The 108,651-nt window shown below is 67.4% G+C and carries 119 protein-coding genes, 1 tRNA gene and 4 pseudogenes (1 of these 124 only partly in view); 74 read left to right on the top strand and 50 right to left on the bottom strand.

From position 1 onward, the window contains the following. The 3 genes from KUG41_RS12500 to KUG41_RS16175 form a co-directional block, all read right to left on the bottom strand. Nucleotides 1-873 carry the 5' portion of a ferredoxin:protochlorophyllide reductase (ATP-dependent) subunit B gene (locus KUG41_RS12500; protein WP_216904521.1) on the bottom strand. The gene continues 804 nt to the left of window position 1, outside the view, so the window shows 873 of its 1,677 coding nt (coding positions 1-873); it begins with the start codon at nt 871-873; its stop codon lies off the left edge, out of view. A gap of 7 nt (nt 874-880) precedes the next feature. After that, nucleotides 881-2,173 carry a ferredoxin:protochlorophyllide reductase (ATP-dependent) subunit N gene (locus tag KUG41_RS12495; RefSeq protein WP_254217233.1) on the bottom strand — a complete coding sequence of 431 codons (1,293 nt, stop codon included), beginning with the start codon at nt 2,171-2,173 and terminating at the stop codon, nt 881-883. A gap of 100 nt (nt 2,174-2,273) precedes the next feature. Beyond that, the gene (locus tag KUG41_RS16175) at nt 2,274-2,819 is read right to left on the bottom strand and encodes a hypothetical protein (protein ID WP_371734136.1); all 546 of its coding nucleotides are present in this window, start codon (nt 2,817-2,819) and stop codon (nt 2,274-2,276) included. A 208-nt stretch (nt 2,820-3,027) separates the two neighbouring features. On the opposite strand from KUG41_RS16175, the gene KUG41_RS12485 reads away from it, so the two are divergent. After that, nucleotides 3,028-3,828, top strand: a complete 801-nt coding sequence (locus KUG41_RS12485; RefSeq protein ID WP_254217232.1) for a BMC domain-containing protein — start codon at nt 3,028-3,030, stop codon at nt 3,826-3,828. A 30-nt stretch (nt 3,829-3,858) separates the two neighbouring features. Here the strand turns inward: KUG41_RS12485 and KUG41_RS12480 are convergent, their stop codons facing one another. After that, a complete protein-coding gene (locus tag KUG41_RS12480) occupies nt 3,859-4,464 on the bottom strand; it encodes a non-canonical purine NTP pyrophosphatase (RefSeq protein ID WP_256438947.1) in 606 nt (201 codons plus the stop codon). A gap of 239 nt (nt 4,465-4,703) precedes the next feature. On the opposite strand from KUG41_RS12480, the gene KUG41_RS12475 reads away from it, so the two are divergent. From KUG41_RS12475 to cbbX, 16 genes are all read left to right on the top strand, one after another. Then, entirely contained in the window at nt 4,704-5,720 is a 1,017-nt protein-coding gene (locus KUG41_RS12475; RefSeq protein WP_216904519.1) for a sodium-dependent bicarbonate transport family permease, read from the top strand. A 37-nt stretch (nt 5,721-5,757) separates the two neighbouring features. Next, the gene (locus KUG41_RS12470) at nt 5,758-6,039 is read left to right on the top strand and encodes a P-II family nitrogen regulator (protein ID WP_216904518.1); all 282 of its coding nucleotides are present in this window, start codon (nt 5,758-5,760) and stop codon (nt 6,037-6,039) included. 211 nt (nt 6,040-6,250) lie between these two features. Continuing rightward, on the top strand, nt 6,251-6,562 hold the full coding sequence (locus KUG41_RS12465) for a BMC domain-containing protein (RefSeq protein WP_015107695.1): 312 nt from the start codon (nt 6,251-6,253) through the stop codon (nt 6,560-6,562). Between the two features lie 51 nt (nt 6,563-6,613). Beyond that, on the top strand, nt 6,614-8,029 hold the full coding sequence (locus KUG41_RS12460; RefSeq protein WP_216904517.1) for a form I ribulose bisphosphate carboxylase large subunit: 1,416 nt from the start codon (nt 6,614-6,616) through the stop codon (nt 8,027-8,029). Between the two features lie 100 nt (nt 8,030-8,129). Next, nucleotides 8,130-8,471 (top strand): ribulose bisphosphate carboxylase small subunit, encoded by a 342-nt coding sequence (locus KUG41_RS12455; RefSeq protein WP_015107693.1) that lies wholly within the window; start codon nt 8,130-8,132, stop codon nt 8,469-8,471. Between the two features lie 70 nt (nt 8,472-8,541). Beyond that, complete coding sequence (locus tag KUG41_RS12450) at nt 8,542-10,971, top strand: CsoS2 family carboxysome shell protein (RefSeq protein ID WP_216904516.1); 2,430 nt, start codon at nt 8,542-8,544, stop codon at nt 10,969-10,971. 8 nt (nt 10,972-10,979) lie between these two features. Beyond that, nucleotides 10,980-12,515 carry a carboxysome shell carbonic anhydrase gene (locus KUG41_RS12445; protein WP_216904515.1) on the top strand — a complete coding sequence of 512 codons (1,536 nt, stop codon included), beginning with the start codon at nt 10,980-10,982 and terminating at the stop codon, nt 12,513-12,515. Between the two features lie 2 nt (nt 12,516-12,517). After that, a complete protein-coding gene (locus KUG41_RS12440) occupies nt 12,518-12,799 on the top strand; it encodes a carboxysome peptide A (protein WP_216904513.1) in 282 nt (93 codons plus the stop codon). After that, entirely contained in the window at nt 12,799-13,050 is a 252-nt protein-coding gene (locus tag KUG41_RS12435; RefSeq protein ID WP_216904512.1) for a carboxysome peptide B, read from the top strand. The genes KUG41_RS12440 and KUG41_RS12435 overlap by 1 nt, the downstream gene beginning before the upstream one ends. 79 nt (nt 13,051-13,129) lie before the next feature. Then, a complete protein-coding gene (locus tag KUG41_RS15950) occupies nt 13,130-13,738 on the top strand; it encodes a BMC domain-containing protein (RefSeq protein ID WP_305798578.1) in 609 nt (202 codons plus the stop codon). 5 nt (nt 13,739-13,743) lie between these two features. Continuing rightward, nucleotides 13,744-14,211: a ferritin-like domain-containing protein gene (locus KUG41_RS12425; protein WP_216904510.1), complete on the top strand. Its 468-nt coding sequence runs from the start codon at nt 13,744-13,746 to the stop codon at nt 14,209-14,211. A 13-nt stretch (nt 14,212-14,224) separates the two neighbouring features. After that, nucleotides 14,225-16,069 (top strand): NAD(P)H-quinone oxidoreductase subunit F, encoded by a 1,845-nt coding sequence (locus tag KUG41_RS12420; RefSeq protein ID WP_216904508.1) that lies wholly within the window; start codon nt 14,225-14,227, stop codon nt 16,067-16,069. Between the two features lie 7 nt (nt 16,070-16,076). Next, complete coding sequence (locus tag KUG41_RS12415) at nt 16,077-17,606, top strand: NADH-quinone oxidoreductase subunit M (RefSeq protein WP_216904507.1); 1,530 nt, start codon at nt 16,077-16,079, stop codon at nt 17,604-17,606. Then, nucleotides 17,603-18,763, top strand: coding sequence for a CO2 hydration protein (locus KUG41_RS12410; RefSeq protein WP_216904506.1), 1,161 nt, complete (start codon nt 17,603-17,605; stop codon nt 18,761-18,763). Before KUG41_RS12415 ends, KUG41_RS12410 begins: the two co-directional genes overlap by 4 nt. A 15-nt stretch (nt 18,764-18,778) precedes the next feature. Beyond that, nucleotides 18,779-19,024 (top strand): 4a-hydroxytetrahydrobiopterin dehydratase, encoded by a 246-nt coding sequence (locus KUG41_RS12405; RefSeq protein ID WP_216904504.1) that lies wholly within the window; start codon nt 18,779-18,781, stop codon nt 19,022-19,024. Then, on the top strand, nt 19,011-19,979 hold the full coding sequence (gene cbbX / locus KUG41_RS12400; RefSeq protein ID WP_254217231.1) for a CbbX protein: 969 nt from the start codon (nt 19,011-19,013) through the stop codon (nt 19,977-19,979). Before KUG41_RS12405 ends, cbbX begins: the two co-directional genes overlap by 14 nt. Before the next feature lie 3 nt (nt 19,980-19,982). On the opposite strand, the gene dnaA is transcribed toward cbbX, so the two are convergent. Next, the gene (gene dnaA, locus KUG41_RS12395) at nt 19,983-21,437 is read right to left on the bottom strand and encodes a chromosomal replication initiator protein DnaA (RefSeq protein WP_216904502.1); all 1,455 of its coding nucleotides are present in this window, start codon (nt 21,435-21,437) and stop codon (nt 19,983-19,985) included. Between the two features lie 91 nt (nt 21,438-21,528). Here dnaA and KUG41_RS12390 point away from each other — a divergent pair, with 91 nt between their 5' ends. The 3 genes from KUG41_RS12390 to KUG41_RS12380 are packed head-to-tail and all read left to right on the top strand — an operon-like array spanning nt 21,529 to nt 24,055. Further along, nucleotides 21,529-22,656 (top strand): trypsin-like peptidase domain-containing protein, encoded by a 1,128-nt coding sequence (locus tag KUG41_RS12390; protein WP_216904500.1) that lies wholly within the window; start codon nt 21,529-21,531, stop codon nt 22,654-22,656. A gap of 20 nt (nt 22,657-22,676) precedes the next feature. Beyond that, a complete protein-coding gene (locus KUG41_RS12385) occupies nt 22,677-23,312 on the top strand; it encodes a TIGR04282 family arsenosugar biosynthesis glycosyltransferase (protein ID WP_254217230.1) in 636 nt (211 codons plus the stop codon). Next, nucleotides 23,309-24,055, top strand: a complete 747-nt coding sequence (locus tag KUG41_RS12380; protein ID WP_216904498.1) for a TIGR04283 family arsenosugar biosynthesis glycosyltransferase — start codon at nt 23,309-23,311, stop codon at nt 24,053-24,055. The genes KUG41_RS12385 and KUG41_RS12380 overlap by 4 nt, the downstream gene beginning before the upstream one ends. On the opposite strand, the gene KUG41_RS12375 is transcribed toward KUG41_RS12380, so the two are convergent. Next, nucleotides 23,998-24,468, bottom strand: coding sequence for a GNAT family N-acetyltransferase (locus KUG41_RS12375; RefSeq protein WP_216904632.1), 471 nt, complete (start codon nt 24,466-24,468; stop codon nt 23,998-24,000). The genes KUG41_RS12380 and KUG41_RS12375 overlap by 58 nt on opposite strands. Nucleotides 24,469-24,628: 160 nt before the next feature. Here KUG41_RS12375 and KUG41_RS12370 point away from each other — a divergent pair, with 160 nt between their 5' ends. Then, entirely contained in the window at nt 24,629-25,414 is a 786-nt protein-coding gene (locus tag KUG41_RS12370) for an alpha/beta fold hydrolase (RefSeq protein WP_216904497.1), read from the top strand. Here the strand turns inward: KUG41_RS12370 and KUG41_RS12365 are convergent. Together KUG41_RS12365 and hisG are read right to left on the bottom strand one after the other, a co-directional pair. Beyond that, nucleotides 25,366-27,168, bottom strand: a complete 1,803-nt coding sequence (locus KUG41_RS12365) for an ABC transporter ATP-binding protein (protein ID WP_216904496.1) — start codon at nt 27,166-27,168, stop codon at nt 25,366-25,368. The genes KUG41_RS12370 and KUG41_RS12365 overlap by 49 nt on opposite strands. Continuing rightward, nucleotides 27,165-27,833: an ATP phosphoribosyltransferase gene (gene hisG, locus KUG41_RS12360; RefSeq protein WP_216904494.1), complete on the bottom strand. Its 669-nt coding sequence runs from the start codon at nt 27,831-27,833 to the stop codon at nt 27,165-27,167. The genes KUG41_RS12365 and hisG overlap by 4 nt, the downstream gene beginning before the upstream one ends. 29 nt (nt 27,834-27,862) lie before the next feature. On the opposite strand from hisG, the gene gloB reads away from it, so the two are divergent. Next, nucleotides 27,863-28,621: a hydroxyacylglutathione hydrolase gene (gene gloB / locus KUG41_RS12355; protein ID WP_216904493.1), complete on the top strand. Its 759-nt coding sequence runs from the start codon at nt 27,863-27,865 to the stop codon at nt 28,619-28,621. A 4-nt stretch (nt 28,622-28,625) separates the two neighbouring features. Here the strand turns inward: gloB and KUG41_RS12350 are convergent, their stop codons facing one another. After that, nucleotides 28,626-29,831, bottom strand: coding sequence for an ABC transporter ATP-binding protein (locus tag KUG41_RS12350; protein ID WP_254217229.1), 1,206 nt, complete (start codon nt 29,829-29,831; stop codon nt 28,626-28,628). Nucleotides 29,832-29,860: 29 nt separating this feature from the next. On the opposite strand from KUG41_RS12350, the gene KUG41_RS12345 reads away from it, so the two are divergent. The 3 genes from KUG41_RS12345 to KUG41_RS12335 are packed head-to-tail and all read left to right on the top strand — an operon-like array spanning nt 29,861 to nt 31,250. Next, nucleotides 29,861-30,289 (top strand): Rid family detoxifying hydrolase, encoded by a 429-nt coding sequence (locus KUG41_RS12345; RefSeq protein ID WP_216904489.1) that lies wholly within the window; start codon nt 29,861-29,863, stop codon nt 30,287-30,289. A 60-nt stretch (nt 30,290-30,349) separates the two neighbouring features. After that, complete coding sequence (locus tag KUG41_RS12340) at nt 30,350-30,625, top strand: cell division protein SepF (protein ID WP_216904487.1); 276 nt, start codon at nt 30,350-30,352, stop codon at nt 30,623-30,625. Between the two features lie 58 nt (nt 30,626-30,683). Further along, the gene (locus KUG41_RS12335; RefSeq protein ID WP_254217228.1) at nt 30,684-31,250 is read left to right on the top strand and encodes a L,D-transpeptidase; all 567 of its coding nucleotides are present in this window, start codon (nt 30,684-30,686) and stop codon (nt 31,248-31,250) included. 23 nt (nt 31,251-31,273) lie between these two features. Here KUG41_RS12335 and KUG41_RS12330 read toward each other — a convergent pair whose 3' ends face one another. Beyond that, the gene (locus KUG41_RS12330; RefSeq protein ID WP_216904486.1) at nt 31,274-31,504 is read right to left on the bottom strand and encodes a hypothetical protein; all 231 of its coding nucleotides are present in this window, start codon (nt 31,502-31,504) and stop codon (nt 31,274-31,276) included. Between the two features lie 107 nt (nt 31,505-31,611). On the opposite strand from KUG41_RS12330, the gene KUG41_RS12325 reads away from it, so the two are divergent. From KUG41_RS12325 to KUG41_RS12315, 3 genes and pseudogenes are all read left to right on the top strand, one after another. Continuing rightward, nucleotides 31,612-32,838, top strand: coding sequence for an MFS transporter (locus KUG41_RS12325; protein ID WP_371734135.1), 1,227 nt, complete (start codon nt 31,612-31,614; stop codon nt 32,836-32,838). Between the two features lie 172 nt (nt 32,839-33,010). Continuing rightward, a pseudogene (locus KUG41_RS16170) lies at nt 33,011-33,142 on the top strand (peptidoglycan-binding protein); the annotation flags it as partial. A gap of 64 nt (nt 33,143-33,206) precedes the next feature. Then, the gene (locus KUG41_RS12315; protein ID WP_371734134.1) at nt 33,207-33,494 is read left to right on the top strand and encodes a peptidoglycan-binding protein; all 288 of its coding nucleotides are present in this window, start codon (nt 33,207-33,209) and stop codon (nt 33,492-33,494) included. A 48-nt stretch (nt 33,495-33,542) separates the two neighbouring features. Here KUG41_RS12315 and KUG41_RS12310 read toward each other — a convergent pair whose 3' ends face one another. Continuing rightward, nucleotides 33,543-34,505 carry a CHAD domain-containing protein gene (locus tag KUG41_RS12310; protein WP_216904481.1) on the bottom strand — a complete coding sequence of 321 codons (963 nt, stop codon included), beginning with the start codon at nt 34,503-34,505 and terminating at the stop codon, nt 33,543-33,545. 93 nt (nt 34,506-34,598) lie between these two features. On the opposite strand from KUG41_RS12310, the gene kaiC reads away from it, so the two are divergent. Next, the gene (kaiC, locus tag KUG41_RS12305; protein ID WP_216904480.1) at nt 34,599-36,311 is read left to right on the top strand and encodes a circadian clock protein KaiC; all 1,713 of its coding nucleotides are present in this window, start codon (nt 34,599-34,601) and stop codon (nt 36,309-36,311) included. A 6-nt stretch (nt 36,312-36,317) separates the two neighbouring features. Here kaiC and KUG41_RS12300 read toward each other — a convergent pair whose 3' ends face one another. The 3 genes from KUG41_RS12300 to KUG41_RS12290 all read right to left on the bottom strand — a co-directional run bounded on the left by KUG41_RS12300 (nt 36,318) and on the right by KUG41_RS12290 (nt 38,281). Then, on the bottom strand, nt 36,318-36,560 hold the full coding sequence (locus KUG41_RS12300; protein ID WP_216904479.1) for a TIGR02450 family Trp-rich protein: 243 nt from the start codon (nt 36,558-36,560) through the stop codon (nt 36,318-36,320). A gap of 21 nt (nt 36,561-36,581) precedes the next feature. Next, nucleotides 36,582-37,406, bottom strand: a complete 825-nt coding sequence (locus KUG41_RS12295; RefSeq protein ID WP_216904477.1) for a fumarylacetoacetate hydrolase family protein — start codon at nt 37,404-37,406, stop codon at nt 36,582-36,584. A 629-nt stretch (nt 37,407-38,035) separates the two neighbouring features. Then, on the bottom strand, nt 38,036-38,281 hold the full coding sequence (locus tag KUG41_RS12290) for a hypothetical protein (RefSeq protein ID WP_216904475.1): 246 nt from the start codon (nt 38,279-38,281) through the stop codon (nt 38,036-38,038). A 500-nt stretch (nt 38,282-38,781) separates the two neighbouring features. Between KUG41_RS12290 and KUG41_RS12285 the strand changes: the two genes are divergently transcribed. From KUG41_RS12285 to KUG41_RS12255, 7 genes are all read left to right on the top strand, one after another. Next, nucleotides 38,782-39,810 carry a tetratricopeptide repeat protein gene (locus KUG41_RS12285; RefSeq protein ID WP_216904473.1) on the top strand — a complete coding sequence of 343 codons (1,029 nt, stop codon included), beginning with the start codon at nt 38,782-38,784 and terminating at the stop codon, nt 39,808-39,810. 791 nt (nt 39,811-40,601) lie between these two features. After that, nucleotides 40,602-40,675: transfer RNA gene (locus KUG41_RS12280), tRNA-Pro, on the top strand. 108 nt (nt 40,676-40,783) lie between these two features. Then, on the top strand, nt 40,784-40,864 hold the full coding sequence (locus tag KUG41_RS16165; RefSeq protein WP_216904629.1) for a DUF1651 domain-containing protein: 81 nt from the start codon (nt 40,784-40,786) through the stop codon (nt 40,862-40,864). 236 nt (nt 40,865-41,100) lie between these two features. Next, nucleotides 41,101-41,493: a hypothetical protein gene (locus KUG41_RS12270; RefSeq protein ID WP_216904471.1), complete on the top strand. Its 393-nt coding sequence runs from the start codon at nt 41,101-41,103 to the stop codon at nt 41,491-41,493. Between the two features lie 91 nt (nt 41,494-41,584). Further along, nucleotides 41,585-42,412, top strand: a complete 828-nt coding sequence (locus KUG41_RS12265; RefSeq protein ID WP_216904469.1) for a class I SAM-dependent methyltransferase — start codon at nt 41,585-41,587, stop codon at nt 42,410-42,412. A 210-nt stretch (nt 42,413-42,622) separates the two neighbouring features. Beyond that, the gene (locus KUG41_RS12260) at nt 42,623-42,802 is read left to right on the top strand and encodes a thermonuclease family protein (RefSeq protein WP_216904468.1); all 180 of its coding nucleotides are present in this window, start codon (nt 42,623-42,625) and stop codon (nt 42,800-42,802) included. A gap of 25 nt (nt 42,803-42,827) precedes the next feature. Beyond that, nucleotides 42,828-43,004 (top strand): hypothetical protein, encoded by a 177-nt coding sequence (locus KUG41_RS12255; protein ID WP_216904466.1) that lies wholly within the window; start codon nt 42,828-42,830, stop codon nt 43,002-43,004. 944 nt (nt 43,005-43,948) lie between these two features. On the opposite strand, the pseudogene KUG41_RS12250 reads toward KUG41_RS12255, so the two are convergent. After that, nucleotides 43,949-45,561 (bottom strand): annotated as a pseudogene (locus KUG41_RS12250) (IS3 family transposase). 469 nt (nt 45,562-46,030) lie between these two features. Between KUG41_RS12250 and KUG41_RS12245 the strand changes: the two are divergent. Beyond that, nucleotides 46,031-46,213, top strand: a complete 183-nt coding sequence (locus KUG41_RS12245) for a metallothionein (RefSeq protein ID WP_197170396.1) — start codon at nt 46,031-46,033, stop codon at nt 46,211-46,213. 44 nt (nt 46,214-46,257) lie between these two features. On the opposite strand, the gene KUG41_RS12240 is transcribed toward KUG41_RS12245, so the two are convergent. Continuing rightward, on the bottom strand, nt 46,258-48,684 hold the full coding sequence (locus KUG41_RS12240) for an ATP-dependent RecD-like DNA helicase (protein ID WP_254217219.1): 2,427 nt from the start codon (nt 48,682-48,684) through the stop codon (nt 46,258-46,260). A gap of 317 nt (nt 48,685-49,001) precedes the next feature. Between KUG41_RS12240 and KUG41_RS12235 the strand changes: the two genes are divergently transcribed. Further along, nucleotides 49,002-49,223: a DUF1651 domain-containing protein gene (locus KUG41_RS12235; RefSeq protein WP_216904465.1), complete on the top strand. Its 222-nt coding sequence runs from the start codon at nt 49,002-49,004 to the stop codon at nt 49,221-49,223. 1 nt (nt 49,224) lies between these two features. Here the strand turns inward: KUG41_RS12235 and KUG41_RS12230 are convergent, their stop codons facing one another. Beyond that, nucleotides 49,225-49,419: a hypothetical protein gene (locus tag KUG41_RS12230; protein ID WP_216904463.1), complete on the bottom strand. Its 195-nt coding sequence runs from the start codon at nt 49,417-49,419 to the stop codon at nt 49,225-49,227. Between the two features lie 173 nt (nt 49,420-49,592). Here KUG41_RS12230 and KUG41_RS12225 point away from each other — a divergent pair, with 173 nt between their 5' ends. Further along, nucleotides 49,593-49,991, top strand: a complete 399-nt coding sequence (locus KUG41_RS12225) for a hypothetical protein (protein WP_216904461.1) — start codon at nt 49,593-49,595, stop codon at nt 49,989-49,991. 487 nt (nt 49,992-50,478) lie between these two features. Here KUG41_RS12225 and KUG41_RS12220 read toward each other — a convergent pair whose 3' ends face one another. The 4 genes from KUG41_RS12220 to KUG41_RS12205 all read right to left on the bottom strand — a co-directional run bounded on the left by KUG41_RS12220 (nt 50,479) and on the right by KUG41_RS12205 (nt 53,119). Beyond that, on the bottom strand, nt 50,479-51,288 hold the full coding sequence (locus KUG41_RS12220; protein WP_216904459.1) for a YcgJ family protein: 810 nt from the start codon (nt 51,286-51,288) through the stop codon (nt 50,479-50,481). A 364-nt stretch (nt 51,289-51,652) separates the two neighbouring features. Beyond that, nucleotides 51,653-51,808 carry a hypothetical protein gene (locus tag KUG41_RS12215; RefSeq protein ID WP_254217218.1) on the bottom strand — a complete coding sequence of 52 codons (156 nt, stop codon included), beginning with the start codon at nt 51,806-51,808 and terminating at the stop codon, nt 51,653-51,655. Nucleotides 51,809-51,947: 139 nt separating this feature from the next. After that, complete coding sequence (locus tag KUG41_RS12210) at nt 51,948-52,142, bottom strand: hypothetical protein (RefSeq protein ID WP_216904457.1); 195 nt, start codon at nt 52,140-52,142, stop codon at nt 51,948-51,950. 335 nt (nt 52,143-52,477) lie between these two features. After that, complete coding sequence (locus KUG41_RS12205) at nt 52,478-53,119, bottom strand: fructokinase (RefSeq protein WP_216904456.1); 642 nt, start codon at nt 53,117-53,119, stop codon at nt 52,478-52,480. 96 nt (nt 53,120-53,215) lie between these two features. Between KUG41_RS12205 and KUG41_RS12200 the strand changes: the two genes are divergently transcribed. Next, the gene (locus KUG41_RS12200) at nt 53,216-53,473 is read left to right on the top strand and encodes a hypothetical protein (RefSeq protein WP_216904455.1); all 258 of its coding nucleotides are present in this window, start codon (nt 53,216-53,218) and stop codon (nt 53,471-53,473) included. Between the two features lie 147 nt (nt 53,474-53,620). Here KUG41_RS12200 and KUG41_RS12195 read toward each other — a convergent pair whose 3' ends face one another. Continuing rightward, nucleotides 53,621-53,803, bottom strand: a complete 183-nt coding sequence (locus KUG41_RS12195; RefSeq protein ID WP_216904454.1) for a CsbD family protein — start codon at nt 53,801-53,803, stop codon at nt 53,621-53,623. A gap of 521 nt (nt 53,804-54,324) precedes the next feature. Between KUG41_RS12195 and msrA the strand changes: the two genes are divergently transcribed. After that, the gene (msrA, locus tag KUG41_RS12190; protein ID WP_254217216.1) at nt 54,325-55,032 is read left to right on the top strand and encodes a peptide-methionine (S)-S-oxide reductase MsrA; all 708 of its coding nucleotides are present in this window, start codon (nt 54,325-54,327) and stop codon (nt 55,030-55,032) included. Nucleotides 55,033-55,044: 12 nt separating this feature from the next. Here msrA and KUG41_RS15845 read toward each other — a convergent pair whose 3' ends face one another. After that, complete coding sequence (locus KUG41_RS15845) at nt 55,045-55,167, bottom strand: hypothetical protein (RefSeq protein ID WP_256438945.1); 123 nt, start codon at nt 55,165-55,167, stop codon at nt 55,045-55,047. A gap of 311 nt (nt 55,168-55,478) precedes the next feature. Next, entirely contained in the window at nt 55,479-55,868 is a 390-nt protein-coding gene (locus tag KUG41_RS12185; protein WP_216904451.1) for a hypothetical protein, read from the bottom strand. A 610-nt stretch (nt 55,869-56,478) separates the two neighbouring features. Here KUG41_RS12185 and KUG41_RS12180 point away from each other — a divergent pair. From KUG41_RS12180 to KUG41_RS12170, 3 genes are all read left to right on the top strand, one after another. Further along, nucleotides 56,479-57,378 carry a metal ABC transporter solute-binding protein, Zn/Mn family gene (locus KUG41_RS12180; protein ID WP_254217215.1) on the top strand — a complete coding sequence of 300 codons (900 nt, stop codon included), beginning with the start codon at nt 56,479-56,481 and terminating at the stop codon, nt 57,376-57,378. A gap of 289 nt (nt 57,379-57,667) precedes the next feature. Beyond that, nucleotides 57,668-57,889, top strand: a complete 222-nt coding sequence (locus KUG41_RS12175) for a hypothetical protein (RefSeq protein ID WP_216904447.1) — start codon at nt 57,668-57,670, stop codon at nt 57,887-57,889. A gap of 75 nt (nt 57,890-57,964) precedes the next feature. Then, nucleotides 57,965-58,570, top strand: a complete 606-nt coding sequence (locus KUG41_RS12170) for a flavin reductase family protein (protein ID WP_216904445.1) — start codon at nt 57,965-57,967, stop codon at nt 58,568-58,570. Nucleotides 58,571-58,659: 89 nt separating this feature from the next. Here the strand turns inward: KUG41_RS12170 and KUG41_RS12165 are convergent, their stop codons facing one another. From KUG41_RS12165 to KUG41_RS12150, 4 genes are all read right to left on the bottom strand, one after another. Further along, nucleotides 58,660-59,475, bottom strand: a complete 816-nt coding sequence (locus tag KUG41_RS12165; protein ID WP_216904443.1) for a hypothetical protein — start codon at nt 59,473-59,475, stop codon at nt 58,660-58,662. A gap of 383 nt (nt 59,476-59,858) precedes the next feature. Further along, the gene (locus KUG41_RS12160) at nt 59,859-60,023 is read right to left on the bottom strand and encodes a hypothetical protein (RefSeq protein ID WP_216904441.1); all 165 of its coding nucleotides are present in this window, start codon (nt 60,021-60,023) and stop codon (nt 59,859-59,861) included. A gap of 302 nt (nt 60,024-60,325) precedes the next feature. Next, the gene (locus KUG41_RS12155) at nt 60,326-61,495 is read right to left on the bottom strand and encodes an SHOCT domain-containing protein (protein WP_216904440.1); all 1,170 of its coding nucleotides are present in this window, start codon (nt 61,493-61,495) and stop codon (nt 60,326-60,328) included. A 305-nt stretch (nt 61,496-61,800) separates the two neighbouring features. Continuing rightward, nucleotides 61,801-61,956: a DUF2256 domain-containing protein gene (locus tag KUG41_RS12150; RefSeq protein WP_216904438.1), complete on the bottom strand. Its 156-nt coding sequence runs from the start codon at nt 61,954-61,956 to the stop codon at nt 61,801-61,803. Nucleotides 61,957-62,227: 271 nt separating this feature from the next. Here KUG41_RS12150 and KUG41_RS12145 point away from each other — a divergent pair, with 271 nt between their 5' ends. The 4 genes and pseudogenes from KUG41_RS12145 to KUG41_RS16160 form a co-directional block, all read left to right on the top strand. Next, nucleotides 62,228-64,474 carry a glycosyltransferase gene (locus KUG41_RS12145; RefSeq protein ID WP_216904436.1) on the top strand — a complete coding sequence of 749 codons (2,247 nt, stop codon included), beginning with the start codon at nt 62,228-62,230 and terminating at the stop codon, nt 64,472-64,474. Between the two features lie 141 nt (nt 64,475-64,615). Further along, a complete protein-coding gene (locus KUG41_RS15660; RefSeq protein WP_254217213.1) occupies nt 64,616-64,774 on the top strand; it encodes a hypothetical protein in 159 nt (52 codons plus the stop codon). 9 nt (nt 64,775-64,783) lie between these two features. After that, the gene (locus KUG41_RS15655; protein ID WP_254217212.1) at nt 64,784-64,999 is read left to right on the top strand and encodes a hypothetical protein; all 216 of its coding nucleotides are present in this window, start codon (nt 64,784-64,786) and stop codon (nt 64,997-64,999) included. Beyond that, nucleotides 64,966-65,130 (top strand): annotated as a pseudogene (locus tag KUG41_RS16160) (NUDIX domain-containing protein); the annotation flags it as partial. The gene KUG41_RS15655 and the pseudogene KUG41_RS16160, both read left to right, overlap by 34 nt. Here the strand turns inward: KUG41_RS16160 and KUG41_RS15840 are convergent. Continuing rightward, nucleotides 65,110-65,241 carry a hypothetical protein gene (locus KUG41_RS15840; RefSeq protein ID WP_256438951.1) on the bottom strand — a complete coding sequence of 44 codons (132 nt, stop codon included), beginning with the start codon at nt 65,239-65,241 and terminating at the stop codon, nt 65,110-65,112. The pseudogene KUG41_RS16160 and the gene KUG41_RS15840 overlap by 21 nt on opposite strands. Continuing rightward, the gene (locus tag KUG41_RS12135; protein ID WP_216904435.1) at nt 65,238-65,675 is read right to left on the bottom strand and encodes an arsenate reductase ArsC; all 438 of its coding nucleotides are present in this window, start codon (nt 65,673-65,675) and stop codon (nt 65,238-65,240) included. Before KUG41_RS12135 ends, KUG41_RS15840 begins: the two co-directional genes overlap by 4 nt. Nucleotides 65,676-65,892: 217 nt before the next feature. Here KUG41_RS12135 and KUG41_RS12130 point away from each other — a divergent pair, with 217 nt between their 5' ends. The 3 genes from KUG41_RS12130 to KUG41_RS12120 are packed head-to-tail and all read left to right on the top strand — an operon-like array spanning nt 65,893 to nt 68,841. Further along, nucleotides 65,893-66,639 (top strand): glycosyltransferase family 2 protein, encoded by a 747-nt coding sequence (locus KUG41_RS12130; protein ID WP_216904433.1) that lies wholly within the window; start codon nt 65,893-65,895, stop codon nt 66,637-66,639. Then, nucleotides 66,636-67,961 carry a hypothetical protein gene (locus KUG41_RS12125; protein ID WP_216904432.1) on the top strand — a complete coding sequence of 442 codons (1,326 nt, stop codon included), beginning with the start codon at nt 66,636-66,638 and terminating at the stop codon, nt 67,959-67,961. Before KUG41_RS12130 ends, KUG41_RS12125 begins: the two co-directional genes overlap by 4 nt. 37 nt (nt 67,962-67,998) lie before the next feature. Then, nucleotides 67,999-68,841, top strand: a complete 843-nt coding sequence (locus KUG41_RS12120) for a DUF547 domain-containing protein (RefSeq protein WP_216904431.1) — start codon at nt 67,999-68,001, stop codon at nt 68,839-68,841. Nucleotides 68,842-68,844: 3 nt separating this feature from the next. On the opposite strand, the gene arsS is transcribed toward KUG41_RS12120, so the two are convergent. Then, nucleotides 68,845-69,747 carry an arsenosugar biosynthesis radical SAM (seleno)protein ArsS gene (arsS, locus tag KUG41_RS12115; protein ID WP_254217249.1) on the bottom strand — a complete coding sequence of 301 codons (903 nt, stop codon included), beginning with the start codon at nt 69,745-69,747 and terminating at the stop codon, nt 68,845-68,847. 261 nt (nt 69,748-70,008) lie between these two features. On the opposite strand from arsS, the gene KUG41_RS12110 reads away from it, so the two are divergent. The 3 genes from KUG41_RS12110 (at nt 70,009) to KUG41_RS12100 (ending at nt 71,379) form a co-directional block, all read left to right on the top strand. Continuing rightward, a complete protein-coding gene (locus tag KUG41_RS12110; RefSeq protein ID WP_254217210.1) occupies nt 70,009-70,527 on the top strand; it encodes a thermonuclease family protein in 519 nt (172 codons plus the stop codon). A gap of 81 nt (nt 70,528-70,608) precedes the next feature. Further along, a complete protein-coding gene (locus KUG41_RS12105; RefSeq protein WP_216904427.1) occupies nt 70,609-71,136 on the top strand; it encodes a hypothetical protein in 528 nt (175 codons plus the stop codon). A gap of 36 nt (nt 71,137-71,172) precedes the next feature. After that, on the top strand, nt 71,173-71,379 hold the full coding sequence (locus KUG41_RS12100; RefSeq protein WP_216904425.1) for a Nif11-like leader peptide family natural product precursor: 207 nt from the start codon (nt 71,173-71,175) through the stop codon (nt 71,377-71,379). Nucleotides 71,380-71,401: 22 nt separating this feature from the next. Here KUG41_RS12100 and KUG41_RS12095 read toward each other — a convergent pair whose 3' ends face one another. The 4 genes from KUG41_RS12095 to KUG41_RS12080 form a co-directional block, all read right to left on the bottom strand. Further along, nucleotides 71,402-71,839: a PIN domain-containing protein gene (locus KUG41_RS12095; protein ID WP_216904423.1), complete on the bottom strand. Its 438-nt coding sequence runs from the start codon at nt 71,837-71,839 to the stop codon at nt 71,402-71,404. Further along, nucleotides 71,830-72,081 carry a DNA-binding protein gene (locus KUG41_RS12090; RefSeq protein WP_216904421.1) on the bottom strand — a complete coding sequence of 84 codons (252 nt, stop codon included), beginning with the start codon at nt 72,079-72,081 and terminating at the stop codon, nt 71,830-71,832. The genes KUG41_RS12095 and KUG41_RS12090 overlap by 10 nt, the downstream gene beginning before the upstream one ends. A gap of 119 nt (nt 72,082-72,200) precedes the next feature. Further along, entirely contained in the window at nt 72,201-72,908 is a 708-nt protein-coding gene (locus KUG41_RS12085) for a VWA domain-containing protein (protein ID WP_216904419.1), read from the bottom strand. Nucleotides 72,909-72,968: 60 nt separating this feature from the next. Then, the gene (locus KUG41_RS12080; protein ID WP_216904417.1) at nt 72,969-73,328 is read right to left on the bottom strand and encodes a 4a-hydroxytetrahydrobiopterin dehydratase; all 360 of its coding nucleotides are present in this window, start codon (nt 73,326-73,328) and stop codon (nt 72,969-72,971) included. A gap of 367 nt (nt 73,329-73,695) precedes the next feature. Here KUG41_RS12080 and KUG41_RS12075 point away from each other — a divergent pair, with 367 nt between their 5' ends. Beyond that, nucleotides 73,696-73,911 (top strand): Nif11-like leader peptide family natural product precursor, encoded by a 216-nt coding sequence (locus KUG41_RS12075; protein WP_216904415.1) that lies wholly within the window; start codon nt 73,696-73,698, stop codon nt 73,909-73,911. Between the two features lie 95 nt (nt 73,912-74,006). Here the strand turns inward: KUG41_RS12075 and KUG41_RS12070 are convergent, their stop codons facing one another. The 6 genes from KUG41_RS12070 to KUG41_RS12045 all read right to left on the bottom strand — a co-directional run bounded on the left by KUG41_RS12070 (nt 74,007) and on the right by KUG41_RS12045 (nt 78,134). After that, entirely contained in the window at nt 74,007-74,807 is an 801-nt protein-coding gene (locus KUG41_RS12070) for a hypothetical protein (RefSeq protein ID WP_216904414.1), read from the bottom strand. A 75-nt stretch (nt 74,808-74,882) separates the two neighbouring features. Then, entirely contained in the window at nt 74,883-75,593 is a 711-nt protein-coding gene (locus tag KUG41_RS12065; protein WP_216904412.1) for a hypothetical protein, read from the bottom strand. A 78-nt stretch (nt 75,594-75,671) separates the two neighbouring features. Then, nucleotides 75,672-76,088, bottom strand: coding sequence for a cupin domain-containing protein (locus KUG41_RS12060; RefSeq protein ID WP_216904410.1), 417 nt, complete (start codon nt 76,086-76,088; stop codon nt 75,672-75,674). 79 nt (nt 76,089-76,167) lie between these two features. After that, nucleotides 76,168-76,890, bottom strand: a complete 723-nt coding sequence (locus KUG41_RS12055) for a superoxide dismutase (protein ID WP_371734133.1) — start codon at nt 76,888-76,890, stop codon at nt 76,168-76,170. A gap of 63 nt (nt 76,891-76,953) precedes the next feature. Then, the gene (locus KUG41_RS12050) at nt 76,954-77,466 is read right to left on the bottom strand and encodes a BCAM0308 family protein (RefSeq protein ID WP_216904408.1); all 513 of its coding nucleotides are present in this window, start codon (nt 77,464-77,466) and stop codon (nt 76,954-76,956) included. Nucleotides 77,467-77,591: 125 nt separating this feature from the next. Next, nucleotides 77,592-78,134, bottom strand: a complete 543-nt coding sequence (locus tag KUG41_RS12045; protein WP_254217208.1) for an isoprenylcysteine carboxylmethyltransferase family protein — start codon at nt 78,132-78,134, stop codon at nt 77,592-77,594. A gap of 29 nt (nt 78,135-78,163) precedes the next feature. On the opposite strand from KUG41_RS12045, the gene KUG41_RS12040 reads away from it, so the two are divergent. After that, the gene (locus tag KUG41_RS12040) at nt 78,164-78,568 is read left to right on the top strand and encodes a hypothetical protein (protein ID WP_216904404.1); all 405 of its coding nucleotides are present in this window, start codon (nt 78,164-78,166) and stop codon (nt 78,566-78,568) included. Between the two features lie 168 nt (nt 78,569-78,736). Further along, the gene (locus tag KUG41_RS12035) at nt 78,737-79,267 is read left to right on the top strand and encodes a hypothetical protein (protein ID WP_216904403.1); all 531 of its coding nucleotides are present in this window, start codon (nt 78,737-78,739) and stop codon (nt 79,265-79,267) included. 24 nt (nt 79,268-79,291) lie between these two features. On the opposite strand, the gene KUG41_RS12030 is transcribed toward KUG41_RS12035, so the two are convergent. After that, nucleotides 79,292-79,885 (bottom strand): MarC family protein, encoded by a 594-nt coding sequence (locus tag KUG41_RS12030; RefSeq protein WP_216904401.1) that lies wholly within the window; start codon nt 79,883-79,885, stop codon nt 79,292-79,294. A 199-nt stretch (nt 79,886-80,084) separates the two neighbouring features. Here KUG41_RS12030 and KUG41_RS12025 point away from each other — a divergent pair, with 199 nt between their 5' ends. The 5 genes from KUG41_RS12025 to KUG41_RS12005 all read left to right on the top strand — a co-directional run bounded on the left by KUG41_RS12025 (nt 80,085) and on the right by KUG41_RS12005 (nt 86,116). Then, on the top strand, nt 80,085-81,185 hold the full coding sequence (locus KUG41_RS12025; RefSeq protein ID WP_216904400.1) for an HlyD family secretion protein: 1,101 nt from the start codon (nt 80,085-80,087) through the stop codon (nt 81,183-81,185). After that, nucleotides 81,163-83,139, top strand: coding sequence for an ATP-binding cassette domain-containing protein (locus KUG41_RS12020; RefSeq protein WP_216904399.1), 1,977 nt, complete (start codon nt 81,163-81,165; stop codon nt 83,137-83,139). The genes KUG41_RS12025 and KUG41_RS12020 overlap by 23 nt, the downstream gene beginning before the upstream one ends. Continuing rightward, nucleotides 83,136-84,254 (top strand): ABC transporter permease, encoded by a 1,119-nt coding sequence (locus KUG41_RS12015; protein WP_216904398.1) that lies wholly within the window; start codon nt 83,136-83,138, stop codon nt 84,252-84,254. The genes KUG41_RS12020 and KUG41_RS12015 overlap by 4 nt, the downstream gene beginning before the upstream one ends. Continuing rightward, entirely contained in the window at nt 84,251-85,399 is a 1,149-nt protein-coding gene (locus KUG41_RS12010; RefSeq protein WP_216904397.1) for an ABC transporter permease, read from the top strand. The genes KUG41_RS12015 and KUG41_RS12010 overlap by 4 nt, the downstream gene beginning before the upstream one ends. A gap of 99 nt (nt 85,400-85,498) precedes the next feature. Then, nucleotides 85,499-86,116: a hypothetical protein gene (locus tag KUG41_RS12005; protein WP_216904395.1), complete on the top strand. Its 618-nt coding sequence runs from the start codon at nt 85,499-85,501 to the stop codon at nt 86,114-86,116. Here the strand turns inward: KUG41_RS12005 and KUG41_RS12000 are convergent. Further along, complete coding sequence (locus tag KUG41_RS12000; RefSeq protein WP_216904394.1) at nt 86,107-86,940, bottom strand: lysophospholipid acyltransferase family protein; 834 nt, start codon at nt 86,938-86,940, stop codon at nt 86,107-86,109. The genes KUG41_RS12005 and KUG41_RS12000 overlap by 10 nt on opposite strands. Before the next feature lie 151 nt (nt 86,941-87,091). Here KUG41_RS12000 and KUG41_RS11995 point away from each other — a divergent pair, with 151 nt between their 5' ends. Beyond that, nucleotides 87,092-87,517, top strand: coding sequence for a thiol-disulfide oxidoreductase DCC family protein (locus tag KUG41_RS11995; protein WP_216904392.1), 426 nt, complete (start codon nt 87,092-87,094; stop codon nt 87,515-87,517). Nucleotides 87,518-87,522: 5 nt separating this feature from the next. On the opposite strand, the gene KUG41_RS11990 is transcribed toward KUG41_RS11995, so the two are convergent. Both KUG41_RS11990 and KUG41_RS11985 read right to left on the bottom strand, forming a co-directional pair. Beyond that, complete coding sequence (locus KUG41_RS11990; RefSeq protein WP_216904391.1) at nt 87,523-87,954, bottom strand: hypothetical protein; 432 nt, start codon at nt 87,952-87,954, stop codon at nt 87,523-87,525. After that, nucleotides 87,951-89,147 carry a M23 family metallopeptidase gene (locus KUG41_RS11985; protein ID WP_216904389.1) on the bottom strand — a complete coding sequence of 399 codons (1,197 nt, stop codon included), beginning with the start codon at nt 89,145-89,147 and terminating at the stop codon, nt 87,951-87,953. The genes KUG41_RS11990 and KUG41_RS11985 overlap by 4 nt, the downstream gene beginning before the upstream one ends. A gap of 2,338 nt (nt 89,148-91,485) precedes the next feature. On the opposite strand from KUG41_RS11985, the gene KUG41_RS16155 reads away from it, so the two are divergent. Next, on the top strand, nt 91,486-91,794 hold the full coding sequence (locus KUG41_RS16155) for a DUF4114 domain-containing protein (protein ID WP_371734132.1): 309 nt from the start codon (nt 91,486-91,488) through the stop codon (nt 91,792-91,794). 155 nt (nt 91,795-91,949) lie between these two features. Here the strand turns inward: KUG41_RS16155 and KUG41_RS11975 are convergent. From KUG41_RS11975 to KUG41_RS11965, 3 genes and pseudogenes are all read right to left on the bottom strand, one after another. Continuing rightward, nucleotides 91,950-93,799: pseudogene (locus KUG41_RS11975) on the bottom strand (diflavin flavoprotein). Between the two features lie 13 nt (nt 93,800-93,812). After that, entirely contained in the window at nt 93,813-95,483 is a 1,671-nt protein-coding gene (locus KUG41_RS11970) for a diflavin flavoprotein (RefSeq protein WP_371734131.1), read from the bottom strand. A gap of 308 nt (nt 95,484-95,791) precedes the next feature. Then, complete coding sequence (locus KUG41_RS11965; RefSeq protein ID WP_216904383.1) at nt 95,792-96,709, bottom strand: DUF6671 family protein; 918 nt, start codon at nt 96,707-96,709, stop codon at nt 95,792-95,794. Nucleotides 96,710-97,063: 354 nt separating this feature from the next. Between KUG41_RS11965 and KUG41_RS11960 the strand changes: the two genes are divergently transcribed. From KUG41_RS11960 to KUG41_RS11915, 10 genes are all read left to right on the top strand, one after another. Next, nucleotides 97,064-97,720 (top strand): Crp/Fnr family transcriptional regulator, encoded by a 657-nt coding sequence (locus KUG41_RS11960; protein ID WP_216904381.1) that lies wholly within the window; start codon nt 97,064-97,066, stop codon nt 97,718-97,720. Then, nucleotides 97,677-98,294: a phosphate-starvation-inducible PsiE family protein gene (locus KUG41_RS11955; RefSeq protein ID WP_216904379.1), complete on the top strand. Its 618-nt coding sequence runs from the start codon at nt 97,677-97,679 to the stop codon at nt 98,292-98,294. The genes KUG41_RS11960 and KUG41_RS11955 overlap by 44 nt, the downstream gene beginning before the upstream one ends. A 361-nt stretch (nt 98,295-98,655) precedes the next feature. Continuing rightward, entirely contained in the window at nt 98,656-99,987 is a 1,332-nt protein-coding gene (locus KUG41_RS11950; protein WP_216904377.1) for a CmpA/NrtA family ABC transporter substrate-binding protein, read from the top strand. A gap of 118 nt (nt 99,988-100,105) precedes the next feature. Continuing rightward, nucleotides 100,106-100,933: a nitrate ABC transporter permease gene (gene ntrB, locus KUG41_RS11945; RefSeq protein WP_216904375.1), complete on the top strand. Its 828-nt coding sequence runs from the start codon at nt 100,106-100,108 to the stop codon at nt 100,931-100,933. A gap of 14 nt (nt 100,934-100,947) precedes the next feature. Further along, nucleotides 100,948-101,106 (top strand): hypothetical protein, encoded by a 159-nt coding sequence (locus tag KUG41_RS11940; RefSeq protein ID WP_216904373.1) that lies wholly within the window; start codon nt 100,948-100,950, stop codon nt 101,104-101,106. A 27-nt stretch (nt 101,107-101,133) separates the two neighbouring features. Further along, complete coding sequence (locus KUG41_RS11935; RefSeq protein ID WP_216904371.1) at nt 101,134-103,131, top strand: nitrate ABC transporter ATP-binding protein; 1,998 nt, start codon at nt 101,134-101,136, stop codon at nt 103,129-103,131. 85 nt (nt 103,132-103,216) lie between these two features. Further along, the gene (locus KUG41_RS11930; protein ID WP_216904369.1) at nt 103,217-104,062 is read left to right on the top strand and encodes an ABC transporter ATP-binding protein; all 846 of its coding nucleotides are present in this window, start codon (nt 103,217-103,219) and stop codon (nt 104,060-104,062) included. 56 nt (nt 104,063-104,118) lie between these two features. Beyond that, a complete protein-coding gene (locus KUG41_RS11925) occupies nt 104,119-105,663 on the top strand; it encodes a dienelactone hydrolase (protein ID WP_216904368.1) in 1,545 nt (514 codons plus the stop codon). Nucleotides 105,664-105,683: 20 nt separating this feature from the next. Further along, the gene (locus KUG41_RS11920; protein WP_216904367.1) at nt 105,684-106,289 is read left to right on the top strand and encodes an alpha/beta hydrolase; all 606 of its coding nucleotides are present in this window, start codon (nt 105,684-105,686) and stop codon (nt 106,287-106,289) included. A gap of 67 nt (nt 106,290-106,356) precedes the next feature. Then, nucleotides 106,357-107,217 (top strand): dienelactone hydrolase family protein, encoded by an 861-nt coding sequence (locus KUG41_RS11915; protein ID WP_216904366.1) that lies wholly within the window; start codon nt 106,357-106,359, stop codon nt 107,215-107,217. Nucleotides 107,218-107,229: 12 nt separating this feature from the next. On the opposite strand, the gene KUG41_RS11910 is transcribed toward KUG41_RS11915, so the two are convergent. After that, nucleotides 107,230-107,922, bottom strand: a complete 693-nt coding sequence (locus tag KUG41_RS11910) for a hypothetical protein (protein ID WP_216904365.1) — start codon at nt 107,920-107,922, stop codon at nt 107,230-107,232. A gap of 58 nt (nt 107,923-107,980) precedes the next feature. After that, on the bottom strand, nt 107,981-108,520 hold the full coding sequence (locus tag KUG41_RS11905) for a hypothetical protein (protein WP_216904364.1): 540 nt from the start codon (nt 108,518-108,520) through the stop codon (nt 107,981-107,983). Nucleotides 108,521-108,651 lie beyond the last annotated feature (131 nt).

The following is a 108,651-nucleotide window of genomic DNA, read 5'->3' as shown; positions in this document are numbered from 1 at the left end:
CCGGGAACGGCGCTCGGCCTCGCTCGGTTGCCCCTCGACCGTCTCCAGATCGGCCGGGAGCGCGAGATCGAGCACGGCGTGCAGCTCCCGCAGGAAGTCGGCGGTGGCGCCGATGCCGATCGGCACGGAGCGCACCACCGGGGTGCCGAAGCTGCGCTCCAGCCAGCTGCACACCGGACCGGCCACCTCCGGATAGAGGCAGACGTTGGCATCGGCCGTGGGAATGCGCAGCAGGTCGGCGGGCCGGGCCCCCAGGGGTGCCACCACCGCCACGTCGATGCCGTGCTCCCCCAGCAGGCGGGTGATCTCCAGCACGTCGTCGCGGCAGCGGAAGCCCAGCAGGCTGGGGCCCAGCAGGTTGACCCGGGGCCGGCGGCCCTCCTCGCGCCAGCGGCTGGGGGAGGGCTTCGGTGTGCCCGGGGCCGGCAGCTGGGCCTTGAGCAGAGTGCGGACCAGCTGGTAAAAGGTTTCGGCGGCGCCCCAGTTCTCCTTCTTGGAGTAGGCGGGCAGCTCCAGGTTCACCATCGGCACCCCCAGGTCCATGCCGCCGGCCAGGGCGCCGGGCTGGTCCTGGATCAGTTCGGCGGTGCAGCTCTCGCCCACCAGCAGGGCCTCGGGCTGGAAGCGATCCACCGCTTGGCGGATCGTGCGGATCACCAGATCGGCCGTGTCACCGCCCAGATCCCTGGCCTGGAAGGTGGTGTAGGTGACGGGCGGACGCCGGCCGCGCCGCTCGATCATCGTGAACAGCAGATCGGCATAGGTGTCGCCCTGGGGGGCATGCAGCACGTAGTGCACCCCCTCCATCGAGGTGGCGATGCGCATGGCGCCCACGTGGGGCGGGCCTTCGTAGGTCCAGAGGGTCAGTTCCATGGGGTTCTCAGGAGAGCTGCAGCAGGGCCCGGCGCCGCAGGGGGCGGGCGAAGAGTTCGGCCAGTTCACCGGCCTGGTCGCAGCCGTGGATCGGGCTGAACACCAGTTCGATCGACCACTTGGTGGCGATGCCCTCGGCTTCCAGGGGATTGGCCAGCCCCAGACCGCAGAGCACCAGGTCGGGGCGGGCGGCCCGCACCCGCTCCAGCTGCCGGTCCACGTCCTGGCCCTCGCTCAGCTGGGTGTCGGCGGGCAGCAGGGCCAGATCGGCGGCCATCAGCTGGCGGTCGAGGTAGGGGACACCCACCTCCACCAGCTCCATGCCGCATTCCCGGCTCAGAAAGCGGGCCAGGGGGATCTCCATCTGGGAATCGGGCAGCAGGAACAGCCGCTTGCCGGCCAGCACCTCCCGGTGGGGGGCGAGGGCCCGGCGGCCCCGCTCCACCAGGGGGTCCACCACCTCGGCGAAGCGCGCGAGGGGGACGCCGAAGGCGGTGGCGGCGGCGGCCATCCAGTCACGGCTGCCCTCCACACCGAAGGGGTAGGGGGCGCTCAGCAGGGTGGCGCCGCGGTGCTGCAGGGCCCGGGCGGTGGCGCTCAGGAACGGCTGGGCCAGCAGCACCCTGGTGCCCCGGCCGATGGGGGGCAGATCGGTGGAGCGCCGCGGCGGCAGGCTGCGCACCGTGGTGATGCCGAGGCGCTCGAAGATCAGCCGGAAGCGGTCCTCCACCGCATCGGCCAGGGTGCCGACGATCAGCAGCTGCTCCTCGTCGGAGGAGGGCAGCAGGGGCAGCATCGCCTGCAGGGCGTTGTCCTCCCCCTGGGTGAAGGTGGTCTCGATGCCGCTGCCGGAGTAATTCAGCACCCGCACCCGGTTCAGCAGCTGGGCGGAGAGCCGCTCGGCCGCCTTGGCCAGGTCGAGCTTGATCACCTCGCTGGGGCAGGAGCCCACCAGGAACAGGGTGCGGATCTCGGGCCGCCGCTCCAGCAGGTCCTTCACCAGCCGGTCCAGTTCCTCGTTGGCATCCGCCAGACCCGCCAGGTCCTTTTCACCCAGGATCGCCGTGCCGAAACGCGGTTCGGCGAAGATCATCACCCCGGCGGCCGACTGGATCAGGTGGGCGCAGGTGCGGGAGCCCACCACGAGGAAGAAGGCGTCCGGCATGCGGCGATGCAGCCAGACAATCGAGGTGAGGCCGCAGAACACCTCCCGCTGGCCGCTCTCCTTGAGCAGGTCGGGGTGGAGGTGAGGGTTCAGGTCGGCTGGCGAAGGCTGGACCGGTGGAGCGGACACACCCATGGAGGGGATCGCCTGATTCGGGACTTCCATGGGTTAGCGGGGCCGGTGGGGCCTGCGCCCGTCTGCGTTACATCTTTTCGGGATCACGAGGCCCGGTGGCTCAGAGGCGGCGACGGAAGCCCTCACTGAAGCCCAGGCCGCGGTCGGAGCGGTCCTCGTCGGAGCTGCGGCTGAGCTTCCAGACGTTGCGGGCCAGGCGTCGGGCCGTGAGCCCGCCGCGCTCCACCACCGGGGCGCCCGGCCGGGCCCCCATCAGCTGGGTCACCTCGGCGGTGCTCAGGGGGGCACTGGTGCGGATGGCCAGATCGGTGATCTCAAGCCGCTGGCGCAGTCCGGCCAGATCAACCGGGCTGTCGGCCTCACCACCGTCCTGCCCGTCCCTGAGATCCTCGAGGCCGACACTGCCCATCCTCCGCATCAGGCCGAGGCCGATGAAGGCGAGGGCCTGCTCCGGCCGTACACCCTGGTCGATCGCCCGGGCGATCCACTCCGAAAAGGTGTCCTGGTCGAGGGCGTTGCGCAGGGGCTGGGTTTCGGCCGTGCTGCCCGCAGAGGAAGAACCTTCGGAGCCAGATCCGTGGGCCGGGGATCCGGGGACCGGGGATCCATTGGCGGAGGGTGCTGTGGCGGTGCGCCGGGTGGCCATGAACGCGCCTGCGAGGGTTGAGCTGGAAGGTACCGGCTGGCTTCCAGCTCGCAAGTGCCCGCGGACCATGCCGCTCCGCCCGCCCCCGTTGGGAGTACCCTCCGTTTCTGCCCCGCCCCAGGCGTCGGTGGATCGGGATCGCCGCGGAACCCACGCAACCGGTGATCCAACGAATCGTCCGTTCCCGGAGGTGGCGCACGACGCCGTGATGGATTCGCAGCCCACCCGCTCTTTCCTTCGCGACGACCGGTCGGACGCGCGCCGGAGGGCTGCGGGCCTGCGCATCACCGGCACCGACGTGAGTGGTGAGAGTTCCGGCGCCAGCTGCGTCATCACCACCGACAGCGAAGGACGCCGCCTGGCCCGCCAGTCCAGCCAGGTTCAGTCGATCGAGCTGCGCACCTACGTCTTCCTCGATTCCCTCCAGCCCCAGCTGGCCTCGTACATGGGCACGGTGTCCCATGGCTTCCTGCCCATTCCCGGCGATGCCTGCCTCTGGCTGGAGGTGTCGCCGGGCATGGCCGTGCACCGGGTCACGGACATCGCCCTCAAGGCCAGCACGGTGCGGCTCGGCCAGATGGTGGTGGAGCGGGCCTTCGGCTCCCTGGCCCTCTACCACCGCGACCAGAGCAATGTGCTCCACTCCGGCGACGTGGTGCTGGAGGCCATCGGCAGCCGGGTGGAGCTTCGCAGCCGCTGCGAGGTCACCTGGACCGAGATCATCCGGGCGATCACCCCTGATCATGCGGTGCTGATCAACCGCCAGAACCGCCGCGGTTCGATGATCCAGGCCGGCATGAGCATGTTCATCCTCGAGACCGAACCGGCGGGTTATGTGCTGATCGCCGCCAACGAGGCCGAGAAGAGCTCCAACATCACCGTGGTGGACGTCAAGGCCGTGGGGGCCTTCGGTCGCCTCACCCTGGCCGGCAAGGAGGGCGACGTGGAGGAGGCGGCCGCCGCCGCCATGCGGGCCGTGGCCCAGATCAACGCCGGTGCCAAGGGCTGATCATCGCCACGCCGCTCCCCGGAGCCTGGCTCACACGAGGCCCAGCAACCGCTTCAGACCCGGTGCCATCGCCCGGGCGGCCTTGCCGCGGCTGCCCAGGCGGCTCCTGAGGTGCTCGCCCATCTCGGCGTAGCTGCAGCCCGCTTCCCGCACATGGAAGATCGGGTCGAAGCCGCCGCCGTGGCCGGAGGGCTCCCTCAGGATCCGTCCCCGGCAGAGCCCTTCCGACTCGAGCACCACTGCACCGGAGGGATCGGCCAGGGCCATGGCACTCACGAAGGTGCCGCCGCGGTAGAGGGAGTCCCCCAGCTCCTGCAGGAGGCGGTGGATCCGCTCGTGGTCGGTGGGGGCATAGCGGGCGGAATAGAGGCCCGGACGGCCATCGAGGGCATCCACCTCCAGGCCGGAATCGTCGGCCAGGGACCAGCAGCCCGTGAGGCCCGCCACGGTCGAGGCCTTGAGAGAGGCGTTCTCGGCATAGGTGCTGCCGGTCTCCTCGATCTCCAGTCCCTTCGGCTGCTGCCGCACTTCCAGCCCGGCGGCCTCGAGCATGGCCGTGATCTCGGCCACCTTGTGGGGGTTGCCGCTGGCGATCACCAGCACCGGTGCCGACGACCGGCGGGGGGGGAGGGACAAGCCGGACCCGCAGAGGGCCCCATTGTGGTGCAGAGGGTTGAGAGAGGGGTGCGGGAAGAGGTGGGGCAGGACGGGTTGAACATTCCACCCCCGGAAGACTCCAGGGTTCCTGCCCCGGGCGGAGAATAGGGAACCTGAAGAGCGTCGGACGGGCCGGGGCGGCAACGTTGCGCGACCACTGACGGTCGGCACCCGGTTTCGCCCCTAGGTTGCCCACACCCGTGGGGCGCCGGAGGACGATGCAGTCGAGTCTGGTCCTGCAGAACCTGCTCTCCGCGCCGGTTCTGTTCTTCTTCCTCGGGATCCTCGGCGTGCTGGTGGGCTCCGACCTGGAGATCCCCTCGCCGCTGCCCAAGCTGTTCTCCCTCTACCTGCTGCTGGCGATCGGCTTCAAGGGGGGCATGGAACTGGCCCAGAGCGGCCTCGGTCCCCAGGTGCTGCTCACCATCGGCGCGGCCGTGGCCATGTCCCTGCTGGTGCCCCTGTCCAGCTTCCTGCTGCTGCGCCTGCGCCTCGACGGCTACAACGCCGCCGCCATCGCCGCCTCCTACGGCTCCATCAGCGCCGTCACCTTCATCACCGCCGAAAGCTTCCTCAACGTGCTGGAGGTGAACTTCGACGGCTTCATGGTGGCCGCCCTCGCTCTGATGGAATCACCGGCGATCGTGGTGGGCGTGGTGCTCGCCAAGATCACGGCCCCCGCGGAGGATCGGGAGGTCTCCGGGGAACAGGAGAACGGCAACGGCGGCCTGCGCTGGCGGGAGGTGCTGCAGGAGGCCTTCCTCAACGGCTCCGTCTACCTGCTGATCGGCAGCCTGGTGATCGGCTATGTGGTGGCGGCTTTCAGCCCGGCGGGCCTGGAGAAGATGGATCCCTTCACCGAGAAGCTCTTCTACGGCGCCCTCTGCTTCTTCCTCCTCGACATGGGCATCGTGGCGGCCCAGCGGCTGCGGGACCTGCAGAAGGCCGGCGCCTTCCTGATCGGCTTCTCCCTGCTGGCGCCACCGGTGCATGCCCTGGCCGGCCTGCTGGTGAGCGTCCTGCTGGGGCTGTCCCAGGGAAACACCCTGCTGTTCATGGTGCTCTGCGCCAGCGCCTCCTACATCGCCGTGCCGGCGGCCATGCGCATGACCGTTCCCCAGGCCAATCCGAGCCTCTACATCTCCACCGCCCTCGGCCTCACCTTCCCGTTCAATGTGGTGATCGGAATCCCCCTGTACATGGTGCTGACCCGGCAGTTCATTCCTGCCGGCTGAGCCTTCTGCCGCCGCGTCAACCCTTCGCCATGCAGTTATGAAGCGGATCGACCTCATCCTCAGCGAGCGGGAACTGAACCGCGTCTGCAAGGCCATCACCAAGGCCGGAGCGAAGGGCTATTCGGTGATGCGGCATGTCACGGGCATGAGCCCGTCGGGTGAGATCTCCGAAGCCATGGATTTCAGCGGCCTCGGAGCCAATGCCCATGTGATCGTCTTCGTCGACGACGACCTGCTGGGGGCGGTGGCTGCCGCAGTGCGGCCGCTGCTGAAGCGCTACGGGGGCGTGGGGTTCGTCTCCAGCGCCGAGCCCCTCTGAGCCGCCGCGGCAGCCCGGCGGGCGGGGAAAGTCCCGGGGCGAAGCCCGACGATCAACCCAGGCTTGCTTTTTGTGTTGCACTGATCAGCTGCCCTTATCAGCCGATCCGAAAACCTTGATGGGCGCCGAGCTCCGAATCGCTTGACGGAGGGTTTGGCGGAGGAGCATGGTTGCAGGCGAACATTCCACCCCCCTCCTCCAGGAGCAGGTAATGGCAAACGAAACCATGGGCATCGCCCTCGGCATGATCGAGACACGCGGTCTGGTGCCCGCCATTGAAGCGGCTGACGCCATGACCAAAGCCGCCGAGGTGCGCCTCATCGGTCGCGAATTCGTCGGTGGCGGCTACGTCACCGTCCTGGTGCGGGGCGAAACCGGCGCCGTCAACGCCGCCGTCCGGGCCGGTGCCGACGCCTGCGAGCGGGTGGGCGACGGTCTGGTGGCGGCCCACATCATCGCCCGTCCCCACCGCGAAGTGGAGCCTGCCCTGAACAGCAGCTTCGGCCTGGGTTCGAAGGACTGAGCGGTCACGACGACCCTCTGATTTCCCACCCGTTCCCATCCGAAACATCCCATGAGCAAGAAGTACGACGCCGGGGTCAAGGAGTACCGCGACACTTACTGGACTCCCGATTACGTCCCCCTCGACACCGACCTGCTGGCCTGCTTCAAGTGCACCGGCCAGGAAGGTGTGCCCAACGAGGAGGTGGCAGCCGCCGTGGCCGCCGAGTCCTCCACCGGCACCTGGTCCACCGTCTGGTCCGAGCTCCTCACCGATCTCGATTTCTACAAGGGCCGCTGCTACCGCATCGAAGACGTCCCTGGTGACAAGGAGGCGTTCTATGCCTTCATCGCTTACCCCCTCGACCTGTTCGAGGAAGGCTCGGTGACCAACGTGCTCACCTCCCTGGTGGGCAACGTCTTCGGCTTCAAGGCCCTGCGCCACCTGCGCCTGGAAGACATCCGCTTCCCGATGGCCTTCATCAAGACCTGCCCCGGCCCGCCGAACGGCATCTGCGTCGAACGCGACCGGATGAACAAGTACGGCCGTCCCCTGCTGGGTTGCACCATCAAGCCGAAGCTGGGCCTGTCCGGGAAGAACTACGGCCGGGTGGTCTACGAATGCCTCCGTGGCGGTCTCGACTTCACCAAGGACGACGAGAACATCAACTCCCAGCCCTTCCAGCGCTGGCAGAACCGCTTCGAGTTCGTCGCCGAAGCCGTGCAGCTGGCCCAGGAGGAAACCGGCGAGAAGAAGGGTCACTACCTCAACTGCACCGCCGCCACTCCCGAGGAGATGTACGAGCGGGCCGAGTTCGCCAAGGAACTCGGGCAGCCGATCATCATGCACGACTACATCACCGGCGGCTTCACAGCCAACACCGGTCTGTCGAAGTGGTGCCGCAAGAACGGCATGCTGCTGCACATTCACCGCGCCATGCACGCGGTGATCGACCGCCATCCCAAGCACGGCATCCACTTCCGGGTGCTTGCCAAGTGCCTGCGCCTCTCCGGCGGCGACCAGCTGCACACCGGCACCGTGGTGGGCAAGCTCGAGGGTGACCGTCAGACCACCCTGGGCTTCATCGACCAGCTGCGTGAATCCTTCATCCCCGAAGACCGCACCCGCGGCAACTTCTTCGACCAGGACTGGGGTTCGATGCCCGGCGTCTTCGCCGTGGCCTCCGGCGGCATCCACGTGTGGCACATGCCCGCCCTGGTCGCCATCTTCGGTGACGACTCCGTGCTCCAGTTCGGTGGTGGCACCCACGGCCACCCATGGGGTTCGGCCGCCGGCGCCGCCGCCAACCGGGTGGCCCTGGAAGCCTGCGTCAAGGCCCGCAACGCCGGTCGCGAGATCGAGAAGGAAGGCCGCGACATCCTCACCGAGGCCGCCAAGCACAGCCCCGAGCTGGCCATCGCCCTCGAGACCTGGAAGGAAATCAAGTTCGAGTTCGACACCGTCGACAAGCTCGACGTCCTCGGCTGAACTGACCCCCGGCCCCATGCCCTGCTACCGCTGACCGAAGGAGCACCCTCCTGAGGTCAGCGGACCTGGGCTCCCTATCCCATTCCCCTCAAGGATCCCCATGCCCTTCAAGAGCACCGTGGGTGACTATCAAACAGTCGCCACCCTGGAGACCTTCGGCTTCCTCCCGCCGATGACCCAGGACGAGATCTACGACCAGATCGCCTACATCATTGCCCAGGGCTGGAGCCCCCTGGTCGAGCACGTCCACCCCAGCCGCTCCATGGCCACCTACTGGTCGTACTGGAAGCTGCCCTTCTTCGGTGAGAAGGATCTCGGCGTGATCGTGAACGAGCTGGAGTCCTGCCACCGGGCCTATCCGGACCATCACGTGCGTCTCGTCGGCTACGACGCCTACACCCAGAGCCAGGGTGCCTGCTTCGTTGTGTTCGAAGGTCGCTGATCCAGCGACCGCAGCGGATCCCGGTCTGAGGCCGGGATCCACCAATTGATCATCCATTCAGAGGGCGGACATGGCCAGAACCACCAGTCGGGAAGCAGCGCTGGAGCGCCGCAAGGCCCTCACCAACGGCGGCAAGAAAGCGTCCACGAAGTTCATGTCCTCCCCGGGTCGGGTGCGCACCGCAGCCGACGCCCGTCGCAGCCGCACCGAAGCGGACACCCCGGCTGACGCCGCTCCGTCTCCGCCGCCGGCTTCCCGCAACAGCGGCTCACCGGGTCGGGCCCCCGCCGCCCACCGTGGGTCCGCCTCCCTGACCGCGCCGTCTGGCGGTGGCCACCACAGCAACGCCAGGCCCCTGGCCAACCCCAGCCGCAAGCTCGTGCTGGAGCGCCGTGAGGCCCTCTCGCGCCGCGGCAAGCGGGCCGACACCTCCAGCGATCGCACCCGCCAGGAGCAGCTGCGCGCCGCCAGCAAAGCCGCCGCCAGCGCCACTCCCGCCCCGGCCAGCACCGATCGCCCCTGCGGCTGCAAGGACGCCAAGGCAGCGGCGGCCACGGCCACCTCCTACAGCACCAGCAACGCCGATGGCGGTCTCGGTGCGTCCCTGGCCAGCCGCGGCGGCCGCAGCGGTGAACGCCGCAACGGCGTCAAGCGCTCCGCCCAGCACAATCCCAGCCGGGCCATCGTCATGGCCCGGCGTGAAGCCCTCTCCAAGCGAGGCAAATCGGCCAGCACACCCACCAGCAGCACCGCCGCCTCGGTGGCCCGCCAGGCCAACCCGGACATGAGCAGCCGCGAGCTGGCCCAGAAGGTGCGGGAGCTCAAGTGCAAGGTGGGTTCCGCGGGCTGCGCCCGCAGCGGCGGCACCCGCCCCACCGGCCCCCGCCGCGGCCAGGCCAAGATCGACGCCGCCGCCGATGCCCACTGGAAGGTGGGCGTCAGCGAAACGGTCCGGGGCCAGGTGGTCACCGGCACCCAGGCCAACCGCTCCGCCAAGACCACCGGCAACGAGGCCAGCACCTGCCGGCCGATCACCGGCACCGACTACCTCGGCGCCGAAATCTTCCGCACCTTCTGCCAGAACGAGCCCCCCCCGCTCCAGCCCGCCAAGGTGCGGGTGAGCGCCACCAGCCACGGCAACCGGGTCACGGGCAACGAAGTGGGCCGTTCCGAGAAGGTCACCGGCGATGAGCCCGGCACCTGCAAGAACGTGACCGGCACCGAATACATCTCCGCCAACCAGAGCGCCGCCTGGTGCGGGGAGGCCACCCCCTCCCCGCGCAAGGTCGGACTCACCCGCACCAGCGCCGGCCGTCCCGTCTCCGGCGTGATGGTGGAGCGCTCCGAGCGGGTCACCGGCAACGAATCCGGCGCCGGCCGCCAGCTCACCGGCACCCAGTACGTGGGCGACCAGTCCCAGGTGCCCGGCCGGGTCCCCACCAAGGTGAGCAGCCTGCACACCCTGCGGGGCACGGGCATCACCGGCACCCACGTGGGCCGCAGCGAGCACGTCACCGGCGACGAGCCGGGCAGCTGCCGCATGGTCACCGGCGACGAGTACATCGGAACTCAGCAGTACGAAGGCTTCTGCGGCACCACGCCGGCACCGGAGGCACCCAAGGTGGGCTTCAGCATCACCAACAAGTCGATGGTGATCAGCGGCACCCGCACCGGCCGCTCCGAGAAGGTGACCGGCGATGAGCCCGGCACCTGCAAGGCCGTCACCGGCACCCCCTACGCCGGCCTGGAGCAGGCCGGCACCTGGTGCGCCTCCGACCGCCTGTCCGAGATCCGCCAGCGCACTCCCGCCCGCATGGGCACCCCGGGACCCCGGCTCAGCGGCATCCAGCCGGGCATCGGCGGCGTCATGACCGGTGCCGAGCGGGGCGCCTGCGAGGACATCACCGGCACCCCCTACATCGGTGGCGACCAGCTGGCCGAAGCCTGCGGAGCCGCCACCAGCCAGGACGCCGACTTCCCCCAGCCCCTCACCGGCCAGCCCTGGCAGCAGTTCAGCGTCCAGTCGCCTGCCCGGGCCGCCCAGACCGCCAACCAGCGTTCCGGCGGCGTCACCGGCAACAGCTACGAGCAGGGCAACCGCATCACCGGCCCCTTCGACATGGCGGCCGACAAGGTGACCGGCACCGAGCAGTTCCGCTTCGACCGGCGCGGGCCCGAGAGGGTCCGCATGCACCCGCCGGCGCCCGCCGTCACGGTGGATGAGGACGCCCGTCCCACCTCCCGGGTCACCGGCGAGGGCATCTCCGCCGGCCTCAACATCACCGGCGACGACTGGGATCGCGGCAAGCACGTCACCGGCACCGAAGGGGCCTCGGCCCGTCGCCGCAACCCCAGCCGCGGCGGCCCGATGTCGGCGATGCCGGGCCTCCAGCCCAAGCGCAACGAGACCCTGCCCGAACCCACCAACAAGATCACCGGCTCCAGTGGCAGCACCAATTCCGGTTCGCTGATCACGGTGTCCGGCGGCGCCCGCGGCTGACCCCCCCGATGCCCCGCCGCCCGGTCCCCACGGCCCGCCCCCTCGCCCCCAGCGCTCCCCGGCGCCGGCCCACCGCTTCCGGTGGCGCCGATCTGTCCCGGCGGCTGGCGGCGGTGCGGCTCGGCCACGGGGCCGCCAGCCTCCACCCGCTCACCGATCCGGCGGCGAACGCCGCCCTGGAGGCCTACGACCGGGGCGTCAAGGACGCCTTCGACCGGATCGTGCCGGTGCTGAAGCGGCTGTCGGCCCTGCAGCACGAGGATGATTTCATCGAGCGGGCCCAGGCCCTGGCCCAGGCGGAACTGGGCTACAGCCTGCCCGTGCCGATCCTGGAGCAGGCCTGGGTGAGCCAGCTCGACATGCGCACCCTGTTCGCCTGGTGCGTGTTCGAGGCCTACGAGCAGACCAGCGACGGCTTCTTCCGCGACGATCCCCTGGCCGGCCAGCCCGGCAGCCCGGCGGCGGAGGAGTTCAACGCCTTCCTGCTCTCCTGCGGCTTTCACCTGCTGGATGTGACCCCCTGCGCCGACGGTCGCCTCGCCCACGCCATCGCCTTCGCCCTGCGCCTGCCGTTCAGCTCCGTGCGGCGGCGTCCCCATGCCGGTGCCCTGTTCGACGTCGAGAACACCGTCAACCGCTGGGTCAAGACCGAACACCATCGCTACCGGGAGGGGGTTCCCAACCCCGCCCACGCGGACACCCGCTACCTCAAGGTGGTGCTCTACCACTTCAGTTCCATCGACCCCGCCCACGAGGGCTGCGCCGCCCACGGCAGTGATGACGCCCTGGCGGCCAGCTGCGGCCGCCAGCGGCTGATGGACTTCCAGCAGGCGGTGGAGAACAGCTTCTGCTGCGGCGCCTCCGTCGACCTGCTGCTGCTGGGCATCGACACCGACACCGACGCCATCCGGGTGCACGTGCCCGGCATGGACGGCAGCACCCGCCTGGATCAGTGGCTGGATGCGGCTTCGGTCTATGAGGCGACGCGCCACCTCCACCCCGAAGAGGCCCGGGCCCAGATCCTGCGGCAGGTGGAAGCGGCGGCGGCCAGCGCCCCCGATCCCGGCATGGTGCGCCTGATCGCCAGGCTGCTGGAGCAGAACATCTCCCAGATCGACTACGTCCGCGAGTACCACGACGGCCGCTACACCGATGCCGGCCATGCCGAGCGCTTCATCGGTGTCGGCATCGGCTTCAAGGAGATCCACCTGCGCAACCTCACGTACTTCGCCTACATGGACACCGTCGAGGAGGGCGCCCCGGACATGGACGTGGGGGTGAAGATCTTCAAGGGGCTCAACGTGACGCGAGGCCTGCCCGTGCCCGTGGTGGTGCGCTTCGACTACAACGGCAAGGTGCCGGGTGCCCGGGAGCGGGCGGTGCGCCATGCCCAGAGGGTGCAGGAGGCGATCGAGAACCGCTATCCCGAGCTCTTCGCCCAGGGCCTGCTCCACGCCCTGCTCACCGTTCGCGACCAGGGGCGTCACACCCCCGCCGAGGCGGTAGGTTCCACCATCACCCTCACCACCCCCGGGGGGCACTGACCATGTTGATCTGCAAGGTGGTCAAGCCCCTGGTCTCGACCAACCGCATCCCCGATTTCGAGCACAAGCACCTGCAGGTGGTGCTCGATGGCAGCACCCAGAAGGTGGCGGTCGACGCGGTGGGCTGCATCCCCGGCGACTGGGTCATCTGCGTCGGCAGCTCCGCCGCCCGGGAAGCGGCCGGCAGCAAGTCGTATCCGAGCGACCTGACGATCGTGGGGATCATCGACCACTGGGATCCGGAGGCCGGCAAGCCGGCCACGCCTCCGGGAGGAGCGGCCTGATGGAGATCATGCAGGTCACCGGTTCCCTGATCTGCTCCCAGCGGGTGCCAGGGCTCGAGCACTGGAACCTGCGGGTGCTGCGCAGCGTCAAGGGCAAGCTCAGCGTCGCGGTGGATCCGGTGGGGGCCTCCCCCGGCAACTGGGTGTTCACCGCCAGCGGTTCCGCCGCCCGCTTCGCCTGCGGCATCCCGGAGACGCACACCGATCTCACCATCGGCGGCATCATCGACTTCTGGGAACCGGACGGGTAGGCCAGGCCAGGCGCCGCCCCCTGAGCGGTGAGCCTTCGATTCCACCCGTTCCTTCACCCCTCCTCTGCAACCCCGTCCCATGGCCAGCCGCACCCCTCGCACCGGTCCCGACGCCAGCAAACCCGCGACAGCGGCGGCCACCTCGCCGGACAAACCGGCGGACACCTCTGCGGAGAAGCCGGCGGGGACCGGACCACCGGCCCTGCCCCCGGCACCGGCAGACAGCAAGCCGGCGGCCAGGGCCCGGACCACCCGAGCCCCCAGGGCTGCCCGCTCCAGCCCGGCGGGCCGTCAGCCGGGCCGGACCGCCGGCGTCACCGCCCGCAGCGCCGGTGGCACCGGCACCCCACCCCCCAACCCCACTCCCCGAACCCCTTCCATGGCCCCCACCATCCACGGCATCGCCCTCGGCCTGATCGAAACCCGTGGCCTGGTGCCGGCCATCGAAGCCGCGGACGCCATGACCAAGGCCGCCGAAGTCACCCTGATCGCCCGGGAGTTCGTGGGCGGCGGCTACGTGACCGTGATGGTGCGGGGTGAAACCGGCGCCGTGAACGCCGCCGTCCGGGCCGGGGCCGATGCCTGCGAGCGGGTCGGCGACGGGTTGGTGGCCGCCCACATCATCGCCCGTCCCCACAGCGAGGTGGAGCCGGCCCTGGCCGCCTCGGGCGTCAGCCGCCGGAGCTGAGGCCCATGGACGCCGTTCATCCGCGCGTCCTCGGCTACCTGGGCCGCGCGCTGAGCCTGGAGCTGTCCGCCGTGCAGCAGTACATGACCCAGGCTTCCCTCGTGGAGCTCTGGGGCGACGCCGCCGCCGCCGAACGCTTCCGCCGGGAAACGGTGGAGGAGATGCAGCACGCCGAGCGTCTCGTCCAGCGCATGCTCCAGCTGGGGGTGGCCCCAGCCGCCTCCCAGCTGCGGCCCGTGGGCCATGCCCCCGACCTGGAAGGTCTGCTGCGCCTGGATGGGGTTCTCGAGCAGGATCTGATCCAGCACTACGCCGAATCGGTGCGTTTCTGCCTGCTGATCGGCGACGGCAACAATGAATCCTTCTTCCGCGCGCTCCTGCAGGAAGAACAGCACCATGGGGAGGAGCTCGGTGCCTGGCTCGCCAGCCTCGGCACCGCCCAGGCCAGGTCCCTGCAAAGGGCCACCTTCTGACGTCCCACCCCCCTTGGCCGACACCCTTCCCCTGTCGATCCAGCTCAGCTGGCTGATTCCCCTCTATGGCTTCGCCGGCATGGTGCTGTCGGTGCCCTGGGCGGCGGGCTGGGTGAAACGCAACGGCCCCAGGCCCGCGGCCTACCTCAACCTGCTGGTCACCCTGCTGTCGGTGATCCACGGCACCGTGGTGCTGCGGGCGGTGCTGGCCCTGGGTCCCCAGCATCTGGACATCGGCTGGTTCGCCGCGGCGGATCTGGATCTGCGCATCGGCTTCGACCTCTCCCTCACCAACCTGGCGGCCCTGGAGCTGGTCACCGTCATGAGTCTGGTGGGCCAGGTGTTCGCCCTCGGGTACCTCGACAAGGAATGGTCCCTGGCCCGCTTCTATGGCCTGGTGGGCTTCTTCGAGGGAGCCATGGCCGGGGTGGTGCTGAGCAGCAACCTGTTCATGAGCTACTTCCTGCTGGAGATGCTCACCCTCTCCACCTATCTGCTGGTGGGCTTCTGGTACGCCCAGCCCCTGGTGGTCACCGCCGCCCGCGATGCCTTCCTCACCAAGCGGGTGGGGGATGTGCTGCTGCTGATGAGCGTGGTGGCCCTTTCGGCATGGGCCGGATCCCTGGAATTCAACGATCTCTACGCCTGGTCGGCGAACAACAGCCTGCCCGGCCTGGGGGCCACCCTGATCGGGCTGGGGCTGATCGCCGGGCCCATGGGAAAGTGCGCTCAGTTCCCGATGCACCTGTGGCTGGATGAGGCCATGGAAGGCCCCAACCCGGCGTCGATCCTGCGCAACTCAGTGGTGGTGACCTGCGGCGCAGTGGTGCTGCTGAAGGTGATGCCCCTGCTGCGTATCTCCCCGGTGGCGATCGATGTGCTTCTGGTGGTGGGCACGATCAGTGCCGTGGGGGGCGCCCTGGTGTCAATCGCCCAGGTGGATCTGAAGCGGGCCTGCTCCTACTCCACCACCTCCTACCTGGGACTGGTGTTCGTGGCGATCGCCCTGCAGCAGCCCTTCATCGCCCTGCTGCTGCTCTTCTCCCATGCGGTGGCCAAGGCCGTGCTGTTCATGAGCGTGGGCAGCATCATCGCCACCACCAACTGCCAGGACCTCACCGAACTGGGCGGCCTGGCTCCGCGCATGCCCGCCACCACCACGGCCTTCCTGGCCGGGGCCGCCGGCCTCACCGGCCTGCTGCCCCTGGGCTGCTTCTGGAGCTTCGGCCTGATGGTGGAGGGTCTGACCCCCAGGGCGCCGTTCTTCGCCGCCGTGGTGCTGCTCACCAACGGGCTCAGCGCCCTGAACCTCACCCGGGTCTACCGCCAGGTGTTCCTGGGCTCCGCCCACCCCAAGACGCGCCGGGCGCCGGAGGTGAACTGGCTGATGGCCCTGCCGATGGTGAGCGTCTCGGTGCTGGTGCTGCTCACCCCCCTGGTGATGGCCCGCATCGACCGGGTCCCCGGCATCGGCGCCTTCTCAGCCACCACGACCCTGATGCTCCTGGCCAGCGGGGCGGCCGGGGTGCTGGCGGGCAGCCTGCTGCCCCTCGCGGCCTTCGGGTCCCGCTCCCTGCCCCAGCCCGTGCGCACCCTGCAGGACCTGCTGGCCTTCGACTTCTACACCGACCGCATCTACCGGGCCACGATCGTGGCCTTCGTCGCCGGCATGGCCCGGATCACCGACGGCTTTGATCAACTGGTGGTGAACGGGCTGGTCAACCGCATCGCCGACGTCTCGATGGGATCGGCCCAGAGCCTCAAGCTGGGGGTGAGCGGCCGCCTGCAGACCTACGTGTTCACCATGGCGGTGGCGATCGTGCTGCTGGTGGGCAGCCTCGCCTGGCTGGGGGGCTGATCGAACCATGCTGAGCGCCCTGCTGCTGATTCCCTTCGCCGGTGCCCTCGGCCTGCTCTGCTGGCCTGGGGACCTGGCCACCGAGCGCATCCGCCGCGCCGCCCTGGCCCTGCTGGGTCTGCAACTTCTCTGGAGCCTGCGGGTCCTGCTGGCCTTCGATCCCTCGGAGGCGGGCATGCAACTGCAGGAATCCTTTGCCTGGGTCGACAGCATCGGCCTGGACTACCGCCTGGGGGTGGATGGCCTGGCCATGCCCCTGGTGCTGGTCAACACCGCCCTGACCCTGGTGTCGGGCATCTGCACCCGCGACCTGAGCCAGCGACCCCGGCTGTACTTCGCCCTGCTGCTGGGGATCAGCGGGGCGGTGAACGGAGCGTTCCTGTCGGAGAACCTGCTGCTGTTCTTCCTGTTCTATGAACTGGAGCTGATTCCCCTCTGGCTGCTGATCTCCATCTGGGGAGGCGCCAACCGGGGCTACGCCGCCACCAAGTTCCTGATCTTCACGGCGGTCTCGGGTGTGCTGATCCTGGGCGCCTTCCTGGGCCTGTCCCTGTTCACCGGCCAGGCCGATTTCAGCATCACCCCGGTCACCAGCGCCCAGCTGGGCATGGGCACCCAGCTGGTGCTGCTCGGGGCGCTGCTGATCGGTTTTGCGATCAAGATTCCCCTGGTGCCCTTCCACACCTGGCTCCCCGACGCCCACACAGAGGCCTCCACGCCGGTGTCGGTGCTGCTGGCGGGGGTGCTGCTGAAACTGGGCACCTACGGTCTGCTGCGGTTCTGTCTCGGCCTGTTTCCGGAGGCCTGGGCGCTGCTGTCCCCCTGGCTGGCGGGCTGGGCGGCGGTGTCTGTGCTCTACGGCTCCCTGGCAGCCATCGCCCAGCGGGACATGAAGCGGATGGTGGCCTACAGCTCGGTGGGGCACATGGGGTACATCCTGCTGGCAGCGGCCGCCGCCACCCCCGTGAGCATGCTCGGAGCCGTGTTCCAGATGGTGAGCCACGGGCTGATCTCCGCCCTGCTGTTCCTGCTGGTGGGGGTGGTGTATCGCAAGACCCGCACCCGCGACCTGGAGGTGCTGCGAGGCCTGCTCAACCCGGAGCGGGGTCTGCCCTTCACGGGCACATTGATGATCCTCGGGGTGATGGCCAGTGCCGGCATGCCGGGCATGGCCGGCTTCATCTCCGAGTTCCTGGTGTTCCGGGGCAGCCTGGCCGCCTTCCCCCTGGCCACCCTGCTGTGCATGGTGGGCTCCGGTCTCACCGCGGTCTATTTCCTGCTGCTGGTCAACCGGGCCTTCTTCGGCCGCCTGGCCGTCACCCCACCGGGTGATCCCGTGGCCGATGCCCGGCTGGAGGTGCGGCTGCCCGGGGTGGCTCTGCGCGAGACCCTTCCCGCCATGGCCCTGGCCACCGGGGTGATCGCCCTCGGCCTGGTGCCTCTGGGCCTGGGCCGCGTCAGTGAACAGACGACCACCGCCATGGCCCAGCTGCCGGCCGTGGTGGCCGGACTGCAGGCCGGAGGGCTGCTGCCATGACCGCCGCCCCGCGCTCCCCCAAACCGCCCCTCACCTACAACGGCGGCATGCCCGGTCGCGACGACCTGGTGGAGACCCTGCTGGCGGGCCGCACCCTGCTGGCGGACACACCCGACCATCTCCTCCAGGTGGTGGATGTGCTGGAGAGCTATGGCGAGGTGCTGGATGCCTACAGCATCAATCTCATCTACCAGGCCGAGAAGCAGTTCCTGAATCCCTTCCCGGTGTTCCGCTTCCTCGACGGCGACCACAGCCCGGCGAAGATCTGGAGGCACCTGATCCACGACCGGATCAACTTCGAATATGCCGAGTACTGCCAGAAGGCCATGCTCTGGCACGGCACCGGTGGCCTGGATGCCTACCTCGACAGCGAGGCCTTCGCCGTGAACTGCGCCGCGATCGTGGCCCGCAAGACCGGCCGTGATCCTCTGCTGGCGGCGCTCAACCCCCTGTTCCCCCAGTTCCTGGCCGAACTGATCCGCTCGGCCGCCACCACCCATGCCCTCGGCCAGTTCTGGCGGGTGATGAGCGACCTGTTCATCGATCTGGCCCGGGCCGAGCGGGACGGACAGGTGAACTCGATTCCCACCCTGGTCACGTTCCTGAAGGACGGTCTGGTGGCGGCTGCGGGGGCTCCGATCACCTACGCGGTCGAGATCGGCGGCGATCGCTTCTGGGTGCTGCCACCCGAGGCCGGGCTCTCCTTTCTGGCCGATGTGGCGGTGCCCTACGTGGAGGCGGTGTTCCTGCGCGGCACCCCCTTCCTGGGCACTGTCTCCTTCAACGCCCAGGCCCAGCAGATCTCCCCCGACCTGGCCAAGTTCACCTACGGCGCCCTTTACGCCGACCCCCTGCCGACGATGGGCTCGGGGATCCCCCCCAGCCTGCTGATGCAGGACATGTACCGACACCTGCCGGAGCGCCTGCGCCAGTGGTATCTGGGCGTCACCCGGGGCGAAGGCGACATGCGTGTGAAGATCTGCATGAGTTTCCAGAAGGCGATGTTCTGCGTCACCAATGCCGCCATCGCCGGCACCTTTCCCCACCCGCTCTCAGGCACCGACCCTGCCCAGCGGGAGGCGAACCGGACCTACGCGGCCGCCTGGGCCGAGCGGCTCTGCGTCGCCCGCACCGACTGCCTGGACGATCCGGGCTGATCTAGGGTCGGAACCATGGATCAGCCCTGGACCCGACGGCCCCGTCCTGATCGGCTCGAGCGCCGCATCGAGTTCGACGACTATGAACGCACCCGCACGTTCCTGGAACGGCTGAACGGTCTTTCGGAGCAGGAGGGCCGCTTTCCAGACATCAGCTTCGGCCGCACCTATGTGAACCTCACCGTGCGCGCCGAGGCCGACGAGGACCCCATCGGCGAAACGGAGGAAACCTTCGCCCGCGCCATCGATGGACTCCTCTAGCGGCGCCACGGCCGCTCAGGGGGCCCCGGCCGGGCCGGAGGACGACAGGCTGGTGGATCTGCGGGCGGCCTACGACGCCTCCGGCATCAAGGACGTGCTGGATGAACTCGACCGGGAGCTGATCGGCCTGCGCCCGGTGAAGGCCAGGATCCGGGAGATCGCGGCGCTGCTGGTGATCAACCGGGCCCGCACCCAGGTGGGCCTCGACACCGCTCCCCCCAGCCTGCACATGTCGTTCACCGGCCGACCCGGCACGGGCAAGACGACGGTGGCGGAGCGCATGTCGAAGATCCTCCACGGCCTTGGCTACGTGCGCAAGGGCCACGTGGTGACGGCCACCCGCGACGATCTGGTGGGCCAGTACATCGGTCACACCGCCCCCAAGACCAGGGAGATGCTGAAGAAAGCGATGGGCGGCGTGCTGTTCATCGATGAGGCGTACTACCTCTACAGGCCCGAGAACGAACGGGACTACGGCGCCGAGGCGATCGAAATTCTGCTCCAGGTGATGGAGAACAACCGCAACGATCTGGTGGTGATCTTCGCGGGCTACAAGGAGCGGATGGACATCTTCTACCAGAGCAACCCCGGGCTCTCCTCGCGGGTGGCCAACCACATCGACTTCCCCGATTACACCGCGCCGGAACTGCTGGCGATCGCCCAGCTGATCCTGGCGGCGGAGAACTACCGCTTCAGCCAGGAGGCCGGTGCCGCCTTCGCCGAATACATCCAGCGACGCATGCAACTGCCCTTCTTCGCCAATGCCCGCTCCATCCGCAACGCCATCGACCGGGCCCGCATGCGCCAGGCGAACCGGCTGTTCAGCGGCATGGGCCAGGCCCTCACCAAGACCGACCTGATGACGATCGAAGCGGAGGACATCACCGCCAGCCGCGTGTTCCACGGCGAGGTGGAGGGGCTGGATCCGGCCCGCCCACTCACCGGCGCAGGCTGACGCTCAGCGGCGTTTCCGGCAGGCGATCTGCAGCAGATCGCGGACCTGCTGCACCCGCCGGGCCAGCACAGGATCGCTGCTGAGCTTCTTCTCCACCTGCTCCACCGCATACATCACCGTGGAGTGATCCTTCCCCCCGAAGGCCTCACCGATGCGCGGTAGGGAAAGACTGGTGTTCTGGCGCATCAGATACATCCCCACCTGGCGGGACTGGCTCACGGCCCGCTTACGGCTGGGGCTGAGCATCTCATCGATGCCCACCTCGAACACCTCGGCCACCTTCTCCAGCACCTGCTGGGGGGTCACTGCCACCTCGTTGCCGACCGGGTCGAGCATCGGCGCCACCGATTCCACGGTCATCGGCAGGCCCGTGATCGAGGCGAAGGCCACCGCCCGGGTGAGGGCGCCCTCCAGTTCACGGATGTTGGAGGTGAAACGGCCGGCGATGTACTGGATCAGTTCCCGGGGCAGAGCCATCTGCTCCGCTTCAGCCTTCTTGTGCAGGATCGCCATGCGGGTCTCCAGGTCAGGAACCTGGATGTCGGCGATCAGGCCCATGGAGAAGCGGGAGATGAGCCGCTCCTGCAGCCTGGAAATCTGGCTGGGGGGGCGGTCACTGGCGATCACGATCTGGCGTCCGGCCTCGTGAAGGGCGTTGAAGGTGTGGAAGAACTCCTCCTGGGTGTACTCCTTGCCCTCGATGAACTGGATGTCATCCACCAGGATCAGATCGGCCGCTCGGTAACGGTCGCGGAAGGCCTGCATGCCGTCCTTGCGGATCGCCTGGATCAGATCGTTGGTGAAGGTCTCGGTGGAGACGTAGAAGACCCGGGCTTCCGGATCGATCTCAAGCCGGTAGTGGCCGATGGCCTGCATCAGGTGGGTCTTCCCCAGTCCCACGCCCCCGCAGATGAACAGGGGGTTGAACTCCCGGCCGGGGGCCTCGGCCACCGCCAGGGAGGCGGCATGGGCCATGCGGCTGTTGGCCCCCACCACGAAGCGGTTGAACACATAGCGGGCGTTGAGGCCGGCGCCTGGGCGGAACAGGCTCGCCGCGGCCCGGGCGCCGCCACCGCTGGTCCCTCCTGCACCCGAGCGCCCCGCGCCCGACGCCGGGGCGGGGGTGAGGCGCTCGGGCGCACCGGTGGCGGCAGAGGATCCACCCCCGGTGGCGGCGACGGTCTCGAGGGCGGCCGGCAGCGGTTCGGCATCAGGGGCCACCTCCACCTCCACCCGCACCTGACGGCCGGCATGTTCGCTGGCCACCGCGGCGATCATCACCAGATAGTTCTTGCGCAGCCAGCCGCAGGCGAAGCTGTTGGGCGCCTCCAGGAGCAGGAGATCCCCCCCGAAGCTGCGGCACCGGGCGGGCCGGATCCAGGTTTCGTAGGTGGGCTTGCTGAGCCTGGCCTGCAGATCCTGGCTCACTCGGTGCCACAGCTGATCACCCTGCTGCACCGGGAGCCCACCACGCGATCGCTGAATATAGGCATGCCGGGCCCGCCCGTCCGTCTTTAATGAAGCCCCCAGCGACGCCCATCAGGTTCCGATGGTTCAGCCCCGTTTCCTGTCCCGCCTCACCCTGACAGCGGCCGCGGCAGGCCTGCTGACGTCCTGCGCCGCCACCCGCCTCTCCCTGCCGGGGCTGCCCCAGCCGGAGCAGCCCCGCATCAGCGACGCGGTACCGGTGCCGACCCTGCAGCCCAGCAGCTCGGTGATCGTGGATGCGGTCGAGAAGGCCGGTCCGGCCGTGGTCCGGATCGACACGGTCAAGCGGACCGTGAACCCCCTGGGGGGGATCTTCGGCCGGGGGCCCGCCATCCAGCAGCAGCAGGGCCAGGGATCGGGCTTCATCACCCGCTCCGACGGGGTGCTGCTCACCAACGCCCATGTGGTCGAGGGCGCCAGCGAAGTGAGCGTGACCCTGCCCGATGGCCGCAGCTTCATTGGCAAGGTGCTGGGGACCGACCGCCTCACTGACGTGGCGGTGGTGAAGGTGGTGGCCTCCAAGCTGCCGGTCGCCACCCTGGGGGATTCCAACAAGGTGCGGCCGGGGGAATGGGCGATCGCCATCGGCAACCCCCTCGGCCTCGACAACACCGTGACCGCCGGGATCATCAGTGCCATCCAGCGCACCAACGCCGTGGGCGAGGGCCAGCGGGTGCCCTACATCCAGACCGACGCGGCCGTGAACCCCGGCAACAGCGGCGGGCCACTGATCAACGACCGCGGCCAGGTGATCGGCATCAACACCGCCATCCGCCAGGCGCCGGGGGCGGGCCTGAGCTTCGCGATCCCGATCAACACGGCCCGTCTGATCGCCTCCCAGATCCTCGAGCGGGGCTACGCCAGCCATCCCTACATCGGCGTGCGCCTCCAGGCCCTCACCCCCCAGCTGGCCAAGGAGATCAACGCCACCACCAGCGAATGCCGGCTGCCGGAGGTGAACGGTGTGGTGGTGGTCGAGGTGATGACGAACAGCCCCGCGGCCCGCGGAGGCCTCAAGCCCTGCGACCTGATCGAGAAAGTGGGCGACAAGGCGGTGAAGAATGCCTCGGAGGTCCAGCTGGCGGTGGACCGGGGCCAGGTGGGCCAGCCGCTCACCATCACGGTGCGGCGGGATGGCGCAACCCAGAACCTCACCGTTCGCCCCGCCGAACTGCCGCGGGAGGGTTGACGGGGCCCAGGGCCGCAGGCATGGGGCCGCCCCAGCTGGTGATGATGGCCCGCTGGCCCGCGCCGGGGCGCTGCAAGAGCCGTCTGGTTCCCGGCGTGGGCCGCGCCCGGGCCGCAGCCATCCAGGCCCGCCTCACCCAACACGGGGTGGCGGCGGCCGCCGAGGCACGCCGATCCCTCGCCATGGCGGGCGACGACCCCGGCCGGGGCCTGACTGTCGTGCTGGCGACCAGTGGCCTGGGGCCAAGGGCGGCGGCCCGCTGGGGCGCCGGGCTGGGCGTTGACCGGGTCGTGGCCCAGGGCCCCGGCAGCCTGGGACTGCGCATGCAGCGTCAGGTGCTGCGCGGCTGCCGGGAGGGGGCGGCGGCGGTGGTGGTGATCGGCAGTGATCTGCCGGAGCTCACGGCCGGTGATCTGGTCGCGGCCTTCGGCGCCCTCGAGCAGGCTTCCCTGGTGCTGGGGCCCGCCAGCGACGGGGGATACTGGCTGATCGGTCGCCGCCAGGCCACCCCCCAGATCTTCTCCGGCATCGACTGGGGCAGTGCCCGGGTGCTGGAGCAGACCCTGGTCCAGGCGCGGCGGGCCGGCCTGAGCATGGCCCTGCTGGCCGAACGCAACGATCTCGACCGGCCCTGTGATCTGACCCCGTGGCGATGACTCCGCCCCTGAGCGTGGTGATCGCCGCCCGCGACGAGGCCGGATGCCTGCCCTCCCTGCTGGCGGATCTGGCCACGGCCCCCGCCCTGGTGAGGCAGGTGCTGGTGGTGGATGGCGGCAGCAGTGACGGCACCCCCCACCTGGCGGCCCTGGCCGGCGCCGAAGTGATTCACATGGGCGGCGGACGGGGCCGCCAGCTGGCCATCGGCGTGGCCCGCAGTACGGCGCCCTGGCTGCTGCTGCTCCATGGCGACGTGCGCCTGCCGCCGGGGTGGGCGTCCGCCGTGACCGCCGCCATCAGGGCCGGCGAGGAGAGCGCCTGGGCCTTCCGGCTCCGCATCGACGCCGGCGATCCGGCCCTGCGCCTGGTGGAACTGGCGGTGGCGCTGCGCAGCCGCTGGCGCCAGCTTCCCTACGGCGACCAGGGGCTGCTGCTGGCCCGAGCACTCCATGACGGCACCGGAGGCATCGCCCCGTTGCCGCTGATGGAAGACCTGGAATTCATGCAGCGGCTGCGGCTTCGGGCCAGGGTCCGCAGCCTGGCGCCGGCCCTGCGGGTGAACGGCCGGCGCTGGCAGCGGCTGGGGGTGTGGCAGACGGTGCTGGCCAATGCCCGGCTGCGCCGGGACTGGCGCCGCGGCACTCCGGCGGAGGAGCTGGCTGCCCGCTACTACCCGCCAGCCGTTCAGGGGGCATACCAGAAGGCGCAGCGCCGCTGGGAGGGCTCCAGCTCCCAGCCCTGAGCGGCGTAGAACCCCACCACGTCGGGGTCGGCGAACAGGCTCACCCGGTCGACCCCCATGGAACGCAGCTGTTCCAGCACATAGTCCATCAGCTCCTTGCCCAGGCCCGCCCCCTGGTAGCGGGGGTGCACCGCCACGTCCCAGACGGTGGCCTCCACCACGCCGTCCCCGGTGCAGCGGGCGAACCCCACCAGCCGGGGCAGGCGGGCATCGTGGCGCCACATCCCCACCTGCAGCAGGCTGTGCTGGAGCGCCTTGCGCACCCGGCGCAGGGGGCGCCGGCTCCAGCCGACCGCATCGCACAGGGCCTCCAGCTCGATCAGATCGATGGGCCTGGTCTGGCTCAGCACCAGTTCCAGCTGGGGATTGGGGGTGGTGCAGAGGCGATGGCCCGGGCCGTACAGATCGGCCATCAGCGGGAGGGTCTCGGGCACGGACGGGACTACGCGTTCTGAAGATCCTGACGGATGTGGGCCCGGCTGCGGCAGGGTGGGTTCCTGATCTCCATCGATCGCCCTGAGCGTCCCCTCCGCCAGTTCCGATCGGCCCCAGGACATCCGGGATCCAGGGGCGATGCCTCCCCCCCTGCTGGTGGGGATCCACGGCTGGCTGCTGGCGGGCCGGCTGTGGCAACCGTTGCAGCGGGAACTGGCCCCCCGCTGGTCCCTCTGGTGCCCCGACCTGCCCGGCTTCGGCGGCAGCGACCGGCCCCGGGGGCTTCAGTGCAGTCTGGCCAGCTACGGCCGCTGGCTGGCGGAGGCCACGCTGCTGGAGGCCGATGGCCGACCGGTGGTGCTGCTGGGCCATTCCCTGGGGGGCAGCGTGGCCCTGCATGCGGCGCCCCTGCTGGGGAAGCAGCTGCGCGGCCTGGTGCAGATCGCCGTTGGGGGAGGCATCTTCCAGCCGCGCCCCTTTGCCCAGGTGCGCCGTGGCGGATCCGCTTTCCTGCGCTGGCGACCCGGCTGGGTGGCGCAGCTGCCTGGCACCGATGCGATCCGCAGCCCCCTGCTGGCCGAGAGCCGAGCCGCCCGCGGACTGCTGGCCTGCAGCACCAATCGGGGCGCCGTTCGCCAGCTGCCCAGGCTCACCGCCGCGCTGGCGGTGCCGAGCCTGTGGATCGCCGGCAGCCGCGACCAGGTGATGCAGCCCCGCTACGTTCGCCATCTGGCGGGCTACGGCTTCGCCCACCAGCTCGCGATCCTCGATGGGCTGGGACATCTGCCGATGCTCCAGGAGCCTCGGAAACTGGCGGTTCTGATCGATAGCTGGCTCGAGGACGAACTGGCCTTGACGGCCATGAGCAGCGGTCTTCAGAGCGTGGCCAGCCCCTTTTCCTGCAGTTCGGCCAGCTGCGCGTAGAGGCCTCCCACGGCGCGCAGTTCGCGGTGGTTGCCCTCCTCGATCAGGCGGCCGCGGCGCAGCACCAGGATGCGGTCGGCCGCCTCGATCGTGGCGAGGCGGTGGGCGATGACGATGGCGGTGCGCCCGCTCAGCAGGGTGTCCAGATCCCGCTGCAGGGTGGCCTCGGTGGAGGGATCCATGAAGGCCGTGGCTTCGTCCATCACCAGCACGGAGGGGTCGCGGATCGCCACCCGTGCCACGGCCAGCAGCTGGCGCTCCCCGGAGGAGAGGTTGCCGCCCCGCTCCCTCAGCTCGGTTGCCAGGCCATCACCCAGTCGACCCAGGAGAGGGGCGAGTCCCAGGTCGTCGCAGAGGCGCTCCAGGTCAGCGTCGCTGATGCTGGCATCGAGACGCAGGTTGTCAGCCACGTTGCCGCTGAACAGGAACGTGTCCTGCAGCACCACCCCCAGCCGCTGGCGCAGGGTGGCGATCGGCAGCTCGCGGATGTCCACCCCATCGAGGCGGATGGTGCCCTGCTGGGGTTCGTAGAGGCGGCACAGCAGCCGGATCACCGTGGTCTTGCCGGAACCGGTGGGACCCACGATCGCCACGTGCTCCCCGGGGGCGATGCGAAAGGAGAGATCGGTGAGGATCGGATCGTCGGGGCGATAGGCGAAGGAGACATTCTCGAACTCCACGTCTCCCGGGCTGAAGCGTTGCCCACCCGAACGGAGGGCGGCGGCACTGCGCTGACTGGTGGGCAGATCGGCGATCTCGATCGGCTGCTCCAGCAGCTCGCCGATGCGCTCCACCGCCGTCAGCCCCCCCTGGATCTGGGTGAAGCGTTCCGCCAGCTGGCGCAGGGGATCGAACACCCGCTGGGAGAAGAGGATGAACGTGGTGAGGGTGCCCAGGCCCATGGCCCCACCGGTGACCATGGCGCCGCCGAGGGCCAGCACCATGGCCACGGCGGCCAGGGCCACCCACTCGATGAAGGCCGAGATCGAACTGTCGTAGAAGATCGTGCCGGTGACCGCCTTGCGGTAGGCGTCGGTCGTGCGGGAGAAGCGCTCGCTGTTGACGGCCTCACGGCGGAACATCTGCACCACCTCGAGGCCCTGGAGGTTCTCCTGCAGATCAGCGTTGAGCTGCCCCAGCTCCTCCCTCACCCGGTAGTTGGCCTTGCGATAACGACTCTGGAGCCAGATCACCCCCAGGGTCACCGGCACCTGGCTGGCCAGCAGCAGCAGCCCCAGCCGCCACTCGATGGAGAGCATGGTGACGCCGATCACCAGCAGGGTGACCAGATCGGCCAGCACCCCCACGGCCCCGCTGCCGAACACCTCGGCAAGGGCGTCCACATCGCTGGTGAGGCGCGTGAGCAGCTTGCCCACCGGGGTGCGGTCGTGGAAGCGCAGCGACAGGGCCATCGCGTGGCGGAAGAGGTCGTCGCGGATGCGGGCGGTGAGGCGCTGGCCCACCACCTGGACGTTGTAGGTCTGGGTGCCCTGCAGGGAGAGGCGCAGCAGCACCGCTCCCAGCAGCAGCAGCACCAGCAGCCGCATGGCCACCGGCACCGACAGGGGCGTGAGCCAGGCGAGCACCGGCTCGCCCCGCAGCTTGGAGATGGCCTGGCCCACCAGCAGGGGCTGCACCGAGGCCGCCAGGGCCAGGGGAATCAGCAGCAGCAGGGTGAGCAGCAGGCGCTTGCGATCCCGGCCCAGGTAGGGCAGCAGGCGGCGCAGCCGCTGGCGGTCGAGACGGCTGCTCATCGCGCCACGGCGGCCACGGCACCGATCCGCTCGATCAGGGACTGGAGAGCCCCGTCATCAAGCCGCAGGGCCAGGGGGTGGCCGATCAGCCGGGCGGTGCTGCTGAAGAGGTCTTCGATCGCCACCAGGCCGTTGTCCCGCAGGGTGCGGCCGGTGGCCACCAGGTCGACGATCGCCTCGGACATGCCCGTGATCGGGCCCAGCTCCACCGAACCGGTGAGGTGGATCAACTCCACCGGCAGGTCGAGCTGCTCGAAGAAGCTTTCGGCACAGCGGGTGAACTTGCTGGCCACCCGGCAGTGGGCCGGCAGATCCGCAGCCCGGCGATAGCCGCTGCTGGCCTTGACGGCCACCGCCATGCGGCAGCCGCCGAAACCGAGGTCCACCAGCTGGGCCACCGGCAGCTGGTGCTCGCGCAGCACGTCGTACCCCACCACGCCGAGCTGGGCCTGGCCATAGGACACGTACACCGGCACATCGGCATTGCGCACGAGCAGGGCCCGGGCGGTGCCGCAGCGGCTCGGCACCATCAGCAGGCGGTTGTCCTCCTCCAGCAGGGCGGAGAAATCGAGCCCGGCAGCGAGGAAACGGCGCACCGAATCCTTCAGCAGGGCGCCCTTGGCCAGGGCGACGGTGATCGGGGACCGCTGGCCGGCGGTGATCATGGAGACAAGCAGGAACCTGGACTGTAACGATGCCGGATGACGCCACGGACGCCCCGCGCGCCCCGCTGCAGGTGGAGCTGCTGCCGGTGCTGCACGACAACTACCTCTTTGTGCTTCACGACGGCATCCGGGCAGCGGTGGTGGATCCGGCGGTGGCCGCCCCGGTGATCACCTGGCTGCGGCAGCGAGGCCTGGAGCTGGTGGCGGTGTTGCAGACCCATCACCACAGCGACCACATCGGCGGCACCCCTGCTCTGCTGCGGGAATGGCCCGGGGCGGAGGTGGTGGCCTCCCGGGCCGACCGGGACCGCATTCCGTTCCAGACCCGGGGGGTGGCCGACGGCGACCGCTTCAGCCTGCTGGGCCAGCCGGTGGAGGTGCTCGAGGTGCCGGGCCACACCCGGACCCATGTGGCCTACCACCTGCCCGATCAGGGGGAGCTGTTCTGCGGCGACACCCTATTTGGCGGCGGCTGCGGCCGCCTGTTTGAGGGAACTCCGGCCCAGATGCGGGCCTCCCTGGGGCGCCTGGCGGCCCTGCCCGCCAGCACCCGCGTCTGGTGCGCCCACGAGTACACCGAAGCCAACCTGCGCTGGGCGACGGCTGAGCGGCCCCAGGACGGGGCCATCGCCGCACGCCTGCGGCAGGTGCTGGAAACCCGCGCCCTGGGCCGGCCCACCATTCCCAGCAGCATCGGCGAGGAGCGGCGCAGCAATCTTTTCGTCCGGGCCACGGACGCCGCCGAACTCGCCGCCCTGCGCCAAAGCAAGAACGCCTGGCAGGGCTAGGACGTCAGCTCTGGGAGAGGGGACTCATGGGTTGCCCTGAAGCCTGGTGGAGGGTTTCGGCCGCCATCGCCACCATGGGAAGTCCGCCGGGAAAGAGCAGGGCCGCTGCTTCCGGCTGGAACCGCAGCCAGCCCCGGCGGCCATGGGGATGGTCGTCCTCCAGGGGCGCCCTGAGCCTGAGCCTCTGATCACCGAGCTGAATCTGATACAGCCATTCCCTGCCCAGGAACTCGCGGCCGCTGATCCAGGCGGGACCCTCCTCGTCGGGAAGGAACGCCAGGGCCTGGGGGCTGGCCATCACCGCCAGAGCGTCATCCACGGGCACGCCGGCCACCGGGGAGGGCGCAGCGCCGCCGGCTGCGGGCTCCAGGTCACCGAGGTCCGTCTGCAGTCGCTGTCCCCGCCAGCGGGCGGGCAGGAGATTGGCCTGCAGCACGAACCGGGCCACGAAGGCGGTGGCGGGGTGATCCACCAGCTGGCGGGGGGGAGCGCACTGGTGCAGAACCCCATCGTTGAGCACCGCCACCCGGTCGCAGATCGCCAGGGCCTCCTCCGGATCGTGGGTCACCATCAGCCCACTGGCACCACAGCGGGCCAGCACGGCCGGCAGCTCACTGCGCAGCCGCAGCCTGACCTCCACATCCAGATTGGAAAACGGCTCATCGAGCAGCACCACCGAGGGTGCCGGCGCCAGGGCCCGGGCCAGGGCGAGACGCTGGCGCTGACCACCCGAGAGTTCATGGGGATAGCGTCGCTCCAGCCCCGTCAGGCCCAGCAGCTCCAGCAGCCAGGCCACCCGCTGGGTGTCCTGGCCGCGGCGCAGGCCGAAACAGGCGTTGCGCCAGGCATCCAGGTGGGGGAAGAGGGCGTCGTCCTGGAACACCATGCCGACGCCGCGGCGCTCGGCGGGCAGATGACGATCCACGCCGGCCACCATCCGACCGTCGATCATGAGCGTGCCCCCTCCGGGGCGCTCGAAGCCGGCGATCAACCGCAGCAGGGTGGTCTTGCCGCAGCCGGAGGGACCCAGCAGACCGACAAGCTCGCCGGAGGCGAGTTCGAGATCGATGCCCCGCAGGGTCCAGGCCGAGGGTTCACGGCCGGGATAGCGGTACCAGAGGTCGTGAAGCCGGACGTGATCACGCCGTGGGCCTGCGGTGACGTCCCCCGGGGGGGTGGCGGCAGCGGTGGAGGTGATGGAAGAAGCCATAGGATCCCAGTCCCGCATTGTCTCCCTTCATGAGTTCCAGTGCCGAAGGAGGTGACCAAAGGCACAGCCCCGTGTTGCAAGCGGTCAACACCGCGGACGCTCCGGCCCCTGTGGGTCCCTATAACCAGGCCGTGCTGGCGGGTGGGGTCCTCTACTGCTCCGGCCAGATCGCCCTCGATCCGGTGAGCGGGGCGATGGTGGGCGGGGGCGACGTGGAGGCGGAAGCCCGCCAGGTGCTGAGCAATCTGAAGGCCGTGCTGGCCGCCGCCGGCTGCACCCCTGCCCAGGTGGTTCGCACCACGGTGTTTCTGGTCGATCTGGCCGATTTCGCCCGGGTCAACGCCCTCTACGCCGAGCTGTTCGACGCGGGGGTGGCTCCGGCCCGGGCCTGCGTGCAGGTGGTGGCCCTGCCGAAGGGCGCCCGGGTGGAGATTGACGCCATCGCCATCACTGGCTGAAGGAAGCACCAGCCCGGCGGCCCGGTGGCTGCGAAGGACGGACTGAGGCAACCTGTATCCATGGAAACCCCCTTCGGCAGCTGGTTTCATGAGGTCCTGGTGATGACGCCAGCCCGCTTCGAGGAAGCTGTGGATGCGGTGCTGGCGGTGCAGCAGTTCAAGACGGTGGTGCTCCACCTCAGTGCCATGGCGCCGGAAGAGGCCCAGCGGACCATCGATTTCGTCTCCGGAGGGGTCTTCGCCATGGACGGTCAGTCCGAGCGGCTCGGCGACACCGTGTTCCTGTTCGCTCCGGCACTGGTGACGATCCGCCGCGACGGGGACGAGGGGGACTGAGGCGGCAGTCGCGGCGGCCCACCCTTGTGGGGCCGGTTGCGGGGCAGTAACACGGGCCATGGAACCCGTCCCGACCCTGAAGCGACCCGTCGCCGTGGCCCTGCTGGCCCTGGGCTGGAGCCTGGGGGCAGGCGGGTCCGTCGCCATGGCCGCCCCAGCTATCTCGCCACCGCCACCGCTCCCCTCCGGAGGCCGGATGGTGCTGGTGCGGACCGACCGGCAACTGCCGATCACCGGAGATCCGATCTGGGAGCTGCAGCTGAGCCTCCCGGGAGAACCGCCCCGGGCCTACGAGGCCCTGGTGGGACGGGTGCTACGCCAGGGAGCGGACAGGGACCGGCTCGGCAGCCAGGCTCCCCTGCCGCGGGGCCGTTACGCCGTCACCGAGATCACCCCCATCGAACCGACGGACGCGGCGGAACTCGGCCGCTTTCTCTGGATCGGCCTGGAACCGGGATTCCCGACCGCCCGCAAGGGTCTGGGCATCCACCACGATCCCAGTGCCGGGAGGGGGCGGAGCAGCGGCACCGATGGCTGCATCGGCCTGATCCACGGCAATGACCTGCTGGTGCTGGGGGATCTGCTGCGACGCAGCGGCACCCGGGAGCTGCTGGTGAGGGACTGACGGTGGGATGGAGAGAGGTGGGATCAGGAGCGGGCGGCCAGGGCATCCCGAAGGCGTTGCTCCAGATCCATCCTCTGGGCAGGATCCCCCACCAGCATCAGCGCCCCGGAACCCGGCCACCAGTTGAGCCGCAGGTTGGATTCACCGTCCTCAATCACCAGCATCTCGAAAGCCCCCTCATGCACCCAGTGGCCCGAGCAACCCAGGCCCTGCACCAGCGCCTGGAGGTCGGCCAGGGTTCCGTTGAACTGCACGGGGTTACAGACGGCTGGGCGCAGTTTAGGGACGTCGGCTCGATCGTTCCGGCCACCGCCGATACCCTTGAGGAGCTCCTCCGACGCAGCGGCAGGCCGTCGCCATCGTGACGTCCGTGGGCTGGCGCGAAGCACTGGGACGGCTGCCCCGCAACGTCTGGCTGGTGGGCCTGATCAGCCTGGTGAACGACAGCGCCAGCGAACTGATCTATCCCCTGCTGCCCCTGGTGCTCACCACGGTGCTGGCGGCGGGGCCCCGGGCCCTTGGCCTGATCGAGGGGCTGGCCGAAGCCAGCGCCAGCCTGCTGAAGCTGTTCTCCGGGGTGATCCTGGACCGCACCGGCCGGGCGAAGCCCTGGATCCTGGGCGGCTACGGCCTGGCTGCCCTGGCCCGTCCCCTGCTGGCCCTGGTGACCAGCTGGCCGGGCCTGCTGCTGCTGCGCCTGCTGGACCGGGCCGGCAAGGGGCTGCGCACCTCCCCGCGGGACGCCCTGCTGGCCGCCTCGGTGGCACCGACCCAGCGGGGGCTCGCCTTCGGTCTGCACCGGGCCATGGACAACGCCGGGGCCGTGATCGGCCCCCTCGCGGCCGCCGGCCTGCTGGCAGCCCACCTGCCGCTGCAGAGGATCCTGCTCTGGTCGGCCCTGCCGGGGGGCCTGTGCCTGGCCCTGGCCCTGGCCCTGCGGGAGCCGGTGCCGCCATCGGGCCCGCAACTCACCGCAGCGGCCATCGCACCGGCCCGCCCCGAAGCGTGGCCGGGGCCTCTGCCGCCGCAGTTGCGGCGCTACCTGGTGGTGGTGGCCCTGTTCAGCGCCGGCAATGCCTCCAACCTGTTCCTGCTGCTTCGGGCCCGGGAACTGGGGGTGCCAGAGGCCGGAATTCCTCTGCTGTGGGCCGCCGTATCAGCGGTGGCGATGGTGGCCTCCACGCCCCTGTCGGCCTGGTCCGACCGGGTGGGGCGGCGGCGGGTGCTGGGGTGCGGCTACCTGGCCTATGGCCTCTTCTATCTGCTGATGGCCGGGCTTGGCAGCGGCGGCCCCTGGCTGTTCGCCCTGTTCGGCTTCTACGGCCTGTTCATGGCCGCCACCGAAGGGGTGGAGAAGGCCCTGGTGGCCGATCTGGCACCGGCGGCCCTGCGGGGCACGGCCTTCGGCTGGTTCAACATGACCACGGCGCTGATGCTGCTGCCCGCCTCCCTGCTGTTCGGCTGGCTCTATCAGGGGGCAGGCCCGGCCACGGCCTTCGCCCTGGCCGGCGGCTGCTCCCTCGGGGCCGCCGCCCTGCTGGCCCTCTGGATGGGACCGGCAGGGGCCGGCCCCGCCAACCGCGCCTGAGGCCCGGAGACGGACGGATCCACGATGGATCTCTCCAGCGCACCCCGCTGCTGTGGGCCCATCCCGCATCAGCGGCGGCAAGGGGTGAAGAAATTCTCCGGCGCCTGCCTGCGCCGGGCCACGCCCACAGCGTGAAGAGACGGTTCGGGATCGTTCCCATGCCAGGCAGCGGGTGTTCGTACGCAGCAAGCAACTGGGGCCGCCCGATCTCGACGGCCTTTTCGGCTCCAGGACCGACCAGGCGGTGAGGGCGTTCCAGCACTCCTCCGGCCTGGTCGTGGATGGCATCGTCGGACCGCTCACCTGGGTCCGGCTTCGGCTAGGCCGGCGTTATCGACGGGGCCGACGGGCTCCTCGCCAGCGGGGCCGTGAAGCAGGTCCAGCAGCAGGCCTCCCTGGTGCCGAATCCGGATCCGCTGTTCCCCACCTGGCCCCGCCAGACGGGGGAATTCCTGCGCCGGGGGGATCAGGGGGCGGATGTGGCCCGGCTGCAGGCGGGTCTGAACCGCCAGGGATTCGCCGCCGGCGCGGTGGATGGTGATTTCGGCTCCATCACCCGAGCTGCCGTGATCCGTCTCCAGTCGGTGGCCGGGCCGAGCAGCAACCGCGAAGGGGTGCTGGGCCCACTGACCTGGGGATCGGCCATCGCCGACTGAAACAGCCCTTCCGCCGGCAGGACCTGGTGCGGTTCAGCGCCACCCGATTCAACCCAGGGCGAACAGCTCCCGCTGCAGGTTGTGGCGACCGGAAGCGTTGCACAGCTCTGCCGACAGCTCACGCCAGCGGTGCCAGTGGTCGCTGCGTTGCCGCCCGATCTCCGCCTCCAGAGCGGGGAATCCCCCATGGGGCCGGGAGCGGGGGCGGTCGAGCAGGAGGGACTGGATCACCTGGAGGTCATGCAGCTCACCCAGATCGTCCTGGGCCTGCCTGAGCTGGGCGATCCAGGCCAGAACGGAGGGCGCCAGGAACGGTTCCAGATTTTCCAGGGCGTAGCGAACCCCCTTGATGCGTTTGCGCAGATCGTGCAGATCCTCCGAGGAGGGATCCTCGGCCCCCCAGCCCGTATGGAAGAACAGGCCGGCCACGATGGGCAGCTTCCATTCCAGAAGCCAGTCCTGGAGCTGCCCCTGCCCCAGGGGGGAGTAAGTGGGCTTGCGTTGCCACTTGTGCAGCCGGGCCAGCAGCTTGAGATAACCGGCACCGGTGAGGGCCTGCACCAGCCCCTCGAACGCCTGATGGCGGTCCCGGGCCAGGCGCTTGAGAGCGGGGCGCAACCCATCCCGCTCGCGGTCGGGCAGCAGGGGGAGCAGGCGGGTCGCCAGTCGCTCCCCCATCACATCAAGATCCCTGGTGAGGCCGGTGCGGCGGGCGATTCTGGCGATGCGGGCATCGCTGATCGTCTCCGGCAGCACCAGGGCCGGAGCGAACTGGCTCAGTGCCGTCCTCAGTCGCCGCAGACTGACACGCAGCTGATGCAGCCCTTCCGGGTCGTCGTCAGCAAGCACCTTCGGTTGCAGGGTCCCGAGCCGGCGGGTCTGCCGCTGGATCAGTTTGAGCGCGAAACTGCCGCTGGTGAGAGACGCCGGCTGCTCAGCAGGATCACCCGGGCCGGACTCTCCCTGGGGAGGTGAAAGCTCCTGGCCGGACAACGCGATGGTTGTGGGCATGGCGCCACGGCCCCCATCCACTTCTGCATGCAATCTATGGCTGCGGAGGGCCATGAGGCCACGGACCTAGGTTGTGTCAAAGGGGCCGGGACCGTGCAGGACGCCATTTCAGGTTCCGGCCCCGACGCCGCACCCCGGGCGCTGGCCAAGACGCCCACCGGCATCCGGGGCTTTGAAGCCATCAGCGGGGGGGGGCTGCCGCGGGGACGTCCCACCCTGGTCACCGGAGCCTCCGGCAGCGGCAAGACCATGTTCGCCATGGAGTTCCTGGTGCGCGGGGCACGCCAGTTCGACGAGCCCGGCGTCCTGCTGACCTTCGAGGAATCGGCCGAGGACATTGCCGCCAACGTGCGCTCCCTGGGCTTCGATGTCGATGCCCTGGTGGAAGCCAAACGCCTGGCGATCTGCCCCATGCCGATCGACCCGGCGCAGATCATCACCACCGGAGCCTTCGATCTCGAGGCCCTGTTCGTGCGGCTGGAGCACGCCGTGGACAGGGTGGGGGCCCGACGGGTGGCCCTCGACACCATCGAGGTGCTGCTCAGCTGCCTGGGCAACGAAGCGATCGTGCGCGGGGAGCTCGCCCGCCTCTTCCACCGCCTGAAGCAGCGGGGCCTGACCACGGTGGTGACGGGGGAGCGGGGCCGCGGCGGAGCGCTCACCCGCTTCGGCATCGAGGAGTACGTCTCCGACTGCGTGCTGGTGCTCGACCAGCGGGTCGACAACGAGATCTCCACCCGGCGGCTGCGGATCGTGAAGTACCGGGGCTCAGTGCACGGCACCAACGAGTTCCCCTTCCTGATCACCGACCGGGGCCTGACGGTGCTGCCGATCACGGCCGTGGCCCTCAGCTACCCGGCCTCGAGCGAGCGGATCTCCAGCGGCATCGAACGGCTCGACCAGATGCTGGGCGGAGGGCTGTACCGCGGCTCCACCGTGCTGATCAGCGGCAGTGCCGGCACGGGCAAGACCACCCTGGTGGCCCACCTGCTGGATGCGGCCTGCCGCAGGGGCGAGAAGTCCCTGTTTCTGTCCTATGAGGAATCGCCCGACCAGCTGATCCGCAACATGGCGTCGGTGGGCGTCGACCTGCAGCGCTGGGTCGAGGCCGGCCTGCTGGTGATCTGGGCCGAACGCTCCACCGCCCACGGCCTGGAGGAGCATCTGGGCCGCCTCGACCGGATGCTGGAGGACTTCCAGCCCCGGGTCGCAGCCCTCGATGCGATGGGCAGCCTGATCCAGATCGGCTCCCAGCGGGAGGTGACCGCCGCCCTGGCCCGGCAGATCGATCTGATGAAGGGCCGCGGCATCACCGCCGTGCTCACCTCCCTCACCCACGGGGAGGAGCAGGAGGACAGCTCCCTGACGGTGTCCTCCCTCACGGATACGTGGCTGTTGCTGCGCAACGTGGAAAGCGACGGGGAGCGCAACCGGCTCCTGTTCGTGATCAAGAGCCGGGGCATGGCCCACTCCAACCAGGTGCGGGAGTTCGTGCTCTCTGACCATGGTGCCGAGCTGCTCGACGTGGCCGTCGGCCCCCAGGGGGTGCTCACCGGTTCAGCCCGTCTGCAGCAACAGAAGCGGCTCGCTTCCGCGGCGGCCCAGCTGGAGGCGGAGATCGGGCGCCGTCGCGTTGCCCTGGCCCGCCAGACGGCCGCCACCGAAGCCCGGATCGAGGCGCTGCAGGGCCAGCTGCAGGCCGAGAGGGCCGCCTTCGAAGCCTTCGTCGCCGACGAGGAGCGCCACCGGATCGAGGAGGCCGCCTTCCGCTCGAGCCGCGAACGCCAGTCGGGCGCTGGCGGCTGATCCTGCTCAGGCCTGGTCTTCGGCGTCGGGTGGCCGGGGAGGCAGCGGCTGCCAGCCGGGCAGCCAGGCGGCCCGGTCGAACAGTTCGTCCAGGGGAATCAGCAACCGGAAGCCCCTCGCCAGCACGGCCTCCAGCTCAGCGCTGCGCTCCTTTCGCTTTCCGCGGATCCCGACAAGGGCGAAGTGGCGGTAGCCGCCGTTGCGGTCAGCCTGAGCGGGTTGGGCGGTCCAGGCGGCGGGCAGCTTCATGGCCAAGGGGCCGGGGCGGGCTCAGTCAGGGGAATCGGAACCTTCCTCGATCACCGGGTTGCGCAGCACACCGATGGCATCGATCTCCACCTCGACCGTATCGCCGCGGCGCAGCCAGCGGGGCGGATCGGCGGCCATGCCCACGCCGCTGGGGGTGCCGGTGAGAATCACGGTGCCTGCCTGCAGGGTGGTGCTGGCGCTGAGGAATTCGATGATCGCCGCCACCGGGAAGATCATGTCGGCGGTGCCGGCCTCCTGCACCGTCACGCCGTTGAGACGGGTGCGCAGGCTGAGTGTCTGGGGGTCGGGGATCTCGTCGGCGCTCACCAGGCAGGGGCCGAGAGGGCAGAAGCTGTCGAAACTCTTGCCCCGGCACCACTGACCGCCGCCGAGGCGCTGCTGCTTCTGCCAGTCGCGGGCGCTGACATCGTTGGCGCAGCTGTAGCCGAGCACCACCTCCAGGGCCTCGGCACGGGAGACATTGCGGCAGGTGCGACCGATCACCACCGCCAGCTCGCCTTCGTAATCCACCTGGTGGCTGGCCAGGGTGGTGGGCAGCAGGATCGGGGCGTCGGGGTGCTGCACCGCCCCCGGCACCTTCATGAACAGCACCGGATGCTCGGGAATCGGCGCACCGGTCTCGGCGGCATGGCGCCTGTAGTTGAGGCCAATGCAGAGAATCGCCCGGGGGTCCAGCGGGGCCAGGATCCCGGCGACGTCAGCCGTCTGCCCGCTGGGCACCGGATCGCCGAACAGGTCGCCCTCAAGCCGCTCCAGACGGCCAGCGGGGTGGACGCAGGCGTGATGGATGGCGCCGAGGGAATCCCGGTAGCGCACGATCTTCATGGGGGGCTGCGGGAAGGCCGGCGCTGCCACTTTCGCCCGGACCTTCACCGACAGGGGAAAGCATCGCCGATGACCGCCACTGAGAGGTGACGACTGCCGGCCGGTGCTTCAGGACGAACCCTGATCCCCCGACGAATGGAAGTCGAGCTCAAGGAGTCAACAGGCCCGGCCATGCAGACCGAGGCCGGCGCAGGAAGATGGGGAGGAGGCTTTGCTCCCCCCCTGCTGTTCCCCCAGTTGGGCGGCCCGACGGGCCTGGGGACTGGCCATTGGATCGGGAGCCTCGACAGGCTGTCGATCCTGGTGGGAGCAGTGTGGCTGGGCCCGCGAAGCCAGGGAGTGCGCTTTCCCGTCCAGGGATCGCGCACAAAGACCAAAAGGGCGGGCCGAGCAAAGCCCCAGAAGCAAGCCCCTCATGGCTTGGCGCTTCTTGTGAGTGGGAGCGCCCGGAAAGGCCGGAAAGACCTGAGCCGATCCATACCGAAACGGTGAATCCACCTCAGAGGAATTGATCATCCAGAAGATATTCCTATTTATATTCTCACCACGCCGGTGTCTACCTGGTTGTTGAGACACAGTATTTTGACGCTGCCGTCAGAAATCCCAAGAGAAGGCCTGGACATGGTCAGTCAAGGGGAGACAAGTTTGTTGAGGTCGTCATGTTTTGAATGATGTTTTGGACAGTTTTCGATCTGAAGCTGCTCTGGTTTTCCCTTCGTTTCGTCGCTTACCAGTCCAGGGCTCTTCCCTTGCTGCACCTGCAGTTGTTTCTGCATTTCAATCTGGATTGTATCGATGAACTGTTGACATACATCGTTCATAGAATCATCACAGTTCTCAGCAGACTGGCCATGAGCGGCCTCAGGCGTTGCCATCCATGACAAACAAACCAATATCAACCTCCATAGAAGAGGCTGGACAATTCTAACCATGGGTCCAAGTTATCTCATTGCCCTTAACGTACAACCGATGAAACGGAATCCGGACCACGGCGGGGAAGACAAAGGCCCACGAAACAAGAAGCTATTGTTCCCCTGTGAGTCTGACTTCATTACTCAAGGGAAGAATCATCAGGGTCGCTCCACTAGTCTGTGCTGAAACGAGAGCCAGTGAACACCGGAATGCTCCCTGAGTCGTCAGTCATGACAAGCAAACACGGTAGCTGGAGATGGAGATGGTTGCCACATCGTGGGGCTTGAGTCGATCACTGGTGGTTGGAAGCGGTCAAAATGCATAGGCATCAACGTTCTTGGCAGAGGGGGCTTCGGAGATCCACGACGACTGAGGCCACTGCTGTAGACCTACCGGCAACAAATAAGCAAGGAAGCACCCTGAGGCGCTCCATGTAAGATCAGAGAGAGTTTCTCCAAGACACATGCCTATCCGTCCGCCAGCTCTGGTTGCCGCGTTCCTGCTGCCTGCTGGTCGGCCTATAGCGTATGCCGTATTAATTTCCTTCGCGGCCTTGATCAATGTGCAGGCACCAGCCCAAGCCGTTGACGCAAGATTATTCAATGTGGCAGAGGCAAATGTTCCCAACGATGCTGAGTCTTATCTTCAGCGAGGCCTTGCAAAGGATAAATCAGGCGACAAGCGGGAAGCGATTGCTGACTACAATAAAGCGCTAGCAATCAATCCACGCTTGACTGATGCCTACGTCCACCGAGGCACTGCGAAGGCTGATTTAGGTGACAAGCAAGGAGCAATATCTGACTTTAACAAAGCGCTGGCAATCAATCCGCGCTCTTCCAATGCATACATTAATCGAGGGGCGGTAAAAGCTGAATTAGGCGATATGCGAGGTGCACTTTCTGACTCCGCCAAAGCGCTTGAGATCAATCCACGCTCGGCTATTGCCTACAACAACAGAGCCCGTTCAAAGTCTGGTTTAGGTGACAAACAAGGAGCGATAGTTGATTACACTAAAGCGCTTGCAATCAATCCACGCTATTGGAGAGCTTACCAAAATCGAGCCATTGCCAAGGAAGGTTTAGGTGACAATCAAGGAGCAATTGCTGACTACACCAAAGCGCTGGCGATCAATCCGAGCTCGTCTCCTTCTTATGTCAACCGGGGCGTCGTAAGATTTAAGTTAGCTGACAAGCAAGGAGCAATTGCTGACTTTACCAAAGCGCTTGGAGTCAACCCACGCGATTGGATGGCTTACTACAATCGTGGCATTGCCAAGAATAGTCTAGGAGATAGGCAGGGAGCGATTGTTGATTACACTAAGGCGCTAGGGATTAATCCAAATGACGCGGCTATCTGGAGTAAACGTGGTTTGGTGAGAGCAGAATCTGGCGATCGGAAGGGTGCCTGTGAGGATACGAGGAAGTCAGCGTCCCTTGGCTCAGAGTCTTCACGAAGAAGAATCCCTAAAGTTTGTCAACAACTTACTCCCTAGCCTCGATTGCTCCTGCGTAGGTTCAGTTTATTCCATGTCAACTTTGTGGCGATGTGGGCTGCTCCAGAATTAGATATTTGAGTTGATGTCTTAACCCGAGCGACGAAGGTACTCCGGCCTCAGACGATCGATGCTAAACCGTATTCGGGCGTTTGGCACTGATCCGGGTAAGATCAGCCAAACGAACGGAAGACGGCACATCGTCCTTTTGCCAGGTCCCTGACTTAATCAGGTCAGTCCTATATGCCGTATATTCACCATATTTCTTACAGGTAAGAATCAACTCGGAAGCTGCCCTGCACCAGCCAGCGTGGCAGCGAGTGTAAGGGCCTGCCACCGAGGACACGTTCTCTTGCATCTTCAACGCTCAAGCCTGTTGCCGCAAGCCTGGCCACAGTGGTGTTCAGGATGTCAACTGTGGACACCTGAACCCAGGGAATGGGGAGGACAACACTCTTTCGGCTTCCATCGTTGAAGCGGGCGAACAGCCTGGCTTTGCCTCGCATCGGCGAGACTGACCAAGCACGACCAACGCTGCTGAGCAGACCGCTCCTCATCCCCGCACCCACATCGGGACGGACACGGGGGAAGCGGGGGTTGCCCATGGCTGGCGCCTGAGCACCTCCCGGCATGAGAGCTGTGTGAGAGCAGAAAGGCGCCATCATGGTGCAGATGGAAGCTGGCTGGACCAAGCCAGCATCCTCGCCAACACCATTCCAAGACGCCTCACAGGTCCTGGCTGGCTGTCACCGCAATGCTCGTCAGCCTCCAGTGGCCTAAGGTGTGCCCGACGGGGCGTGGCGCAGCTTGGTAGCGCGGGTGCTTTGGGAGCACTAGGTCGCAGGTTCGAATCCTGTCGCCCCGATTGGGTTTTCAGGGATTGGCTTCCACTCCCGGTTGGACAGAGGTTGGACAGAAGCCTTGTCAGGCTGGAGCAACGCCCACTCCCTGATGGGCTACGCAGCATCCCCATCTGAACCAAGCAGTTGAGAAGTGGAAGAAGCTTCAGAAAGAGGGGTGGTGTCGCGTCGAACCGCAATGGTTGGTCAGATGACCCCATCGGTGCTACTGCGGTCCAGGACATCCAGCAGCTCTGCCATCACCAGCCGGACATCCGGTCCCTTGTCAGGGGTCGAACCCGTCCCCAATGGGGACCCGTTCAGCCTTCCTGCAGCTGGGCTGGGATGCAGGCCTCTGGCTCTTCTCCAGGACGGTGTCTGGCTTCCCCGGCAGCACCATGCCCGCTCCGTTGGCCATGCGTAGCGTTTTGGCAATGCCGCCTGGTGGGCCATGGCCGTGGTGAACCGCTGCGCGGTGGGGCTCTACCCCAGCGAGAAACTACTTGACTGGGCCAAGCAACTGGATCTGGATGTCGATGCGGCCGACGCAAGTGAGCCCTGCCTGTATCTGATCCCCGACTACGACACGCAAAAGGAGGCCGAAGAAATCCTCGACGAGGTCTACGAGGCGATTTTCGAGGCCGAGCTCGACTACTGGCATCGCGACACCGGTACCTGGCCGGCGGAGCGCACCTACCCGATGTTCCGCAAATGGTTCGGGGTGCGCTCCTACCCCCTGATCCAGGACCTGGTGGGCGAGGATCTCACCGCCACCGAGGTGGATGAGGAGTTCATCGGTGAGCTGCGCATAGCGCTGGAGGGATTGCACTCATCCCCCCCTTGAGACTTCTCTGATTTCGTCATCCCGCCACGATGACGGACTCCCGCGAGAGGCTGGGGTTGTCTGGCGTCACCCCTGAGGCTCTATGGATCCAGTGGCCGAGATCAAGGAGGCCGTTGCCTCTTATGCAGCCAGAAGCGTGGAGCAGCGCAGCCACTGGTATTCGCCTTCAGCAGAGGCCTATGCAGCCACCCGGCCCCACTACCCGCAGCAACTGGTGGAGGCGGTGGTGGCTCAGGCCGGACTGACGGCTGCCTCCACGTTGTTGGAGGTGGGCTGTGGGCCGGGTACGGCCACGGTGGCCTTCGCGGAGCTGGGGTGCAGGATCTTGGCCATCGAGCCCAACCCGGAGTTCTGCCGGCTGGCTCAGAAGGCCTGTGAAGCGTTCGAGAAGGTTGAGCTGCTGACCACCTCCTTGGAGGAGTGGGACATTCAGCCGGGGTGCTTCGATGCGGTGGTGGCGGCCAGCTCCTTTCATTGGATCCCGCCGGAGATCGGCTACCCGAAGTCGGCGCGAGCCCTCAAGCCGAACGACTGGTTGATTCTGCTCTGGAATAAGGAGTTGCAGCCGCCGATCGAGACCCATGAGGCCTTGCGGACGATCCTTCGTCGCCATGCCCCTCGGCTGGATCGTCCCTATGAAGATGCCGGAACGGTGGCGGGGATTCTTGAAATCCTGGGGCAGCCGCTTAAGGACTCCCCGCTGTTTCAGGCTGTCCATCGGGGTCAGGTTTTGGTGGAGGGAAGCCTCTTGATCGATGACTACCTCACCCTGCAGACCACCTACTCGCCCTTTCTGGCCCTCGATCCGGATGTGCAGGCAGCCCTGACATCTGACTTAAGGCGAGCCCTGCAGCAGATCCACGGAGACACTGTGCCGCTGACTTACACCTCGGCGTATCAGATGGCCCAAAGGGTTTGAGCACGAGCATCTGACGAGCGCCGATGACGTCCCCCCCCCTTGCCGATATCCCTCCGCCTTGGCCGGACCCTTGGCCTCGCAACTGGGTTGGCGGCAGTCCTCCTCCTGGGCTGCTCGCTTCTGGGGCCTGGCCAGTCGGCGGATGGGCGCGCCAACGTGCTCGCCATCGGCGATGGCGATACGATCCGCGTGCTTCAAGGTCAGCAACGGATGACGGTGCGGCTGGCCTGCATCGATGCCCCTGAGATGGCCCAGGCTCCCGATGGCGCCAACGCCCGCCGCTATCTGCAGAGCCGGTTGCGGCTGGGCTCAAGCGTGACCCTCAGGCCCCAGACGTTGGATCACTACGGCCGCACGGCTGCCGGAGGCGATCGAGGCCGGGATCGATGACCTGGGCGGCCTCGATAGCGAGGATGTGATCAATCCCGCCTACCCCCAGCCCAGGCCCGACGCTCTGGCGTCGCTCCTGGCGGGAGCTGGCTGGGAGCTCCGCCCCCGCCTGTGCGTTCACCCGGCCTGGATCCCCTGGCTGCCCAGCCCGCTGCGCCATCGCGCCGAGGCCATGGCTCAGGGCCTGGCTGCCGGTGGTTAGGGGCCGCCCACACGCCATGGGCATCGCGTGGCAGCGTGGCTCGGCGCGCCTTGCCATCGGCGACGTGTTCTTCACGGGAGCGGAACATGATCGGTTCTCCGACACCCCCGTGGTCGCCACGGTGACGGGACTGACCTGGGGATACGCCGGAAGACTCCTCCCCCGGCCACCCATCGCATCCTGGCGGAACACCGCTCGGCAGCGTTCTCCTGGGGGTGCTCCGAGGCAGAGAGGAACAACTCCCAATCTGCCCATGTTCCATTATGTGAAAACGATGCACACGCGACGGCGCCTGGGCCGGAACAAGATGATGATTAAAGAGTTATCTGCTGTTGTGACTCCAACCTCAAGATTGGCCAACCTCTAGATTGACCAGAGAACTGGGCTCGTCAGGTGAGAGAAGAGGACGAAGAATCAAAGAAGAATCAAAGAAGAATCAAAGAATAGTCGAGCAGTTCAGCCCACAAGCATTGAGTTGACGTTTTATGTCCTGAGATATGCCAGCCCTGATTGCCAACACGTCAATCAGTCCATCAGCTTTTCGTCCATTCGTGATCACCCCGCCCCAATTCGAGGAATTTTCATGAGCTCCCTACGTGTCATCGCCTTGGCACTGTTGCTAGGCCTTGCAGGCCCCACGCTTGATGAAGCCCACAGTCTTGAAGGTTGCAACGCTCAAGACAGAGAAGCCAAAGAACATGCAGAGTGGGAACAAAGGCAGCAAAGGATTTTGAGTAACCAGTCCGAAGTCAGTACACCTCCCGCCAACGCAGAAGTCAGTAACACGGAAGAGCCGTTGATTTTCCAGGGATTCGACCAACGTGAAACGGTTCCGGAGCCCCCGCCGAACACAGTTACAACCTGCGCCACAGGACATGTATGAACAACGCGACTGGGATTCCCACTGCGGTAGCTGCCAGGAAAGATGACGCCCCTGCCGCTGATCAGGCGGCCATCACCAACTTAATCGGAGTGATGCCGTTTTCTGGAGGAGGAGGATTGATCCAGACCACCTCCGGCTGACGCCAACAGCGGGTGGTTCGACTCCATCGGCGCGGATGATGCTGACGGGCCTGCTCGTAGACCCGGGCACGGTGGCGGCTGATCTCAACGGCTGCTCCGCTGTGCCGCTGAGATGGTGTCACGAACCGGATGCCGCTGTGGCGGTGCTGATCGTTGTACCAGCTCACGAATGCACACGCCCAGTCACAGGCCTCTTCCACGCTGCGGAATGGCCTGCGGGGGTAGTCCGGCCGGTATTTCACGGTGCGGAACAGCGACTCCGAGTAGGGGTTGTCGTTACTGCCCCTCGGTCTGGAGAAGGATCTGAGCACCCCCAGCTCCTCCAGCCGGCTCTCCAGCGTGGCAGCCCTCATGGCGTTGCCGTTGTCGGCATGGAGGATCAGAGGCTGGGGCCGGCTTTTGCTGATCCGTTCCCGCAGGCAGGCCCTGCTGACGAGATCAGCGGCGATCTGGGCCTCCTCCCGCTCGGCGACATCCCAGGCCACCACCTTGCGGCTCCAGATGTCGAGCACCAGATAGAGATACAGCCACACCCCACGGACGCTGGTGGGCAGGTAGGTGATGTCCCAGCTCCAGACCTGATTGGGCCCTCTGGCCTCCAGCCGCGACACGGGGCGGGGGGCCTGGGGCGGCCGGGCACGGCCACGGCGATGGGCCTGGCCATGGTCATGGAGCACGCGGTAGAAGCTGAGCTCAGAACCGATATACAGGCCCCGATCGGCAAGGATCGGCACGATCTGACCCGGTGGCAACGCCGCGAACTCGCTCTGGTTGCAGGTGAGCAGAATCCGCTGGCGTTCCTCCTCACTCAGGCGATGAGACACCAGGCGATGGCTGCCTTTACGGCCATCTAGGCCGTCCCCTACACCTGCGAACTGCCGCCGCCAGCGCTGCAGCGTGGTGAGCCCCACGCCCAGCAAGGCGGCCACCTCTCGGGCCCGTGCCCCGTCGGCCACGGCGGCATCGAGGATCTCCAAGGCCTTGCGGCGATCGGCCGCCGCGGTCAATCCCCCCCGTCCTCGCCCCAGTAGGCCTGGATCTTTTTTGAGGCGTGCTGCTTCGCAGAAGCCTGCGGCTACAGCAGTGCCGCCGCCTCCGCCAGGGCCTTGTCCTTGCGGCGCAGCTCCTGCTGGAGCCGTTTGATCTCACGCTGGTCCGCCTGGTGCCGCTTCTGGAGGTCCTTCTGATCGGCCATCGTCAGCAGCGGCTGGGCATTGGCATCCTGGGCTGCCTGGCGCCAGCGGCCCACCTGCTCGGGGAACAGCCCCCGCTCGCGGCAGTATCCACCCAGTTCAGTCGCGTTCAGCCCGGCGGTCTCCAGCACCACCGTGAACTTGTCGGCAGGGCTCCATCCTTCCGGGTCCTTCTGGGTGGCCGGCACCACCTCCCCCTGCAGCCGCCAGGCCTTCCGCCACTTGTAGAGCGTGATCACGTGGATGCCCAGCTCCTGGGCGATCGCCGCCACGCTCTGGCGGTGGGGCGGGCTCATCCGCCGGCGCACATCAGCCTTGACGGCTTCGCTGTAAGGACGCATCGATCGGTTCCATCAGGCCCCCTGGTGGTTGAAATGGTCGGGATGGAGAGGCGTCAACTTTCCTGGCAGAGGGGGGTCCTGCTGAAGCGGCATGGGCAGGGGTGACGCCAGCCGCAAATCACTTGGTGTGGGCTTCCCTGGGAACGGCCCCCCGAGGCCGTCATGCCGAAGGAAGCCATGGCAGGCGCAGGCAACGGATGGAAGGCTTCATGCAAAGGGGTAAAGGCCAGGCAGAAGCGTCCTCGGGGGGCACCCTCCAACAGCTGTTTCTTCCACTGGTCCCCAATGAGAAGGGCGCCCCGTGTCGGGCGCCCTTGGGTCGGTTGCAGGGTCTGGGCTCGCGCTGCCCTGGTCGTGGCCACTGATCCATTACTCGATCCGCCAAGGTACCTCGTCAGTACGGCCAGCCGATCCTCCCGATCGATGGCTGCACCAGAATGGTTCCAACAGCCATGAGCAAGGAGAGGCCATGACCACGACTCTGGAAAAACCAGCCACGCTGCAGTGCGCCTGCCCCGGCTGCCACTGCACGGTGCAAGAGGACAGCCCGTTCCGCAACGGCGCCCTGCTGTTCTGCAGCGAGGTCTGCGCCAAAGGGCACCCCAACGGTGAGCCCTGCCACGCCGGCTGTGGCTGTGAATGCCATGGCTGAATCGGTTCCGCCCTCTGCGGGTCCGATTCCCCTGGAGCTGCCGCTCAGCGGAGCCACTCCCCCAGCTTGGTGTAGCGCCGGCGGCCCAGGTGGTTTTTGATGGCCATCGCCAAGGCCTTCTTCTGGCCCACCAGCACCACCAGCTGCTTGCCTCTGGTGATGCCGGTGTACACCAGATTGCGCTGCAGCATCGCGTAGTGCTGGGTGAGCAGGGGGATCACCACGGCTGGATATTCACTGCCCTGACTCTTGTGGATCGTGCAGGCGTAGGCGGGCACCAGGTTGTCGAGTTCCCCCCAGCCGTAGGTCACTTCCCGGCCGTCAAAACGCACCGTCAGTTCACTGGCATCGGCATCGATCGTTTCCACGGTGCCCACATCACCGTTGAACACCTCCTTCTCGTAGTCGTTGGCCACCTGCATCACCTTGTCGGCCGGGGCAAAGCGCCAGCCGAAACGCTCCACCTGCTCGGTGGGGTCGGGGTTGAGCAGCTGCTGCAGTTCGATGTTGAGCGAGCGGGACCCGCAGCCCCCACGCGCCATCGGGCAGAGCACCTGCACCTGGGCGATCGGATCGAGGCCAAAGCGGGCCGGGATGCGCTCGCCCACCACCTTGAGGATCAACGCCACCGCCTGCTCGGGCGTTTCGGCGGGAAGGAAATAGAAGTCGCTGGTGGCCTCAGCCGGTGGGGGCCGCAGATCAGGGATGGTGCCGGCGTTGATGGCGTGGGCGGTGGTGATGATGCGGCTGGAGGCCGCCTGGCGGAACACCTCCGTGAGCCGGGCCACCGGCAGGGCGCCGCTGTTGATCAGATCGGCGAGCACCTGGCCGGGCCCCACCGAGGGCAGCTGGTCCACATCGCCCACCAGCAGCAGGGCAGCCTTCGGTGGGAGAGCGGCGAGCAGGGAGGCCATCAGGGTCACATCCACCATCGAGGTTTCATCCACCACCAGCAGATCGCACTCCAGCGGCAGCTCGGCGCTGCGCTTGAAACCAAAGGCCGCCGGGTCGAACTCCAGCAGCCGGTGGATCGTCTTGGCCTCCAGCCCGGTGGCTTCGCCCATCCGCTTGGCGGCCCGACCGGTGGGGGCGCACAGCAGGATCCGCAGCTTTTTAGCCGCCAGGATCCGCAGGATGGCGTTGATCAAGGTGGTCTTCCCCACTCCTGGCCCGCCAGTGATCACCAGCAGCTTGGAGGCCAGCGTCTGCCGCACAGCCGCCTTCTGGCTGTCCGCCAGCTCGATGCCCAGGCGTTGTTCCACCCACGGGATGGCCTTGAAGACATCGATCATTCCCCAGGGAGGAGCACCCAGGTTCAGGCCCTTGAGTGCCGTGGCGATCGCCTGCTCATCGCGGTACAACTTGGAAAGGAAGATCGCCGGCTCACCGGCCAGGACGTCGGCAACGACGGAGCCTTCGGCACGTTCCAGAGCGAGGGCGCTCTGGATCAGGCCTGCGTCCAGGGGCACCCGGCTGGTGGCGCCGGTCTCGTCGGGACGCTCGACGGCAAGCAGCTCAGCGGCCAGCTTGAGCAGCTCGGCGCTGGGCAGGCCGCAGTGGCCATCCCCGCTGGCCTCCAGCAAGGCGTAATTGATCCCGGCCCGCAGACGGATCATCGCTTCGGGCTTGATGCCCAGCCGCGCGGCGATCGCATCGGCGGTGCGGAAGCCGATGCCGCGGATGTCTCGTGCCAGGCGGTAGGGGTTCTCGGCCATCACCTGCACGGCGTCATTGCCGTACGTCTTGAAGATCCGCACGGCCCGGGCGGTGCCGACGCCATGGCTGTGCAGGAAGACCATGATTTCGCGCACCACCTTCTGATCGGCCCATGCCTGGGCGATCCGGCCGGCCCGCACCTTGCCGATGCCCGGCACCTCCCGCAGGCGCTCCGGGGTCTGCTCGATCACCTCGAACACCTGATCCCCGAACACCGCCACGAGCTTGCTGGCGTAGATCGGGCCGATTCCGCGGATCATCCCCGAGCCCAGGTACTTCTCGATGCCTTCTGCGGTGGTGGGCGCTGAGGCCTTCAGGAAGGAGGCCTTGAACTGCTGGCCGTGCTCCCGGCTGTTCACCCAGGTGCCGGAAACCGTGACCCATTCACCGGAACTGATCTCGGCGGCGTGGCCGACCACCGTCACCAGGTCGCGGTGGCCGCGGGCCTTGATGCGCAGCACGCAGAAGCCGTTGTCGGCGTTGTGGAAGGTGACCCGCTCAATCGAGCCAGCCAGCACCTCAGTCGGCTGCGGGCTGGCCTGGGCAGGGTCGGTGGGAGACGGGCGTGCCAGGGCGGAAGTGGCCTGTGGGCTCACCTTTGCAGTGTTCAGCTTTGTGGGTGGCGAATCCCGGCGTGATTTCAGCAACCGGATCTCCTGATCCGGGAGCCGCTCACCGGTGGTGACCTCCAACTGCAGGACCTGGCGCTCCCAGCGGGTCGGGCGAAAGCACAGCACCTGGCGGCCGTCGCTCAACCAACCCTCCTGCGGGCTGATGCACTCCCCCAGTCTCTCGGCCAGGGCCACCGCCTCAGCGGAGGCGCCGTCTCAGGCACCCAGCCCCGCTGGCGAACGCCGTTTGCTCATGCCACCTCCGGGCACCAGCCCAGTTGGCGGCCAGGTCCTCGGTCCAGCCACGGCAGCGGGAGGTGAGGTATTCCCCATGGGCGATCAGGCCCTGCTGCAGTGCGGAAGTGGATTGCTGATGCCCCTCCCCCGCAACAGGGCGGCAAGTGCCGCCGAGGCGCAGAGGCCTGCCGCAAGGGAAGATACGTTCGTACTACTCGTTTCCCATGGACGGCTGGCTCCAAGCGCCCGACGGGCGCAACGTCCTCCGCTTCCATCGAGACCTCACCGCTCGCTACGAGGCGCTGATCCTCATCGACCTCGGGGAGCCGTTGCCAGGGCAGGCGGCACTGCTGAAGCGCCGGGAGCGACTTCCCCGCAAGCAGGCGGTGGAGCAGTGGAGGAAGCTTCAAATGGAGGGGTGGAGTCGCGTCGAGCCGCAGTGGTAGTTCAGATCACCCCATCGGGGCTGGAGCGGTCCGGAACCACCAGCAGCTCTTCAGGCACCCGCAGGACATCCAGTCCTCTCTGTGGGTTGGGGACGGCGCCGAAGGCTCTTGCCGTCATCCGGCTCTCGATCGCCTGCAGGGTGTTGGTGGTGCCCATCAGGAGCTGGATGGAGATGTCAGCGATGGAAGAGGGCATGGATCTGGAGATGGACTGGGGCAGGAGGTCTCTCCAGAGTTCCCGGGAGTGGTCATGGTTGAGGCGAGCGGCAGGCTGGATGGCTGTCGCCAAGACACCTTCCCCCCAAGGCCTCATCGCATGAGGAGAGCCAAGTGCCTAGTGGCGTGGGGGCATGCGAAGGAGATACAGGGATGAGGGTAGGAGTACTCGGTGGAAACTCCCTGTTTCCCGATGCACCATCCAGCCCGAGGATCGTTATTCGTCACTATAGAGAAATCCGACGCCACCAAGGGCAGGATCTTGATGTGTTGCTACAACTGGAATATCACCAAACAGTTCCTCCCATGCATCGCTTAGTGCCCCTAGCTATCCCGCTGACCCTTTTGCTGTGGCCCTTACAAGCCCATGCCGACAGCATGACCGTCGAATCGATCTTCAGCCTTCAGGCGGCCCGCCAACTGGCCATCGGCCAGATACCGGCCGGAGCCGTCATGACCAAGGTCAGTTGTGTGGACATCAATGTCCGTGGCGACGACCGCTATCGCTGCACTGTGTATTACAACCCTGCGCCTAAGGGTACGGAGCCTTGACGATCGCTCGCCGTCTCAGCAGCTCCAGCAAATCCATCGGATTGGCAGCTATTTCAGCAGCATTCTAGATCGGGTGGACGACGAGGTCGGCAGCGATCTCTTAGAGCGTCTTGCGGCAACTGATCACCTCCATGGCGACCCTGGTCTTGAACTCAGGGCTGTGGGTGCTGGGTTTGCTGATGGGTGAGAACCCCTTGCGGAGGCGGTGGCCGCCTCACAGGTTGACGATGGGCCCTGTCCAGAAAAGCCAGATCACCTCACAGAAGATGGAGTACACCACCTAGCTACCGTATTCGCCTCTCCAGGGACGTACGCCCCTGGAAGTCATCCAGCAATGGAAAGCGGCCTGATCACCCCATCAGCTCTCATAGGGATTGGAGCAATGAGGGGGTCGCGTCAGGATTACTTGCGGTACTGACAAAAATGAATCTGAGTTTGTCAGCCGACCATAAAAGGCACGGCTGACGTTAGATCCATGACCGCTTACTCAGCGAAACAGGTAGTTGAAAAGGCCTTGGAGGAAGGTGCCAGTGGGGGTGGGATTGCTGGGATTGGGATATTGGTTATTGGGATATTGGTTGTTAGGATAGGAATAGAGATCTGCTATGGGTTCGGGAGGGCGGGTGACCAGTTGCATGTCACTCCAGCGGAACCTCACGTCTTCCCCTTCAATCCAGGATTGCGCTGCCCAGGTGCGGTTTCCGCTGCGCTGAACCAGCTTGCCCTGACGGTTGAAAAAGCGATATTTACGGCCGTCTGGCAGTTCGACCACGTAGGCGATGCCGTTGTCGGCGTTACGTCGGCGCAGATCGCATGCACCGTTGAAGAGCATGCGCCCCCGTTGGCTCAGCTGACAGCTGGCTCGGCGGTTTTGTGTCTGATAGTTGTTGTCTGTCTGGCTGCCATCACTCCAGCGGCCGTTAGCACCGAAAAGCTGACGACTGAGGCTGGTGTTGATATTGGAGCGAGTTGTTCCATTCAGCCAGCAGATTCGGCGCTGCAGATCGCAAAGCTCACCGCTGCTGAACATGATCTCATTCCTGGGACATTGGTTAGTTAGCTGGCATTGCACATTGCGGGCGGCCCAGTTTCCGAAGCTGGTGCGGGTCTGCTCTACCGATGCTCCGTTTGCGTCGAAGCAGATCTGTCTGGATTGGTCACAGACCACCCCCGTCCTTGGAAAATCAAGGGCCTTTGCTGCCATCGGCAGGATCATAGGTGCTGCCACCAAAGCGCCCAGGGTGAGCACCTGGCGCAGTGAATGGAGTGGGCGACGGCGGGCGTGAAGGGAAATCATTGATCTTTGGAACTGCTTTCTAATAAAGCTTAGGGAGTTAAGACTCTGGTAAAGCGACTGTCTGATGACTGCAGAGTTCGCATGTAAGACAGAATGTGACCTGCTGCCCGGTGTCAACTTCACAGGCGGCCGGCTACCTAATCGTCGCCGCGCACCGTGCCTTGAACTCGGGGCTATGGGTGCGGCATTTGCTCATGGTGGGAGCCCCTTCTCAGGGGCGGTGGCGAGACTCAGAGGTTAACGATGGACCCTGTCCAGAGAACCCAAACCACCTCACTGTCCGCCCTGTCCGGGCAGCCAGTGGATGGATCCGCCTTGCACTGGGGGGACATGAGACCACGGTCTCCGGGGTGAGGGGGATGCATCAGATCTCCCCATCAGGGCTGGTGCGATCCAGATACTCCAGAAGCTCTTCAAGCACTTGCCGCGCCGCTGGCCCCTTCTCCGGGTTGTGGACGGCTCCGAAGGCACGGGCCGTCATGCAGCTCTCGATCTCCTGAAGGGTGTTGGTCGTTTCCATCAGCAGCTGGATGGAGATATCAGCGGTGGAGAAGGGTATGGGCTGAACGGGCAGTTGGCGGATACTCCCAACAGCGTTCCAGGGGGCGGTCAGAGAGCGCCAGGGACGTACTGCTCACTCCCTGAATTGACCATCTCAATCATTCCTGAGGCCCCCTGTCCCGGAATTGCTTGTCCAACCACTGTGTCACCACATAAACGCCGATAAACATCGGTAGATAGGCGATCCACATATTGGGGAGGTCAAGCTCTGAGTTGTTGATCAGAATAAGTCCTGCGTAACTGATGAGGCCATAGATGAAAGCTCTACGCAGCGGCCCAACGATCTGTTTCAAGGAAGTTGCATCGGGGACCAGATTCTAAGGTAACTGCAGCCGAAGGGTTGACGGACTAACGGTGGCGGTAGTGGCCTCTGGTCGCTCCAGCGCAGCGTTCAGCCTTGCGTGTGGCGAAGGGTGCCCTGTCCAATAAAAGCCATCCACCTCAGTGTGGGCAACAGCAACTCCGTTCAGGGCCGCCTGACTGAACTGGGCCAACGCATGCCAGGACTTGTGCGAGGCATCCACCCAGCTCAATGGATACTTACGTGATACCAATCAATCGATACCACTGAATGGTGCCTGTTCAACAAGCCACGCTGTTGAACAACGACTGGTCGATCAGACGTTGCTTACGTTGATGCTGCCGAACGCAGGGCATCCGTAAGCCCATCAGGATCGGCAGCAGCATCGGTGCCAGGACCCTCACCAGCATTCCCCAGCAGCTCAGGATGTTCAGCGAAAGACTTGATCAGAGCAGAGAAGAAGCTTGCTTGATCATCGTGCATCCGCGTCTCCATGGTGCCCATCCTTCCACCCAAGCACCAACGAACAGATCCATCAGTCCCTGTGATGGCCACCCCTGGACGCTGAGAGAGTGAACTGTGAATCGCCAAGGGATCGTGAGAGGAAAAGAAGTCATCGGCTTCTTCTGGGGTGCAGTGGATCAAGGCTGCCTCTTGGGCCAATGGGAGAAAACGTCTCAGGACCTCCGGCGGCGGTTGAGAGCCTGGCTCTAGGCCCCAGGAATGAGGTTGCCAGGCCACGTCAAGGGCGATGGAAACGCCATGTGGAATCGCACGCTCAAGAACCATCGTCAGAGTTGTGCTCTCTGTTGCCTCAACAAGGGAGTTGCTGGTGATCAGTAGCCAGGATGTTTTTGAGACCTGTGGCATTAGGTTTTCAACGAGGCCCTCAGGTGTTTCATGGGAAGCGCAGGCTTCGTTAAAGAGGGCGGAAAAATCAACAACAGTTGGAATGTGTGGATCGCTCATGGCAGTGGGTAACATCTGGGAAGAGGCCATAGAATAGAAAGTCTGATTGTAGATCAGATACTGCGAACAGGATTAACCCCCAGGCCTGAAGCAAGCTTGAGCCTCAGTAACTCCGATCAAAATACACGTAGGTTCGAGTGGCTAAGTCTTGGAACAGATGATCTATCTGCATCACCAGAGTGTGCCAGTTTCCTTGGATCGCCCGTTGCAGGCTCTTCACTCAAGGATGGCTTGCCTGAGACGCTCGTCCAGTTGGCTTTTGCGTTCTACTTAGTTGCTGATGGCCCGCTGCGTTATGTTGGTTATCAGTTTACCTCTTTGTATTTGGCCATGGAAACGCTTCATTGCGGCTGACGAGAAAGGATCGGCAAATCCCTTGGCCATCTAGAATGATCTGCCATGCATAAAAAGCATGTCCAGAACTGGATCGGCAAGCTCTAAACCGATTGCGTGGTTCACCGCAACATTGATCGAGGTGCCGATCCAATCATGGAGCGACTTTTAGTTGGTAGCGTCGTGCACTGTGTCCTTCAGGTCTTCCACGGCATGTTCTCCGCTGGCCTGGACTTGCTTGGCCTTGCCAGCCAGCTGATCCTTCTTGTCACCGGTGATGTTGCCAATGGTCTCCTGAGCCTTGCCTTCGATGTTCTTGGCGGTGGCTTTGATGTCTTTTCCCAAACCCATGACTGACTCCTTTGTGTGTGTTCACATCCATGTGGCAAGGATGTGCCCTCCCAGTCTGATCAGGAAGCCGATCATCGAGTCACTGACGACCTTTAGTCTTCCTTAAACTCTCTTGCATTAAAACATCAAGAAAGATACTCAGCCATTCTCTGATCTGGGCGAAATGATGCGCGTCGTCAGCAGTTCAGCTTCATGGCCGCGGATCCGTGCAGGGCACTCCCCGAAACCAGACCTTCCGCCTGCGCTCCTCATGAAGGGAAGGATGGGGCCAGCCAGGAGGCTTGGCCGGAGCTTGTGACGTAGACCCTGGAAACCAGTCCAAGGTCCCCGTCAACGGCGCAGGGCGATGCGCTCGGCGCGAGTGCGAGCTGGAACGTTGGCGAGGACCCAGGCCTGCCAGGGGGCGCCGTCGCCCGAGGCCTGCTCGTCCAGGCCCGCAGGAGGGGCGAAATGGTGTCCATGTGGTTTCAGCCCATCCAATGGGCCCCTCCATCGGTATTGAGGTGTGTGCCCTTACTTCCATGCCCTCCCCCCTCCAACCTCTGGCTCGCAGGGCCGCTGCCGGCGGACTGATCACCGCGGGGCTGCTGGCAGCTGGACTGTTGGCCGCCGCCGTCGTCCCCCGGCTGCAGGCCGCCTCCGCGAAAGACCTCCCCGATCCGGCCGTGGTCGAGACCTCTGCCGGTGGTTCGACCGCAACCGCCACGGCGGTGCTGGCTGGAGGGTGTTTCTGGGGCATGGAGGCGGTGTTCGAGCACGTGAAGGGCGTCACGGAGGTGGTGACCGGCTACGCGGGCGGCCCGGCAGCCACCGCCGACTACGAACAAGTGAGCAACGGCAACACCGGCCACGCCGAAGGCATCCGCATCACCTACGACCCCGCCAAGGTGAGCTATGGCCAGCTGCTGAAGGTGTTCTTCGCGGTGGCCCACGACCCCACCGAGCTGAATCGCCAGGGGCCCGACGTGGGCAGCCAGTACCGCTCGGCGATCTTCCCAGCCGACCCCGAGCAGCGACGGGTGGCCACGGCCTACATCGTCCAGCTGAACCGCTCCGGGGTCTTCCCGCAGCCGATCGCCACCACGGTGGAGACCTGGCGAGGCTTCACCCCCGCCGAGGCCTACCACCAGGACTTCGTGGCCCGCAACCCCACCCATCCCTACGTGGTGTTCCACGACAAGCCCAAGGTGGCCAGGCTTGAAGCGGAGTTCCCTGGGTTGTACCGCTAGCGGGGAGTCCTCTCAGCGCAGGTGGTCGCGGGCGCCGCTGCCGCTGCCCACGGCGATCGCCACCCGGGAGGTGCCGGTCGGAAGCAATCCCACCAGCTGGACGGCTCTCCCGATCACAATGGCTGCCGTGCCCAAGGTGTCCGCTCCACACCACGCCGAGCACCAAGCACGAGCCGTTCGCATTGATCGTCACCAGCTCGCGGCTGGCGCGCAGATCGCTGTCCGGGCCGAGAGGCTTCTGACGTGACCCACACACTGTGGCCGTCATGGTCTTGATCTGTCTGGCCCGGTCGGCTCTCGCCGGGCTGACGCATCGGCTCTGTGCTGAGGACCCATTCCGCCCCCCAGGGCCTACACCCCTGGAGGCAGCTCAACAGGGAGTTGCCGCATGACCACAACCACCCACTCTCATAAGCCCTGGACCGATAAAGGGGGTCACGTCAGCATCAGGGCCAGGAGATGAAGCTGACAGGCTCATACTTGGCGAGCGTGATCCGCCAGGCTCGGGACACGAGTACCTCCAGGCTGCGTAGAAACGCCTCCGTCTCACCACCGGAGATCCAGTTCGCCTTGAGCAGGGGCAGCTGTTCGCTCATCGTCTCCAGTGGAAGTTCCACCAGCAGCAGGCTGGCCTCCCCAGCGGCCCGTTGCAGAGGCCCCTCGTCGCTGCGCTGCCACAGGCGGAGCAGAAGCTCAAGCGCCAGGCTGCGACCATCGTCGCCAGGATCGACGGATCCAGAAGCTGCAGCTGACTGGGATTTGCCGGTCAGCGGAAGCGCTCGTTTGCCACCGAACTCCACCAGGGCCAGGGCAACGAGATAGGGAGCATCGGCCATGGAATCTTTCCAGCGGGGCCGCACCACCCTGGCGGATCAACGGACGCGGGCACGGCCTCGTTCCCCAGGATGCTCACAAGGACCGACCCGGCAGAGCAGAGCGGATGACCTCAATCGGAAGGCCTTGGGCAAGGCCTTGAACTCAGGGCTGTGGGAACGGAGTTTGCGGATCAGTGGGAGCCCCTTTCAGGGGCGGTGCCCCGCTTGAGGGGTTAACGATGGGGCCTGTCCAGAAAACCCAGACCAGCTCAGATGAGCAACACATCCTGCATACCGGCATCGAAGAACTGACCCGCTAACTAGATCGCAGGTTCGAATCCTGTCGCCCCGATTGGTTTTGCTCAGAACCCCGGAAGACCGGGCGGGGCGATCCAGACAGCCTCCATGGCACAGATGCGATCGGGGGCCCTCCTGGCCTGGCAGGCTCCTGGCGACTTCTCCTGATGGGTGCTGCCGGAGCGGAACCAGGACCCATGTACGATGAGAATGGTTCTTATTTCTGGCTGCTACTTTCGAGCTGCCGTTCATCCCCGCACGCACTGCCCCTCCAACGTCCTGATTCCCGATGGGTGTCCTGTTCTCCTGGCTTCGGTGCACGGGTCTGCTGGGATTGGCTCTGGCGCTTGTGGCCTGCGGTCCCCCGCGCCAGAGCAGTGGGTCGGGCTCCGGCACCGAGGGCCTCAAGGTGGTCACCACCTTCCTGCCGATGACCCTGTTCACCCGGGCCGTGGCGGGGGATTGTGCGGCAGTCACCTCCCTGATGCCCCCCGGCACAGGTCCCCATGATTTTCAGGCCAAACCAGGTGATCTGGTGGCCCTGCGTGGGGCGCAGGTGCTGATCAAGAACGGTCTTGGATTGGAAGGCTTCCTCGACAAGCTCGTGGCTTCGGCCGAGAACCCCGCCCTGGTGGTGATCGATTCAAGCCGCGGCGTCGCCACGCTCGCCTCTCCGGCGGCAGCCGATCACGGCCACGGCCATGCCCATGGCGACGTGAATCCGCACATCTGGCTGGATCCGCTGCGGGCTGTCCGGCAGGTGGAAACGATCCGCGACGGCCTGGTCAGGGCCGACCCCAGCTGCGCCGAGGGCTATCGCCGCAATGCCCAGGCCTACATCACCCGGCTGCGGGAGCTCGACACCGAGATCAACGGCCGGCTCGCGCCCTTCCGCGGCAAGACCTTCGTGGCCTTCCACGACTTTGCCCCCTACTTCGCGGAGCGCTACGGCCTCAAGGCCGACTACCTGGTGGATGTGCCGGAACTGAACCCCACCCCCGCCGATCTGCAGCGCGTGGCCACCGAGGTGGAGCGCACCCAGCTCCGGGCCCTGGTCAGCGAGCCGCAGCAAGGCAACCGTTCCTTCAATGCCCTGGCCGGGGATCTGGGCCTGACCATCAGTGTGTTCGACCCGATGGAGACCGGCAGTGCCCAGGCGGCCGAGGATCCGGGCACCTACTTCCGCATCATGCGCCGGAACGTGGCCGATCTGCTCCAGGCCTTCGGCGGATAAGCCACTGCCAAATTCTTCCATGCAGGGAAGACCCGTCCGAGGGCAGAGCACCGTTGTCCCGATCCTGCCTTCCTTCTGCCAGTCTTTCCCCAGTAGGAAGGGCGCCCCGTGTCGGGCGCCCTTGGACCGGTTGCCGGACTGTGGACTCGCAGCACCACCCGGGTCGTGGTCTCTATCCAATGGATAGGAACGCGCCTGGTGGTTGTCAGTACGGCAAACCCGCCAGTGGGAACGTCCCCCCACAAAGGCCGGCGCCGGGTGGCAGGATCGCCCCATTGCGCCAGGACCCATGACCACCAACCTCGCGGCCATCGGCTTCATGGTGAGCTGGGTGCTGGGCTGGGGTGTGGGTGGCTCGCTGATCGATGCCGGTCTGATCCAGCTGGGGGTCTATTCCCTGGAAACCGGCCAGCTGGGCACCGCCACCACCTTCTCCCTGTGGACACTGCTCTGGGGAGCCTTCGGCTGGTGGCTCTACAACCGCTTCACCCAGGCCGCGCCCCCAGAATGATGATTGGATGGCCCTGGTGAGCCAGGATCCGGCGCTGGCAGCCGAGCGGCTCGCCCCCTGCTTCGACCCCATTCCATGGAACTTGACCTTGATGCCCCCGAACTGGCGGGGCGGGCCTACGGCATCCTCGCCAGCCTGGTCACACCGCGACCCATCGCCCTGGTGACGACCTTCGATGGGCAGGAGCGGATCAACGTGGCCCCCTTCAGCTTCTTCAACCTGATGGGAGCCTGGCCACCGATCTGTGTGTTCGCTCCGGGCGACCGGGGGGATGGCACCCCCAAGGACACGGCCCTGAATGTGCGGACCTCCCAGGAGTTCGTGGTGAATCTGGTGGACGAAGCCATGGCGGAGGCGATGAACCTCTGCGCCACATCCTTACCCTTCGGACAGAGCGAGCTGGAACTCTGCGGGCTGCACGTGGCTCCCTGCTCCGTGGTGCGGCCGCCACGGATCACGGAGGCCCCTGCCAGTCTGGAGTGCAAGGCATGGGGCACCCTGGAGGTGGGGCTCAATCGCCTGGTGATCGGGCTGATCGTGCGGGTGCACCTCCGCGACGAACTGTTCGATGCCGCGGGTCAGCGGGTGATCAGCGAGAAGCTGCACACCATCGGTCGCATGGCCTCACCGCACTGGTACTGCCGCACTGACGACCGCTTCGAGATGATCCGCCCCGACTGACGCTCCCCTCACCCTCCTCATCCAGCAGCAGCCCTGATCCCTGCTGGCTGGCAGGTGTCGATGGCTTCCCGTCCGCAGGAGGATGGGCCTCAGGGCACACGCTGCAACGAACTCCTGCGGGTCGTCACCTTGGCCCAGACGGCCTCGATGCCTTCTCCCAGGGGGGACGAGCTGACGGCAAAGACCTTCAGGGCCTGCCCTCTGGGAATGATGCCAAGAGACGATCCCGAGCGGATCGTGCCCTGGTCCCTGAGGTACACCGAGGTGGTGGTGGTGACATCGGAATTTGGAGCCGGCTTGGTTCTGGTGCTGATGGTGCGGTCCTCTTTGAGATTGCCGGATGCATCCGCCTTGCCGATGTAGATCCATCCCTGCAGATCGGATTCAGCGATCTTGGCAGTGGTGATCTCCTCCAGTGCCAAGGCCACAGGTGATGCCTGAACCTGCACGTTCACCACCTGGTCCTCTGAGCGAAAACCGTTGGCAGCAACATTCTTCTGCTCTTCCTTGCGAATCTGCTTCTGCACATTGATATCTTCGGTTCGCGCCAACAACTCCAGAGCGGTCTTGCAGGTCGATAGCTGTGGAGTCTCCTTGCACTCCTGCTTCAGAAGAAAGGCCGCTGCGTCCCGAAGGCTGTTCTTCCCGCTTTGAAGGGCGATATTGGCAATGTTCAGCTTGTCTTTTTCATTGGCCGCAATCACATACAGCCCAACCAGAGCCACCTTTCCCTTGGTCTCGTTCTCCCCGGTCAGATTATCCATCTGATCGAGAATCTGCCGGGAAAAGGCCTGGGTCCTCCTGGCCTCCTCCAGAGCCTGGGTGATTCTCACAGAGCTCCAGGCCTGGAAGGCACCGGAGAGGGATACCACCGAGGCCGTGAAGATGCTCAGGTTCTTGACCAACGAGGACCCATGTTCTGATGGTGATTCACTCATGAATCCTCCAGCCCAACAGCTGTCTTCAGCCTACCTGTGATGCCGAGAGATGGCCCCACCTCCATCCTCGGAGGACTCCGGTCATTAGCCCGTGCCCCTGGGATCACCACGTCGGATCAGTGGTGGCTGGCCGTGCAGACGATGCTTCCTGCAATCACGGATAGCTTCCCCAGGACTCCTTCCAGGTCCTTCCCCCCAGGCTGCAGGGCGGCATTTTTCGGATCAGACTGCCGCAGGGGAGAGCAGTCCATCGCCAGAGGGCCGGATGGGGCATCCAAGGTCTGTCAGTCCTCAGTTCAGCCCGACGTGCAAGCCCTTGCCGCCAGTCGCGGAACTCGGCGACGGAGACGTCAACCGCGTCGGCGAACGCGATCACGATCAAGGCGCCCCTTCCGGCAGTGCTTCGCAGGCCCGGCGGAGGCGATCTTGCGCTCGGCAGTCGACGAACCGTTCAGCGCGTGCATGACGCCTTCGAGTCGTTGCGGATCGGCGTTCACTGTTTCCGAGAACGGCATCACGGCCTGCTCCGATCCAGAAACCGGGGCATTGATGGCTTGCTGCCGATGAGCGCCCCCTGGCCGGCGGAGCTTGGAGACTGAAGCCGGCGGCGAGCTCAGCCGTCGTCATCGGCCCGGCCGCCAGTCGTGCGCAGAGGCTCAGCCCGACACAGGATGTGCGACGCGGATCCCCTGCGTCCCCGTCGCCTCGCTGGTCAGTGTCCAGGGCCCGTGAAGGCATGAAGAAACCGCGCTCCAGCCGCCGTCCTGGTCGCAGCGGCCCGTCGAGAAAGGGCTGCAGACCATCAGGCATCCGCTCTTCAAAGCCGGCTCAGCAGCTCCGTTTTCTTTTGCGTGAATTCCGCTTCGCTCAGCACGCCCTTCGCCTTCAGCTCGCCAAGACGTTCCAGGGCGCTGATCACATCGCCGGTGGAAGGGGCGGAGGCGCCGGCCGCTGCCACCGATTCGGCCGGAACTGGAGCCGATGGCGCTGCGGGCTGCTGCGGAGAGAACGGCGGCAGGTTCGAGAGACTCACCATGCCGCCAGGCGTGGTGAAGCACACCTCGGAGCTTCCGCCGGCCGAGGCGATGCCCTGAATCGGCTGGTTGCGGGCATCCAGCAGGCGGAGGGAGCCGTCCTGCTCCACTGCCAGACAACCTGAGTCGGCAAACCAGGCATAGCGCAGGTTGTTCTGGGCGCCGGTGGCGCTGGGGCTGCCCAGTTCCGCGGGCCACCAGCTCTCGAATCCGGCCATGGGCGCCATCCCCATCGGCTGCATCGACATCGCCGCCATGCCGGAGGTCTGCTGCTGGCTGCCGCCATGGCTCATCTGCTGCTGACTGCCGCCGCCCACCGAGGACAGGCTGGAGAGACTCACCGTGCCAGCCGGAGTGGCGAACATCACAGACCCACCGGAGCCCTGTTGCTGGGACACGCCGGCGATCTGATGGTGACCCGTGTCGTACAGCGACACCTGGCCGTTCGACTGGATCGCCAGCCGGCCTGCGGCAGGGAAGAAGGCGTAGCTCATGTCGTTCTGGGAGCCCATCGCCGTAGGAGTGCCCAGCTCGGCCGGCCACCAGGTGTCCCGCGGATCGGGCACGAACAGGGGCTCCGCACCCCCGGCCATCGGGGCCATGGGAGCCATGGCGGGCATCGATGCCGCCGAGGCCCATCCGCCACTGCTCTGGGCCTGGAAGCTTCCAGCGCTGACCGGCTGGGGCTGGTGGTGGGAGAGCTGCATCGAGATCGCCTGGCACAACCCATCCACCCGGGCCTTGAGGCTGTGGTTGAACATGTCGCCGAGCATCAGCATGCCCCCCCGCATCCACTGGCCGGAGCCGGCGAACTCAGGATGGTCGAACTGGGCCATGCCGCCTCGGCCGCGCTGCATCGCCAGCATCATGTGGGCGACGGCGTCCTGGCTGAAGCCGTACTGGCGGGCCAGGTCGCCGGCGATCTTCAGGCCTGCCTCGGTGATCTGTTCCATGGCGTGGGAGGGTCTCTGGTCAGTGGAAAGGAGTGCTGGAAACAGCGATGCGGCCTCGCGGCCTTCCCCGTGGTGTTCCCATCGGGTCAGGTCATGGCGGTGGCCCTGATCACGCCCCTACGGGAGCAGAAAACGGACCCACCCGCGGGTGGACGACGCCTGGAAGAGCGCAGTTGGGAGGTGTCCGGCGCTGCGGCTGGGGCAGATGACGCCGGAGGATCGGTCGGCACGACTGATCCGGAAGATCGTTCTGTTTCTGATTTTTCAAGCTATCACCCACTGCTCTCGGCCCAGGACAACGCCGATCAGCGTTGCCGCCGCTCCGGCCGTCGGGAGGCGTTGCGGCAGCGTTCTGAGCAGTAGCGGACCTGCTCCCACACCGCCTTCCACTTGCGACGCCACTGGAAGGGTCGGCCGCAGGAGGCGCAGATCTTGGAGGGGCGATCGGCGTGGTGGGGCATGAAAGCGGCAGACCGTTGGCGTGGATGCGGCCTGAGAGGCCGCAAATCGATGCGTCCTTCCAAAAAGATAGGCCTCTGGGATGGGACCTGATCCTTTGCACCTGACCGGGGCAGCGGGGGGATCGTCGTCTGCGGATCAACGGTTCGAGTGATACCGAAGGGGGCTTTCCGCCCCGGGAGTCCTCAGCTCCTCCGTTGCGGCCACGGGGGAGGTGAATCCGCGCGGCCGGTCCGGCGGTACTTGCCAGAACCGACCTGACCTCGCTGCCCCATGCTCTGCCCCACACCCACCGCCGTACCGGCTCCGGCCCGTCGCGGCAGGCGGTCCGGCCCCAGGGGTGTCGCCGCCATCGGCCTGCCGGCCGTCTGGGCCCTGGTGCCGCTGCTCGCTCTGGCGGCGGAGTTCTGGCCCGGCACCGACGGCGGTATTCGTCTGGCCCTGCCGGCGGCCTCGGTGCTGCTCTGGGGGATCGTCCTCACCCGCCGCCCCGAGCAGAGCCTGCCCGTCGCCGCCCGCCGCAGCGCCATCGCCGTCACCCTGGTGCTCGCCCTCCGCTATCTGCTCTGGCGGGCCGGCAGCACCCTCAACCTGGACACCCCCGTGGCGGCGGCCCTGAGCCTGACGATGCTCGCCGCCGAACTGATGCTGCTGGGGATCGGCCTGCTGCAGCTGGTGCTGGCCCTGTTCGCCCAGCCGCCGGTGGAGACCGAGAGCGAGCAGGCCGCCAGGGCTCTGCAGAGCACCATCGCCCGGGATCCCCGCCGCCTGCCGGCAGTGGATGCCCTGGTGCCCTGCTGCGGCGAACCGGTGGAGCTGATCGAGCGCTCCCTGCGGGGGGTGCTGGCCATCGACTACCCCCGGCTGACGGCATGGCTGCTGGATGACGGGGACCGGCCGGAACTGGCGGCCCTGTGCCAGCGGCTGGGCTGCCGCTACCTCAGCCGGCCCGTGCACCGCCATGCGAAGGCAGGCAACCTGAACGCGGCCCTGCCCCAGCTGGAGGGCGACCTGCTGGCGGTGTTCGACGCCGATGTGGTGCCGCTTCGCAGCTTCCTGCAAAGAACCGTGGGGCTGTTCGACGACCCCCGGGTGGGCCTGGTGCAGACACCCCAGACGTACATGACCGCCGACCCGGTGATTCGCAACCTGCGGCTGGAGCGCTGGCTGATGCCCGATGAGGAGTACTTCTACCGCTGGATCGAACCGACCCGCCAGGCGGTGGGGGCGGTGGTCTGCGCCGGCACCTCGTTCCTGATGCGCCGCTCGGCCCTGGAGCGGGTGGGGGGCTTCGAGATCGGAACCCCCTCGGAGGATCTGGCCACCGGCATCCGCCTGGCCGCCGCCGGCTACCGCAACGTCTACGTCAACGAGAAGCTCAGCGCCGGCCTGACTCCCCTCACCCTGGCCGCCATGGCCACCCAGCGCTGCCGCTGGGCCAGCGGCACCCTGCAGACCCTGCGCACCGGCGCCAGCCCCCTCACCATCCCGGGCCTCTCCCCCCTGCAACGCCTGGCCTACATGGAGGGCATCCTCCACTGGCTCAACGTCATCCCACAGCTGGTGCTGCTGCTGATGCCCCTCAGCCTGGGCGTGTTCGGCGTGGCACCGATCGTGATCGCCGGCTCCGGCTGGCTCAGCGCCGCCCTGCCCTTCGTGCTGGCCCAGCTGCTGCTGGTGGGCTGGCTGAGCAGGGGGGCCCGTTCGGCCCTGATGCCGGAGCTGTACCGCTGGGTGTTCCTGGTTCCCCTCTGCCGCGCCGTGCTGGCCACGGCGGTCGGCCGGCCCCGCTCCTTCCAGGTCACGGCCAAGTCTGTGCAGGGCCTCGCCGCCGGTCCCTCCGCCGCTCTGGTGGCGCCGCTGGTGCTGCTGCTGGCCCTGCAACTGCTCAACCTGGCCCTGCTGGTGGGCGGTGTGCCCCTGCGGCCGGGGGCACTGGCACCGCTTTCGATCTCCACCCTGGCGGCGGGCCTGGCCGCCAGCGGCTTCTCGGCTCTGGCTCTCGTGGCGGCCCTGCGCTGCTGCTGGGAACGGCTGCCGGACGACGCGCACCCATGGTTCCGGCCCGAACCGGCCCCCACCGCCCTCAGCGCCCCCGGCGGCCCCTGGCTGGCCACGGCCGCCGGGCCCCTTCCGGTGCGGATCCGGGCCATCAGCGAGAGGGGTCTGGAGCTGCAGCTGTCCCCGGCCGCCGCCGGTTACGGGCTCGTGCCAGAGGGGGGCAGCTGCGAACTGATCTGGCCGGGAGCCGGCTCCTCCCAGCCCTGGCGGCTGGCGGTGCGCTGCGTGCACCGGAAGGTAAGCGGCTGGCGCCTGGGAGCCGACTGGGCGGCGCAGACGGGGGCCCAGCGCCGGCGGTTGCAGGCCCTTCTGTACGGCTCCCCCGGCCTCTGGCCCACCCGCCAGGCGCCATTCGAGCCCCTCGCCCTGCTGGTGGTACTGGGCCGGTTGCTGTCGGTGGTGCCGGCCCAGGGCTGGTTCCGGCGCAGCACCCTGCCCATCCGCCTGCCAGTGGGCTGAGCATAACGAAAGGGCTGCCAATCCTTCGGACTCGTGCTAAATCAACAAGACCTGTCGTTGAGGCGGGTCTCATCCCAGGGATTCTGAGGTTGACCATCAATCACGAGGTCGCCGTCCTCATCGGACGGTTCCAGCCCTTCCATGAAGGGCATCTTCAGCAGCCGCTGCGCCCCCGACACCCGCAACCCCTGGAGCAGCGAGGATCGGGAGGCGATGATCCGCGCCGGCCTCCCCGCCGCGCTCGCCCGGCGGGTGGAGGTGATCCCCATCCGCGATCACCTCTACTCGGACAATCTCTAGCTGGCGGAGGTGCAGCGGAAGGTGCTGGCCGCCACCGACAAAAGCGACCGGGTGCTGCTGGTGGGGCACCGCAAGGACCGCACCAGCTACTACCTCGAACTCTTCCCCCAGTGGGACTTCGAAGACGTGGCCCTGCGCGGCGACATCCACTCCACCGGCATCCGCCAGGCCTACTTCACCGGCTCCGGCAGGTGCGCCGCCGGGTGCGGCCCGGCCAGGGGCTGATCGCCCTCCCCGGCGGCTACTTCAACCAGCAGGAGCAGGTGGTCGAGGGGATGCTGCGGGAGCTGCTGGAGGAGACGGGCCTCAAGGTGCCGAAGCCGGTGCTGGAGGGCTCAATCGCCGATCGCCATGTCTTCGATGCCCCTGGCCGCTCCCAGCGCGGCCGGGTGATCACAGATGCCTTCCTGATCCAGCTCAAGGCGGGCGCCGGGCCTGCGCCGAAGGCTGCGGCCGGGAACCCTCATCCATCGCCTGCAGGCCTGGGGAGATCGGGCATCAACAGGGAGATCCGCTCCCGCAGATCAGCGAAACAGGCTGCAAAAGCCCGCTGCGCCTCCGCCGGATCCCGGAGAGCGGCTGGATCGCTCAGACCCCAGTGCAGACGGGCGGGATCCCCGGGGAGCGTCCCGCAGGATCCGGCGGCATTGTCACACACAGTGATGACCAGATCAAAGGGTTGAGAACTGCCGGCCAGGACGCACTCCAGGCTCTTGCTGCTGAAACGGGACGGATCGACGGGCAACAGGGCGATCTGCGCGAGCGCCAGCGGATGGACCCTCCCCGTCGGATGGCTGCCGGCACTGGCGGCCACCACCGCTCCTGCGCCGAGAGCCTCCATCAACGCCTCGGCCATGATGCTGCGCGCCGAATTACCGGTGCAGACGAAGAGCACCCGCATTGGAAACGGGGTGTCGGCGATTCCTGCGGCAGTATCGGGAGGGCTGGTTGAGGGGTCGTTCATCGGTCCGGCGGACAACGTCGCGGAAACATGTCTCACGCTCTACCGGCGAAGGCCGGGCTTGGATGGTGCCAAGCCGGGATCCACTGATCGGTCTGAGCGGTACAACCTGGGTACCGGGCCGCTTCAGGGCGTTCCTCACCAAGACCACTGCGCCATGAACCCGGAGGACGGAGCCATTCAGGCGGTGATCCCCGTCCGTGATGAGGAGGCCACCATCTCGGAGGTGGTGAGAGGCCTGCGCGCCGCAGGGTTGGAGCGCATCCGGGTGGTCGACAACGGCAGCCGGGACCGGAGTGCCGAGCAGGCCCGCCAGGCAGGCGCAACGGTTCTGGAGGAACCGCTGGCCGGCTACGGCAGGGCCTGCTGGCGGGGCTACCAGGATCTCGACGACGCCGTGGCGTGGGTCCTGTTCTGCGATGGCGACGGCAGCGATCCACTGGAACGGCTGGGCCCCTTTCTGGCCGGCCGCCACGACCTCGACCTGCTGCTGGCCGACCGCACCGCCACCTTGGAGGGAACGGCTGCCCTCACGGCCGTTCAGCGCTGGGGCAACCGGCTGGCCACCACGCTGATCGCCCTGGGATGGGGCCATCGCTACCGGGATCTGGGTCCCCTGCGCCTGATTCGTCGCGACGCCCTCGAGGCCATGGCCATGCAGGACCGGGGCTTCGGCTGGACGATCGAGATGCAGGTGAAGGCCATCGAGCGGGGCCTCCGCATCGCTGAGCTGCCGATGGGCTGCCACCGCCGCCGGGCCGGGCGATCGAAGATCTCCGGGAGGCTGCGGGCAGGAGGCCAGGCAGGGCTCGTGATCCTGGCGACCCTGCTGAAGCTCTATCTGGGCAGGAGGGCCGGTGATCTGCGCAGGCTGATCCGGTCCAGGCCAACAGGGCAGCGATGAGCCCAGCTCCTGGCGGGCCAAGGCTCTGGACCCTGCCGCTGGCCAGCGGCGGACTGCTGCTGGCGGGCGCCATCGGTCTGCAACCCCATGGCGATCTGCTTCAGGCCGACAACCTGGCCCCTTTCCTGGGGTCAGCGGCCGTGATGGGCACAGGATTCGTCCTCTCCTGGTTCCTGCCCCGGATCCCATCCCTGCTGTTCTGGAGCGTGGCGATCGCCTGCCGGCTGGTGGTGCTTGCCATGGAGCCTGGCGACGACATCTGGCGCTACCTCTGGGAGGGCCTGATCCAGAACCAGGGGTTCAACCCCTACCTCCTGCCCCCGGAGGCCCCGGTCCTCTCGGGCCTGCGCACCGCCTGGTGGCCGCTGATCAACCATCCCGACACCTCGGCGATCTATCCGCCCCTCGCCCAGCTCGGCTTCCGGGGACTGGCGGCGATCGCCCCCGCCGTCCTGCTGTTCAAGGCCACCTTCCTGGTCGCGGATCTGGGCCTGTGCGCCCTGCTCAGCAAGAGCTTCGGCATCCAGCGGGCGGCCCTCTATGCCTGGAACCCCCTGGCGATCTACGCCGTCAGCGGTGGCGGCCATTACGAGAGCTGGTTCCTCCTGCCGCTGGTGGCGGGCTGGCTGGTGGCGGAAGGGAGGCTCGGCCGTGGGCTGCCCTGGCCCTGGCTGTGGAGCACGCTTCTGCTGGGCATCAGCGTCGCACTCAAGTGGGTGTCGATGCCCCTGCTGGGCTACGGAATCTGGCAGAGCCTGCGTCAGGGACGCCCCGTCCGGGCGGGTCTGGTCGGGATGCTGGGGTTGCTCCCCCTGGTTCTTTCAAGCCTGGCCTTCGGCCATGGCGGCTCCTGGCGGCTGCTGCCCACCGATTCGGTGTTCATGACCCGTGGCCGCAGCGCCGAGTGGATTCCCCACCTGGTGGGCCAGGTCTGGCCCTGGACCCTGCGATCCAATGCGCCCTACGGGCTGGCCCTGCTCCTGGCGGTGGTGCTGCTGCTCGCCTTCAGCCGCAGCCTGCGCGACTTCGCCTGGGGCTACTGGCTGGCCCTGCTGCTGCTCTCGCCGATCGTGCACGCCTGGTACTTCCTCTGGCTGCTGCCGTTCGCCGTCCCCGATCAGAACTGGGGAGCCCGGCTGGTCAGCCTCTCGGCGTTCCTCTACTTCGTGCTGCCGTCCCGGGCGCCGCAATGGATGCTGACGGAACCCGAGCGCTGGGGTCTCTGGCTGCCCCTGATCCTCGGTTGCCTGCTCAGTGCCAGGCAGGCACGCTCCGCAGCGCCGGCGACCACGTCAGCCGCTGCCCCATCCGATCGCGTCTGACGCGGGTACCTCCAGCACGCCCTGCCCCGTCCCAGCCATGGCCCTGCAGCGATCGGCCGCCCCCCTTCTGTTGGCCTCCATCCTGGGATTGGCCTCGGGGTGCCAGGCCACCCCTCTCTCCAGTCCTCCATCGGTTGCCGACGCGGCCACCGCGGCCACACCGGCTCCCGACCCGGCCGACCTGACCGCGCTGCTGCGGATCTATGTGGACGACCAGGGGCTGGTCAACTACCGGGCCCTGCAGAACAACCCCAGCCAGCTGAAAACGTACCTGCGCCGGGTCGCCGCCGTCAGCCCTGCCAGCTACGCGGCCTGGCCCCCACAGGATCAGATCGCCTTCCTGATCAATGCCTACAACGCGATCACCCTGCAATCGATCATCGAACACAGGCCCATCAAGGCCAGCATCCGGGACATCTTCGGGGTCTGGAAGGTGCGCACCCACACCGTGATGGGCCGCCAGCTCAGCCTCGATGCCATCGAGCACAACATCCTGCGCCGCGATTTCAGCGAGCCGCGCATCCATGCCGCCCTGGTCTGCGCCGCGATCAGCTGCCCGCCCCTGCGCCGGGAGGCCTACACCGGCCCGCAGCTGAACGCCCAGCTGGAGGATCAGACCCGCCGCTGGCTGGCCGGCCCCCACGGCCTGGTGATTGATCGCGGGGCAGGGACGGTGAAGATCTCGGCGATCTTCCAGTGGTTTGGCCAGGACTGGACAAAGGCCCCTGGCAGCGGCGGTTCCGTCCCCAACCATGGCAACCAGAGCGCCGTGCTGCTCTTCATCGCCGACCACGTGAATGCCGATGATCGCGCCTTCCTGCTGACGGGGGACTACAACCTCAGCAACCTCCCCTACGACTGGTCCCTGAACCGCCGCTAGGCATCAGCCAAGGGCCCCGCCGCAGCTGGAACCACCACCGGCCGTGCAGCCGAAGCAGTGGTCGGCCACGGCAATGGGTTCCCCCTGGATGTCATGGCTGAGCAGGTCACGCAGATGACGGCTGGTGGCCGGCAACTGCAGCTGCTGGTTGAAATCGCAGTCGAACAGGAAGCCCCGCCAGTCGACGCTGATCAGGCTGCGGCACATCACCAGATCCATGTTCGCCGCCCGGTGGCTGGTGCGCAGCAGGTGCAGATAGGACTCCAGCTGTCCCTGGGCGCGCAGCACGGAGGCATAACGCTGGATCGGCATGTTGCTCAGGGCATAGAGACGGTTGAAAACGATGCCGAACTCGCTCGCCAGCACCCGCCTGTACTCGGCTTCCAGCGCCGCCTGCGGCGGGGGCAGCACGGGATTCTGGGGGTTGTAGACGAGATCCAGCGTCAGGCCGGACCCCGGCTCGCCGTAGCCGAGGGCGTTGAGCTGGTGCAGGCCGGCGATGCTGCGCGCAAACACCCCATCCCCCCGCTGGCGATCGACGTTGTCGGCGGAATAACAGGGCAGCGAAGCCACCACCGTCACGCCGTGCTCAGCCAGGAAAGCAGCCAGATCCTCCTGGCCGGATTCGGAGAGAATGGTGAGGTTGCAGCGGTCGATCACCTCGACGCCCGCCGCCCGGACCGCCACCACCAGCTCCCGGAATCGGGGATGGAGTTCGGGGGCGCCGCCGGTGAGATCCAGACAGCCCAGGCCCCGGGCCTCCAGCACCTCCGGAATCAGCGCCAGGGTGGCGTCGTCCATCGATTCGGTGCGCGCCGGCGAGGCATTCACGTGGCAATGGCTGCACGCCTGGTTGCAGCGGTAGCCGAGATTCACCTGCAGGGTGGTGAGCGTCCCTCGACGCATCGGCGGGAACCGCGTCGGTGTGCTCCCGGGGTGGATCTGGTCGCCCTTGGCGCCAGCGCCCTGGCGTGCGGTCGTTGACATGGTGTCGTGCGTGTCGCTTTGGCACTGTTGGCGAGTACCGGTGGGCCACAGGATCGGATGGATCTCCCCACCGACAGGGGTCGCCCGGGGCGCTCGACTGTCAACCTGCCGGAAGCTCCGCCGCCGGAACGTCTCTTCACACACCTCCTCCAAAGCATGCTCGGGCCCAGGCGGCCGTCCTTGCTGCTGCTGATCCTCCTGGCCCTGCCGGGGGCAGGCTCGGCGGCCCCGGCGTTCCAGGCCAGGGTGCTCTCCATCGGCGACGGTGACACCCTGCGGGTGCGCCGTGGGGAGCAGCGGATCACGATCCGCCTGGCCTGCATCGACGCCCCGGAGACCGCCCAGCGCCCCTACGGCCAGCAGGCCCGGGAGGCCCTGCAGCGGCGTCTGCCGATCGGACGCACGGTGGCTGAGGTGTTCAGCGACACCAACATCAATCTGGCGCTGGTGGAGGCCGGCCTGGCCTTCGCCTATCGCCGCTACCTGGGCCCCTGTGATGCCGGTGCCTACCTGGGGGCCGAGGACCGAGCCCGCCGCCAGGGGCTCGGCGTCTGGGGGGTGCCGGGGGGCCTGACACGGCCCTGGGACTTCCGGCGGGGACGGGGCGGCTCCCATGCCCGAGCCCAGCCACTGCTGCGCCAGGGCCACAGCGATCTGGATGCCAACGGGGTTGGGGAGGCCTGCGAGAGCCTGCACTGACGCAGGCCGTTTTTCGCATGAAGATGCTCAGCCAGGGATCGACCCTGGCGAGGATTGGCTGTATCCCCGCCCAACCCATCGATGCCAAGGCCGTTCAGCACCCTCGAGGCTCTCTATGCCGAACGGATCGGCGTCCCGCTGCCCCGGGACCTGCTGTCAGGCAAGCCCATGCACTGGATGGACCAGAAGCTGTTCGGCAGTGAGGAGGCCAGGGGGTTGCTGTACACGGTGCAGAGCATGATCACCGACTTCCTGGAGGAAGCACCCGAGGGCTACCTCACCATGGGCTTCTGGGGTCACGGCATGAACAGCCATGCCTTCTATCACCAACGGGTGGAGCCCGGATGCCGGGTCTTCCTGCGGCTCCCCCACGGAGGGATCTTCGACGACAGCGGGGAAGACAGCCGAAGGATCAGGGAGGTGATGGACTGGCTGCCCGGCTTCCTGGCGGCCCTCCGGCCCCGGGTCCGTCACCTGGAGCTCGTCGACTCGATGGGCGCCGCATGGATGCGGCTCGGCCTGCCGGACGGCCGCAGCATCGAAGGCCGCTGGAGCAGCCTCCAGCTCGCCACCGGCCTGCCGCCGGAACTGGAGCCGGTGCTTTCGTAGCCACAGATACACTTTCTCCCTGTCAAGGGGGATGCGGTGGACAAGGAACAGGACCAGCTCGATCTCTTCCTTGAAAGAGTGTCCTGCTCACCCGAGCTGCGCTCCCGGCTCAGGGGAGCGGACCCCTACGCCATTGTCGCGATTGCCGAAGAGCTGGGCTTTTGTTTCGGGGTCTTCACCCTTCACAGGGCCACCTGCGCCGGCGTGGTGATGAAGCGGGCGGAGTGGCCCCACGGCAGCTGAGGACGATCGCCGAACCGCAGGCTCAGGGTTGCTGAGCGCCGCCGGCCAGCCACGGGTCCCGCACCCGGACTCCAGTGTCGCGGAAGGCCGGCGTCCGATGGGCCACCACCGTCAGGTCATGGACCAGGGCGATGGCGGCGATCTGCTGGTCGATCACGTGCTCTGGATGGGGAGCGCGCAGTTGCCCCCAGAGCTGGGCCGACCGGGCATCCAGACCCAGCAGGCTCTCCCCATGGTCCTGCACCAGCTGCTGAAGCCACTCCTCCATCTGCCGGGCCTCGTGCTCCTCGCCTCGATGGCGCATCAACGCCACGGCCCGGCTCAGCTCCCCCACCGTGATCGTGGCCAGAAACAGGGGGACATGGTCGTGCTGGACTTCCTCGAAGAAGGCGCGCACCCCCGCATGGGCCCGGTCTCCCTTTCGGGCCTCGCTGATCACCGCCGTGTCGATCAGGTACATGGTGCCTCTGCTGCAGATTCGAAGGCATCGGATGGCTGTGGCAGCCGTTCAAAATCCCCATCCCGTCCCACGGGGGGCATGGCGCTCAGCAGTTCCGCCAGGCTGCTGCAGGGCCTGGCCTGAAGCGCACAGGCCAGCATGGCCCTGTGCTCGGCTTCCTCACTGCGGCCATGGATGTCGGCCCGTCGCCGGAGGGCCCGCACGATGGCATCGTCGACGTCCCTGACCACGAGCTCGGCCATCGCCCCTCTGCACGGCGTTCTGCGATGTTATGGCGCCCCTTCCTGCAACCCGGGCAACGCAGGCACCGAGCAGCAATCCTGCGGCAAAAGGGCAGCGGCCAGGGGAAATCGCCACCGCCTCATCCTCGGCCACCAGCTCCGCTACCTCGGCGGCGCCCAGCACCGGCAGCTGCAGGAGCGCCTTGAAGCTCTGGCGTTCGCCCCCATCCGATGCGTCCCAGGCCAGCCGCACGCTGAGCAGCTCCTGGTTGGGACTCCAGGCGGGAAGGCGCAGGCGTACGGCCACGATGCTCACCCGCCGGCCGACCGTGGTCGCCAGCCCCCCGCAGTTCGGAGGCATGGAGATCGGAGAGCACCTGGGGGCTTTCGATGTGGGCCAGGGTGCCATCATCGGCGGCGGCGATGGAGCCCATCAGGTCTTCGTCGAAATCGACGCCAAGGCCGAAGGCGCTGGTGCGCACCCCGTGCTGGGTGAGGCCGGACACCCGATCGGCAATCGCCCTGGAATCGGTGAGCCCCGCATTCGCCTGGCCGTCGGAGAGGGCCGTGCTGCCACCGGAAACGATCCGGTTGATCGCCGCCAGGAAAGGCTGGGGGTCCCCCACCGCCCGGGAAGGCACCACCAGATCGACCTGGTCATCGAAACTGATGATGGCCAGGTGGTCGCGGGTCGAGAGTTCACCGGCGAGGAAACGGGCCGCCTTGCGGGCGAAGCTGATCTTGCGGCCGTGCATGGAGCCGGAACGATCGATCACCAGGGCCAGGTTGAGGGGCGGCGGGGAGACGCTGATGAGCAGGTTCAGAACGGAGGCGCCATCGGACGCCACCGCGGGCCGCAGGGGCCGCGGTCGGTCGGGCCCGTTCGCCCCGCCTGGACAGGACGGGATTCAGCGGTCGGTGACGAAGGCGGCGTAGGGGCCCTTCGGCTCCATGGCCTCGAATCGGGCGGCCAGCACCGCGTCGGCGCGGGTGATCCCGTCCACCTTATGGGTGTAGATCACCGCTTCGGCATGGCCCCAGCCGAGGCTGAACTCGGCGTGGTGGCCCTGCTCCTCGCAGATGGCTCCCGCCCGGTTCACCCAGTGGAGGGCCGAGAGGAAATCCCTGAACCGCCAGCCCTTGCGCAGATGGTGATGGTCAATCACCTCCCAACCGGGCAGTTCCCCCATCAGGGCGGCGAGCTCCCGGTCGGTGAGGGTGGGCGCCCCCTCCCGGCAGGGGAGACAGGCTTCGTTGGCCAGGGCCATGGCCCCTCCTTGCACACCCACCACTCTGGCCAGGATTCCCGCCGAAGCGGCGTCCGGGCCGATGGGTGCTTCTGCGGATAGGTGCTTCTGTCGATGCGGCCAGCCGCCCGCTGCCGGCTGAGGCTCCGTCACCGCTTTTCCAGGTTGGACCTGGACCAAGAGGATGTCGCCATGGCCCGGGGGATCACTGCCATCCGAATCGAGGCAGGCGAAGAGCAGAACTGCATCGGGCGCGCCTGCCTGAAGTGTCGGCGGAATGGTGAGCTCAACCAGCGTCACGTCGCTCTGGTCTGGGGTTTCCCCGGATCTGTAAGGAAGACACCCAGCCCTGAGGCATTCTGGAAGCTCTCCCATCCACGCCCGATTCATGAGCCTCGATCAGGCCCGGGCCTTCCTGACCCGCATGCAGGCTGACCAGGCCCTGCGGAACGAGGTGCTCGCCGCCGCCACCGCTGACGACGTGGCCCTGATCGCCACCGGCCGGGGCTACGCCTTTTCCGGCGATGAACTACTGCGGCTCTCCGGCCAGAAGGTGGGGCGGGTGAAGGTCACCAAGCAGGACATCCCCGGCGAATACAACTGAGCGGGCGCGAGCGGGTGAGCCACCGGCTCGCAGCGAGAGGGTGGTCCTGTCAGCTCCGGGGGGCCAGGGAACTGAGTTCTGGAGGGCCAGCCGGCTCAGGGTTCCTCCTGCTGCGACTGGCTGAGCCGGTCGAAGTAATCGGCATCCGCCCCGGGCCCACCCGCTCGCCGCTGCCACAGCCGCCACCGATGCAGGGGCAGACACCATTGCCGGGCCTCCTCGAGCAGCGGTCGTGACGCCCGCCGCCGCCGGCTGAAGGCGGCGAAGCCCATGGCCAGGGCCAGGGTCGAGATCACATCACGCAGAAGTTGGGCAACGCGCAGGGTGGTCTGACGCTCTCCGGGAGGGCGGAACTGAGTGCGTGCCTGGTTCTCGGCCTGCTGAAGAACGGCCAGCATCTGAGCCTTCAGCTCGGGCAGGGGCCTGGAGAGGGCGTTGGGTGGCAGGGGTGGAGATCCCACCGCCACAAGGCGCCGCTGCAGATCCTCGGGGCCGGTGGCCGCTTCCGTGGCCTGCCGGCGCTGATCGATCCGGGCCAGGACCGTGGCCAGCTGCTGGGCGCTGTCACGGCTCTCACCCCCAAAAACCCGCGACGTGGCTGAAATCTGCAGGGGCAGGAGCAACAGGTAGCCGAGGGTGGCCAGGGCGGCCCAGCGGGAGAATCGGTCCCGGCGTTGCCTGAAGGTGGACTCCTCGGGAGACACCACCACAGCAAGGTGCAGCAGGATCAGAGCCACGAGGGCAAGGGGGGCGTTGCCGATCAGGAGACCTGCCAGGGTCTGCTGCCACTTCGGTTCCAGCAGCTGAACCGAGAGGAGAGCGGGAAGCAGGGAGGCCGCGAAGACCAGCAACAGACTCACGGCCGCTGCGCCCATGGCCTGGCCCAGGGATGTCATGAGGCGACTGAAGGTCGGGTCACGGGTCCATGGGACCGGCAGTCACTTCGGCGGAAAACCACCGGCAACTGCGGCTCAGGCCCGGGGGGAGGAGAAACTGCGCAGGCGGGCGCGCAGCCTGCGGCTCCAGGCAAAGGCGGCTGCTCCGCCTGCCAGGGGGAGGGGACCGGGCACGCTGGTGGGATTGCCGCTTCCATTCCTGGAGAAGGGGATGATTCGCAGCTCCACCGTGTCAATGGCATTCGGGTCTGGAGCATTCAGGATGCTCCAGACCAGGGGCGGGAGCGGAGCTGTGAGGCCATCGAGCCCCAGATCCCTGAAGGTGGTGGCGCTGAAGGAAGAGATTGAGGAGATGGGCTGGCCGGAGGGAATGATGCCGTAAAGGAAATTCTGGTCCGGTCCGAAACCAGCGTAGAGGCGAGGAGCCGCCTCAGTTAGATCCAGGTATGTGGGCAGATCTCCTCCAGCGGCGTCAGCTAAGGGAGCCCCGGTGACCGGCAGGGAGGTCGGACCGGAGAGCGCATAGAAGTAATCAAGAATCGCGACTTCGGCACCGGTGCAGAGACCCCCCTGGCCGACGTAGCCGACGGTGGCGCCTCTTCCGCAGAACTTGGGCCCCAGGGTCGGGGCGGGAAGGTTGGAGAGCGAACCACTGACTGTCAATCGCACGGATCCGTCGCCGAGCTCCACCAGTTCGTACACCAGAACGGCACTGGCCCGCTCCTGGGCCACCAGGACAAGGACCGCGGCTGAGAGGGCGGAGGCCAGCAGACCAGTGGCTTTCACCTGGATTCCATTAATTTTTCAGAATCAGCCTACCGCTCCTCTCACCACCACGTCAACAAGACCCTCGGCCGGCAAGGATCAGGCCAGGGACAGCTTGCGCCACTGGCTGCGCAGCCCTGCCGGCACCGGCAGGGGCCGGTAATCCCGGGGATCGCTGGGGCCGTGGCGCAGCACGGCGTTGACCAGCAGGGCAGGGATCCGGCCTCGGTTGATGGCGCCGTGGGGCACCCCCGGCGGAATCCGCACCCAGGTGCCGTCGCCCTCCCGGAGCGGAATGGGCCGCAGACGACGGTTCTGCAGCACCACCAGATCGATCGCCCCTCGCAGCACCAGCAACTGGTCGGTCTGGAAGCGGTGGCAGAAGAGCTCGAAGGAATCGCCGCAGCCGATCTCCGCGATCAGAGTTTCGTCGCTGGCCAGGGGGGAGGAGAAGAGAGCTTCACCGTGGAGGGATCGATCCAGGGGAAGCAGTTCGACCGTGCGGGACAGGCCCATGACAATCACACCAATATTGTGAATATTCGCGACGGAGTTACCGGTGCAGGGTCGCATCTGCTACCGACAATGTCGGTTGTCAGGATTCACTGGCGCCGGCGTCGGCGAAACGCCGGCTCACCGCCGCCCAGTTCACCAGCGGCCACCAGGAGGCGATGTAGTCAGGCCGGCGGTTCTGGTAGTTGAGGTAATAGGCGTGCTCCCACACGTCCAGGCCCAGCAGCGGGGTGCCCGGTTCGATGTCCGGCAGGTCCATCAGGGGATTGTCCTGGTTGGCGGTGCTGGTGATCGCCAGGGTGCCGTCGGACCGGCGAATCAGCCAGGCCCAGCCTGAACCGAAGCGGCCGGCCGCCGCCCGGGCGAATTGCTCCCGCATCGCTTCGTCCGAGCCGAAGGCCACGGTGATCGCCGCCTCCAGCTCCGGCGACGGGGCTCCACCCTGGCCCGGGGGCGCCATCACATTCCAGAACAGGGAATGGTTGTAGTGGCCGCCGCCATTGTTCCGTACCGCGGCGGGATAGCGGGAGATCCGGCGCTGCAGGTCCTCCAGAGGGAGCGTCTCCAGTTCGGGATGGGCCGGGATCTGGGCGTTCAGATTCGCCACATAGGCGCCATGGTGGCGGTCGTGGTGGATCGTCATCGTGGTGGCATCGATCGCCGGGGCCAGGGCATCGGCCGGGTAGGGCAGCGGCGGCAGCGTCTGGGCCGCCATGGCCACTCCCGGCGTCACCAGGACCAGGGCCAGCAACAGAAAGGTGAGGCAGCAGGCTTTCAGGAAGCGCCGTACAGGCAGCAGAGCCATCAACAGATCGGCGACCGTCAGCTTCGGTTCTAATCGGCCCACGGCCTCAGGAACTGACGACGATCAACGGCTCCAGCGGATCTGCAGCGGGGCGCCCCCCTCCGGCCAGGCCGCCTGCATCTCCCCGGCGAAGGCCGACAGCAGGGCCGCGGCCACCCCATGGGTGACGTGGGTGCCGGTGAAGCTCAGCACCATCCGCTCCTGGTCGGCCTCGTTTCGCATCGCCATCCGGCGCTCCAGCGGATGCTCCCGGCGGATGCGCGACTCCGGGTGATCCAGGAGCCTGAGGATCTCCTCCTCATGGGCCGTCAGGAACGGCCCCTCCAGGGTGAGCTCGCCGGCCGGCATCCCGTCCTGGGTCCGCCGGCAGGCCGGGCAGCGGTGGGACGCCGCCCCCGGCTGGGCCGGCTGCCATGTCCAGCGGCCCGCGTGCACGCTGGCTCCGCAGTCGGGACAGACACTGGGCTCCTCCACCTTCCCCGGCTCCCGGTAGGGATCGGAGCGATGGCCGGACTCCATGCCGTCGTGGCGGGCCAGGTGGCCGCTGTGGCCGGCCTGGGGATAGGGATGGGCCATCGGACTTTCCAGGAGAACCTCTCCCCATCCATAGGCAGGCCGGCAGGCGAGCAGGTGACGATTCCACGCAGCTTCACGGACCGGCTCCAGAGCCAGAGGGGCCCTTGCCGTTGCCCGGGGCCTGTTCAGGCCGAGCGCCAGTCGAGCCAGGGCACACCGGGCAGGATCGCGGGAGTGGTGCCGCGGTAGCGCGCGTAATCCGGGTGGATGAGGCAGAGGCGGGCTTCCTCCCGACGCGCCTTGCCGCCCAGCACGCAGATCAGGCCGAGCAACAGGCCCAGATGCAGGAGGCTGCCCAGGGCAACGGTGACCCCGAGGGAGCAGAGGATCAGGGACTGGTAGAGCGGGTGACGGCAGCGCCCGTAGGCACCGCTGGTCACCAGATCGGCGCCTGCCATCGGTTCCGGAAGAGGGCTGAGACTGGCGCCCAGGTTCAGGGCCCCCTGCCCCCCCAGCAGCAGTCCAACGGCGAAGACCGCCAGACCGATGAAGCGGACGGCCAGGGGCCAGTGCAGCCCCAGGGAGGCGGGGGATGGGGTGGCGGGCAGCAGGTGGGCCAGGATCAGCCCCATCTGGGCGATCAGCCACCATTCCCCGTGGCGGTTGTCTCTCAGCCCTGCCCAGGAAAACCCCCAGCTGCTGAGCCTTTCGGTCAGGACATTCGGCATGGCGACCTCTCTGGACGGCATCAGCTTCCATGCTGAGGCAGTCCCGGGTTCAGCGGGTGAGTGATCGCTGGACTGGTAGGCCTGTCAACGCCGGGATCGTGAACCGGTCGACTGGGCCCCCGTGGCGAGGTGATGATGCTGATCTGCGGGCGCGTACGGAGCGACCGACCTGCAAGGACGAAGAATCCGGGGCCTACTTCACCACGGTGGAGAAGATGTTGCTGCGAGGCTTGGCTGTCGTGGACGTCGCCTGGGAGGGCAGGGAGATGCCGGCGGAAGAATCCGTGCTGGTCTGGGGGAAAGGCATCACAGCCATCGAGATCAGAAAGGCGGCCCCGCTGATGGCGGCTACCGCTAACTGCGCCACTGGGCTCACAGGATCCATGGCCGTCGCTTCACTGGTCCTTAAGAGTACACCCAGTGAGCGCTCATGACCATCGGGGTCGCCGCAATGCTGCAGCATGCTGACCGCGGCCGTTCCGACCTTTCGGATCCCTGCTGCTGCGGTCTCCCCCCACTCCCTGCCGTCCCCCTGACGGGCACCGGCCCGGCGAAAGGAGAGCTGCCCTTTCCAACGCAAAGAGCGCCGATAAAGTGAGAAAGTGAACGGCGCCACCATGAACCGCTACGAGCAGCTGGCGGAACGGTGGCGGCTTCAGGACACCAGGGCGGTCGCGGTGCAGGAGGCCCTTCGCAGCCACTCCTACCTGCTGCTCACCGAACTGGCGGCCGAACTGGGGATGGAAGGCAAGACCTGGAAGGAACAGAACCATCCCTTTCACCGGAAATACGTCGAGTACCGGCTCTCCCCCTTTGCAGGATCGGAAGGGGAGACCCGCACGGACCGCTACACGGCCGACGGCGAGCTGGAGTTCGCCATCGTTCTCACCTTCGATCACGGAGAGGATCACTTCCCCAAGACCCGCTTCCTGGTTCCGCTCGCCACCCGCATGTACAAGCAGCATCCCCAGTTCTGCCTCTGGGACCCCCACCGGAAGGCACCCAGCGAGGGCTTCGTCTGGGTGGCCACCAAGCCCGCCGTCATCCAGGACGTCCTCAGCCTTCTGGACGCGGAGCTGACGATCGACCCCTTCGAGGGGCTTCCCGCGACCTCCAGACTGGTGCGCCTCTGAACGCGGCAGGGCCCGCCAAGGCGCTCAGGCCAGCACCGGGAAGCATCCCCTGAGGCCATTCACCAGCATCTGCACGGCGATGGCGCTCAGCAGCAGCCCCATCAGCCGGCTGATCACCTTCTCCTGAAGGTTGCCGAGGGCCTGGCGCAGCGGCATCGAGGCGATCAGCAGCAGATAGATCGCGATCGCCAGCAGGACGATCACACCGCTGAGCGCGAGCCTGCCGCTCCAGGTCGGCGGGGCATCGGCCACCACCAGGGAAATGGCACCCGGACCGGCCAGGAGCGGCAGGCCGATCGGCACCACACCGGCGCTGTCTTCGGTGCCATCCAGAACCCCATGGCTGACTTCCCGGCCATCGATCAGCCGCAGGCCGATGGGCAGCAGGATCAGCCCCCCGGCGACCCGGAACGCCTCCAGGGTGATGGCGAACAGATCGAGCAGGGCCTGGCCCCACCAGCAGGCGGCGATGAGGGTACACAGGAAGGTGAGCACCGCCAGCCGGCTGATGCGGCGGATCCGCAAAGGGTTGCCGCCACCCGCCTCCACCACCACCGGCAGCAGGCCGATCGGCGAGCTGATCGCCAGCAGGCCGACGGCCGTGTTGATGAGGGACATGGCTATCCCGGGGATGGCAGGAGATCACGGGCCATCATCGGAGCAGGGGGCCAGCTCGCCCCCCGGCCTCCCCTGGCATCAGGATCGATCCATCGCCGTGCCGCCGATCGACGTCCAGCTCCCCCGTCCCAGACTGCCGCAACGGCTGCCCCGGCCATCCTCCCGGAAGTGGCTTCTGATCGGAGGCGGAGCCGCCCTGATGGCCCTCGGCCTGGCGGGCTGGTTCCTGATGGGTCGTTCCACCGCCGGGGTGCTGCGGCTGAGCGGCCGCATCGAGGGCTACGAGACGGACGTGGGGGCCAGGGTCAACGGCCGGGTGGCCGCCGTGACCGTGCGGGAAGGCCACGTGGTTGTGCCTGGCCAGCTGCTGGTCCGCCTTGACGACGACGAGGTCAGGGCCCAGCTGCGGGGAGCCCAGGCCCGGCTGGCCGCAGCCCGCCAGCAGGAGCTGGAGGCCCGCTCCCAGATCGAAGTGGCCCGCAGTCGTATCGACGAATCCCTCCTCAACAGGGCCCAGGCCGAGGAGGACAACCGGGGACGGCTGCTGCAGGCCCGGGCCAACCTGGCCACGGCCGAGGCGCGGCTGCAGGAAGGCCAGGCCAGGCTGCGGCTGGCCCAGGTCACGGCAGAGCGCACCGAGCAGCTCACCCGGGAAGGGGCCACCTCCCGCCAGACCCGTGACCAGGACCGCACGGCCTACGAAAGCGCCGCCGCCGCCGTGCAGGCCCTCTCACGGGAAGTGGAGGCAGCCCGCGGAGCGCTCACGCTTGCCGAGACCAGCAGTTACAACCCGGCCATCCGCGGCGCCCAGCTGGAAGCCCTGCGCCGGCAGCTCGACCAGGCCCGCGCCCAGCAGAAGACCACTGCCGCCCTGGTGAGGGCCGCCCTGGCCGACGAGCAGCAGATCCGCGCCCAGATGGCCTACCTCACGGTGAAGGCTCCGATCCGCGGCGTGGTGATCGCCCGCAGCGTGGAGCCGGGCGCGGTGGTCAGCAACGGACGCACCCTGCTCACCCTGCTGGATCCCGCCACGGTCTACCTGCGTGGCTTCATCCCGGAGGGAGACATCGGCCTGGTCCGCACCGGCCAGGAGGCCCGCGTGTTTCTCGACTCCGCCCCCGACCGGCCTCTGGCGGCCCGGGTGGCGGAGATCGATGCCCAGGCCTCCTTCACTCCCGAGAACATCTATTTCCAGAAGGACCGGGTGCGGCAGGTGTTCGGCGTCAAGCTGGCCATCACCACCCCGGGCGGCTACGCCAAACCCGGGATGCCCGCCGATGCCGAGATCCTCACCCGCTGAGCCTGCCGGGCCGCCGCTCGCCGGAGGTGCCGATCCTGTGCTCCACGTGGAAGCTCTCCACAAGGCCTACGGGGCCCTGGAGGCCGTGCGGGGCATCGATTTTCAGGTGGAGGCCGGCGAGATCTTCGGCCTGATCGGTGCCGACGGCGCCGGCAAGACCAGCACCTTCCACATCCTGGCCGGGCTGCTGAACCCCAGCGCCGGCACGGTGCGGGTGCTGGGGCAGCCACCCCGTCAGGCGCGCTCCCGGGTGGGCTACCTCACCCAGAGCTTCTCCCTCTATCCCGATCTGAGCGTGGAGGAGAACCTGCGCTACGTGGCGGGGTTGCGCCGGGTGGCCGAAGGGGACATCGAGGAACGGAGCCGGCAGCTGCTGCCGCAGATGGGACTGGGGGCCTTCGGGGACCGGCTAGCGGGCCAGCTCTCCGGTGGCATGAAGCAGAAGCTGGCCCTCTGCTGCGCCCTGATCGACCGCCCCGAGGTGCTGCTGCTGGACGAGCCCACCACCGGGGTGGATCCGGTGTCCCGCCGTGAGTTCTGGGATGTGCTCGCCCGGCTGGCCGGTGAGACTGTGACCATCCTGGTGGCCACCCCCTACCTCGACGAGGCGGAGCGGTGCCATCGCATCGCCCTGATCCATGGCGGTCGGATCCGCCAGGTCGGCACCCCGGAAGCACTGAAACAGGGGCTGGGCCTCACCCGCCTGGAGCTCCGCTGCACGCAGCGGGCCCAGGCCGCGGCCCTGCTGGAGGGTGCCGCGGCCCGAGACCCCGACGGGCCTGGCAGCATCGTCGATGTGCAGACCTTCGGCGACCGGCTGGACGTGCTGGTGCGCGACGCGGACCGGGGCGTGGCCGAGGTGCGGGACCTGCTTCAGCGCCGGGAGCTGACCCTGGAGAACCTGCAGATCACCAGCCCCACCCTGGAGAACGTCTTCGTCACCCGGCTGCGGCAGGAGGGTGCCCAGCCCCAGCCCCTCGCCTTTCCCCGCTCCGGGGAACGGCGGCAGCGGACGGATCCGGCCATCGCCGCCCGGGCGCTCTCCCGGCGCTTCGGCAGCTTCGAGGCGGTGCGGCAGGTGGATCTGGAGGTGGGCTATGGCGAGATCTTCGGCCTGCTGGGAGCCAACGGAGCCGGTAAGACCACCACCATCAAGATGCTCTGCGGCCTGCTGGAGCCCAGCGCCGGACAGGTGACGCTGGCGGGGCAGACCAGCCGGCTGCGCAGCCGGGAGCTGCTGGGGCGGATCGGCTACATGAGCCAGAAGTTCACCCTCTACGACGACCTCTCGATCCGCCAGAACCTGGCCTTCTACGCCGGGGTCTACGCCATCCCCCGCGCCCTGAGGCGCCAGCGGATCGACTGGGTGCTGGCCAGCTGCGGACTGGAAGGCCGGGGGGACATGGCCACAGGCCAGCTGCCGGGTGGCTGGAAGCAGCGGGTGGCCTTCGGGGCGGCGGTGCTGCATGACCCGGAGGTGCTGTTCCTCGATGAGCCCACCTCAGGGGTGGATCCGGTGGCACGGCGGCAGTTCTGGGGCCTGATCAACGACTTCGCCAGGGCCGGCACCGCGATCCTGGTCACCACCCACTACCTGGAGGAAGCCGAACAGTGCAACCGGGTCTGCTTCCTGGTGGCCGGGCGGAGCGTGATCGAAGGCACCCCCACCGCCGTGAAGGCCGCCCAGCCCGGCCATCTCTACGAACTGCTGGTGCCTCCCGGAGACACCCAGCGGGCCGCCGACCTGCTGCGGCGCCGCTGGGAGCCCTGGCGGGTGGGCATCTTCGCCGACCGGCTCCACCTCGTGCTGGACACGGCCGAACCGGAGTTGGAGGAGGTGCGCCGGTTGCTGGACGAGGCGGAGATCCGCATCCAGAGCCTGCACGCCATCCCCTTCTCCCTCGAGGACGCCCTCATCGGCACCGTGCAGCGGGCGGCGGGGGCGCCGCCGTGAGCAGCCGCATCCGGGCCCAGTGCGTCAAGGAGCTGCTGCAGTTCCGCCGTGACCGCCTCACCCTGGGCCTGGCCTTCCTGCTCCCCCTGCTCAGCCTGCTGATCCTCGGCTTCGCCATCCGGCTGGAGACCAAGGACATCCCGATCGTGGTGCAGGATCTGGATCGCAGTCCCCTCAGCCGCTCGTACACCGACCGGCTGTTCGCCACCGACCAGTTCCACCCCAGCCGCTGGCGGGGCGACGATCCGGTGGGGGCGATCGACCGGGGCCGCGCCCGGGCCGCCGTGATCATCCCGCCGGACTTCAGCCGTCGCCTCAAGGCCGGCAAGGCCTCCACCCTCCAGGTGCTGGTGGACGGCACCGATGCCAACAACGCCCGGGTGATCCGCAACAGCATCCAGGCCACGACGGAGTTCTTCCTGCAGGATCAGGGCCTGATCGCCACCACACCGCCGGTGCAGGCCCGCACCCGGCTGTGGTTCAACCCGGGGCGCAAGGAATCCCTCTACATCGTTCCAGGGGTGTATGCGGTGGTGCTGTGGATCTTCCCCTCCCTGCTGGCGGCGATCGCCATGGTGCGGGAGAAGGAGAAGCAGACGATCCTGCAGGTGTACGCCTCCGGCATCGGCGCCGGCGAACTGCTGCTGGGCAAGGGCCTGGCCTACCTGCTGGTGGGGGGCGCCATGGCCGGGGTGGTGATGGGCCTGGGGAGCCTGATCTTCTCAGTCGGCTTCGCCGGCGACCCCACCCCCCTGCTGGTGGGCACCAGCTTCTATCTGGCCTCGGCGGTGTGCTTCGGTCTGCTGCTGGGGGTGCGCAGCGCCAGCCAGAACGCGGCGGTCCAGGGGGTGTCCCTGATCGGCTTTCTCACGGCCCTGCTGCTGTCGGGCTTCATCTACCCGGTGAGCAACATCCCCTTCCCCCTGTCGCTGGTCTCGGCGATCGTGCCGGCCCGCTACTTCATCCTGATCAGCCGCGATGCCTACGTGCGCGGCATCGGCTGGCCCGGGGTGGGCTTCGACGTGCTGGTGGTGCTGGTAAGCGGCCTGGTGCTGTTCGCGGCCGCGCGGCGCTCCCTGGGGGCCATGCAGCTGGATGAAGGTGCCGGCCGATGAGGCCCCTGCGGCTGCTGAGGAGCTGGGCCCACCGGCTGCTGGGAACCCGCTTCCTGGCCCTGCTGCGCAAGGAGGTCGAGCAGATCCTGCGGGACCGCCAGCTGGTCAAGCTGCTGCTCATCCCTCCCACCCTCCAGCTGCTCGTCTACGGCTTCGCCCTCAATCCCGACGTCCGTTTCCTGCCCCTGGGGGTGGTGGATCAGTCCCTGGGCGCAAGCAGCCGGGAACTGGTGGCGGCCCTCACCGAAAACCAGGTGTTCCTGGGCGCTGCCCATCCACGCTCCGATCGGGACCTGGCCCGCCTGGTGGAGCGGGGCAGCCTCACGGCGGGGCTGGTGATCCCCCCGACTTTCCGTCGCGACCTCGCCAAGGGAGGTCCCGCTGAGGTCCAGGTGTTCATCGACGGAGTGGACGCCAACACCGCCGGCATCGCCAACGGCTACATCCAGCAGATCCTGCGCCGCTTCCGGCCGGAAAGCGCCGCAACCCCGGCCCGCCCGCCACCGGTGACGGCGGCGGTGACGTTCCTCTACAACCCCGGACTGCGCAGCAGCTGGTTCTTCGTGCCCGGGGTGATGGGACTGGTGCTCACCCTGATCGCCTCGCTGGTGTCCGCGGTGTCGCTGGTGCGGGAGAAGGACACAGGCACCCTGGAGCAACTGCTGATGACGCCGGCCAGCGCCTGGGAGATCCTGCTGGCCAAGATCGCCCCCCTGTTCGTGCTGCTGCAGGTGGACGTGGCCCTGGCCCTGGTGCTGGGCCGCACGGTGTTCGGCCTGCCGTTCCGCGGCAACCTGCCCCTGTTCCTGCTGCTGTCAGGGCTCTATCTGTTCGTCGGCATCGGCATCGGCACCCTGCTGGCCACGGTCTGCCGCTCCCAGCAGCAGGTGCTGCTCACGGCGTTCTTCGTCAATCTGCCCCTGGTGCAGACCTCGGGCGCCATCGCCCCGATCGAGAGCATGCCGCTCTTCTTCCGCAGCCTCTCCCTGCTCAATCCCCTGCGCCACTACATCACCATCGTGCGTGGCATGCAGCTGAAAGGCGTCGGACTGGAGGCCCTCTGGCCCCATGCCCTGGCGCTCCTTCTGATGGCGATGGCACTGATGGCCTTCAGTGCCTCCCGCTTCCGCAGCCAGCTCAGCTGAGCCCTTTCGCCCCAGTCACATCCGGTCATCACCTGGTCGGTTCCTGCCATTGCACCGCCGGGAAACGCCGATTGACTGGGTGCCCTTCGCCCTCGACCCATGACCCACCCATCGGCGCGGCTGAGTCTGCGCGCGGCACTGGCCTCCCCGGTGCTGCTCGCCCTGCTGCTTCCCGCCCCGGCGGCAGCCACCACCTATCAGGCCCTCTGCGGCAACACCGCCTGCACCATCACCCTCGATGCGAACGGCATCGGCGGACAGAACACCTTCATCCCGATCGGCCGCATCGCTCGGTGGTACACCGGCGGTCAGGAGGGCTACGACAGCACCAACGGCACGGTGGGAGCCGTGGGCGGCGGCACGGCCGGCGCCATCGCCGGAGGCATCCTGCTCGGACCGATCGGGCTGGTGGGCGGCATGGTGGGCGGGGCTCTGGTGGGCTCCAATGCCGGCAAGACGGCGGACCTGTACTTCACGGTGGTGGGCTACGACAACACCGGCGACAAGACCACGCTCAACTTCCGTTTCGTGAACCCCAGGCCTGCCAACCAGCTGAGGCAGGAGCTGCCGATCCTCACCGGCCTGGCCATGGGCGAAACCCGCTCCCTGGCCGAACTGCAGCGCCAGCGCGATCCCCTGCCCCAGCGGCTGGGATCGGGGCCATCTCCCCAGGCGATCCCCTCCCAGAGCTACGTCGCCCCGGATCGCTACCGCTGAGCCTCGCCAGCCAGCTGGTCCAGGGAAGCCTGCATCGTGTCCGTCACCCGGCGGTAACACGCCCTCACGTAGGCACGGTCGCGGCTGGCGGCATGGCCGGCGCGTTCGAAACGGATCGGCGGACACACCCGCGTGCGGATCCGCACGGGCAGGGGCAGGTTGAGCACCGGTCCGAGGGCCAGCCCCCAGGGCAGCCCCAGGTAGAGGGGCATCACCTCGGGATCGATGCCGAACAGCCAGGGCAGGCCCCGCTCGTGCAGGGCCCGGAACTGGGGGTAGACATCCGCAAGCACCAGCAGGGTGTCGTGGGCCCCCCAGGAGATCAGCGGCACGATCGGCAGGTCGTGCCAGATGGCCAGGCGCAGGAAGCCGGTGCGGCCAGCGAACTGGATGCGGCCGCGGTCACGGTGGGGGCGGAAGGTGTCCTGTCCGCCACCGGGATACACCAGCAGGCTGTCGCCCTGCTCCAGCGCCGCCAGGGCGAGGCGGGGGTGGTAGGGGATGGCTCCGGTCCGGGCCGCCAGATCGGCCAGGGGTGGGTAGCCCATCCATACCTTCGGGTGGGCCAGGCCCAGCACCCGCCGCTCCAGGCCGAAACGCCGGAACCAGTCGTACATGACCATGTGCATGTCGGGCGCCGCCAGGCCGCCGTTGTGGGAGCCCACGAACAGCACCGGGTCGGCGGCGGGAATGTGCTCCCAGCCATCGGAAACGACGCGGAAGTAATGGTGGTAAAGCCAGCCCCAGAAGGGCATCAGCCGTCGGATCAGCTCCGGATCCCGGCGCCGCCAGCGGTGCAGGGCGACCTGACGGGACTCGGGCATGGGCAGGTGGTGTGGCGACAGATGGCTTGAGTCTGACCAGCGGTGGGGCTGGCCGACGGCCCGCGGGGAACGCGGCCCTGGGTCGCAGTTTTTACAGTTGTGTTTTGGGTTTGGGCGCCGACAAGGCCTCAGCCCATTCTGTCTGGGGATCATGGCCGAACTCACCCTGTTGTTCGATGGCGCCTGCCCCCTGTGCCTGAGGGAGGTGAGGACCCTGCGGCGACGGGATGAAGGCCGGGGACGCCTGGCTTTCGTGGATGTGGACGATCCTGCCTACGAACCGGACCTCCACGCCGGCATCACCTACGCCCAGGCCATGGGCCGCATGCACGCCATCGATGCCGATGGCCAGGTGATCCGCGATGTGGAGGTGTTCCGGGCGGCCTACGCCCTGGTGGGACTCGGCTGGCTTTATGCACCCACCCGCTGGCCCCTGCTCCGGCCCCTGGTGGACTGGCTCTATGGCCTCTGGGCCCGCTGGCGGCTGGCCATCACCGGCCGGCCCTCCCTGGCGACGCTCTGCCGCGACCGCTGCGCCACCTCCCCGGCCAGCGGGGCCGAGATCGTGGGTGGCTGATCCCTTCAGGAACAGCCCTCCTTCTCCATCGCGACGGCCACCGCGTCGGCCTGCTCGGCCAGGCCGGCGCCGACGGCCGTGTAGAAGGTGAACCCCAGTCGGTTGCGATGACGCACGGGACGGGTTCGCTCGACCAGCTGCTCTGCCTGGCGGCGGCAGCGCCGCAGAGCCTCGTAATCGATGGGCGCGAACAGCTGATCGTTGGCATTGGCGCCATCGGCCTGGCGACGCAGCACGGGACAGAGCCGCCCGCGGAGCTCCTGCACCAGGGCGATTTCGGCGGTCATCGCTTCGGCCGCCAGGGCATCGCGCCGCTCCCGCAGGCCGCGGCACTGTTCCAGGCTGCCGGCCAGGGCGGGATCCACCAGAAGCACCCCCAGAAGGGCAGCCAGCAGGGGCAGCGGCAGGCCCCAATAAGCCTGGAGGGGGAACCTCACGGCAGGAAACGCACCACCTGCAGATCGGCCGGAAGCTGCTGCCGGCGCAGGGACCGGCCCGGCACCGGGAGCACCTGAACAGCCTTCAGGGGGGTGTGGAGTTCCGCGTCCAGGTCCGTGGGGGACACGGCCCGGCCGGTGACCTCGAAGCGGTCGATCACGTAGGGGAGGCCGTTGGAGGCCAGGGGCGAGAGGCCGTCCATGACGTGGAAGTGGAGATGGGCGGCGTCGCTGTTGCCGGAATTTCCAACCAGGGCCAGCACCTGGCCGCGGCGCACCCGATCCCCCACCCCGACCCGCAGACTGCCGGGCTGGAAATGGGCATAGAGGGCGAAGCGGCCGCCGCCGAGGTCAAGCACCACGCTGTTCCCATCGGCATTCGTGACGGTCACCCCAGGGGCGAAGTGGCCCGGGGTGCCTTCGGGAAGGCCATCCTGCACATGCACCACGATGGCGTCGGCCACCGCCAGGGCCTCACGGCCGAACTGGGGATAGCTGCTGTTCAGGGTCGGGTCGCCCTTTGCCAGCTGGTTGCCCGGCTCCAGCTGGATCCAGTCGATCGCGAACCGCTGGGCCACATGGCGCTCCCCGTTCACCGGCAGCACGGAGCGCCGGTGGTAGGAGTCGCAGCAGGAGGCGGCCGCCACCCAGCGCTCGCCCCGCAGGGGCGGGCCCAGCACGACCGGTTCGCGACGGTCCACGAGCACCGGCGCGACCGCCTCCACGCTGCGGGGCGGCAGGTCGGGCACCACCCCCCCGCTGCTGACCGTCAGCCGATGGGTCAGCCGCTCGGGCAGCGCGGCGCGGGTGGCGAAGCTGGCATTGACCAGCAGCACAGCGCTCTGGCCCGGGCCCAGCACGGTGGTCACGGCACCACCCGGCAGCAGCAGGTTGGCGCTCACCCCGCCGCCGGAAAGGCTCAGCAGTGGACGGGCAGGCCTGGCCGGATCCAGCACCTCAAGAGAATCGATCGTCTGCGGAACGCCGCTGACGTTGGTGAGCACCAGCTCGTAGGGCAGCAGCCAGCGACCATCGGCCATCGGCGCCGCGGCCGGAGTGGCCAGCACCCGGGCCAGCACCGGAGTGAGCTGGTCGGCGGAGCGGACCGGTGTGCCGGCGACCAGGGGCACCAGGGCAGCACCAATCACCGCCGCCGTGACGGGCACCAGGGACGACAGGCGGGCCGAAAACATGGATGACTCCGACAACCGCTCGATTCTCCTCCCCTCAGCCCGCGGGAGGAGAACAGCGGGATGGGGCCATGGGCTGGGCCGGGAGAACCTCGATCGCTTACAAGGTTTATGGGCTAGTTAAGCGCCATTTAAATCATTGCCCATGGCCTGAAGGGTTCGCGGAAAGCTTCATGAATAGAAGGTATGGACAAACACGAATCACCGTGGCCTGGGGCACGGGAGAATCAATGATGAAAGATAGATTAATGATGAGCTGAGGTTTTTATTCCTGGTCTGACAGCCAACCCGACCGGACCGTGATTCATGCCAGAAGGTTGGCATCAGAGACATCAAACAAACAGCTGAAAGCACGGATTTTCAGAGATCCGCTGTGTCGAGTTGCTCGGCGTTTTCTCGCCTCCTGAGCCTGCAGTTTCTCTCCTCCCAGCCCTTCCCATGATCACCAGCGGCACAACGTTCAGCATCAACGAAGCCAACAGCAACGGCATCACCGGGCCCTCCAGTTCGGCCACGCACTACCTCACCTCCTCAACTCCCGAGGTGCAGTTCACGTCGCTGTTCACGGTGGGCGATGCGGTGAACGGTTATCGGATGGTGGGCATCCCCGATGGCATGGGCGCCTTCGACAACGGCGATGGCACCTTCACCCTGCTGATGAATCATGAGCTGGCCAACAACCGGGGCATCGCCCGGGCCCATGGTCAGCCCGGGGCCTTCGTGTCCCGCTGGGTGATCGACAAAGCCAGTCTCAAGGTGCTGAGCATCGAGGATTTCCTGCGCGACGGCACCAGCGTCTACCTGAGCAACAACGAGCCGGGCGCCGGCATCGCCCACAGCGCCTACCTGGCGGCGGCCACGACGATCCTCTCCCGCCTCTGCTCGGCGGATCTGGCCCCGGTGAGTGCCTACGAGTGGATCGATCCGGCCACGGGCAGCCGCTACGGCACCAACGCACGGCTGTTCCTGAGCGGAGAAGAATCCAGCGGTTCCCTCAGCGGCGTGGGTCCGGAGGCCACCACCCGGTTCGGGCGCCTGTTCGCCTGGGCCGCCACGGACGATGCCGACACGGCCCTCAACGAAGCCGGCACCGCCTGGGAAATGCCCCACGGCGGCCTGTTCGCCTGGGAGAACGCCGTGGCCAATCCCCTGGCCCAGCGCAGGACCCTGGTGATGGGGCTGGACGACAGCAACGGCGGCCAGATGTACCTGTGGGTGGGCGACAAGCAGGCCAGCGGCAACGTGGTGGAGCGCGCCGGCCTCACCAGGCAGGGTCCGGACGACGGCCTTTACGTGGTGCAGGTGCCGTCCCTGTCCAGTCTCGATGGGGCGGGCGTGCCGGCCGAAAGCCTCGATGCTCCGGTGCAGGGCTCCTTCAGCCTGGTGAATCTCGGCGACGTGTCAGCCCTGACTCTCGACGGCCTCGAGGCCGCCAGCGACGGGGCCGGCGCCACCCAGTTCCTCCGGCCCGAGGACGGCCAGTGGGATCCGGCCAACCCCTCGGACTTCTATTTCGTCACCACCAGCCGCTACGACCAGACCAAGGACGGCGTCGGCAGCCAGGTAGGCCGCTCCCGCCTCTACCGCCTGCGCTTCGACGACATCGGCCAGCCGCAACTGGGGGGCACCATCACCGCCCTGCTCGATGGCACCGAAACGGGAAACATGTTCGACAACATGACCATCGCCGGCGGCCAGGTGATCCTCCAGGAGGACGTCGGCAACCAGGCCCACCTCGGCAAGATCTGGCGCTACGACATCGCCACAGGCAGCCTCACCGAACTGGGCTCCCACGACCGCCAGCGCTTCGGTGATGTGGGGGTTCCTCCGGTCGCGCCCTTCAACCAGGACGAGGAGAGTTCCGGGGTGATCGACATGTCGGAGATCCTCGGCGCCGGCACCTTCCTGCTCAACGTGCAGGCCCACTACGCCATCCCCGGTGAGCTTGCCGAAGGCGGCCAGCTGCTGCTGATGCGCACCAACGCCGCCAGCGGCCAGCCCCTGGTCACGACCGTCACCGCCAGCGATCCGGAGAACGATCCCCTCAGCTTCGCCATCTCAGGCGGCGAGGACGCCGACGCCTTCACGATCGATGCCAGCAGCGGCGAACTGCGCTTCAAGGTGGCCCCGGATGCGGACAATCCCTCCGATACCGACGCCAACAACATCTACTTGGTGGACGTGAGCGTCAGCGACGGCCGTTCGGCGCCCGTGAGCCAGTCGATCACGGTGACCGTGAACCCGGTGAACGAGAGCCCGCAGAACACCACACCGGTCGCTGTGAACGTGGCGGAGAACACCACCTTCGTGACCACGGCGAGTGGCGGCACCTGGGTGGGCGATGAGGCGACGTACCGCCAGGCTGCGGTGGCCAACGCCCTCTGGACGGGCAGCACCCCTGACCAGACCCGTGGCCACGCTCACGGCCAACCTCAGCCTCGGCAGTTCCCTCCGCTTCAGCGACGACGTGCTGCTGCCCTTCATTCAGGTGGCCAACACCAACCAGGTGTACGTGGCAGGGGCCTCCCGCAATGCGGACAACTTCGGCCACATCCAGTTGCTCGGCAGCAACACCTTCGGCTTCGAGGATCTCCCCGGCGGCGGCGATGCCGACTTCGATGACCTCATCTTGAGGGTCAACAGCCCCTGAGTCACCGGCGTCGACCGCCCGGCAAAAAAATTCCGGTGGGAGCCCAAGGGTGGCCCCACCGGAACGGGATTCCAGGAGAACCTCAACCCTAGAAGTTTCCTGATTTCGGGGCTGTCAACCGAACACCAGCACCGGTAGTGGCGGCCACACCCGGCTCAGAGCGGCGCCCCACTGCGCCGCTGGGGAACGGCAGTGGTGCCATCGGGATCCAGCACCCCTCCAGCCAGCACCTCGGCCACCAGCAGCCAGTGGTCACCGCAGGCCACCCGCTGGCTCACCCTGGCCTCCAGCCAGGCGAGGGCCTCGCCCAGCAGCGGCTGACCGGACGGGCTCGCCAGCAGATCCAGATCGGCCAGCCGGCCCGGAGCCGGAGGCAGGGGCTTCAGGAAGGGTTTGAGCAGCCGGCCCTCCCGGCCATGCGCCAGCACATTGAGGGCGAAGAGTTCGCCCACCTCCAGCAGGTCGGCCAGGGGCAGCTGCCGATCCACCGAAAGGCTGATGGCCGGAGGAGTGAAACCGGCCTGGCTCACCCAGCTGGCCGCCATGGCGCCCTCGATCGCCACCTCCCCCGCGCCACGCCGCAGGCTGAGCACGCAGAGACAACCCACCACTCGGCCCAGGGCCCGCAGGGCCGGCAGGCTGCGGCTTTCCTGCAGGCCCCCGCCGCTGGCCGAGCGCCGGGCCCCGCCCTGGGCGGCGAGCACCTGGCGGCCCAGGGCGGCGCCCTTTTCCTCCAGCTGGGCCAGCATGGCCGGGTCGGGGGAGAACTTCACCCGGATCGGCTCAAAGGCCTGGCGGAAGCCGCCGTCACGGAGTTTGCCGGCCAGCAGGTCGATCGCCTCGCCGCTCCAGCCGAAGCTGCCGAACACCCCCACCGGCCGGGTGCGGTCGCCTTCGGCCAGCACCGTGCCCAGGGCCGAGACGATCGGGGTGGGCGCATGACCTCCCAGGGTGGGGGAGCCGATCAGCAGGCCGCCGCAGCAGCGGATCGCCGCCACCAGTTGCTCGCTGCCGGCGAATTCGCAGTTGAGGCTCTCCACCCGCACGCCACTGCCGGTGAGGCCACGGGCGAGGGCATCGGCGATGGCGGCGGTGTTGCCGTAGGCGCTGGCGTAGAGCAGGCCACCGCCGCTGTGGCCTGCTCCTGGCGGCTGCCCCAGCGGCGGTAGTCGGCCACCAGGCTCCGCCAGCTCTGATCGACGGCCGGGCCGTGACCCGGGGCGATCGTGCGGATCGGCAGGGCCTCGATCCGATCGAGCACCATCGCCACCTGCCGGGCCATGGGAGCCATCAGGCAGTCGTGGAAGTGGCGACGGTCCGCCTCGGTCTCGCAGCCGGTGGCTTCGGCGAAGCCTTCGCTGCAGAGGTGGGCGGAGAAGAACTTGCTGCTCATCAGCAGTCCGTTGGTCTCCTCGAAAGCGATCAGTCCGCCCGGCCAGCGGGGGGTGGGGGCGGGGATCAGGCGCAGCCGCAGGCCATGGGCCAGCTCACGGCCGTGCTCCCCCCGGATCACCTCGATCGGCGGCAGGGACGGCAGCGGTGCATCGGCCGCCCCGCCACCGGGAGAAGGGGACCGGTGGTCCCAGAGGTCGCGCACCACCCTGGCGCCGGCATTGGAAGCGATCAGCCGCAGGCCTGGCCAGTGGCTGGCCAGGCGATGCAGCAGCAACACCCGGTTGGGATTCACCACCCCCACCACAACGGTCAGGGGGGCTGCCGGATCCACCAGCGCAGCGAGCCCCTCTATGTAGGGAGTTGCGAAGGTGGCGCCGGGGGGATGCACCAGCAGCGGTGCCACGGACTCCCCAGCAGGGGTGGTGCCCCCTTCGAACAGAAAGCTGTTGGCACAGGTGCCCCGCTCCAGTCCGTACTCGACCTCGAAGCGCAGCCGCCGCGGACTCAGGCCGCGCAGGCAGGTGAGGCCTGGTTCGAGGGGCAGGGCAACGATCCGGCGGCCGTCGCTGAGGGGCGGTTCATGGGGTCTGAGGGTGGGCGTGAGGGTCATGGCAGGAGCCGCGTCAGTAGTGGTTGCCGAATTTGCGGTGATGCACGGCCGTGGCGGCCTCGGTGTCGGAGACGCTGCCCTCCTCCACCTCGGCCACGACGATCCAGTGGTCGGCGGTCTCGAGGCGCTGGCTCACCCGGCAGCCCAGGTAGGCCAGGGCGTCTCCCAGCACCGGACCACCGGCGGCCACCCCCTCCAGCACGGCGATGCCGGCGAAGCGGTCGGCCCCGGGCGGAAAGCGACGCAGGAAATGGCGCAGCAGGCTCTGGTGGTTGTCCTGGCGCAGCACGTTGAGCACGAAGCGGTCGCCCACCTGCAGCAGGGCTTCGATGGCCCGCTCCCGGGCCACGGCGACCGTGAGCGCCGGGGGCTCGTAGCTGGCCTGGCTCACCCAGCTGGCCACCATGGCGCCGCTGCGCTCCTGCTGGGCGGCGGTGACCACGTAGAGGCCACCGCTGAGCCGGCCGAGGGCCCGGTCCAGATCACCATCAAGAGCTTTCATCGCGGCGATGGTGCGCTCCCGCGTCAGCAGCAGACCCAGATCGGTGCCGGCTTCCTCGCACCGCTGGACGTCAGCCGCGTCCGGCACCTGGGCCAGCCGCAGGGGAGCGAACCCCTCGCTCTGGCCGAGGGAACGCAGCCGGCTGGCGAGGCCGTAGAGGGGTTCATCCTGCCGGCCCAGGGCGTCGTAACACCCCACCCACTGGGCCGGCCGCAGGGCCGCCAGCAGGGTGCCGATCGCCGCCTGCAGGTCGGGCTCGGGATCCACCGGCCAGGTGGGTACCACCACGGCCGCCGCTTCGCCGATCAGGGCCGCCAGCTCCTGGGCATCGGTGGAGCGCAGATCCACCATCTGCACCTGGGCGCCGGCTTTGCCAATGCCGCGGGCGATGGCCTGGCTGACCCGGTCGCAGAAACCGTACTGGCTCAGGTAACAGACCGCCGCGTAGGTCTCGCTGCCGCTGCGGGCCTGGCTCCAGTCGCGGTAGTCCCCAAGCCAATGGTCGATGTGGTGGCGCAGCAGGGGGCCATGGCCGGTGGCCACGGTGGTGATGGGCGGCAGGGCCTCGATCCGCTTCAGCGCCTGCAGAACGCTGCGGGCGTTCGGCCCCATCAGGCAGTCGTAGTAGAAGCGGAAATCGGGGGCGATGGCGCCGGGGTCGGCATCGAACACCTCTTCTGAGCAGTAATGCAGACCGAAGGCGTCACAGGTGAACAGGGTGCCGGTGCCGTGATCGAAACTGAAGATCGTGTCCGGCCAGTGCAGGTTCGGCGCACTGAGACATTCCAGTTCATGGGCCATGCCGGAATCGGGGTTGCGGCCGAGGTCGAGCCGGTCGCCGCTCTTCACCACCCGGCGGCGGAAGGGGCGATGCAGCTGGTGCTCCAGGAACTGGATCGCCACCTTCGAGCCGACGATCTCGATCTCCGGATGGAGCTCCAGGACATCAGCGATCAGGCCGGAATGGTCAGGTTCGGTATGGGAAACGATCAGATGATCAATGCGGCGCGGATCGATGCGGGACTGCAGCAGATCCAGCCAGGGCTGGCGGAACTTCGCGTGACTGGTATCCACCAGAGCCCAGCGCTCACCGCCCACAAGGAAGGCGTTGTAGGTGGTGCCATTGCGCAGGCCGAACTCAATGTCGAAGCGGCTGCGGTCCCAGTCGAGGGAGCGCAGCACGGTGGTATCCGCAGCTACCTGCACCGATTGCAGAGAAAGCCTGTCCTGCTGGGGTTTTGAAGCAGGGTCGAAGGATGGGGAGGACTGCTTATCCGCCTGTTTCAGCAGGCTGTCGAACTGCAAAGATCCGGGTTGTGCGGTTGCAGACATCGGATCGAAACTCCCATGGTGGGGTGGTCATGATCGACGCTAAGGAATGGTGCGGATCGCTGGGCCATGACGTCGATAGGCGTTGATGATCAGGGTCATAACGTTCCCGAAGATCCGGCTAACGGAATAGGCCGAGAAATCGGGCTCAGGGATGGACCTCAGGGATTGCATCGGGTGCAATCGCCGGGATCGGCCCAGCGCCTGCCGTCCGCACGGGGGGCCTCCAGGCGGTGCCCGCAGGCCACACACCCCCGGACCTCGACCCGATGGCCCTCGGTGGGTCCCCCGCACCAGCCGCAGGGCAGACCGGCCAGGCGGTCCATCAGCCCCCAGCCCGGGGCCCCGCAGGCCGGGCAGGGACTGGCGATGCGCCGCACGAGCCGGAAGGCCAGGGTCCGGATCGCCCGCAGACGGGTGGGATTGCAGTGGGCCCGCATGTCCGTCTCCAGCCGCACCAGTCCCGCCGGGGAGGCCTCGGCGCAAGACCGCAGCGCCAGAGCCAGCTGGCCGGGGTCCCGGATCCCCTTGATCAGGGGGTCGGATCCGGGAGTGCCGATCCCATCCGTCCGATGGGGGCGAGCGATCAGGGCATGGGAGGGGAAGCCCACCTGCCCCAGCCAGGCGCCGATGTCGTCCGCCGGCGCCACCAGCCGCTGATCGAAGTTGGTGCGCGGGGCAATCAGACGCTCCTCGATCACCAGGTCCGCCCGACGGTCGATGAAGGTGAGCCATTCCACCCCCGCCGCCAGCCAGGGGAAGGCGGGGTGGGGACCGAAGCTGCCCTCGCTGGCCAGACCCAGATCCAGGCCGGTGTGCGCCAAGCCGGCTTCCGCCTTGCGCCGGCAGGTTTCCCTGGCATGGGAGGGGCGGGGTCGCTCACCGCTGAACGTGCCGAACCGATCCGTCTCACAGCCGGTGGCCACCACCACGGTGAGGTTCAGGGCGCGGCGGAACGGACGGGCCAGGACCCGCTCCTTGCCGTGGCAGGTGGCCAGGGCCACGCACCGGCCCGCATAGGGAGCCAGACCATCGAAGCCGGGAGGACCGATCACGGCGGTGGAAAGCACAAGCAGCATGGGGCCAATCCAATCACCGTGGCTTATCACCTGGATTGGTAATCCTGCGATCGGCTATCACCCAATGGCCGGAATTGGTCATTAATGTTCCCGGACTCCAACACGAGCCTCCTGCATGGGGGTTCGGGCCTGCCCAACGGTCTTTCCTTCCCTTCCATTCTTCCCCACCCCTACCCCTTTCCGAAGGAATCTCCCTCCATGCCCTCCCTGCCAGCTCAGCGGCGGCGTCGCGCCACCAGGACAACCCCCCGTGACGGCCAGCGGGACGGACGAAGTTGATGACCATCGAGCTTTCGGCTCACTTCCACTCCATCACTTTCACTCCAACCCTTCCTCCGTGCCATGTCCCTCACCATGCCCGCCCGACCGCTGCGCCTGAACCTGCGCGCCGATGATCACCTGCCGGCCGACACGAGCTGGCGCATCGACGATGGCTACATCCGTGCCAACACCTGGAACGAGGAAGGGGAATCCATCACCCTCGGCATCTGGGGACCGGGCGAGCTGGTCACCCCCACCGGATCTGGGGTGACGCCGTACGAGCTCATCTCCCTGACCCGGGTGGTGGTCGAGGAATGGAAGCCCAGCGACGCTGAGATCCTGGACTTCCTTCGTGACCAGATCACCCAGACGGCCCATCTCCTGCAGATCCACCGGGTCAGGCCCGCCGATGCGCGACTGCTGCGCCTGCTCCACTGGATCGGTGGGCGCTTCGGGCGGATCAGCAGCAGCGGCACCACCCTCTCCCTGGAGGACATGAACCTGACCCATCGCCACCTGGCCGACATCGCCGGCATGACCAGGGTGACCGTGACCAAGTCCCTCACGCGTTTCCGCAGCAAGGGCCTGGTCGTCAAGGTCAGCGAGGCCGATCTGCTGGTACCTCGCAGCGCCTGCCTGAGCTCCCTGCACACCCATCAGTCTTCCCTCCCCATCTCTTCCCTGCCCTTCCCGAGAACCCTCCGCCATGAACCACCCGCCCACCAGAACGCCGGCTTCCGCAACCCATGACGCCATTCCCTGGTATCAGCAGTTCCGCCGCAGCCAGATCGTCCAGTTCCTCGAGGCGGTTCAGGACCTGATCGCCATTTCCCTCTGCCTGGGCCTGTTCGGGGTGATGGTGCTCCAGCTGAAACGCACCTTCACCACCCTGATTTCCACCTCAGCGTTCCACGAAGTCACGGCCGACATCCTCTTCATCCTGATCCTGGTGGAACTGTTCCGCCTGCTGATCATCTATCTACAGGAACAGCGGGTGTCGATCGGTGTGGCGGTGGAGATCGCCATCGTGTCGGTGCTGCGGGAGGTGATCGTGCGAGGGGTGCTGGAAACCGACTGGCAGCAGATCCTGGCGGTATGCCTGTTCCTGATGACCATGGCCCTGCTGATGGTGGTGCGGGTCTGGCTGCCCCCCACCTTTGCGGGTGTGGATCCGGAAGGCCAGGTCTCGGCGCGGATGCGCCAGTCCCATGAACAGCCTGCTCACCAGAGTCCTGGCCATCCGAGGCTGGAACAGGAAGACCTGTCGGCACGTGCCATCGAGGAAAGGGTCATCGACGAAAGGGTCATTCCAGCCAGGAAGTAGCTTGAAATACAGGGTATTTCCAGATACCTTGGCATCGCTTTTCTCAAGGCAAGGAGCCGATAAAGCGCTTGCTTAACCAGTCAGTCTCAGCTGACATAAGATAGCTTTATCTCCAGGATCGGGAAGGCTGCTTGGAGTCAGTGTCCAGAATTCCACTCCAGCCAGTACTGTTGCCGGACCCCAAAACAGGGGCCCAGAAACCACCCTTGATCGCTCCCACCTGAACCCTTCATTGCCTCGATAGTCTCGCTTAAAAGAGACATTCCACAGATCAGACTTAACGCACGGGACTGTTGATTCAACAGCCCCTTATTTTCTGCCTGCCAACCCTTTCTTTCTCCCCCAGTCGACCTTGAACACCATGACCAATCGCCGTCGTTTCATCACCTTGCTCGGCGGAGCCTTCGGTAGTTCTGTTCTGCTCTCCGGCTGCTTCGGCAATCCGCCAGGCGCCACTGATTCCAGCGCCACCCCCCAGGCCGCCAGCCCCGCCGCCGGCAACCTGGAAACCACCACCATCAAGCTCGGTTACATCCCCATCCTCGAAGCCGCTCCCCTGGTGGTGGGAGTGGAGAAGGGCTTCTTCGCCAAGCATGGCCTGAAGGTCGAACTGGCCAAGCAGGCCAGCTGGCCCGCCGCCCGAGACAACGTCGTGCTCGGATCCTCCGGCGGTGGCATCGACGGCGGCCAGTGGCAGTTGCCGATGCCACACATGATCACTGAGGGCGTCATCACCGACGGCAAGAAGGTGCCCATGTACGTCCTGGCGCAGCTGATCAGCCAGGCCAACGGCATCGCCGTCTCCAACAGCCTCAAGAACGACAACCTCGGCGTGGATCTCTCCTCCAAGGTGGATGTCTTCAAGCGCTTCCCCCAGAAGGAGGGACGCAAGTTCCGGGCGGCCCACACCTATCCCAACGCCAACCAGGACATGTGGATCCGCTACTGGCTGGCGGCCGGTGGCATCGACCCCGACAAGGACATCGAGCTGCTCACGGTGCCCTCCACCGAGACGCTGCAGGGCATGCGCAACGGCACCATGGAGGCCTTCAGCACCGGCGATCCCTGGCCCTTCCGCATCGTCCGCGACGACATCGGTTACACCGCAGCACTCACGGCCCAGATCTGGCCCGATCACCCCGAGGAATTCCTGGCTGTCCGGGCCGACTGGGTGGATAAAAATCCCAAGGCCGCCGTGGCCCTGGTCAAGGGACTGATCGAAGCCCAGCAATGGGCCGATAAGCAGGAGAACCGCGGCGAAGTGGCCAAACTGATCAGTTCACGGGCTTACTTCAACACGCCGGTGGATGTGCTCGAACCCGCCCTCAAGGGTCAGTACCTGCTGGGGGCCGACAAGAAGCCTGAGAACGATCCCAAGAAGGGCCCGATCTACTGGATGAGTGATCGTGGCGTGATCTCCTATCCCTACAAGAGCCTGAGTCTCTGGTTCCTGGTGGAATCCCTGCGCTGGAACATGCACCCGGGCAAGCTCACCTCCATCAACCAGGCCAGAGCCATCGTCAACAAGGTGAACCGGGAAGACATCTGGCGCCAGGCCGCCACCGAACTGGGCCTGCCCGCCAAGGACATCCCCACCACCTCCTCCCGGGGCAAGGAGACCTTCTTCGACGGGATCATCTACGACCCCGAGAACCCACAGGCCTATCTGAACAGCCTGAAGATCAAGCGCTGATTCTTCTCCACAGGGGCCGATGTTGCATCGGCCCCACATCTCCCCGATCTGGCCCCGGCCCCAAGGCCCTGGGCCAGGTCCCCAACGGATTCCCCCACTCTTTTCCAGGACGACGTCCATGACGATCACTGCCTCCACTCCTTCCAGTTCAGGACCCCTGCTCTGGTGGAAGCACCACCGCAAGCTGATCCTGCCTCCCCTGCTGGGCATCTTCGGTTTCCTGCTGGCCTGGCAACTGAGCGCCAGCCTCGGCCTCACCCGCCTGCCCGGCCCCCTCAGCCTGTTCACCGAGACCCGCACCCGCGAGCTGCTCCTGTATCCCTTCTACGACAGGGGCGGGCTCGACAAAGGTCTCTTCTGGCAGACCCTGGCAAGCCTGGGCCGGGTGGCCCAGGGCTATGTGCTCGCCGCGGTGGTGGGGATCGGCGCCGGCATCGCCGTGGGGCTCAACAAGACCCTCAACCGGGCCTTTGACCCCCTGTTTCAGTTCCTGCGCATGGTGGCGCCCCTGGCCTGGGTGCCGATCGCCCTGGTGATCTTCCAGAAGAACCAGCCCGCTGCGATCTTCGTGATCTTCATCACCGCTGTCTGGCCGATTCTGATCAACACCGCTGAAGGGGTGCGTCAGATCCCTCAGGACTATCACAACGTGGCCCTGGTGCTGCAGATGTCGAAAAAGACCTTCTTCCTGAAGGTTCTGATTCCCTCTGCTCTGCCCTACATCTTCACCGGCCTGCGGATCTCCATCGGTCTGGCCTGGTTGGCGATCATCGCCGCCGAAATCGTGATGAGCGGCATCGTGGGCATCGGTTTCTTCATCTGGGATGCCTACCAGCAGAACTATGTCAGCGACATCGTGCTGGCAGTGGTCTGGATCGGAGGCGTGGGCCTGCTGCTGGATCGCCTGATGGCCTGGCTGCAGTCGCGCATTTCCCCCGGTCAGTGAGCCGGGTCACCCCGATGCTGCATCCCTCCCTCCGGGCCCTCGGCGCCCTGCAGGCTCCCCTCGACGCCTGGATGAACGACCGGCGCAACGTGATCCGTTTCCTGCTGGTCCGCTTCTCGCTGATGACCGTGATGGTGCTGGCCTTCGGCTTCTTCTATCTCTCACGCAAGTGATTTCACCTCGCCCAACAGTGATCTGCCATGACCGCACTCGTTGAAGTCCAGAACATCGAAAAGGACTTCCCCCTCACCGGTGGGGGCCACTATCTGGCCCTCAAGGGGATCGACCTAGAGATCCGCAAGGGGGAATTCATCTCCCTGATCGGCCACTCCGGATGCGGCAAGTCCACCCTGCTCAACATGATCGCCGGGCTTGATCTGCCCACCGGCGGCACCGTGCTGCTGGAAGGGGAGACGGTCAAGCGCCCCGGGCCCGACAAGATGGTCGTGTTCCAGAACTATTCCCTGCTGCCCTGGCTCACGGTGCGCCAAAACATCGCCCTTGCGGTGGATGAGGTGATGCCCGATCTGGGCCGCTCTGAGAAGGACGCCGTGATCGATGAGCACCTGGAGATGGTGGGGCTGGGCCAGGCCGGCACCAAGCTGCCTGCCCAGCTCTCCGGGGGCATGCGCCAGCGGGTGGCCATCGCCCGGGCCCTGGCGATCAAGCCGAAGCTGCTGCTGCTGGATGAACCCTTCGGCGCCCTCGATGCCCTCACCCGGGGCAATCTGCAGGAAAAGCTGATGCAGATCTGCAATGAGCACGCGCTCACCGCGGTGATGGTCACCCACGACGTGGACGAGGCGGTGCTGCTCTCCGACCGCATCGTCATGCTCACCAACGGACCGGGCTCAAAGATCGGCGGCATCCTTGAGGTGGACATCCCCCGGCCCCGCCAGCGCCTCACGGTGGTGCACCACCCGAGCTACTACAGCCTGCGCTCGGAGATCATCTACTTCCTCAACCGCCAGAAGCGGGTCAAGCAGTGGCAGGCCCGGCCCCACAAGGTGCTGGCCCGCCACGGCCTGGAGAAGGTGAACCTGGATCTGGGCTTCATCCCCCTGGCCGCCTGCGCGCCCCTGGCGGTGGCCGAAGCCAAGGGCTTCTTCGCCAAGCACGGCCTCGACGACGTGCAGCTGGTGCGCGAGACCAGCTGGCGGGGGGTGCTCGACGGCCTGGTGGACCGCACCCTCGACGCGGCGATGATGCCCTCGGGCATGCCCACCTGGATGACGGCCGGCGGCCACGGCGGCGAACCGCTGCCGATCGTCACCGCCCTCACCATCAGCCGCAACGGCAACGAGGTGACCCTGGCCCGCCGGCTGGCGGAACAGGGAGTGACCACGGTCGAGGACTACCGCGCCTGGCTGGGCAGCCACGAGCGGGAGCCGCACCGGATCGGCATCGTCCATCCCGCCTCGATGCACAACCTGCTGCTGCGCTACTGGCTGGCGGCCAACGGCATCGATCCCGACCGGGACGTGCACCTGCAGACCCTGCCGCCGGCCCAGATGCTGGCCGACCTCAAGGACGGATCCATCGACGGCTACTGCATCGGCGAACCCTGGAACTTCCGGGCCGCCCGCTCCGGCCACGGCGTGCCGATCGTGGGGGACCTGGAGATCTGGTCGGGCCACCCCGGCAAGGTGCTCGGCGCCCGCGAGGACTGGGCCCAGGCCTACCCCAACACCCACATCGCCCTCACCAAGGCCCTGCTCGAGGCCTGCCGCTACTGCGCCGATCCGGCCCACTGGCCTGAGATGGGCGAACTGCTCAGCGACCGCCGCTACCTGGGCATCAACGCCGACCTGATCCGCTTCAGCGGCCAGCCCGGCGAATCGGGCGCCTTCGCCCCCCACGGCGAACCCCACCATCTGTTCTTCGGCGCGGGGTTGAACCGCCCCAGCCGCAGCGAACACCTCTGGATCCTCACCCAGCTGGCCCGCTGGGCCGAGATCCCCTTCCCCCGCAACTACGTGGAGATCCTGGAGAGGGTCTGCAGCGTGGGGGTGTTCAGCACCGCCGCCCGGGAACTGGGCCTGGAGGACGTGAGCTACCAGCGCCAGGGGATCGAGCTGTTCGACGGCCGTCCCTTCAACCCCGAGGACCCGATCGCTTACCTCAACGACGTCTCGGTTCACCGCGATTTCAGCATCGCCGAAATCCCCATCGGCCAGCCCCGCGCCATGGCCGTCTGAACCAGCACCGGCCGAGCCAGCACCGACCCAGTCACCGCCTGCCGAGCCGTCGCCTGCTCCTCCCCCCCACTCGCATCCCCACCCCATGACCACCATCGCCCCAGCCACCCCGGCCCCACCCATCGACATCCCCTCCCCTCCCCAGCCCCTGCTGCGCTTTGAGGGGCTGGGCAAGGTGTACCCCACCCCCACCGGTCCCTATCCGGTGCTGGAGAACATCAACCTGCAGGTCGAGCAGGGGGAGTTCATCTGCGTCATCGGTCACTCCGGTTGCGGTAAATCCACCCTGCTGAACATGGTGTCCGGCTTCTCCAGGCCGACCTCCGGCCAGGTGCTGCTCAACGGCGTGCCGATCGAGAAGCCCGGCCCGGATCGCATGGTGGTCTTCCAGGGCTATGCCCTGCTGCCCTGGATGACGGCCTACGAAAACGTCCATCTGGCCATCGACGCGGTGAAGCCGAACCTTCCCGAACGGGAGAAACGGGAGATCGCCATGGAGCACCTGGCGATGGTGGGCCTGGACAAGGCCAGCGACAAGCGGATCACCCAGCTTTCCGGGGGCATGAAGCAGCGGGTGGCCATTGCCCGGGCCCTGGCCATCCGCCCGGAGGTGCTGATCCTCGATGAACCCTTCGGGGCCCTGGACGCCATCACCAAGGAGGAGCTGCAGGAGGAGCTGCTGCAGATCTGGAACACCCAGAAATGCACCGTGCTGATGATCACCCACGACATCGATGAGGCCCTGTTCCTCGCCGATCGGCTGGTGATGATGACCAATGGCCCGGCCGCCTCGATCGGCGAGGTGATGCCCATCGACTTTCCCCGGCCCCGCAACCGGGAGGACATCATGGAAGACCCGAAGTACTACGAACTGCGCAACACCGCCCTCGACTTCCTCTACAACCGCTTCGCCCACGACGATGTGGAGTGAGGTCTGAACGAGGGCCGGCCGGATCTGTCAGGATTCGGCCCTGTCCCGAGACCCCCATGCCTCAACAGGGCCCGGCGACGCCAGTCATCGCAGCGCTGTCGCTGGTGGCCCTGGCGGTCGCCGTCGCCGCTCCGGCCCGCGCGCTGGAGCAGATCGAGCTGCAGATTCCCCTGGTGGAGACCACGTTCACCATCCGGCTGGACGAACTCAGCGAGCCCCGGGGCCTGCTCACCGGCAGCAGTGATCTGGCAGAGCTGAACCGTGCCAGCGATGGGGCCGTCGGCCGCAGGATCGTCGGCCTGTTCAACGCTCCCCTGCCGCTGCAGACCCGGGCCGTGGTCAGTCAGTCGGCCGGATCCCCCCTGGCCCAGCAGGCCCTGTTGCTGCTCTCCTCCCTCGGTGGCGTCGACGGACTGCCGGTCGACCTTTCCGGCGAGCAGGTCTCCGCCGCCCTGGACCGGGCCGCCCGGGAAGGCCCCCTGACCATGCTGGGCGTGCTCAGGTCCCTGCCGGGCTGCACCGCCACGGTGGATCTGGAGAAAGGGCTGTTTCTGCTCAACCGGCTGAACAACCAGCTCAGGCCGGCCGATCGGCTGCTGGCGGAAATCCCCCCGGCCCATGCCAGCCAGGCCCTGAGCAGCCCCGGTCCCTCTCCGGTGGAGCGGGCCCCTTTCAGCCTGCCCGTGCCCTACAGGGCCGAGCCCCTGGGTCTGGTGGTGATCCGTCCGGAGCAGGGGGCGAGCGGCCGGCTGGTGATCATCTCCCATGGTCTCTGGGACGGGCCCGAGAGCTTCGAGGGTTGGGCCCGCCACCTTGCCAGCCATGGCTACGTGGTGTTGCTGCCGCGCCATCCGGGCAGTGACTCCGAGCAGCAACAGGCGATGCTCTCCGGAACGGTGCCCCCGCCCGGCCCTGCGGAACTGCGTCTGAGGCCCCTCGACGTGTCGGCCCTGATCGATGCGACGGCAGCCGGCCGGCTTCCCCTTCCCCCTGGCCTGCACACCGACAGTGTCGTCGTTCTGGGCCAGTCCTGGGGGGCTGCCACCGCCCTGCAGCTGGCGGGCGCCAAACCCAGCTCCCGCCAGCTGCAGCGGCGTTGTCAGGATCTTCAGGACCCTGACAGGAACCTCAGCTGGGTCCTGCAGTGCAGCTTCCTGTCCTCCGCCGACCAGGCGGGCCTGGCCGATCCACGGGTGAAGGCTGTGGTGGCGGTGAGCCCCCCCATGGCCCTGCTCTTCGATGCGGAATCCGGCAGCTCCATGCAGGCTCGGGCCCTGGTGGTGAGTGGCAGCCGCGACTGGGTGGTGCCCCCGATCCCCGAGGCGATCAAGCCGATGGCCCGCCACCAGCGACGCAGCGGGGATGGACACCGGCTGGTGCTGGTGCGGGGGGGCGACCACTTCAACCTCGGCTCCCCTTATGACGCGGGAGGAGGACCGCTGCGCGGGTTGCTGCTGGGGTGGGTGAACGGGGCCTTCGCCGCCGGCCCGGCCGTGGCGCCGGGTCCCGGGGCCCCCGCCCTGCTGCCCCCGGACGGCTGGGGAGATGACACCCTGCCCATGAGCGATGTCTCCGACCGGCTCCAGAGTTGGGAACCCTGAATCCGCCCCCCACCGACCCGATGCCCCGTCCAACCTTCGACGGCACCCCCAGCCCGCGGTGGCCGGGACTGATGATTGCGGCGGCGCTGGCCCTGGGGGGGGCGCCGGGGGAGGCCGCCGAGCAGGTGGTCTTCGTCAGCGGAGCCTTTCGACGCTCGATCCCCGTCGCCGATCTGGAACGGCTGGCCAGCACGGGGGTGGCCGTGGGACTGCTCGGCGATGCCCTGCGCATCGGCGGCCAGAACCCTGAGGAGATCGGCAAGCTGCTCAGCCGCAAGGTGCCCCTGCCGCTGGTGCTGACCACCCGTCTGATGAGCACCCGCTTCGGGGAGTCCGCCCTGGAGCGGCTCTCCACCATCCTTTATCCCCTCAAGGCACCGGCTGTCGGCGTGGTGGCCCTGCGTTCCGCCACCATCCTGGGGATCCGGTCCGGCGAGGGAACCCTCTCGGCGGTGGGGTTCCTGCGCGCCTACCCCAACGACGATCTGGCCATCAGCCTGCCGGCGCTGCAGTCGGCCCTCGAGGGACTCAGCGGTATGGGAAACGTGGTGAATTCCTTTCTGGAATCCGATCTGGGCTCCAACCTCGAGCGTGTGCAGAAGCCCGGGGAGCCGGAGGCGCCCTGAGCGACGCCGCCGCGCCGGCTGAATCGGGCTGATTACCATCCCGAAACGTTCCATCGGCGTCGAGGCCATGCAGGACGAACCCTTCACCGCCCCAGCGACCCGTGGGATCAGGCGCCGGGATCTGCTGCTCGGCAGTCTCGGTGCGGGATTCGCCCTGGCCGTGCGACCGATCAGCGCTTCCACCATCACCACCGGAACGACCGGCCTGACGGCTGGAACCGTGCGGATCCCGGTGGGCGACAGCTCGATCCCCGCCTACCGGGCCCGACCCAGCGCTGCCGGGCCCTTTCCGGTGGTGCTGGTGGCGTCCGAGATCTTCGGCGTCCATGCCCACATCCGGGACATCTGCCGACGCCTGGCCCAAGCCGGCTATCTGGCCATCGCCCCCAGCCTGTTCGAGCGCCAGGGAGACGTGAGTCGGCTGGCATCGATCGAGGCCATCCTGCCGGTGGTGGCAAGGGTTCCCGATGGCCAGGTGATGGACGACCTGGATGCCACGGTCTCCTGGGCGTCCCGCCAGGGCGGAGGGGACGCGGGCAGACTCGGGATCACCGGCTTCTGCTGGGGGGGCCGGATCACCTGGCTGTACGCCGCCCACAATCCGGCCCTGAAGGCAGGGGTGGCCTGGTACGGACGCCTGGAGGGCAACCGGCCCCCTCTCCAACCCAGCGCGCCCGTGGATCTGGTCCCCCGGCTCAAGGCCCCGGTGCTGGGCCTGTACGGCGGCCGTGATGACGGCATTCCCCTGGCGACGGTGACGCGGATGCAGGAGGCCCTTCAGGCCGCCGGGAGCCCCAGCCGGATCGTGATCTATCCAGAGGCTCCCCATGGGTTCAACGCTGATTACCGGCCCAGCTACAGGGCCGAGGCGGCGACTGACGGCTGGCGGCGGTTGCTGGCCTGGTTCCGTTCCCACGGGGTGGCCTGAGGAAGCCGGGCCTCAGGGGTCGAGGTCTTCGGAGCCGCTCCTGGGCAGGGCCAGCCTCTCAAGGATGGCCATCAGGGCCACCAGCCCGGACCCCTCCAGATGAAAGAGCTGCTCGTCAGCATCAACCGGACATCCTGCCGCTGCCAGCACCTGATGGACCGCGGTCATGACCGCTCTGGCCTCCTCCCGGGAGGGAAGGTCGATCTGCTTGAGCGTCTCCACCGGGGCACCGGACGCTCCGGTCGGTGACGGGGAAGCGACGGGAGCGTCACAGAGCTCAAGGCGGAATCCCCTGCGCCCGTCGCCCATCGGACGGGTACGAAGCTGCAGCGAACAACGGCAGGCCAGCAGGGAGCCGTCGATGGCCCGGCCCAAGGCCAGGGCCAGGCCGTCGTCGCCGCTGGCGTCGAGACCGAGAAGGCGGTGGAACGCAGCCTCCTTCTGGCGCTGTTCTTCAAGGGCAGCCTGTTGGAGCCTGTCGGTGGCCTCCGCATTCACATGCTCATGCCAGCGATGGGCCATGAAGACCGGAAGCCTGGCGGGGTCGTTCCCCTCGTAGGCACTCCGCAGGTTTCCGGGCAGTCCAGGGAGAGTGCCGTCGGTCGAGCGGACCATGAGCCAGGCCTGGAAAGGACTGGGGGCGTCCGGGAACGGGCCTGGGGCCGTCGGCTCGACGGCCGCAGGGGCGGAGATGGTGGCGTGCACGGGAAGGCGGACCGACAGAAGTGCTTTCAGCTTAGGTTCAGTTTGACTCAATGGCAGATTAAGTCTCTTCGGGTCCTGGCGCCTCCAGGCACCACAGGGCCAGGCCTCCGCCCCGCCCGCGGGCCGCCAGCCATCCAGGCGGTTCGACTGGCGCGGAAGCGGCAGGCCGGGCTGTCCCGATCAGAGCGAAGAAGGGCATCCGGCGGGGCGCAGGCGGGGAAAGGGACCGGTCGATCAGCACCCTGCCGGCCAGCCTCACCTGCACACGGTCGAAGCCGAACATCAGCAGCGGACGCCGACCCTGGAGCCGGCCCCGCCCCAGAAACCGCAGCTCCAGGCCACCGAAACACACGCTGTTGATCAGCACGAGTCCGCCCTCGCTCGCCTCGGGGAAGAGCTGCAGGCGGGCCGCCAGGCCTCGCAGCAGAGCCGCGCTCACCAGGGCCGGCCGTTGACGCCCCCTGGACCACACCTGTTCGAGACGCCAGGAGCCGATCAGATCGGCCCGTTCCAGTCCCGTGCCGTCCTGCCGGGCGCGGCGCTCGAGCGCCAGCAGCCTGCTGCCATCGGGAACCTGGTGGATGGATGGCCGGGTCATGGGGAAAGGCTAGAGAGGTCGGTGGGCCGACCACCCCTTCGCAACCACCAGCTGCTATTGAGAATCGCTTGCAAAAGGGGCGGTGGGGCGTTTAGGTTGAGAGCCATTCGCAATAAGGCCGCTCTTCGCCC

Origin of the sequence: Synechococcus sp. CCY 9618, from assembly GCF_019038415.1 — a bacterium.
GTDB lineage: Bacteria > Cyanobacteriota > Cyanobacteriia > PCC-6307 > Cyanobiaceae > Cyanobium.
This window is presented reverse-complemented; position numbering and strand designations above follow the sequence as displayed.

Bases quoted from the DNA above. Each gene is read 5' to 3' on its own strand.
- KUG41_RS12465 (WP_015107695.1), top strand. From the start codon at position 6,251: ATGGCAAACGAAACCATGGGCATCGCCCTCGGCATGATCGAGACACGC.
- KUG41_RS12390 (WP_216904500.1), top strand. From the start codon at position 21,529: ATGGTTCAGCCCCGTTTCCTGTCCCGCCTCACCCTGACAGCGGCCGCG.
- KUG41_RS11995 (WP_216904392.1), top strand. From the start codon at position 87,092: ATGGCCGAACTCACCCTGTTGTTCGATGGCGCCTGCCCCCTGTGCCTG.
- KUG41_RS12170 (WP_216904445.1), top strand. From the start codon at position 57,965: ATGGAACTTGACCTTGATGCCCCCGAACTGGCGGGGCGGGCCTACGGC.
- KUG41_RS12415 (WP_216904507.1), top strand. From the start codon at position 16,077: ATGCTGAGCGCCCTGCTGCTGATTCCCTTCGCCGGTGCCCTCGGCCTG.
- KUG41_RS15660 (WP_254217213.1), top strand. From the start codon at position 64,616: ATGAAGGGCATCTTCAGCAGCCGCTGCGCCCCCGACACCCGCAACCCC.
- KUG41_RS12050 (WP_216904408.1), bottom strand. From the start codon at position 77,466: ATGGCCCATCCCTATCCCCAGGCCGGCCACAGCGGCCACCTGGCCCGC.
- KUG41_RS12125 (WP_216904432.1), top strand. From the start codon at position 66,636: ATGAGCCCAGCTCCTGGCGGGCCAAGGCTCTGGACCCTGCCGCTGGCC.
- KUG41_RS12060 (WP_216904410.1), bottom strand. From the start codon at position 76,088: ATGGGCCTGTCCCGCACGGTCGAACTGCTTCCCCTGGATCGATCCCTC.
- KUG41_RS12055 (WP_371734133.1), bottom strand. From the start codon at position 76,890: ATGGCTCTGCTGCCTGTACGGCGCTTCCTGAAAGCCTGCTGCCTCACC.
- KUG41_RS12405 (WP_216904504.1), top strand. From the start codon at position 18,779: ATGGATCAGCCCTGGACCCGACGGCCCCGTCCTGATCGGCTCGAGCGC.
- KUG41_RS12445 (WP_216904515.1), top strand. From the start codon at position 10,980: ATGCCCCGCCGCCCGGTCCCCACGGCCCGCCCCCTCGCCCCCAGCGCT.
- arsS (WP_254217249.1), bottom strand. From the start codon at position 69,747: ATGCGTCGAGGGACGCTCACCACCCTGCAGGTGAATCTCGGCTACCGC.
- KUG41_RS12010 (WP_216904397.1), top strand. From the start codon at position 84,251: ATGAGGCCCCTGCGGCTGCTGAGGAGCTGGGCCCACCGGCTGCTGGGA.
- KUG41_RS12455 (WP_015107693.1), top strand. From the start codon at position 8,130: ATGCCCTTCAAGAGCACCGTGGGTGACTATCAAACAGTCGCCACCCTG.
- KUG41_RS12300 (WP_216904479.1), bottom strand. From the start codon at position 36,560: ATGAAGCTGCCCGCCGCCTGGACCGCCCAACCCGCTCAGGCTGACCGC.
- KUG41_RS12040 (WP_216904404.1), top strand. From the start codon at position 78,164: ATGCTGAGGCAGTCCCGGGTTCAGCGGGTGAGTGATCGCTGGACTGGT.
- ntrB (WP_216904375.1), top strand. From the start codon at position 100,106: ATGACGATCACTGCCTCCACTCCTTCCAGTTCAGGACCCCTGCTCTGG.
- KUG41_RS12385 (WP_254217230.1), top strand. From the start codon at position 22,677: ATGGGGCCGCCCCAGCTGGTGATGATGGCCCGCTGGCCCGCGCCGGGG.
- KUG41_RS12380 (WP_216904498.1), top strand. From the start codon at position 23,309: ATGACTCCGCCCCTGAGCGTGGTGATCGCCGCCCGCGACGAGGCCGGA.
- KUG41_RS12495 (WP_254217233.1), bottom strand. From the start codon at position 2,173: ATGGGTGTGTCCGCTCCACCGGTCCAGCCTTCGCCAGCCGACCTGAAC.
- KUG41_RS12145 (WP_216904436.1), top strand. From the start codon at position 62,228: ATGCTCTGCCCCACACCCACCGCCGTACCGGCTCCGGCCCGTCGCGGC.
- KUG41_RS12080 (WP_216904417.1), bottom strand. From the start codon at position 73,328: ATGGCCCTGGCCAACGAAGCCTGTCTCCCCTGCCGGGAGGGGGCGCCC.
- KUG41_RS12470 (WP_216904518.1), top strand. From the start codon at position 5,758: ATGAAGCGGATCGACCTCATCCTCAGCGAGCGGGAACTGAACCGCGTC.
- KUG41_RS12120 (WP_216904431.1), top strand. From the start codon at position 67,999: ATGGCCCTGCAGCGATCGGCCGCCCCCCTTCTGTTGGCCTCCATCCTG.
- KUG41_RS15840 (WP_256438951.1), bottom strand. From the start codon at position 65,241: ATGAGGGTTCCCGGCCGCAGCCTTCGGCGCAGGCCCGGCGCCCGCCTT.
- KUG41_RS12220 (WP_216904459.1), bottom strand. From the start codon at position 51,288: ATGATTTCCCTTCACGCCCGCCGTCGCCCACTCCATTCACTGCGCCAG.
- KUG41_RS12215 (WP_254217218.1), bottom strand. From the start codon at position 51,808: ATGGAAACGACCAACACCCTTCAGGAGATCGAGAGCTGCATGACGGCC.
- KUG41_RS12000 (WP_216904394.1), bottom strand. From the start codon at position 86,940: ATGCCCGAGTCCCGTCAGGTCGCCCTGCACCGCTGGCGGCGCCGGGAT.
- KUG41_RS12290 (WP_216904475.1), bottom strand. From the start codon at position 38,281: ATGGCAACGCCTGAGGCCGCTCATGGCCAGTCTGCTGAGAACTGTGAT.
- KUG41_RS12340 (WP_216904487.1), top strand. From the start codon at position 30,350: ATGGAAACCCCCTTCGGCAGCTGGTTTCATGAGGTCCTGGTGATGACG.
- KUG41_RS12370 (WP_216904497.1), top strand. From the start codon at position 24,629: ATGCCTCCCCCCCTGCTGGTGGGGATCCACGGCTGGCTGCTGGCGGGC.
- KUG41_RS12260 (WP_216904468.1), top strand. From the start codon at position 42,623: ATGACGGTGCGGCTGGCCTGCATCGATGCCCCTGAGATGGCCCAGGCT.
- KUG41_RS12135 (WP_216904435.1), bottom strand. From the start codon at position 65,675: ATGCGGGTGCTCTTCGTCTGCACCGGTAATTCGGCGCGCAGCATCATG.
- KUG41_RS12150 (WP_216904438.1), bottom strand. From the start codon at position 61,956: ATGCCCCACCACGCCGATCGCCCCTCCAAGATCTGCGCCTCCTGCGGC.
- KUG41_RS12175 (WP_216904447.1), top strand. From the start codon at position 57,668: ATGACCACCAACCTCGCGGCCATCGGCTTCATGGTGAGCTGGGTGCTG.
- KUG41_RS12245 (WP_197170396.1), top strand. From the start codon at position 46,031: ATGACCACGACTCTGGAAAAACCAGCCACGCTGCAGTGCGCCTGCCCC.
- KUG41_RS12410 (WP_216904506.1), top strand. From the start codon at position 17,603: ATGACCGCCGCCCCGCGCTCCCCCAAACCGCCCCTCACCTACAACGGC.
- KUG41_RS12435 (WP_216904512.1), top strand. From the start codon at position 12,799: ATGGAGATCATGCAGGTCACCGGTTCCCTGATCTGCTCCCAGCGGGTG.
- KUG41_RS12090 (WP_216904421.1), bottom strand. From the start codon at position 72,081: ATGGCCGAGCTCGTGGTCAGGGACGTCGACGATGCCATCGTGCGGGCC.
- KUG41_RS12030 (WP_216904401.1), bottom strand. From the start codon at position 79,885: ATGTCCCTCATCAACACGGCCGTCGGCCTGCTGGCGATCAGCTCGCCG.
- KUG41_RS12025 (WP_216904400.1), top strand. From the start codon at position 80,085: ATGGCCCTCGGCCTGGCGGGCTGGTTCCTGATGGGTCGTTCCACCGCC.
- KUG41_RS12195 (WP_216904454.1), bottom strand. From the start codon at position 53,803: ATGGGTTTGGGAAAAGACATCAAAGCCACCGCCAAGAACATCGAAGGC.
- KUG41_RS12235 (WP_216904465.1), top strand. From the start codon at position 49,002: ATGGACGGCTGGCTCCAAGCGCCCGACGGGCGCAACGTCCTCCGCTTC.
- KUG41_RS12345 (WP_216904489.1), top strand. From the start codon at position 29,861: ATGAGTTCCAGTGCCGAAGGAGGTGACCAAAGGCACAGCCCCGTGTTG.
- KUG41_RS11965 (WP_216904383.1), bottom strand. From the start codon at position 96,709: ATGCTGCTTGTGCTTTCCACCGCCGTGATCGGTCCTCCCGGCTTCGAT.
- KUG41_RS12475 (WP_216904519.1), top strand. From the start codon at position 4,704: ATGCAGTCGAGTCTGGTCCTGCAGAACCTGCTCTCCGCGCCGGTTCTG.
- KUG41_RS11925 (WP_216904368.1), top strand. From the start codon at position 104,119: ATGCCTCAACAGGGCCCGGCGACGCCAGTCATCGCAGCGCTGTCGCTG.
- KUG41_RS12295 (WP_216904477.1), bottom strand. From the start codon at position 37,406: ATGAAGATCGTGCGCTACCGGGATTCCCTCGGCGCCATCCATCACGCC.
- KUG41_RS12160 (WP_216904441.1), bottom strand. From the start codon at position 60,023: ATGCCGTTCTCGGAAACAGTGAACGCCGATCCGCAACGACTCGAAGGC.
- KUG41_RS11985 (WP_216904389.1), bottom strand. From the start codon at position 89,147: ATGTTTTCGGCCCGCCTGTCGTCCCTGGTGCCCGTCACGGCGGCGGTG.
- KUG41_RS11905 (WP_216904364.1), bottom strand. From the start codon at position 108,520: ATGACCCGGCCATCCATCCACCAGGTTCCCGATGGCAGCAGGCTGCTG.
- KUG41_RS12005 (WP_216904395.1), top strand. From the start codon at position 85,499: ATGACCCACCCATCGGCGCGGCTGAGTCTGCGCGCGGCACTGGCCTCC.
- KUG41_RS12425 (WP_216904510.1), top strand. From the start codon at position 13,744: ATGGACGCCGTTCATCCGCGCGTCCTCGGCTACCTGGGCCGCGCGCTG.
- KUG41_RS12155 (WP_216904440.1), bottom strand. From the start codon at position 61,495: ATGGAACAGATCACCGAGGCAGGCCTGAAGATCGCCGGCGACCTGGCC.
- KUG41_RS15950 (WP_305798578.1), top strand. From the start codon at position 13,130: ATGGCCAGCCGCACCCCTCGCACCGGTCCCGACGCCAGCAAACCCGCG.
- KUG41_RS11940 (WP_216904373.1), top strand. From the start codon at position 100,948: ATGCTGCATCCCTCCCTCCGGGCCCTCGGCGCCCTGCAGGCTCCCCTC.
- KUG41_RS12185 (WP_216904451.1), bottom strand. From the start codon at position 55,868: ATGGCCGATGCTCCCTATCTCGTTGCCCTGGCCCTGGTGGAGTTCGGT.
- KUG41_RS12095 (WP_216904423.1), bottom strand. From the start codon at position 71,839: ATGTACCTGATCGACACGGCGGTGATCAGCGAGGCCCGAAAGGGAGAC.
- KUG41_RS11950 (WP_216904377.1), top strand. From the start codon at position 98,656: ATGACCAATCGCCGTCGTTTCATCACCTTGCTCGGCGGAGCCTTCGGT.
- KUG41_RS12225 (WP_216904461.1), top strand. From the start codon at position 49,593: ATGAGGGTAGGAGTACTCGGTGGAAACTCCCTGTTTCCCGATGCACCA.
- KUG41_RS12130 (WP_216904433.1), top strand. From the start codon at position 65,893: ATGAACCCGGAGGACGGAGCCATTCAGGCGGTGATCCCCGTCCGTGAT.
- KUG41_RS11930 (WP_216904369.1), top strand. From the start codon at position 103,217: ATGACCACCATCGCCCCAGCCACCCCGGCCCCACCCATCGACATCCCC.
- KUG41_RS12440 (WP_216904513.1), top strand. From the start codon at position 12,518: ATGTTGATCTGCAAGGTGGTCAAGCCCCTGGTCTCGACCAACCGCATC.
- KUG41_RS11960 (WP_216904381.1), top strand. From the start codon at position 97,064: ATGCCCGCCCGACCGCTGCGCCTGAACCTGCGCGCCGATGATCACCTG.
- KUG41_RS11915 (WP_216904366.1), top strand. From the start codon at position 106,357: ATGCAGGACGAACCCTTCACCGCCCCAGCGACCCGTGGGATCAGGCGC.
- cbbX (WP_254217231.1), top strand. From the start codon at position 19,011: ATGGACTCCTCTAGCGGCGCCACGGCCGCTCAGGGGGCCCCGGCCGGG.
- msrA (WP_254217216.1), top strand. From the start codon at position 54,325: ATGCCCTCCCCCCTCCAACCTCTGGCTCGCAGGGCCGCTGCCGGCGGA.
- KUG41_RS12270 (WP_216904471.1), top strand. From the start codon at position 41,101: ATGGCCGTGGTGAACCGCTGCGCGGTGGGGCTCTACCCCAGCGAGAAA.
- KUG41_RS16155 (WP_371734132.1), top strand. From the start codon at position 91,486: ATGAGGCGACGTACCGCCAGGCTGCGGTGGCCAACGCCCTCTGGACGG.
- KUG41_RS11935 (WP_216904371.1), top strand. From the start codon at position 101,134: ATGACCGCACTCGTTGAAGTCCAGAACATCGAAAAGGACTTCCCCCTC.
- KUG41_RS12335 (WP_254217228.1), top strand. From the start codon at position 30,684: ATGGAACCCGTCCCGACCCTGAAGCGACCCGTCGCCGTGGCCCTGCTG.
- KUG41_RS12020 (WP_216904399.1), top strand. From the start codon at position 81,163: ATGCCGAGATCCTCACCCGCTGAGCCTGCCGGGCCGCCGCTCGCCGGA.
- KUG41_RS12045 (WP_254217208.1), bottom strand. From the start codon at position 78,134: ATGCCGAATGTCCTGACCGAAAGGCTCAGCAGCTGGGGGTTTTCCTGG.
- KUG41_RS12485 (WP_254217232.1), top strand. From the start codon at position 3,028: ATGGATTCGCAGCCCACCCGCTCTTTCCTTCGCGACGACCGGTCGGAC.
- hisG (WP_216904494.1), bottom strand. From the start codon at position 27,833: ATGATCACCGCCGGCCAGCGGTCCCCGATCACCGTCGCCCTGGCCAAG.
- KUG41_RS12310 (WP_216904481.1), bottom strand. From the start codon at position 34,505: ATGCCCACAACCATCGCGTTGTCCGGCCAGGAGCTTTCACCTCCCCAG.
- KUG41_RS12460 (WP_216904517.1), top strand. From the start codon at position 6,614: ATGAGCAAGAAGTACGACGCCGGGGTCAAGGAGTACCGCGACACTTAC.
- KUG41_RS11920 (WP_216904367.1), top strand. From the start codon at position 105,684: ATGCCCCGTCCAACCTTCGACGGCACCCCCAGCCCGCGGTGGCCGGGA.
- KUG41_RS12375 (WP_216904632.1), bottom strand. From the start codon at position 24,468: ATGGCCGATCTGTACGGCCCGGGCCATCGCCTCTGCACCACCCCCAAT.
- KUG41_RS12350 (WP_254217229.1), bottom strand. From the start codon at position 29,831: ATGGCTTCTTCCATCACCTCCACCGCTGCCGCCACCCCCCCGGGGGAC.
- KUG41_RS16175 (WP_371734136.1), bottom strand. From the start codon at position 2,819: ATGGCCACCCGGCGCACCGCCACAGCACCCTCCGCCAATGGATCCCCG.
- KUG41_RS12075 (WP_216904415.1), top strand. From the start codon at position 73,696: ATGAGCCTCGATCAGGCCCGGGCCTTCCTGACCCGCATGCAGGCTGAC.
- KUG41_RS12230 (WP_216904463.1), bottom strand. From the start codon at position 49,419: ATGCCCTCTTCCATCGCTGACATCTCCATCCAGCTCCTGATGGGCACC.
- KUG41_RS12105 (WP_216904427.1), top strand. From the start codon at position 70,609: ATGCCAAGGCCGTTCAGCACCCTCGAGGCTCTCTATGCCGAACGGATC.
- gloB (WP_216904493.1), top strand. From the start codon at position 27,863: ATGCCGGATGACGCCACGGACGCCCCGCGCGCCCCGCTGCAGGTGGAG.
- KUG41_RS12285 (WP_216904473.1), top strand. From the start codon at position 38,782: ATGCCTATCCGTCCGCCAGCTCTGGTTGCCGCGTTCCTGCTGCCTGCT.
- KUG41_RS12205 (WP_216904456.1), bottom strand. From the start codon at position 53,119: ATGAGCGATCCACACATTCCAACTGTTGTTGATTTTTCCGCCCTCTTT.
- KUG41_RS12070 (WP_216904414.1), bottom strand. From the start codon at position 74,807: ATGACATCCCTGGGCCAGGCCATGGGCGCAGCGGCCGTGAGTCTGTTG.
- KUG41_RS11955 (WP_216904379.1), top strand. From the start codon at position 97,677: ATGAACCACCCGCCCACCAGAACGCCGGCTTCCGCAACCCATGACGCC.
- KUG41_RS12450 (WP_216904516.1), top strand. From the start codon at position 8,542: ATGGCCAGAACCACCAGTCGGGAAGCAGCGCTGGAGCGCCGCAAGGCC.
- KUG41_RS12365 (WP_216904496.1), bottom strand. From the start codon at position 27,168: ATGAGCAGCCGTCTCGACCGCCAGCGGCTGCGCCGCCTGCTGCCCTAC.